We start from the raw sequence: 113,728 nt of genomic DNA, 5'->3' as shown, positions 1-113,728 counted from the left end.
GTGATCACCAGGTTGCCCTGGCCGTCGTGGACGGCGTTGCTGGTGCTGCTCGTGTAGTACTGCCGTTCGTTGTTGCCCCAGCCGCCGCCGCCGATGTCGAACCGCCACTTGTTCTGGTCGACGGGCGTGCCGGCGGGGGAGTTGAACTCGTCCTGCCAGCTGATCGGGCCGATGGCGGCCTCGGCCCGATCGGGCTGCGGCGGGACGACGAGTGCCACGGTGGTGGTGACCAGCGCGGCTGCCGCGAGTACGAATGGTCGGAAGCGGAGTCTGGGGCGGGCTGTGAACACGGGAGGCTCCTCAGCGTGGGGTGATGGAGGCGTCGTGACGAAGAGGCGGAGAGCGCTCTCCAAACTGAAGCATGTCGATGTCGAGTCCTTTCTGTCAAGAGTGTTTCCAATATGACAACCGTCCGTTACCGCCCGATGCTGGCCAGTGAGCGGCGGGATGTCGGAGTGCGACGAGGGCGCGAGGCTCGTCGATGTCTCCGAGGTGGACGGCGGTAGCCCATCGACGGAGGTCGGGAACCCCGACCGTTACTCGATGGCGGTCGAATCGACCCTTCCTATTGCCGTGGGGCGTCCAACCGGGACAGGATGGCGAGGCGTGTGGGAAACCTCCTCGTAACCTGCGCGCTGCTGGTCTCTGTCACAAGGAAGTGGGAGTCAGTCATGAGCGACGCGTCGACGGCGCTGGGTGTGCGCCTCTACCCGGACCTGGTCGAGCACGGTGGTCTGGCCCCCGCGCTCGTCGAGACCGCCACCCGCCACGGGCTCGACATCGGCCGGGTGAGCGCCCCCGACCAGGGGCGCAGCCGGTTCAACTGCGCCGAACTGCACTCCGACCAGGGCGTGGTCTGCGTCAAGCTGGGCTCGCAGGCCCGATACTTCATGATCGACCTGCGGGTCTCCGGCGAGGTCCTCGCGCGCGGCGACGTCATGGACCTGTTGCAGGTCGCCCAGGTGGCCGCGGCCTGGCGGGCCGGGCTGGCGTTCACCGAGCTGACCGCCCGGTTCCCGTTCATGGAGGAGATCAAGCACCGCCCGGCCCCGGTGGCCCAGGTCAGCTAGGGCCGCGCTGGCCCGCGCTGCCGTCAGCAGCGCAGTCGGGGTGGCAGAGGTGACCCCACCCCGACGTCACGGTTCAGGTACGTCGACTGCACGAAGGCGACGAGACGCTCCGCGTCGGTCGCGGTCGACGCCAGCCCGAACGAGACGCGTACCGCGCCGCCCGTCGGTAGCCGCAACGCGTCGAGATACTGGTCGATCGTGTCGACCCGCGCCAACAGCCGCTGCCGCACCGACTCCCTCCTGATCCCGAACGCGCCCTCACCCGCGCCCGGATTGCAGAAACAGCCGGTACGCAGCGAGAACCCGGCTGCCGCGGACTCCCGTGCGACGAGCCGTTCGTCGACCAGGGTGCCGTCCGGGTGGCGGAGGTTGAACGCCACAGTCCCGCCGCGCCCCGCACCCGTCGTCGGCCCGTACACCTGCACCAGGGGCCCGCCGGTGTCGTGCCGCAGCGTGGTCAGCCGTTCCAGCAACCACTCGGTGAGCAGGGCGACGCGGGTGTGGACGAGGTCGACGCCGATCGAGTCGAGCCACCGCAACCCAAACTCCACGTCCGGGATGCTCAGGAAGTTGAGTGTGCCGTCCTCGAACGCCGACTCGTCGTCCGTCGACCGGTGCCAGTCGCCCTGCACGCTGACCGCGCGGATGGTGCCGCCGGCGAACCACGGCCGGCGCAGCCGGGCAAGGGCGTCGCGGCGGGCCAGCAGCGCGCCGACCCCGGTGGGGTAACCGAAGAGCTTGTACCAGCTCAGGCACACGAAATCAGGCTTGACCACGCTGAGGTCCAACCGGTTCGTCGGCGCGAACGCGGCGGCGTCGAGCAGCACGTCGTACCCGCGCTGGTGCGCCACCTCCACCCAGCCCAGCGGGTGCTGCACGCCGGAGAAGTTGCTCTGCGCCGGATAGGCGAACAGACCCCGACCACCGGCCCGACCCCGTCGGCCGACCAGGCTGCCCCGGCCGGCATCGAGCACCGCGACCAGGTCAGACTCCGCGACCCGCAGGTCCGGCCCGCTCAGCGGTACGTAGCGCGTGGTCGCGCCGGCCGCCCGGGCGTACTCGCGGACACCGTTGACCGAGTTGTGGTTGTCCCAGGTCAGCACCAGCCACGCGCCCCGACGGAAGTCGTACGCCTCGCCGACCAGCCGGCAGGCGCCGCTGGCGTTCGGGGTGAAGACGACCGTGTACTCGGCCGGATCCGCGTGGAAGAAGTCGAGCACCGCGCGTCGGGCCGACTCCACCAGCGAACCCGCCGCGCTGCTGGTGGGATTCTCCGAGTGCGGGTTGCCGTACAGGCCGGCGAGCAGCCGATCGTGATGCTCGCGTACCTGGGCCTGTGCGGCCACCCCCGCCCCGGCGTAGTCGAGGTACACCTGCCCGTTCCGGTCCAGGTGGTGGTACTCGGTGGCCCGCAGGTCGTCGATGCGGCTCGTGGCGGCGTATCCGGGCCACGCCGTCGGCGAGGTGGGCGCTGCCGGCTCACGGGTTGCCACGGGAGTCCCTTCGTGCCAGCACCGCCCAGGTGGCGCTCAGGAAGAGCACCACGAAGCCACCGAGCACCAGCCAGTTCACCCACACCGGCCGGGAGAAGCTGTCGCCGTACGTGGCGAGCAGCGGCGGGCCGAGCGGGGAGCCGCCGTCCCGCCAGAGTCGCTCCACCCCCGCGGTGTGCCCCAGGGCCTCGAACGCCCACCGGTTCGACATCGCGAAGCTGAGCCACTGCCCGCCGACCGCCATGGCCGGCACCGGCAGGATCGCGCCGACGAACAGCACCTGCGGGAAGCACAGCATCGGCAGCATGAGCGTGGCCTGTGCCGCGTCGGACACGGCCGCGGAGCACAGCAGACCGAGGGCGAGCGCGGCCGTCGAGGAGAGCAGCAGGGTCGCGTACAGGGCGGCGAAGTCGGGGCCGTCGACAGGTGGCAGCCGGTCGATGCCGCGCAACACCCCGAGCAGGGCCAGGTCCACCAGGGCCAGCAGCGGCAGCAGCACCGCGACCTTCCCCATCAGGTACGGCACCAGCCGGACACCCGCCAGCCGCTCCCGACGCAGGATCGGTAGCTCGGTGCAGATCTGGAGCAGCCCGTAGGTCAGCCCGAAGAAGAAGCCGCCGAACGCGATCCAGAACAGGATCATCACCGTCACGGTGGGGCTCGGCCGGCTCGGCTCGAACGCTCCCGGACGGAAGAGCAGCGCGAACATGCCGAGCACCATCAGCGGCGAGCCGAGCAGGATCGCCAGCGTCAGCCGGTTGCGGGCGACGATCTCCGCGTTCCGTGCGGTGAGGACGGACCACTGACGCAGCCGGCCGACGGGCACCGGCGCGGCGCTGTCACCAGCGTGGGTGGGACGGGCTGCTGATTCGGCGTCGCGCCGCTGCTCGGCGAAACGGTCAGGCCACTGGGTGGGGTGCGTCGCCTCGTCGAGACGGAGGTGCACCTCGACGAGGGACCGCAGGCCGAAGAACTCCCGGGCTGCGGCCGGGGTGCCGCTGAACGCCAGGCGGCCGTCTCGGGTCAGCACGACCACCCGGTCGCAGTGGTCCACGTCGGTGATCTGGTGGGTGGTGAGCACTACCGTCGTCCCCGCGTCGGCGAGGGTGCGGAGCACCTGGAGCAGCTCCACCGCGATCGCCGGGTCCAGCCCGGAGGTGGGCTCGTCGAGGAGGAACACGCCGGGCCGGGTGAGCAACTCGACAGCGATGCTGGCGCGTTTGCGTTCACCGCCGCTGAGCAGGCCCACCGGTGTGTCGGCCCGTTCGCTGAGTCGCAGCTCGGCGAGCACCTCGGCGACCCGGTCGCCGACCTCGGCCGTCCCGGTCCCGGAGGGGAGGCGCAGTCGGGCGGCGTACCGCAGGGTGCGGGCCAGGGGCAGCTCCCGGTGGATGATGTCGTCCTGCGGGACGAAACCGATGGCGCCCGGGTCCGCGGTGCCGTCGTACGTCACGGTGCCCGCCGTCGGTCGCCGTACGCCCCCGAGCAGCTCCAGCAGTGTGGTCTTACCGGCGCCGCTGGCACCGATGATCGCGACCAGTTCGCCCGGCGCGATGGCCAGCGAGACGTCGTCCAGGATCTGACGACCGCCTCGGACGCTCTGGCCCAGCCCGTTGGTGGCGATGCCGACGCCGGTGCGCGGGGGAGTCGTGGTCTGCTCGGTCGTCATGTCGGGTGCCCGATCGGGTCGGTGAGGGTCCGCCTGGATATCGTGCCTCGCCGATGTTACTGAGTGGCCCGGTCGGTGTGTCGGCCTGATCGGTCAGCGCTGTCCGCCCACTCAGTCGATCGTGGTCCGTGCCTCCGCCGGCACCTGGAGAAGATCCAGGCAGTTGCGCCACAGCGTTTCCAGCTGGGTCGGATCGTTGAGCAGCTTCGCGAGCAGGACCCGTCCCTCGATCTGGGCCACGATGGAGCGGGCGGCCTCCCGGACGTCGACCGACGGGCCGGCCAGGCCGTGCTCCTTCGCCTCGACGACGACCTGCTCGATGAGGGCGATCTGCTCCTCGAAGATCTCCTGGAGCCGACCGCGGATCTCCTCGGCCTGGTTGCTGAGTTCGAGGGCGAGGTTGCCGAACAGGCAGCCTGCGACGACTCCGGAGTTCTGTTGGCCGACGCGCTGGATCTCCTCGGTCGCCACGAACAGGTCCCGCAGCCGCCGTAGCGGGTCGTGCTCTGCGCCGAGCAGTTGCTCCCACTGGCGACGCTGGGCGACCCAGTGCTCGTCGATGACGACGCGGGCGAGGGCCTGCTTGGATTCGAAGAAGTAGTAGAAGCTGCCCTTCGGTACGCCGGCCGTCGCACAGATCTCGGCCACGCCCAGGGCCGAGTAGCCGCGCTGCTCGATCAGCGTGGCGGCAGCGTCGAGGATCTTGTTCCGCGCGTCACTGGTCCGTCCCATGCTTTGACGATACACGACCGGTCGGCTAGCTTTTAGTAGACCAGTCGTCTAGTGGTCATCCGGTTGGGCCTCCCGGTCCGGCCCCCAGGGCTTCGGCCAGTCAGGAAGGGTTCCCATGAACACCAGTCAGGTACAGAAGGTCGTCGTGGTCACCGGTGCGTCCCAGGGCATCGGCGCCGGCCTCGTGGACGCTTACCGCAAGCTCGGCTACGGCGTGGTCGCCACGTCGCGCTCGATCGGCGCGTCCGACGACCCGCAGGTCGTCACAGTCCAGGGCGACATCGCCGACGCCGACACGGCGCAACGGGTCGTGGACGCCGCCCTCGACCGTTTCGGGCGCATCGACACCCTGGTGAACAACGCGGGCGTCTTCGTCGCCAAGCCGTTCACCGACTACACCGACGAGGATTTCGACCAGGTGACCGGGATCAACCTCGCCGGGTTCTTCCACCTCACCCGGCGCGTCATGCCGCACCTGCTGACCAGTGGCGCCGGTCACATCGTCAGCATCACGACCAGCTTCGTCGACCAGCCCAACTCGAACGTTCCGTCGGTGCTCGCGTCGTTGACCAAGGGCGGCCTCAGCTCGGCCACCAAGTCCCTGGCCATCGAGTACGCGGGTCGCGGTGTGCGGGTCAACGCCGTCGCGCCCGGCGTCATCAAGACCCCGATGCACCCGGTCGAGACGCACGAGACGCTCGCGGGCCTGCACCCGGTCGGCCGGATGGGCGAGACCAGTGACGTGGTCGAGGCCGTCGTCTACCTCGAGTCCGCCCCGTTCGTCACCGGCGAGATCCTGCACGTCGACGGTGGCCAGAACGCCGGCCACTGACCTGACCCGATCCCGGAGAGGAGCAGACGATGCCGATCGTCACCATTCAGATCACCCGCGAGGGCAGCACACCCGGCACGTCCGCGGCGACCGCCGAGGAGAAGGCCGCCCTGATCAAGGGCGTGAGCGAGTTGCTGCGCGACGTCCTGAACAAGCCGTTGACGTCGACCTTCGTGGTGATCGACGAAGTCGCGACCGAGAACTGGGGTCGTGGCGGCCTGCCGGTCGACCAGTTCCGGCAGCAGAGCGCCCAGGCGTCCGAGTAGACCCGGCCCTTCGCCGGTGCGGCCCAGTCTCCGCACCGGCGAGGGCGGGCTCGTCGGCAAGGGCCGCTGCCGGGTCGTGAGCCGGACGCGAGGGGGCAGTCTCGGACGGACGCGGTCGGCATACTGGCCGAGTTCACTGTCCTAACGGGGAGGACTCCGATGACCACACCGTCCGCCGGCCCGCCAGATCCCACACCCACCGACCTCATGGTCATGATCAGCGACGAACGGCGGCGGGCCGCTGACCTGATCGACGCGCTGACGCCCGAGCAACTGGGCGTCCCGAGTCTGTGCGGCGCATGGACCGTCCGGCAGGTGGCCGCTCATCTCGTCGCCCCCTTCGCCGCTCGTCGCCGCTGGTTCCTACCGCTCCTGCTGCGGAGCCGCTTCAATCTGCACGACGCCAACGCCCGGCTGGCCGGGATGGTCGCCCGCCGACCGGCCGGTGAGATCTCGGCGCTGCTGCGCGAGAACGCCGAGACGCCGTTCCGGGCACCGCGGGTCGGCTTCTTCGGTCAGCTCACCGACCTCCAGGTGCACGGACAGGACATCCGCCGCCCGCTGGGTCTGACGCACGACCTGCGTCCCGATCGGCTCCGGGCGTCGCTGGACTTCCTGGTGCACCGTCGCGCGATCGGTTCCTTCGTCCGCAGAGGTCACACCGACGGCCTGCGGTTCGAGGCGACCGACCTGGGCTGGGCATCAGGGGAGGGGCGAGTGGTCCGGGGCGCGGCAGAGGCGGTGATGCTCGCGCTGACCGGTCGGTCCATCGTCCTCGCCGAGTTGTCCGGTGACGGCGTCCCGATACTGGGCGACCGGTTGGCCCGCTGAGCGTCGCGCTCGGGCTATCCCGAGACCTCCGCGAAGAACTGCCGCAGCGCGTCGGCGAAAAGGTTGGGTGCCGTCATGGTCGCGAAGTGCGACTGGCCGGGCCAGACGATGTGACGCGCCGTTGGCATCGCCGCCGCCAGGGCGTCAACAGTGGTGGGCATCGGCTCCCACGTGTCGGCGCCCGCCAGCAGGAGCGTCGGCACACTGATCGAGGACCACCGTGCGATGTCCGTGCCGTCCCCGGCGAGGGCTTCGAGGTCGTGCAGCCAGCCGATCGCCGAGCGTCGGGCCTCGACCGGATCGGGCGTCCGATCGCCGGCCGAGGCGGCGAGGGCGGCGACGATCTCGGCCGGAACCCGCGTCACGTCGTTCAACGCCGCTGCCATCGCCGTGGCGTCGTCGCGTTCGAAGGCGGACCGGTACCTGTCGAGCAGCGGTGTGATCCCTGCTCCGGCGGCGTAGAGCGGAGGCTCGAAGACGGCCAGCGAACGTAGGTTGCGGGGGTTGGCCGAAGCGGTGTGCAGTGCCAGGGTCGCGCCGTAGGACGCCCCGACGAGATGGACCGGCTTGCCCGAAGGGCGGTGTGCTGCCTCGATGACGGCCAGCAGGTCGACGGTCTCGTCCGCGAAGGACTTCGTGCCCGGCGGGACGTCGCTGGGGCCGTATCCGCGCCGGGCCGGCATCCACACCGTGTGATCCCGAGCGAGATCGTCCGCGACGGCGGCCCACGAGTGCAGCCCGCCACCCGATCCGTGCACGAGTACGACGGGATCCCCGGCCCCGAGACGCCGCACCACCAGACGGGTCCCGTCGGGGGATTCGACGGTCAGGTCGTCGCTGTTCACTTCTGCTCCCGGGTTCCGGTCGGCCAGTTGTTCAGTGTGGTGTGCACGGCGTCGAGAAGAGAGTGCCAGGAGGCGTCGAGAGGGCGGGGATGCCCGAACCCGTCGACGGTCTCGATACTCGTGAAGCCGTGCAGGGTGCTGCGGACGAATCGGATCGCGTCGGTCAGCGCGGGCTCATCGAGCCCGTAGCCGCGCAGCATCGCGTAGCTCAGCTCGATCAGGCGCAGGTGCCCGACGGAACTCGTGCCGATCTCGGGCGGCAACGGAAGCTGGGTCGCCGCGTACTGCCCCGGGTGGGCGAGAGCGAACGCGCGCCAGGCGTCGGCGAACGCCTCCAGTGCGTGGCGGCCCGAGCGACCGGCCACGGCGATCGCGAGTTCGTCGGCGAACCCGGCCGCCGCCCGTACCGCGACGTGCTCGATCAACGCGTCGCGACTGCGGACGTGCACGTACAGAGCGGCGTCGGAGACCCCGAAGTGTCGAGCGACGGCCGCGACGGTCAACCGAGCCAGGCCGACCTCGTCTGCCAGCTCCGCGGCGGCGGCGGAGACGCGCGCGCTGGTCAGTCCCTGTCGGGGCATGCCGGTCCTTTGCTTCCCTAGGAAAAAACTTAGGACACCTAAGTTAGCACCGCCGCGAACGCGGTTCGGCGGCGCGGTGGCATGAACGGCGCAGTGGGGGGAAGACCGGCCATCCGTCGCCGAACAGGAGGGCCGGGATGAGAGCCGTCGTCTACGCCGACGTGCGAACCGTCGCCGTGCGGGAGGTGCCCGACGCGACGCTGGAGGCGGAGACCGACGTGCTCGTGCGGATCACCTCCACCGCTCTCTGCGGCACCGACCTGCACATGTACGACGGACGGACCGGCGCAGACTCCGGGCTGGTGCTCGGTCACGAGCCGCTGGGAGTGGTGCAGGAGGTGGGCAGCGCGGTGCAGACCGTCCGGCCGGGCAGCCGGGTGGTGATCCCCACGCACCTGTTCTGCGGCACGTGTGTGATGTGCGCGCGCGGTTTCTCGGCGGCCTGCCTACGGGCCCGGGCCGAGGCGCCGGGCGCGGCGTACGGCTACGCCGGGATGGGCCCGTACCGGGGTGCCCAGGCCGACCTGTTGCGCGTGCCGTGGGCCGACGCGAACTGCGTGCCGGTGCCCGGCGAGCCGGGGGACGAGCACGAGGACGACTTCGTGCTGCTCGCCGACGCGTTCGTCACCGGGTGGCACGCCGCCGCCACCCTCGCCGGGGTCGAGGCCGGGGACACGGTGGCCGTGTTCGGTGCGGGCACCATCGGCCTGCTGGGCGCCTACTCGGCGTTGCTGAGAGGTGCCCGCGTCGTCTACTGCGTCGACGGAGTCGACGCCCGGCTCGACAAGGCCGGCGAGATCGGCGCGGTGCCGATCGACTTCCGCCGTGGTGACCCGGTCGAGCAGATCCGTGCCGACCGGGCCCGGGCCCGGTTGCCGCTCGGCGAGGAGAAGCTGGGCGGGGTGGACAAGGTGATCGACGCGGTCGGGTTCCAGGCTCGTGACCGGGAGCATCCCGAGCGGGAGCGCCCGGACCAGGTCATCGCCGATGCGGCCCGGCTGGTCAACCCGGTCGGGGCGATCGGGGTGGCCGGCGTGTACCCGGACAAGGACCTGCATCCCGCCCCCGGCGCGGACAGCCACGAAGACCTCGTCGCGCCGTGGGGGACGCTGTTCAGCAAGGGAGTCGCGGTCCGGTTCGGCCGCACCCACGACCGCCGCTACACAGTGCTGCTGCGCGACCTGGTCGTCGCCGGTCGTGCCCGGCCGAGCGTTGTCGTGACCCACCACGGCACCCTGGCCGACGCGCCGGACCTCTACCGCCGCTTCGACCGCCGGGAGGACGGCGTGATCAAGGCGGTGCTGCGTCCGAGCTGACCGTGCGGATCGGCCCCGAATCGGCCTTAAGCGGCGTTAGGTCGCGGATCCCTCTCCTGGTTGCGGCCGTGTCGAGACGATCATCGTCGATCCGACTCTCTGGTAGAGGCGTGGGTCACACAGTGGGCCGAGGGGCGACGTGACGTCCCGGAGGCGGTGCCGGCGTCGTGACCCGATCAAGATCACTCGATGGCGGTGAACAGACGGCTGTGTCGTCTTTCGTCCGGGCGCGGCGGATCATGCCTGGTAGCGGGCCTGTCAAGGGCGGCTGGGGTCGGGCTGTCGCGTCGCTATCATTTGACAACGTTGCCACCGGCACGCGAAGGTGCCCTGCGGGGCTGCGGGGGCGGCTGTGACGGGCGAATACTGCGCTACGTCTATATTGCCGGATTGTTACATTTTCAACAGGCCCTCGCCTTGCGGATGACCCTCCGGCCGCAATACGTTGCCGTCAACAACAAAACCAAGTGAAGGTTCAACCTTCCGGAGGCAACCGATGACGTTGGCGAGGTGGTACGAGCTATGAGCGACGTGCCGATCCTCCTTGAGATGCGCTCCATCACCAAGGAGTTCCCCGGAGTCAAGGCCCTCTCCGACGTCAACCTGGTGGTTCGCGCCGGCGAGATCCATGCCATCTGCGGCGAGAACGGTGCGGGCAAGTCCACGCTGATGAAGGTGCTCAGCGGGGTCTACCCACACGGCAGCTACGACGGCAAGATCGTCTACCAGGGGTCGGAGAGCAAGTTCTCCGACATCCGGGCCAGCGAGAACGCCGGCATCGTGATCATTCACCAGGAGCTCGCGCTCATTCCGGGGATGTCGATCGCCGAGAACATCTTCCTCGGCAACGAACCGCGCAAGCGGGGCGCGATCGACTGGAAGGCCGCGAACCGGATGGCGCTGGACCTGATGGCCCGGGTCGGTCTGGAGGAGGACCCGGACACCCTGGTCAAGGACATCGGCGTCGGCAAGCAGCAGCTCGTGGAGATCGCCAAGGCGTTCGCCAAGGACGTGAAGCTGCTCATCCTGGACGAGCCGACCGCGGCGCTGAACGAGGCCGACTCCCGGCACCTGCTGGACCTGCTGCGCGGCTTCCGCTCCCGCGGCATCACCTCGATCATGATCTCGCACAAGCTGAACGAGATCGAGGCGATCGCCGACCAGATCACCATCCTGCGCGACGGCCGGACCGTGGAGACCCTCGACGTCAAGGCGGACGGGGTCGACGAGGACCGGATCGTGCGGGGCATGGTCGGTCGCGAGCTGAGCAGCCGGTTCCCGGACCACACCCCGAAGATCGGCGACGTCTTCTTCGAGGTGCGCAACTGGAACGTCCGGCACCCGATCTCCGCCGAGCGCCAGGTCTGCAAGAACGAGAGCTTCGTGGTGCGCCGCGGCGAGATCGTCGGCTTCGCCGGTCTGATGGGCGCGGGCCGCACCGAACTCGCGATGAGTGTCTTCGGTCGCTCCTACGGGGTGTACGAGTCGGGCACGATCATCAAGGATGGCAAGGAGATCGTCCTGAAGTCGGTGGCGGACGCCATCGACAACGGGCTCGCGTACGTCAGCGAGGACCGCAAGGCGATCGGCCTCAACCTGCTCGACGACATCAAGACGTCGACGGTGGCCGCCAAGCTGTCCAAGATCTCGCACCACGGCGTGCTGAACGAGGTCGAGGAGTACCAGGCGGCCGAGTCGTACCGCAAGGAGCTGCGGACCAAGGCCCCCACGGTCGACGAGGGTGTCTCGAAGCTTTCCGGTGGCAACCAGCAGAAGGTCGTCCTGGCCAAGTGGATGTTCACCGACCCGGACCTGCTGATCCTCGACGAGCCGACCCGCGGCATCGACGTGGGCGCCAAGTACGAGATCTACGGCATCATCCAGCGGCTCGCCGACCAGGGGAAGGGCGTCGTCGTCATCTCCTCGGAGCTGCCTGAGCTGATCGGGCTCTGCGACCGCATCTACACCGTGTTCGAGGGCGCCATCACGGGCGAGATCGCCCGGGCGGACGCGAACCCGGAGACCCTCATGAAGCAGATGACCTCGACGAAGAAGTTGGCCACCCGATGAGCCGTATCAAGGACCTTCAGAAGAACCTGTTCGGAGGCACGACCTCCAACGCCCGTCAGTTCGGGATGATCTTCACCCTCGTGGCGATCGTCGTCCTGTTCCAGATCCTGACGGACGGCCTGACGCTGCGATCGGACAACCTGATCGCACTGTTCCAGCAGAACTCGTACATCCTGATCCTGGCCATCGGCATGCTCATGGTGATCGTGGCCGGGCACATCGACCTCTCGGTCGGCTCGGTCGCCGCCTTCGCGGGCATCCTGGTGGCCAAGTCGATGGCCGAATGGTCGCTGCCCTGGCCCGTCGCCATCCTGTTCGGCCTCGCGATCGGCGCGATCATCGGCGCCTGGCAGGGCTTCTGGGTGGCGTACATCGGGGTGCCGGCGTTCATCGTGACCCTGGCCGGCATGCTGCTGTTCCGTGGTGGCAACCAGTTCATCGGTAACGCCAACACGATCCCGGTGCCGGAGGGCTTCCGGGAGATCGGCTCCGGCTTCCTGCCCGAGTTCGGTCCGAACACCGGCTACAACAACGCGACGCTGCTGCTCGGCCTGGCCGCGGCGGTAGCCGTGGTGTGGCGGGAGCTCCAGGCCCGGAAGACCCGTCGGGCGATGGACGCCGACCCGGCGCCCATGTGGATCTCGATCCTGCGGATGGCCGTCATGGTCGGGGTGATCGCCTTCGCGGCGCTGCGCTTCGCCAGTGGTCGCGTCGGCACCAGCTTCCCGATCTCCGGCATCATCCTGGTGCTCCTCGTGATCGCGTACTCCTTCTACACCCGCAACACGGCCGGTGGCCGGCACATCTACGCGGTGGGCGGCAACTCCCGGGCGGCCGAGCTGTCCGGCGTGAAGCTCAAGCGGGTCAACTTCTTCGTCATGATGAACATGTCCGTCCTGGCCGCGCTGGCCGGCATGATCTTCGTGGCCCGTTCGGCGGCCTCCGGCCCGCAGGACGGCAACGGCTGGGAGCTGGACGCCATCGCCGCTGTCTTCATCGGTGGCGCGGCCGTCTCCGGTGGTATCGGCACCATCAGCGGCTCGATCGTCGGTGGTCTGGTCATGGCCGTGCTCAACAACGGCCTCCAGCTGATGGGCGTCGGCACCGACCGGGTTCAGATCATCAAGGGCCTGGTCCTGCTGCTCGCCGTCGCGATCGACGTCTACAACAAGAGCCAGGGGCGCTTCTCCATCATCGGGAGCCTGATGCGGCCGTTCCGCCGCGAGGACTCCGCCCCACCCGCATCACCGCCGGACGCGGAGCGCGAGCCCGCCAAGGCAGCGGTGTCCGGCTGACGGCCACCGACCTCTCCACCCGTCTCACATCAAGAAAGGCAAGTCCTCACCATGCGTAAATTCTTTGGCACGTCGGTGGTCGCGGTCAGCGCCGCCGCCATGCTGGCCCTCGCGGGCTGCGGCTCCGGCCGCGACGGCGACGACTCGGGTTCGAAGGGCGACGCCAAGGGCTTCGCTGCGAACTCGCTGATCGGTGTGGCCCTCCCGGCCAAGACCTCGGAGAACTGGGTCCTCGCCGGTGACCTGTTCACCAACGGCCTCAAGGAGGCCGGTTTCCAGGCTGACGTGCAGTACGCCGGCGCGTCGACCACGGTCGCCGACCAGCAGGCCCAGATCACCGCCATGACCACCAAGGGCGCCAAGGTCATCGTCATCGGCGCGACCGACGCCGCGCAGCTGTCGACCCAGGTCGCCGCGGCGCACGCCGCCGGTGCCAAGGTGATCGCGTACGACCGCCTCATCACCAACACGCCGGACCTCGACTACTACGTCGCGTTCGACAACTTCAAGGTCGGCCAGCTCCAGGGCCAGGCCCTGCTGGACGGCATGAAGGCCAAGAAGCCGAACGGCCCGTACAACATCGAGCTGTTCTCCGGCTCGCCGGACGACAACAACGCCGGTGTCTTCTTCAACGGCGCGATGGACGTGCTCAAGCCGGAGATCGACAAGGGCAACGTCGTCGTCGCCTCGGGCCAGAAGGACGTCAAGCAGACCGCCATCCAGGGCTGGAAGGCCGAGGGTGCGCAGGCCCGCATGGACCAGCTGCTGACCTCGACCTACGGCAGCAAGGAGCTGGACGGCGTCCTCTCCCCGAACGACACCCTGGCCCGCGCGATCCTGACCTCGGTCAAGGGCGCTGGCAAGCCGACCCCGGTGGTCACCGGTCAGGACTCCGAGGTCGAGTCGGTCAAGTCGATCGTCAAGGGCGAGCAGTACATGACGATCAACAAGGACACCCGCAACCTGGTGAAGGAGACCATCAACATGGTCAAGGCTCTCCAGGCCGGTAACGCCCCGCAGGTGAACGACACCAAGTCCTACAACAACGGCAGCAAGGTCGTCGACACGTTCCTGCTCCCGCCGGTCGCCGTCACCAAGGCGAACGCGGCTGAGGCCTACGCCAACGACCCGAAGCTCGCGCCGCTCACCAAGTAATCACCGCACGGTAGGCAGCAACGCCGATGGGTCCCGGGTCTCCACTACCGGGACCCATCGTCGTCTCCGCACCTCCGCGCCCATCGGCTTCGACCCGGAAGGAGGTCTGACCGTGGCGGCACCAGTCCGGGCCAGGCCAACCGGCGTCGGTCGTACCACCGAATCCCCGCTTCCGGCGGTCCCTGGCGCGAGCCAGGAGGAGATCCGGCGGCAGAACCTCGGCGCCGTCCTGCGCTACGTCCACCTGCACGGTCCGACGTCCCGGGCCGAACTGACCAGCCAACTCGGCCTCAACCGCAGCACCATCGGCGCCCTCGCCGCCGATCTCGTGGCCGGCGGACTGGTCACCGAGGGGGCGCCGGCGAGCGTGCGCCGCGCCGGGCGGCCCTCGCTGGTGGTCAGTCCCCGCTCCGACCGGGTCTACGCGCACGCCCTGAGCATCGACGCGGACCGGTTACGCGCCGCTCGGGTCGGTCTCGGTGGGCAGATCCTGGACCTGCGGGAGATCCCGCGACTGAGCGGGACGTCGGCGATCGACGCCGTCCGGCCCCTCGCCGACCTGGTCCGTGACATGGAACGATCCGTGGCCCCCGACGCGCTGCTGGTCGGTGGGGCGGTCGCGGTCACCGACACCACCCGCGAGCCGGACGGCAGGATCCGGATCGCCGGCGTCGACGAGACGCTCGGTGTCGCCCTGGAGGCGGAGTTCAGCGCCGGCCCAGGTTTCGTGACTGGCGACCTGGCTGACATCGCCGCCCTGGCCGAGCAGGTCCGGGGTGTGGCGACGGGCATCGACGACGTCATCTACCTGCACGGCGACCTCGGTATCAGCGCCGGCATCATCGTCGGTGGTCGGCTGGTGATCGGCCACCGGGGCCACAGCGGCAAGGTCGGCCACATGGTCGTCAACCCGAACGGTCTGCCCTGTGGCTGCGGGTCACGTGGCTGCTGGGAGACCGAGATCTCCGAAGCCGCCCTGCTGCGGCACGCCGGTCGGAACCCGAGCGACCGGGCGGCGGTGGCCGAGGTGCTGCGCGCGGCGGCGGACGGCGACCGGACCGCCAGCGCGGCGGTCGCGCAGGTCGCCGACTGGCTCGGCTTCGGTGTGGCCAACCTGGTCAACGTGGTCAACCCGGACGCTGTGGTGTTCGGTGGGTCGCTTCGCGACATCTTCACCGCCGGCGCGGACGTGGTCCGTGAGCGGCTGGACACCATGCCACTGCCCGCCTCCCGCGAGTACCTGCGGTTGCGTGCGGCGGCACTGGGCCGCGACGCCGTCCTGATCGGCGCTGCCGAGTTGGCGTTCGACAAGTTGCTGGCCGACCCGCTCAACGTCGGTGTCGCCGGCCAGATGGATCCCGTCGACCCGATCTAGGGGAGCTCCCGCACCACGCTGGTGCCGCTGCCCGGCCGGGACTCCCAGGTCCACCTCTCGCGCAGCTCCAGGCGGCCGTCGGCCAACGCGCCCACCTCGGTCACGCAGCGCCCGGAGGATGTCTGCCCCTCGGCGTTGAGTTGGACGTAGCGGAACTCCAACCGGTCGCCCTCACGGGTGCCGACGAGGTAGCCGCGTCGGATGGACCCGCCCGCATACTCGGCCCACACCTCACCGGCCCGCTCGTGGTACGTGAAGACCGTCTCGGTGCCCACCTCGCCGGCCACCACATCCGTGAGCGCGGCGAACCGCCGGCCGTCCAACGAGATCGTCATGCCACCGACGCTAGTCGATCCACTGTTCCCGTACGTCCTACCGTATGTTGTACGGTGAGCTCGAAGGTTGGGGCCACGGGAAGGGGACAGGCGTGACAACGAACGGTGCGGCGATAGCCGCGGAGGGGCTGCGCAAGCGGTATCGGGAGCGGTTCGCCCTCGACGGCTTCGACCTCCGGGTGGACACCGGCACGGTGTGTGGTCTGCTCGGCCCCAACGGGGCCGGCAAGACCACGTCGGTGCGGATCCTGTCCACCCTGCTGCGGCCGGACGGGGGCCGCGCCGAGGTCGCCGGGTTCGACGTGACCCGCCAGCCCGAAGAGGTGCGCTATCGGATCGGCCTGGTGGGGCAGCACCCCGCGCTCGACGAGGCGCTCAGTGGGCGGCAGAACCTGTTGCTCTTCGGCCGGCTGTTCCACCTGGGGCGCCGCCGGGCCCAGCGGCGGGCGGCCGAGTTGCTGGAGCGGTTCGGTCTCGCCGACGTCGGTGAGCGACCGGTCCGCACGTACTCCGGGGGCATGCGCCGCCGGCTGGACCTGGCTGCCGGCATGGTCCTGGCCCCGGCCGTGCTTTTCCTCGACGAACCCACCACCGGGCTGGACCCGCGCGGTCGCAACGAGGTGTGGGAGTCGATCAGGGAGCTGGTCCGGGCGGGCACGACAGTGCTGCTCACCACCCAGCAGTTGGACGAGGCCGACCAACTCGCCGACCGGATCTCAGTGGTCGAGGCCGGTCGCGTCATCGCCGAAGGCACCCCGGACGAGCTGAAGGCACGGCTCGGCGGCGACCGGATCGAGCTGGTCGTGGGGGAGACCGCCGACCTCGCCGTCGCCGCCGCGCAGATGCGTCGGGTCGTCGACGACGAACCAACCGTCGACGTGGAGCGGCGCGCGGTGAGCGTCGGCGTCGGGCACCGCGCCGGTGCGCTCGTCGAGGTGCTGCGGGCGCTCGACGCCGCGCAGGTCACGGTGGCCGACGTGGCCCTCCGTCGTCCCACCCTGGACGACGTGTTCCTGCACGTCACCGGCCACCGGGCCAACTCGGAGGTGGTCGCGTGAGCGCCACGGCCCTGCCCTCGACGGTCGACCTGACGCCGGGCCGGCCCGCTCCGCTGGCCGACAGCGGCACCCTCGTCTGGCGGGGCCTGGCCCGGTGGCGACGTGACCCCGGGCCCCTGGTCGCCTCACTCGGCTTCAACATCCTGATCGTCCTGATGTTCGCCTACCTGTTCGGCGGGGCGATGGAGGTGCCCGGCGGAGGCAGCTACCGGGAGTTCCTGATGCCCGGCATGTTCGTGATGACCATGGTGTTCGGCATCAGCCTCACCACGATCGCGGTCGCCGAGGACCTGGAGCGTGGGGTGACCGACCGGCTTCGCTCGATGCCGGTCGCGCCACTCGCCCCGCTGGTCGCCCGAGCGGTGACCGACCTGCTGTTCGCCCTGGTCACCCTCGCGGTTCTGCTGGTCACGGGCCTTGCTGTCGGTTGGCGGGCGCACGGCGGGCCCGGTGCCACACTGGGCGCGGTGGGATTGATCCTGCTGTTGCGGTTCGCCCTGGTCTGGGTCGGCATCTTCCTCGGCCTGGTCACGCGCGGCCAGACGGCAGTCGTCGCCGTGCAGACCCTGGAGTTCCCCCTCGGCTTCCTCTCCAACGCGTTCGTCGCACCGGCGACCATGCCGGCTTGGCTCGGCGCGGTCGCCGCGTGGAACCCGTTGTCGGCGACCGTCGGCGCCACCCGCGAGCTGTTCGGCAATCCGGGCTGGGGAGGTGACTCCTGGGCGGCACAGCACTACCTGTGGTTGGCCGTGGTCTGGCCGATCGCACTGGTCGTCGTGTTCCTGCCGCTCTCGGTCGCCCGGTACCGGCGGCTGAACGGCTGAACCGCCGACGGATGCGCCCCCGGTGGCGGCTGCCACCGGGGGCGCGCTCGGTCAGCCGCCGGGACGCAGCACCCGGCCGGGGCCGGCGGCGTTGTCGGCGGCGGCCTGGGTGCGCTGCGTCCCGGTGACGCACACGTCGTCCCCGATGAACGCCTCGCGCCACACGTAGCCGGCGACGCAGGTGTGCGGGCCGTACGGGCCGCTGACCCAGCGGCTCGCGGCGACCGCGTTGTCCGTGAGCACCTGGGATCGGGTCGTGCCGGTCACGCAGACGTAGTCGGACTGGTCCGCGTCGCGCCAGACGTACCCGCTGACGCAGGTGTTGGGGCCGGACACCAGCCGGGCCGGGTTGCGCCGGGACGCGGCGGCGGCGTTGTCGGCGGCGGCCTGGGTGCGCTGCGCTCCGGTGACACAGACGTCGTCCCCGGCGTACGCCTCGCGCCACACGTAGCCGGCGACGCAGGTGTGCGGGCCGTACGGGCCGTTCACCCAGCGGCTCGCCGCCGCGGCGTTGTCCGCCCACACCTGGCTGCGGGTGGCTCCGGTGACGCAGACCAGGTCGCCCGCGCGGGCCTCGCGCCAGACGTACCCCTGGAGGCAGCGGTTGACCACGTCGGTGGTCACCGTCACCGAGGCGGCGTTGCCGGAGAGCCAGTTCACGCCGATCTGCACGCCGTTGGCGTTGAGTGACTGGGCCGGACCGCCGCCGGGGCCGGTACGCAGCAGGGTCGGCGTGCCGTTGCGGACCTCGTGCAGCAGCACCGTGTCGGCCGGGATGCCGGCGCTCCAACCGGTCTTCCGGCGGAACTCGACGGTGTAGTAGTGGAACAGGTCGGCCGGGTCGAAGGGGATCCGGATCAGCTGCGGGCCGCTCGCGGCGGGCACCTCCAGCGGTGCCAGGGTGAGGCTGCGGGAGCCGACCCCGTCGGCGGCCATGGTGAAGATCCGGTTCTTCGGCAGCCAGCCCAACTCGTCACGGTTGGGTCCGTTGAGCCCGACGGCACTGGTGCCGTAGTTCGCGGTGCCGAAGGCGTAGATGTGCATCGCGCTCATCTCGTCCCACGGGTCGTCGTACTCGCCCGGCTGGGACCACGGCGCGTTCTGGTAGGTGGTGTCGTTGGAGAACGAGTGACCCAGGTTGTAGCCGTGCAGCATCTCGTGCGCGGCGAAGCCGACGTTCCAGGCGCCCGGGTCGAGCAGCACCCGACCGCCGGCCGCGCCGGAGTCCACCCAGTCGTTGAGCATGACCGCGATCCGGTTGCCGGCCGGCACCGCGTAGCCGGCGGCCGCCGCGGTGTCCACGCAGCGCTGGGTCCGGGTCCACCTGTCGATCGACTGGAACTGCGCCAGGGTGTACGGCATCGTGTACCAGCCCCGCACCACCGAGCCGGCCAACGACACCCGACCACCCGACTGGTCGGCCAGGTAGTCCGCCACCCCACCGGTGCCGACGCCGGTCGCCGTGAGGAAGTTGGCGAAGTGCGACGGCGGCTGCGGCTCCGCCGGCTTGTCGCTGAACTTGCACAACAGCACCGACCAGGGGGTGGCGTTGCGGATCGGGCTGGCGGACGCCGGGGCGGCCGGCAGTGCCACCGCCCCCAGCACGGCGCAGGCGAGTGCCACGGCGGACGCGGCGACCCGACGGAGGACTCTGGACTTCACGCGTACGCTCCCATCGCTGCGGCCCACCGGACGAGGGCCTGCGGTCCACATCGGAGCACCGATCGTGATCGGACAGACGCGTTCAGTCGCGTTGGCGACGGGGCTGGAATCCGACTGCGCTGGTCAGCAACATGTCGGTGCCCGGCGTTAGGCTCGCCGCGTGGGTGTGCACCAGCTCGATCGCGCGCAGGCACGACGGATCGCCGTGCGGGCCCAGTTGTTGGCCGACCCGCGCCCGACCGACCTGCTCACTGTGGTGCGGCACCTGACGCTGCTGCAGATCGACCCGACGGCTGCCGTCGCGCCGAGCGCCGACCTGGTCTGTTGGAGCCGGCTCGGCTCGTCGTACCAGCCCGCGCACCTGCGTCGGGCCCTCGAACGGGATCGGGCGCTCTTCGAGCACCAGGCCATGCTGCGACCGATGGACGACCTGGGGCTCTACCTCGCGGCGATGGCCGCCTGGCCCGCTCACGAGCGGCAGCGCGAGTGGCTGCGCGCGAACGACTCGTTCCGGCGGGACGTGCTCGACCTGCTCGGTCGCTCCGGGCCACTGCTGTCCCGCGACATCCCGGACACCTGCGCGGTGCCCTGGCCGTCGTCGGGTTGGACCAACAACCGCAACGTCACCCAGATGCTGGAGTTCCTGGTCGCCCGCGGCGAGGTCGCGATCTCCGGTCGTCAGGGCCGGCAACGGCTGTGGGACGTCGCCGAGCGGGTCTATCCGGCCGGCACCCCCGTGGTGGCATTGGAGCAGGCGCTTCGGGTCCGTAACGAGCGCCGGCTGCGCGCGTTGGGCATCGCCCGGGCGAAGACACCGGTCCTCCCGGGGGAGCCGGCGGAGGTCGGCGACGCCGGAGAACCGGCAGTGGTCGAGGGAGTCCCAGGGGTCTGGCGGGTGGACCCGGCCGCGCTCGGGCAGCCGTTCACCGGGCGTACGGCGTTGTTGTCGCCGTTCGACAGGCTGGTGCACGACCGGGTCCGCCTCGAAGAGCTCTTCGAGTACGAGTACGTGCTGGAGATGTACAAGCCGAAGGCGAACCGCCGGTGGGGCTACTTCGCGTTGCCGATCCTGCACGGCGACCGGCTGGTCGGAAAGGTGGACGCCACGGCCGACCGCCGGCGCGGCACGTTCACCGTGCACGCCGTCCACGAGGACGTGCCTTTCACCCCGCAGGTGAGCCGGGCCGTGCACGACGAGTTGCGCGACCTGGCGTCCTGGCTGTCGCTGACCCCGGAGGGCCTGCGCTGACGGGTGATCGCTGAGGCCCCCGCACCCCGACGAGCACCCGTCAGCCGCCTCCGTGATCCGGCTAGGCGATCCGGCGCACCCGGCGCAGGGCCAGGTAGAGAAGGAGCACGGCCAGGGCGACGAAGATGCCCGTCTCGATGCCTTGGAACAGCCAGAACCGGTCCCCTGGCTGGTACAGCTGCCAGTTGTACGCGCCGGGTTCGAGGCCCAGCTCGGCGCCGCAGACCCGACCGTCCGGGCCTTTGCCGCCCGGCGGGCACTGGATCCGGGTGTCCTCCGCGATCATCGTCCCGTCCGGGTTACGGACGCCCTGGGTGAGGATCCAGTCCCCCCGGCTGATCTCGGGGGGTCCGTCCATCTCGATCGGGAAGGTCTGGGTACGGGCGGGCTGGTAGTGCGGCCGGGCCAGGAGCTCCACCGCCGCTCGTACGCCGATGAACCCGGCGAGGGTGATGCCCATGGCGGGCAGCATCCGCTTCCAGACGGTGCCGGCGAAGACGCCCAGCGCCACGGCGAAGAGCGTGTAGCCGATCGGGACGATGCCCTGCAGATCAAAGACGATCATGCCGAGGCGACCTTCGTAAGCGGCCTGGGTCAGCGGCTCGACCCACCACGACATGCCCAGCCCGTAACCGATCGCGAGGAGCAGCACGGCGGCGCCGACCAGACCGAACTTCACCAGCGCCCAGCGGGTGCGGCCGACGCCCTGGGTCCAGACGAACCGGTGCGTGCCCTGCTCCACCTCCCTGGCGACCAGTGGTGCGCCCCAGAACAGGCCGACCAGCACCGGCAGGGTGATCAGCAGCACGGCCAGCAGGTTGAGGCTGCCGTACTGGTTGCTGAAGCGGTGGAAGCCCGCGTCGCAAGCCTCGCGGGTCGTCACGGCCACGTCGGCACGGGCAAGCTGGCCAACGCAGTCCGTCAGCCCGAGGTCGGCGAAGGTGTTCCGCATCGACAGGCCGATCGGCACCAGCACGGCCGCGAGCACGGCGAACGCCAGCACTGTGAAGAGGGCCTGCTTGCGGTGTTGCCGCCAGGTCAACCAGATCATGCTGCTACCCCCCACTCGCTGTGACTGGTCTGCGCGGTGCCCTCGGCGAGATAGGCCAGGACGACGTCCTCCAGGCTTACCTCGCGGATCGTCCAGGCCGGATCGGTGACCGGACCGTCGGTGCGGACCAGCAGTGTCGACTGCCGGTCGGTGTGGCTGGCCCGGACGACGGCGGCGACGCCCCCGATCGGGCCGCCGTCGTGCCGTGGCCCGACCAGTTGGCGGTGCTCGGCGACCAGGTCGTCGACCGCGCCGGTGAGCTGCACCTTGGCGGCGTTCAGCACGATCAGGTAGTCGCAGACGCGTTCCAGGTCGGCCAGCAGGTGCGAGGAGAGCAGGACTGTGGTCCCGGAATCCGCGACGCTGCCCATCAGCGACTGGAGGAACTCACGCCGGGCCAGCGGGTCGAGGCTGGCGACCGGCTCGTCGAGCAGCAGCAGCCGGGGCTGCTTGGCCAGGGCCAGGGCCAGCGCCACCTGGGCCCGTTGCCCGCCGGAGAGCTTGCCGACGGGTCGGTCCGGTGGAATGCCGAGCTGCGCCAACCGGGTCCGGGCCAGGTGCGCGTCCCACCGCTTGTTCAGCTTGCCGCCGGCGACGACCAGCTCGGATGCCGTGAAGTCCCGGTAGAGCGGGGTGTCCTGGGCGACGAAGCCGATGTCGGCGAGGCCGTCCGTGTCGCCGTACGGCGATCGACCGAACACCCGTACCGTGCCCGCGTCGGGTTTGAGCAGCCCGACGGCCAGGTGCAACAGCGTGCTCTTGCCCGCACCGTTGGGCCCTACCAACGCGGCGATCCGGCCGGCCGGCAGGTGCAGCGAGCAGTCCCGCAACGCCCAGGCGCTGCCGTACCGCTTGCCCAGCCGGTCTGCCTCCAAGACATGGTCCATTCTCTGTCCTCTCGTTCCGCTCATGCGGGTTCCTTCTGCGGGGTGTCTTCGGTGAGGGTGGCGCGCAGCGTGGTCTCCACCAGGGCGATGACGTCCTCGGCGGTGAGGCCGGCAGCCTGCGCCCGGTGCAGCCAGGCGACCAGGTCGTCGCGTAGCTCGGCCTGGTTGGGCAGGGACGCGCCGGCCAGGGTGCGCTGGACGAATGTGCCCACCCCGGGTCGGCCGCCGACCAGACCCTCGATCTCCAGTTCCCGGTACGCCTTCAGCACCGTGTTCGGGTTGATCGCCAGGGATTGCGCGACGTCCCGGACCTTCGGCAACTGGTCGCCCGGCGCCAGCAGACCGACCCGCAGAGCCTGTTTCACCTGCTGCACGAGCTGCATGTAGGTGTTCACCTTCGACCGGCTGTCCAGTACGAACTCGATCACTCGCGATGATCCTTCCTGTTGTCCTACGACAGTAGGACTAATAGACAGCTTCACCGGCACGGTGACTCCTGTCAAGGCCGGTGCCGCGCGTGCCCTGCCCGGCCCGGCGCGTCACGGTCGGACGTCCGGCGTGTCGACCGGGTGGCACCGACAGGCCAGAGGTTGGCACCCACGGGCCAGCGGCTCGGGAAGGAAGCGGCAGGAATCCAGGCGCAAGGGGAGGTGTGCGATGGTCACCAACGAACTGACGACGCCGAGGGCCACTCCACTGCAGGTGGCCCGCGCGCGCGGCCGCGTACGCGGGCGACTGATCCTGCTCGGCCCGGCGTTCGTCGCCGCGGTCGCGTACGTCGATCCGGGCAACTTCGCCACCAACTCCGCCGCCGGTGCCCGTTACGGCTATCTGCTGGTCTGGGTCGTGGTGGTGGCCAACCTGATGGCGATGCTGGTGCAGACACTCACCGCGAAGCTGGGCCTGGCCACCGGCCGCAGCCTGCCCGAGCTGTGCCGGGAACGCCTGCCGAAGCCCCTCAACAAGGCCATGTGGGTGCAGGCCGAGCTGGTCGCCATGGCCACCGACCTGGCCGAGGTCATCGGTGGCGCGGTCGCGCTGTACCTGCTCTTCGGCATCCCCCTGCTGCCCGGCGGGATCATCATCGGCGCCACAGCGTTCGCCGTGCTCGCGCTGCGCTCGCGGGGCTTCCGCGCCTTCGAGATCGCCATCGCCGTGGGGCTCGGCGTCATCGTCCTGGCCTTCGCGGCGAACCTGCTCGCCGCCGGCTCCGACCCGGGCTCCGCCGTGGCCGGCCTGGTGCCTCGACTCCAGGGCACCGACAGCGTGCTGCTGGCCGCCGGCATCCTCGGTGCCACAGTCATGCCGCACGTCATCTACGTGCACTCCGCGCTGACCCGCGACCGCATCCCCGCCACCGACGACACCGAGCGGCGGATCCTGTTCCGTGGCCAACGCACGGATGTGCTGCTCGCCCTGAGCGCGGCCGGCGCGGTGAACCTCGCCATGCTGCTGATCGCCGCCGCCAGCTTCCGGGGCGGCGGACCGGATGGTGCGGACAGCCTGGAGGGTGTGCACGCCGGGCTCGGCCAGACCATCGGCACCGCCGCGGCGTTCGGTTTCGCCATCGCTCTGCTGGTCTCCGGGCTTGCCTCCACGAGCGTGGGCACCTACGCCGGCGAGGTGATCATGGAGGGCTTCCTGCGGCGGCGGATTCCGCTGCTGCTGCGCCGGCTGGTCACCCTGGTGCCCGCGCTGGCCGTGCTCGCCATCGGCCTCGACCCCACCCGCGCACTCGTGCTGTCCCAGGTCATCCTCAGCTTCGGCATCCCTTTCGCGCTGATCCCGGTGGTCGCCTTCACGCGCCGTCGGGACCTGATGGGCAACCTGGTCAACCACCCGCTCACCACTGCCGCCGCGTCCCTGGTGGCGGTCCTGGTGGTCGCGCTGAACGCCTTCCTGCTCTGGCAGGTCGTCGCCGGGTGAGCCGGCCGATCAAGCGTGCACGCCTCGCAGAAGGGTGATGACCTCTCCGACCGTCCGACGGCCCTCAGGGGTCGGCATGATCGGCCAGTCATGGATCATCCCCTCGCCGATGTGCAGGTGGAGATCGGTCCCGGCCATCCTTTCGGCCCGGTCCCGGAGCAGGACGGCATCGGGGAAGAGGACATCACGTGTGCCGGCGTACACGTGGACGAGTCCGAGATGGTCCAGGTGGCCGCTCAGTGGACTGGTCTGCGGGTGCGAAGGATCGGCTGGGACCGCCCAGCGGGCCGCGAGAACTCGGATGTGCTCGAGATTCAGCAACGGGTCGTGAGGTGCTATGTCGGCGATCTTCGGATTGGTGAAGGTCAGGTCGAGGGCGGGTGAGATCAGAACGGTGATATCCGGCCGCCGGTCTTGTGAGGTCAGGGCCTGGAGCACGGACAAGGCGATGTTCCCGCCCGCTGAATCACCGATCAGGGCGGTCGGTCCCTGTTTCTGGACGTGCTGGGACAGGCGCAGCATGACCGGAAGGACGTCGGCGTGGGTGGCGGTGGGCAGGCGCGGGTACAGGGGCAGGACGACTTCGCGGCCGGATTCACCGGCGATCCGGGCGGCCAGCCTCCAGTGCAGCCTGGTGATGGGGGCTGCCCAGGCGCCGCCGTGGATGTAGACGGCGTAGTGAGGTATCGGATTGGCGGGCGTCAGCCGATAGACGGTCCAGCCTTCGAACTCTTCCCGCCGGACCGTGACACCCGGCAGACGCGGCGGGGCCGGGTTGGTCACTTCGGCGAGGAACCGTCTGGGCTCGAACTGTCGCTTCTTCACTCCTGCTACACGCAGCAGACCGACAACTGCTCTGCTGGTCAGGCTGGAGCTCACGAGTTCACGACCTGGTAGGAGCCGGAGCGCACGTCGTCCGGCAGGGCGGGACCGCTGGTGCTCCAGCCGAACGTGTTGCGCGCCTTGTGGGAGGTGATGCGCGCCGATGATCGGAGCAACGCCGCCATCGGCCCCATGGCGCTCTCGGCCTGTTCGGCGGTGATCGAGGTCGCGGTGGTTCCGGTCAGGTCCGCGATCGCCTCGGCAAGTTCGCGGAAGGTGAACTGTCGCGGTCCGGCCGCGTTGTAGGTGCCCGCCACCGGACGCTCCAGGGCCGTCAGGTACAGGCGGGCGAGATCGTCCACGTGCACCGGGGTCCACTCGTTGTCGCCGGCGTCGATGTAGGTGGCCGCGCCCGAGCTGGTCGCGGCGCCGATCAGACTGGTCAGCAGCAGGGAACCGCCTCGACCGTAGACCAGACCCGCGCGGATGATCATGCTGTTCAGGCCCGCCGCCTCGCGCACCAGTCGCTCGCCGACGAGCTTGAATGGCTGCAGGCCAGGCTCCGGCAGTTCTGCGTCTTCGTCTCGGGAATGGGTGGGGTCGAGCCCGTAGACCAGGTTGGTGCTGGTGTAGAGGAACGGCTTGCCGGTGCCCGCCTTGCCCGCCCCACGGGTCAGCGCCTCCACGGCAGCAGCCTCTGCCCTGATCGCGTCCTCGCCACCGAAATAGTCGACTGCGGTGTGCACCACCGCATCGGCTTCCGCCGCAGCCTTCTCGAGGAGCGCGGTGTCGGTCAGGTTGCCGAGCAGAGGAGACGCGCCCGCCTCTGTCGTCCTGGCTGCTGATTCCGGGGACCGGGTCAGCGCTACCACGTCGTGGCCCGCCGCGACGAAATGCTCGACGAGCACCGAGCCCAGGTAGCCGGTGCCGCCGGTGATGAGGATCTGCATGTTCTCTCCAGAGCCGAGCGAACGATGAAACGGATGGATCATCCGTTTGCCAACTGTAGCACGAACCGGATGGGTCATCCGTTTCCTCGTCTTGGGCTGCCCGTTCGGGGGGTGCGGGCTCCAGGCGGGGCAAGTGGAGCTGTTATCCGTTTATGCTGGAGGAGTGACCGACTCGCCGCTCCGTAAGGACGCAGTACGCAACCGCCAGCGAATCATCGAGATTGGCCGGCAGTTGGTCGCGGACGGCACCCCGATTCAGCTGAACGAGGTGGCCCGCGCCGCCGGCGTTGGCGTCGCCACGGTGTACCGGCACTTCCCGACGCCTCAGGCTCTGATCGAGGCGGTTTCGGTGGCCGGACTTGAGACGCTGATCCAGGCCGCCGAACGGGCCGTGCAGCAGGACGACCCCTGGACCGCTTTCCGTGATTTCCTGGTCAGGTTCGTGGACGCGCAACTACTCGACGCCGCCCTGTCCTCGGTGCTGTCCACGCCCACGGCCACCCTGCCGGGCACAGCGCACCTGCTCGATGAGTTGTCCTCGCTGTTCGACAAACTGTTCGTACGGGTCAGGGCGGCAGGGCTGTTGGCGCCCGGCATCACGCTCGCCGACATGACGCCACTGATGTGTGGAGTCGCCTTCTCGGCCAGGATGCATCCAGCCACCGATACGCAACAGCAAGCCGCAGCCGGTCGCCACTACCTCGATGTCGTACTGAACGGGATCCGGACCCGCTGAGCGCCACGGGGATCGAAAGCCGACCCGGTGCACGACCCCACGCGCTAAGTCCGACGGCCCTCGTCGCGGGTCGGGATCTCCTGGAGTTGTTCGAGGGCGTCGGCCGGGTTGGCGTCGGCAGGCAGCGACGTCACGTCTTCGAGCGCGCCCGCCGGCAGGGCGCCCTGCTCGGCCAGGTCCGCCTCCGACGCCTCGGGGTCGACGTCACCCGACACCCGGTCCGGCGGCCCGTAGTCCACGGCGCTCTGCCGTTGCTCCTGGGCATCCGCCTCCGGAGGAGGGAACGTGTCGCCCTGATCATCCCGGTACGTGCTCATCGGAGCCTCCTGCCCGGCGTGTCTCGACATGCCGCCGGGCCGCTGCCTACCCGCCACCACCGCCGTCACGCACCGAGGTGCCGCACCACAGCCTCCGTGGTCTCCGGATGGGCGGCCAGCAGTGCGGTCACCGCACCCCGGTCGGCAGGTGGATCCGCCGACGGCAGCCACCCGCAGTCGTGACCGAGCAGGCTGGCGACGGCATCGACGGCCTCCGGGTGGGCGGCGAGTAGCACGCCCACCCGCCGCTGCGGCGCGGCGACCGTGACCGCCCTCGGTGGGGACGGGGGCGTCAGCCACGGCGGCACCCAGGAATCCAGCTCGGGCAGCGCCCCCGGGAAGGTACGCCCCGCCTCGCGGACCAGCAACGGGACCAACTCCGGCCCCTGGTCCCGCAGTGTCGTGATCAGGGTGGGCAGCCAGGGCAGCAGCACCGGGTCGGGCAGCCGGGCGAAGGCGGTGGACATCGTCTCGACCACGAACGGCGTCAACCCGGGCACCGGCTCCAGCGCGTGCACGAGGCCGGCGAGATACTGCGGGAACGCGGGCACCACCAACGGATTGGCCAGCAGCCCAGCGCACCGGGCCCGTAGCTCGGCCAGCGGTAACAGGCCGAGCTGATGTCGGCCCGCCCAGAGCAGGGCGACCTTCGCCGGCGCCGTCGGATGCGACTGCGCGACGGCCAGCTCCAACTGGGATCGGTCGCAGCCCAGCGACAGCGCCAGGCCCTCCACGGAGAACAGGAAGCCGAGCATCGCGGCGACCTGCCGGACCTCCGTCTCCTCCGCTGTGACGGCGGTCGGCAGCAGGGTGCAGTAGTGCGCGTACCCGGTCGTCACGAACGCCTCGCACCAGGCCGGCAGGCTCGGCGCGGTGGTCCGGTAGTACGCCAGCAGACCCCGGATGCGGCGCAGCACGTCCGGGGCGTCGTCGACGGTGCGCTCGGCGGCGAGCAGGTCCACCGCGCGCGCCCCCAGCTCCTCCACCAGGCGCGGACTGTCGAGCAGCCGGATGGCGTCCTCCACGGCGGCGAGCGCGCCGGAGGCGGTGGCATCGGGGCCGCGTACGGCCCGGCGCAGTCGTTGCTCCAGGACCTGCTCGACGGTCACCCCTTCGTAGCCGAGCTCGATCAGCGCGCGTTGGTTGCGGCCGAGCGCCAGGTCCCAGCTCTCCTGGATCGAGCGGTGTCCGAGCCGGCGCTCACCCATGATCGGACGCGCCGCGTCCGGTGGCAGCAGGTGTCGCAGGATCCACAGCAGGTCGGAGCAGGGGGCCAGCTCGGGGTGGCCGCCCAGATCCAGCAGCGCCCGCTGGACTGGCCGCTTCTCGAGGGCGAGACCGAGCGGCTGGAGCCGGTCGAGGACGTCGCGGGCCAGCGGTGGAAGGGAGTCGTAACCGACCTGACCGATCCGGTCGCCGCCGAGCAGGATCTCGCAGAGCCGCCGTACGTCCCGCTGGCCGGGCACCACGTCCTTCTCGATGCAGGTGACCGCCGCGTCGGCGAAGTCGTACGGAGTGGGACGCACCCGATTGCGGAGGGCGGCCAGCAGGACCGAGGTCTCGTAGACGGCGATCGCGTCGGCCGTGCTCGCCAGGTAACCGTTTCGGCGGGCCAGCCGGACGATGTCGACGCACCAGCCGCGGAGCTCCGCCTCGTCGAGACCGTCCAGCTCGGGCGGTGCGGCGAGGAACCCGGTGAGTGCGTCGTCGACCGGGCCGGCGGCGGGGGATGGCGCCGCAGTGGTACGGCCCCTCCGGCCCCGGGTCGCCGCGGTGCGTTGACCGTCCAGCCGGTACGGGGACAGCCGGTGGCGGCTCACCGCCTTCGTCCAGGTCGCCGCGGCGATCGACACCGAGCCGGGTGCCAGGTGGAACTGCGCCTCGATGGCCGAGTGACTCGACGGGATCAGCCCGTACCGCCACTGGGTGTCGGTGCGCGGCGTGATGTCGAAGTCGGCGGCGGTGGAGCTCAGCCCGAACTGCTCCACCCGGCTGGCGGCGTGGAACGCGCCGCAGACGTAGAGGCATTCTGCGGGATCGACGCCGGAGGTGGCGAGGTGCTGACGCATCCGCGTCCACATGTACCGCTCGCGGTCCTCGTCACGGTCCAGTCGGTCGGAGTCGGCCGGGCGCAGCCGTCGGAACAAGCTGCCGATCAGCACCATCACCTGTCGGTAGGTGTCGTAGTCGGCGTCGGTCAGCGGGCGTTCGACGTACTGGTCCCACCACTCCGACCAGTGCCGGACCTTGCCGTGGTGCAGCAGATAGGCCTCCAGCTCCGCGAACCGGGGCCGCACGTCACCGATCTCCAGCCCGACGGCGTCGCCGTGCAGCCCGGACTCGTCGGTCGGCCCGGCGTCGCCGCCCGGGGCGGTCAGATCCTCGCGCGGTGACCACTGGAAGACGTGGTCGGTGGAGCGGTCCACCAGCACCAGTTCGACCCCGGGGGTCTCCAGCGCGTACGCGATGGCCTGGTATTCCGCCGACGCCTCGGTGACCGGCGCGACGACGCTGAGCGGGCCCCAGGTGGCGGGGAAGCCGGACAACTCCGACGCGAACGCCTGCACCGCGACCGGGAGGCGGCAGTTGCGGAGCTCCCCGAGCAGCGGCTGAAGATCCTCGCACAGCTCCAGGTAGATCACCCTGGGCTGCTTGGCCCGTAGTCGACGCACCATCGCCAGCGCGGAGGCCGGCGAGTGATGGCAGACCGGAAAGATCTCCAGCCGCTCGGAGAGCGCGCGGTCGACATCGTCGACGATGCCCGCGAGGATCGCACCGAGCGCGTCGGGGGACCCGGCGAACGTGGAGGCCGCGTCCGTGAGCTGCTCGCGCAGCGCGTCGAAGGGGCCGGTGACGGTGGGTGCGGTCACGACAGGGACGCGATCGCCTGGCGACCGCCGTCGAGGAAGCCGGCCCACCCGTCGTCGTCCTTACGCGCGCGCGGCTCCACCACGCCGTGCAGGTACTTGTTGAGGATCGCCAGGTCCTCCGGGCTGCGCCGGGCCAGCGAGCCGACCAGCGACCCGGCGATCGTGGCCGCCCGCAGTGTGCGGTCGCCGAAGAACTGGCTGTGCAGGATGGCGTCCTCCAAGACGCCGATCTGCTCGGCGGTGGACAGCGCCGACTCCAGCTTCTCGTCGTCGCTGGTCGCAGCGGCGGCACCGGCCCGCAGGTCGGCGAAGCTCTGCAGCAGGATGTCCAGCAGCGTGGGCGGCACGTCCAGCTCGATGCGGTGCCGGCGCAGCAGCTCCTCGGTGCGGAAGCGGACGATCTCGGCCTCGCTGCGCTTGTTGGTCACCACCGGGATCCGGACGAAGTTGAACCGCCGCTTGAGCGCCGAGGAGAGGTCGTTGACGCCCCGGTCGCGGCTGTTCGCGGTGGCGATGATCGAGAAGCCGGGCTGGGCGAAGACGATGTTGTCGTGGTCCAGCTCGGGGATGGCGACGTACTTCTCGGACAGAATCGAGATCAACGCGTCCTGTACGTCGCTTGTGGAACGGGTCAACTCCTCGAAGCGACCGACCACGCCCTGCTCCATCGCCGTCATGATCGGCGACGGGATCATCGACTCCCGGGACTGTCCCTTGGCGATGACCATGGACACGTTCCACGAGTACTTGATGTGGTCCTCAGTGGTGCCGGCGGTGCCCTGAACGACCAGTGTCGAGTTGCGGCAGATCGCAGCGGCCAGCAGCTCGGCCAGCCAACTCTTGCCGGTGCCGGGGTCACCGATCAGCAGCAGGCCGCGATCCGAGGCGAGGGTGACGATGGCCCGCTCGACGAAGCTGCGGTCGCCGAACCACTTCTGCGGGATCTCCCGGGACAGGCCGTCGGCTCGCTCCGAGCCGAGGATGAACAGACGGACCATACGAGGGCTCAGTCGCCAGGAGAACGGCTTCGGGCCGGTGTCGACCGACTCGAGGAAGTCGAGCTCGTCGGCGTACGTGACCTCGGCGGGGGCGCGCAGCATCTCGGACATGAGGGGTTGCTCTCCTAGGTGAGGAAGTTCTTGAGCTCGACGACGAGTTTGCGGATGTGCCCCGAGATGACCGGGGTGCCGAGGTCCTTGAAACGTTGACGGAACCAGGGGTTGACGCTCTGCTGGCCGGAACTGCTGACCGAGCCGACCGGGATGACCCGTACGCCGGAGCGGTGCACCGCGACGAGGCCGTCGAAGAGCGGCTGGGACCTGTCGAACTCGTAGAAGTCCGAGATCCACACCAGCACTGTGTTCTTCGGCTCGACAATCTTCGGCCGGGCCAGCGCCAGCGCCACCGGCCCGTCGTTGCCACCACCGAGCTGGGTGCGGAGCAGCACCTCGAACGGGTCGTGCACCCACGGGGTGAGGTCCAGGGCTCGGGTGTCATACGCGATCAGGTGCACGTCGACCTTCGGCAGGCCGGCGAAGATCGACGCGAGGATGGTGCAGTTGACCATCGAGTCGACCATGGAGCCGGACTGGTCCACCACGACGATGAGCCGGGCCGGGGCGGTGCGCCGGGCGGTCTGCCGGTAGTAGAGCCGGTCGACGTAGAGCCGCTCGTCCTCCGGGCTCCAGTTGGTCAGGTTCTGCCAGATGGTCCGGTCGAGGTCCAGGTTCCGGAACACCCGCTTGGGTGGCACCGACCGGTCCAGTGCCCCCGCGCTGGTCTGTTGCACCTGCGTTCGCAGCACCTCGGCGACCTCGTCGACGAACCGCCGGATCAACGCCTTGGCGTTGGCCAGTGCCACCCCGGAGAGGTTGGCCTTGTCCCGCAGCAACTGCTCGATGAGGGACATGCTGGGGGTCAACGCCTTGGCCAGCGTCGGGTCGGCGAGCACCTCCCGCAGGTGCATGCGCCGGACCAGGTCACCCTCCAGGCCCGCGAGGGTGGCGCCCAGCCCGGTGCCCTGTCGGCGCAGGTCGCCGGGCTCGCCCCCGAGCGCCTGCTCGAACCAGCCGGCGTCCGACTGCCAGCGGGCCAGTTGGTTGGCGCTGACCGGACCGGAGCCGGTGGCGAAAACGTTGAGCAGCACCTTCGACACCAGCGCGGCCCGGCGGACCTCGGCCTCGCCGGGCCGGTGGGCTTCGGCACCGCTGTCGCCGGGGTCGTCGTCACCCGGGCTGAGCAGACCGCGCAGCTCTGCCGCGAGTGCCGGAAAGCGTTGAACGATGGTGTCCACCGAGACCGCCGGGTCCAACAGGGCGGTGGGCAGCCCGAGGTCGTCGACCACGGCAACGCTCGCGGACTCCAGGCTGGGCTGCTCGTCGCGGTCGAACAGGCGCGACAGCAGCCTCCAGTAGAGGACCTGACGGCGGTTGGCGTCGGCGGACCCGCCGTTGGGGATCGGTTCGGTCATCGGCGCAGCAACCGTCCCGCTCGCTCGCGCAGCACGGCCACGGCATCGCCTGCCCGGGCCTCCTCCTTGGCGATCTTCGGATCGGTGACACCGCGCGCCCAGTCGCCGTTGTGAGCCTGCACCGCGCGTCGTTTCACGGTGGCGCGCACCGCCAGCGGCTGGAGCTGCCACCGACCGTCGTCCCACCGCAGCAGGCCCAGGAAGGCCGACGCGGCGGCGACCAGTTCGGGGGTGAGAGGGCCGGCTGCCGGCAACCGGTCGACGGCCAGCACGATCCGTTCGCCGTCCACCTCGACCGCGAGCGTGCCGTCCTCCTCGTGGACCTGGTTGCCCTCGACGAGCACCGGTTCGCCGATGAGCGTCGGGTGTCGGTCCAGTGGGGCGGTCGAGGCAGCGACCGCCGGGGGCAGCAGCACCCGAGCGGTGGCGAACGGGTCGGCGGGCTCGTCGAGGCGGGCCCGCTCGTCGACCCACCCCAGGTCGCCGCCGTGCAGTGGCAGGTCGGTGACGGTCAGCGCCCGGTGTTCGGCAAGCGCGGTGAGCAGCATCGGGTGTGCCGAGAGCAGCCGCCAGACCGCTGGCCCGACGATGGTGTCCACTTTCGCGGCGGCGACCGCCGTGCGGACCAGCCGCGCCGGCCCGCCGTCGACCGGCTCCAGGACGGCGTGCACCTGGACCTGCACGGCCGTGTCGTGGGCGTGCACGTCCACACCGAGCGGCAGCAGTCGTCCGGAGACCTGTGGCGCCTCGTCGGTCGGCTGGGTGCCCTCGCTGAGCAGCACGCCCCGGGCCCAGAGGTCGGCCCAGCGCCGGGCGGGCACCTCCACCATGGTGGCGACCGGGGCGCAGGCCCGCAGTTCGGCGGTGAGGCCGTCGAGCAGCACCGCGAGTCGGCGTAGCTCCGGCACGGCCATTGCCGCCTCGACCACCGTCGCCGCGGCGGAGAGCCGCTCGTGGTCGACGCCGCGCCAGCCGGTGACGGCCACCTCGTGCCACCACGCCCGGGCGCCCGCGAGGGCGGGCAGCGCCTCGGCGGGCCCGGAGACCGCCGTCGCCCATGGTGACCGCTGCCGTCCCAGCGCCGCGTCGCACTGCCCGAGGAGAGCGTCGTGCGCCGCACCCAGCAGCGCTGAGCGTGCCCCGGCCAGGGCGGCGAGGTGCCCGGGGCCGACCGACCCGGCGGTGACCGCGCTGACCGCTGTGGCGACCGGGTCGGCCAGTGGGGTGCCGGCCAACGCGTCGGCGAACGCGGCCAGTGACGCCGCGTCCCGCTCGCCGACCCGGCCGAAGCCGTTGGCGAGGGCGTCGTCGAAACCGGTGACCACGTCGAGCGCGTCGGTCAGCCCGACCGGAGCCTCGCGGAGCTGCGTGACCTGGGTGCCGCGCATCAGCGAGCAGTTCCGGTCGCCGGGAACCACTGCAGCTCCGGTAGCGCGACAGTGCTGCCCGGCTGCTCCAGGTAGGACAGGTGGCGCAGGAAGCGGCTGAACACCATCGCCGCCGACGTCGGCTCGTGCCTGGCGTCCAGCCGCGCCAGCAGTGCCGCGCCGCCGGACACCCCGTCACCGACGTCGACCCGCAGGTAACGGGCGACCCGGGCGGCACCGTACTGGAGGAGCGCCTCGTCGGCGAGCGCGTGCAGGTGTTTGCACGGGGCGCCGCGCAGGCCACCGCACGGCCGGTTGTTGTTGGTGCTGCAGTGATAGGCGTGGGTGCCGGCGGAGACCGACGAGACGTAGACCCGCTCGATGTCCGAGCCGCTGGAGACGACGCCCTGCAACCGCCCGTCAGCCAGTTCGACGAAGGGCACCTTGGCCAGTTTGCGGGGTCGCGCTGGCGGCACCACCGCCAGCACGCTGCGCCGTCGCCATCCGGCTCCGTCGGCGTCCGTCACGTCACGCCCTCCCACCATCGACAAACCCACTGTGATGCGCACGCCTGCCGGGGCCCGGCGGCGCTGCGACGACACGATCATGGACGACGGGTACGACAGATCCGGTGGCGGTCCGCGGCAGGGCTGGCGGGCTCCGAGCCGTGGAGATGGTCAGCCGACCGGTGCCTCGGGCTCTCTTCTCTGGCCGGTCGCGGCGGCCATTCCCAACCCCAGCAGCGCGCACACCGCGCCGACCAGGAAGAGCAGTGAGGCGGCCGGTTGACCAAGCCACTCCCAGAACGGGTGCCAGGCCGGATGTGGCTCGCCGCGGTGGTGGCGCAGCAGCGACGGGACGGCCAGAAGCACCGGCAGCCACCACAGCACCACGGCCACACCCAGCAGGCCGCTCACGGCGCTGCCGCGCTGTGCGGAGCGGTGGCTGGCCCAGCCGAAGACCCACCACCCGGCCACCGCGCCCAGCAGCGTGCCGAGCACCCCGGCGGGGACCACCAGCGGCGGTGGCGCGCGGTGCAGCTCGACCGCCAGGTAGGAGGCGTCGGCGGCGGTCTGCGACGAGATCGAGGCGTTCAGGATGGTGTCGTCGCGTCGCGCGACCAGCGTGGTGTCGGTGATCGCGAGCGGGGTGGCGCACATCTTGTCCGCGCAGCTGATGCCCTCGGCCACCTGCGGGTCGTACACCGTCCAACCGGCGCCGGTCAGGCGGTCCCGGGCCACCGCGACGATCTGCGCGGCGGGCACCGGTGGCGCGCCGAAGGCGGCGGCGCTGGTGGCGCTCTCCTGGTATTCGCCGCCGTCACCGAGCACCAGTGTCTTCACGGTGCCCGGACGCAGCGCGTGCCCGTAGACGACGAAGAGCGCGGGCGGGGTGTCGATCTCGCCGAGGTCGTGGCCGGGAAAGGCCATGGTCAGGATGGCGCTGGCCTCGGCCCGGTCGGGTTGCGGCCTGGACGTCTCCCAGGCGGCCCGGCTGGCCAACGCGCCGGTGAAGAGGCCGCACACGACCGCGGCGAGCGGCACCCAGACGACAGCCGCGCCCCTGCTCGGACGGCCCAGGCGGTGGAGAAGCCGCCGCCCGAACGGGCGGGCCGCGGAGGTGTCGGTCCCGGGCATGATCATCCCTCCGATCGAGAACGAGGCGGAGCGACGGTACATCGACCAGGGGTGTGGACGCGTACCCGCGACTACCGCCGTCGGTGGTCGGGATCGGACAAGATGGGCGGGTGGCCAGGGCATGGCCGCGATGAGGAGGATGGCGATGCGGGTACGCGGGCGGTTGAGCGGGGGACGGCGTGCCCGGGTGGGGGCGGCGCTGGGGGCCTTGCTCACCGGCGTGGTCGTACCGACGGTGGTGCTGACCGCGGGGGCGGCGGTCGCGGCGGCGGTCGGTGCGCCGGTCTGCCAGATACGCGACGACCGGCTCCGCGAGCTGTCCGGGATGGTCGCGACCGACGACGGGTACGTGGTCATCAACGACGGTGCCGACGACGAGGCCCGTCGTCGGATCTTCTTCCTCGACCAGCGGTGCGCTGTGGTCCGGACGGTCTCCTACCCGTCCCGGCCCAGGGACACCGAGGACCTGGCCGTCGGCCGGGACGGCACCGTCTGGGTCGCCGACATCGGCGACAACGACCGTTCGCGTACGACTGTCGGCGTGTGGCGGCTCGCACCGGGGGCGGAGCAGCCGGTGCTGCACCGGATGACCTACCCGGACCGCCCGCACGACGCCGAGGCGCTGCTGCTCGACGCCGACGGCCAACCGATGATCATCACCAAGGGTGGCAGCGGCACCGTCTTCCTGTACCGCCCGACCACCGCGCTGCGACCGGGGGCGACGACGACGCTGACCCTGGCCGGCCAGGTGACCCTGCCGACGACGACGACCAGCAACCCGTTCTCGTTCCTCGGGCGGGGTGTGGTCACCGGCGCGGCGACCGCGCCGGACGGGCGTCGGGTGGTGCTGCGCAGCTACGCCGACGCCTTCGAGTACGACGTCCCCGATGGGGATGTGGTCAAGGCGTTGACGTCCGGCACCCCCAGGACCACACCGTTGCCGGACGAACCCCAGGGCGAGTCGATCACCTACAGTCGCGACGGTGAGTCGCTGCTCACCGTCTCCGAATCCGCCGACCAACCGCCGGGTACCCGTCCGACGATCCTGCGCTATCCGGCCACGGCCGAGACAGCACCGACCACGGCCCCGACGGGCTCCACCGGCCCGGTGTCGCCCACCAGCGTCCGTCCGATCGCCGCTGACACCATCGGCCCGGGCAGCCGCACCTGGCTGCTGGTCGCCGGCGTCGGGACACTGCTGGCTCTGCTCGGGCTGGCCGGTGTGCTGCGGTGGAGGCACACCGGACGCCGCTGAGCGGACGGGGCGGTGCGGCAGGATGAGTCCCATGTCCACGCTGTCGACGCTGCGTCACCCGATCATCGCCGCTCCGATGGCCGGCGGCCCGTCCACGCCCGCGCTCGCGGCTGCCGTCTCCGCGGCCGGTGGGCTGGGCTTCCTGGCCGCCGGGATGATCGACATCGACCGGCTCGCCGCCGACGTCGCCGAGGTCCGCGCCCGCACCGACCGGCCGTTCGGGGTCAACCTCTTCCTGCCCGGCCCGGGCGACGTCGACGAGGCCGCCATCCGGGCGTACGCCGAACGGCTCACCCCGCAGGCAGCCCAGCGCGGGGTCAGCCTGGGCGAGCCGGTGGGCGGCGACGACGCGTACCCGGACAAGCTCGCCGCCCTGCTCGCGGACCCGGTACCGGTGGTGTCCTTCGTGTTCGGGCTGCCCGACCGGGCGGCGGTGGCCGCCCTGCGCGAGCGGGGCACCGAGGTGTGGGCCACTGTCACCCGCCCGGAGGCCGCCACGGCCGCCGCCGACCTCGGTGTGGACGCGGTCGTGGTGCAGGGCACCGAGGCCGGTGGGCACCGCGGTGGCCTGCCGGACGACGACGACTACGCGCTGCTGCCGTTGCTCCGGCTGACCGCCGCCCGCTGCGACCTGCCACTGGTGGCGGCGGGGGGCATCGTCGATGGCCCCGCGCTGGCCGCCGTGCTGGCTGCCGGCGCCACCGCCGCGCAGCTCGGCACCGCCTTCCTGCGATGCCCGGAGGCGGGCAGTTCGCCGATGCACCGGGAGGCGGTGGCCAGTACCGCGCCGACCGCGCTGACCCGGTCGTTCACCGGCAAGCGGGCCCGGGGCGTGACCAACGACTTCCTGCGCCAGCACGACGCCGCGGCGCCGGCCGGTTACCCGCAGGTGCTGCACCTGACGCGCCCGCTGCTCGCCGCCGCCCGGCGCGACGGGGACGCGTCGGTCGCGAACGCGTGGGCCGGACAGGCGCACACGCTGGCCCGGGACCTGCCGGCGGCCGAGGTCGTCGCCGACGTGAGCGCCGGTGCCCGGGCGGCCCTCGCCGCGCTGACCGAGCGGTCGACCCGCTGGGGATGACCAGGGCGCCGACCACCGGCCCGGGCGGGCGGGGCAGGACGGGCCGGAGACCCGTTAGAGTCTCGCCGTGATCGAGATCGGCGCGCAGGTCGAGCTGTCCCACCCACCCGAGCGGGTCTGGCTGGCATTGACCGATCGGGAGCTGCTCGGCCGGTGGTTCGCCGAGGCCGAGACGCTGGAGGGCGTACCGGATCGGCTGTTGCTGCACACTGCCGGGTTGCCCGGCTTCGGGGCCGACGTCGAGGTCGAGGTGACCGACCGGCAGGAGCCGGAACGTCTCGTGCTGGCCTGCGACGAGGCCGGCCGGCTCAGCGAGGTGACCTGTGACGTCACGGCCACGACGCAGGGCTGCCGGCTGGAGGTGCGGGAGGTCACCACGCACGGCGGGTGGTCCGTCGAGCAGCAGAAGCCACGCGAGCAGCAACTCCGGCAGGCGCTGACCGTACGACTGCCGGCCATCCTCGACTGGCTCGCCTTCCAGGAGGTCGATCTACGGCGCGGCGACGGCGGGATGACCACCGAACTGCCGTTGGTCGGCGCGTCCCGCAACCGGCCGACCCGCGCCCGTCGGCGGACGGTGGCCGCCGTGCTGGTCGGGCTGGCGGTCCTCGGCGGGTCGGCGGCATGGGTGGCGCTCCCGGTCGGCGGGAAGCAGAGCGCCGCGCCTCCCGCACCCTCGTCCCCGTCGCCGTCCGTGACGGCCGTCGAGGTCGCCACCACCCCACGCGCGACAGCCTCCGTGCGTCCGTCGCGGACGGCCACGTCGCCGACCGTCCGTCCGAGTCGGACCCCGTCGGTGAAGCCGACACCGACAGCCACGGCGGCGGTGCCACCACCCCCGCCGCCGTTGACCGCCCGCTACAAGACCGACTCCAGCCGGCTGTTCGGCTACACCGGCGAAGTGGTGGTCGGCAATCCCGCAGCCACTCCGGCGGCGAGTTGGGCCGTGGTGGTCACCTTCGCCGACGGCAGCACCGTCGACGACGTCGAGGGTGCGGAGTCGCGACAGGACGGCAGGTCGATCACCTTCACCGGCACGGCCCTGCCGGCCGGCGGATCGCAGACGTTCCGCTTCGACGTACGCGACAACCGGCCCAAGGCCCGGGCGCCGGAGAGCTGCACGGTGGGCGGCAACCCGTGCGCCGGCCTCTGACCTGAGGCCTGTTTCATAAGAACTGGCCGGCCTGCGGCGGAACCGCAACGCCGCCGGATCGCCGCCCGGACTCCGCCTCGGCTCGACCGCCCTTATGAAACAGGCCTTAGGCTGCGGTCATGGCACTGCTGCACCGGGCCACACTGCGCCCCACGAAACTCGACCTGCTGGCCGCCTGGCTGCCGGACCAACAGTGGTTCGCCGGGCCGATCGGCGCCTCCGGCACGCTGACCGCCGCGGACGTGGTGAGCCGGGGCGCGTACCGCTTCGACGACCCGGCCGGTGAGGTCGGCATCGAGACGATGCTGATCGGCATCGCCGACGGGCCGGTCCACCAGGTCCCGCTCACCTACCGCGCCGCGCCTCTCGACGGAACCGAGGACTGGCTGGTCGGCACCACGGAACACTCGGTGCTCGGCACCCGATGGGTGTACGACGGCTGTGGCGACCCGATCTACGTCACCGCGCTCGCCCACGCGATTCTCACCGGCGCCGGTCAGGCGGAGCAGTACTTCGAGGTCGACGGCCGGCGCGAGGTGCGCGAGCCGACGGTCACCATCGTGGTCAGCGGTGGCGGCGAGGCCGACGTGCCCGCCATCGGCGCCGTGCGCCGGGTGGTCGACGAGGATCACACGCTCATCGACACCGACGCCGTCGGGCTGGTCGTCGTCCGCAGGCCGGGCGCCGAGGCGGACAGGTCGGCCGGGGCGATGCTGGGCGGCAGCTGGGATGGCCAGCCGACGACCGTGCCGCTGGCGTACGCCAAGCTGCTCTGACCTGCTTCTTCTGTGTGTGCGGTGGGCGGCCCGGGACGATCGGGCCGCCCACCGCGTTCACCACTGCGCCGGAGGCGGGGGCGGCGACACGGGCGGTCGGTCGTCGCAGGTGATGGTGTTGGGCAGCAGCCACGGTGCGAGCCAACCGCCGTCGTTGCCGCCGAGGTCGGTCAGCGTGAACTCCGAACCGGCCGGGGTGAAGTGGAACGACCCGCAGTTGTTGACGCCGACCGCGCCGACGTTGCGGGCGTCCACGTTGGCGAACGAGGCGGACCCGGCCGCGCGGGCGCTGACTACCGAGGTGCCGGTGCCGTCGACCCGGATGTCCCGGAACTGCACGTTGGTGATCGAGTAGAGGTCCTTCACCGGCCAGTCGCTGACCAGCATGATCGCGTTGTACGTGCTGTCGAGGTACGCGTCGCCGGTCACCTGGATGTCCGCGTCGATGCTGCGGTCCAGCGCGAAGATCCAGATCGCGCCGAGGCCGATGTTCCAGTTCAGCTCGTACGTGCCGGCGCGGGCGGTGGTGTTGTTGGTGATCCGCAGGTGCCCGGTGAACGGCTCCGCGCCGAAGCGGGATCCGGCGTGGATGCCGCTGCCCTCGCGGACCGGGTCGGCGACGAGGTTGTGCGACACGGTGGTGTCGGTGCCGCCGTAGATGGCGATGCCGTTGGCCAGGGTCGGTGACTGCACGGTGTTGTGGTCGAAGGTGTTGCGCGCGTTCGCCGTCTTCTCCGACCACATCGCCAGGCCGTCGTCACCGGTGTTGCGGACGAAGTTGTGCGCGACCAGGGAGTCGGTCACTCCGGTGTGGAAGTTGAGCGCGTCGGCGATCTGGTCGACGATGATGTTGTTGGTGACCCGGACGTTGCGCATCGGCCCGTCGAACCACACACCCACCTTGGTGTGGTGCAGGTAGAGCCCGTCGATGGTCGAGTCACTCATCGCGCCACCGATCGCGTTCACCTGGTCGGTGTCGATGCGCTCCCGAACGTCTCCCTCGATGGCGAAGCCGGAGAGGTGGACGTTGCGGCTGCCGCCGTCGGCGGCGTCCCGGCCGTAGAACCCGACGCCGGTGTGCACCGAGCCGTCCGGTGCGGGTGTGGGCAGGGCGACCTCGCGGCCCTTGATGATGGTGTGCCAGTTGCCGGCGCCCTCGATGGTCACGTCGTCGACGATGACGTGCCGGTTGACCTGGTAGGTGCCCGGCGGGATGTAGACCTTCAGGTGGGTGCGCCGGGCGAAGGCGATGGCCTTGTCCAGGGCGTCGGCGGAGTCCCGCCGGCCGGTCGGGTCGGCCCCGAAGGCCAGCACGTTCGCCGCGAGCAGCCGGACGCGCGGCGGGGCGACCAGTTCGGAGTCGAGCAGGTCGATGACCGTCCAGGCGGCCGCGCTGCCGGGTGGCGCGGTGAGCCGGATCCGGTCGCCGGCCCGGTAGGTGCGTCCGAGCAGGAGTCGCTGCTCGTCGTAGAAGTGGGTGGGACGGAACGGCGTGGTGATGCTCGGGTACGGGGTGGTGGCCGCCGGCACGCACTGGCACTCGGTGATCCACCAGTCCGGGTGCAGCAGCCCGGCCTGCGGGTCGTTGGTGAACGGGTACTGGTTGTAGAGCCACGAGTACTGCGACGTGAGCGTCATGGTGCGCAGGTGCTTACCGTTCGCCGCGACCTGTAGCGGCGCGGTGATCCCGCCGCCCTGCGGCGCGTCCGGGATGCTGTACCGCACGGTGATTCCGTTGGCCGCGCTGGGCAGGACGAACTCCACGTACTCCCCGGGGGTGAGCCGGACCGCCCGGCGGCCGGAGGCCTCGGCGGGCAGCGTGTAGGCGGACCGGTCGGGGCCGATGATCTCGCCGGTGGTGCGGGCGTTCTCGGCCTCCTGCTCGACGAAGCCGACGTTCGCGCCGCGCCCGGCGACCAACGCCGGGTCGAGGGCGGCCCGGGTGACGACGGGCGTCGCGCCGGGGGAGAGGGTCGGTCGGGCGACGGCCACGCTGGGGGTGACGACCAGCAGGGTGAGGCCGGCCGCGAGCGCGGCTGCGGTGGCGGCCGGACGGCCGGGGCGTCCCCGCGCCGGCATGATGGTCCGAAACATCGGTGACCCTCCTGGGTGGATGGTGGTGGGAGGCTCGCCCGGCGCCCCCGACGCCCGGCATTGATCGTCATGATGTCAGCACTAAACACCGCGCTGCAAGGTCGCAAGCGAACAACGAAAAGAAGCGACAATCAGGCCGCAAGAAATGGACGGTCGTCGAGTTGAGGTGATGCGCGTCGTCTGCCTCGACCAGCTCACGCCGGGCGTAGGCTGACACTCGTGGATCAAGAAGACCGGATCGCCCTGTTCCTCGACTACGAGAACCTCGCTCTCGGCGCGCGCGACCACCGTGGTGGCGCGGACTTCGACTTTCGGCCCATCGCGGACGCGCTGGCGGAACGAGGCCGGGTGGTGGTCCGCCGGGCGTACGCCGACTGGTCGTACTTCGACGAGGACCGACGGATGCTCACCCGGTCGCACGTCGAGCTGATCGAGATCCCGCAACGGATGGGCGCGTCCCGGAAGAACGCCGCGGACATCAAAATGGCCGTCGACGCCATCGAGTTGGCGTTCGAGCGCGACTACATCTCCACCTTCGTGATCTGCAGCGGGGACAGCGACTTCACGCCGCTGGTGCACAAGCTGCGCGAGCTGAACAAACGGGTCATCGGCGTCGGGGTCGAGGGGTCCACGTCGGCGCTGCTCCCACCGGCCTGCGACGAGTTCCTCTACTACGACCGGTTGGAGGGTCTGGACATCCCACCGCCCCGCAGCCAGCGGGCGCGTCCCACCCGCCAGGTCGGTGCGAACCAGCGCCCGCCCGAGCCCGAGCCCGAGCCCGAGGTGGACCGCCGACCCGCCGGCGAGGAGCCCGGCCGGGGGGACGTGGACACGCTCGCCGTGCTGGTCGCCCAGACGGTGGCCGGGTTGCAGGGCAGCGCCAACGGCGAGGTCACCGCGTCCCGGCTCAAGCGCACCCTGCTGCGTAAGGACCCCACGTTCAGTGAGTCCGACTACGGTTTCCGCACCTTCGGCGAACTGCTGCGCCACCTCGCCGAGCGCACCGTGGTCGAGCTGGCCGAGGGTCCGGCCAAGGGTGACCCGGAGGTCTCGCTACCCGAGCACGGTGACCGGGAGGTCGCGTTCGGCCTGCTCCGGGGCGTCGTGGCGGACCTGGGCAGTGGCGGCAACCCGGTGGCGTTGTCCGGGCTGAAGAACCAGGTACGCCGGGCCCGCCCCGACTTCAGCGAGAAGAAGCTCGGCTACCGCAGCTTCCTCCAGTTCTGCAAGGCCGCTGCCACGGCCGGCGTGCTGGACCTGCGCTGGAGCCCCGAAGCCGACGACTACCTCCTGACAACCCAGACCTGACCCCGCCTGCGTGAGGGTGAGGGTTCGCTGATTGGCAAGTCAGGGGCGAAAAATCCACCCGTTATGGTTTCGAACCGTCAACGCTTGACCCGAATTACGCCTGGATTGTCGCTCTTGCCCCGGTCCGGGCACACCTGCGCCGTACCCTCTGCGCGGGAATTGCTATACGGTCGGCGAATGAAGGTGGAGGAGCACTGGTGGAACGGAGACACGACCCCGCGCGGGCGCAGGGACGTGTACATCCGTACTGACGGGCAGGGTTGGGAGGTCCGCGCCCAGATCGGTGGGGCGTCGGGTCGTGAGCGGGTGCAGCAGTGCCCCAGCCGGGCCTCGGCGGCCATCCTCGCCGACGCCTGGCGCGGCACCCACCCATCCTGGCGCGAGCTGAAGCAGCGCTGATCCGGCACCGGGCCGGGTCGGCAACGCTCCCGGGCACCCCCAGCCCGGCGCGCGCGCCGACCGGCCCGGCGCTCGGTACACCGGACCGCCAGACGCTCAGCGGCCGATATTCGATCTCCTTGATCAAGTGATGAGAAATAGGTCCCGCAGAGCGGATTCAGCTACTTTCCATCACTCGATCAAGGCTTGGCGACGGGCTCGTGTCTCTGCCCTCAGGTCGGGTACACGAAGGTCTGCCGGTCGCGCCTGATGGAGGTCCCATGTCGCAGGGTCCCGCTGAGGAGAACCCCAGGCTCGACGAGGAGGTCCGGGAGGCCGAGCGACGGCTCGCCAACCTCACCGCCTCGTCGGACGACGTGCTGGACGACGACGCGCTGACCGACGACGACGCGCGAGCCCCGGACGAGGCACCCTCCGAGGGCAACCCTCATCAGGAGTGACATCCTCGCGCTCAGGGGCGGGGAACCGCCCCGTGCCCGTGTACGCCGGCCGTGACCCGCTCGCGCCGGTGCGCGCCGCGGGGGCGGAAGGACGAGGCCGGGGCCTGCCCGCGACTCACTGCCAACTCGTTGCCGCGCGACCGGAGGAACGGTCGTTCCAGCAGGTGGTAACTGAGGGCGGTGCCTCCCAGGGCGATGCCGATGCCGATCACGCCGACCGCAATGCTGGGCAGGCCGAGCCAGTTCCTGCTCAGGAGCACGATGGGGAGGGTGTGCCAGAGGTAGAGGCTGTAGCTGATCCGTCCGGTCGCCACCAGCGGTCGCCAGGACAGCAGCCGAGCCGGGCCCGCCGGGCGGGCCTCGTAGCCGGAGAGGATGAACAGCACGGCACACCCGACGGTCAGCGGGAGCGCGACGAGGCGGTAGGCCGGCGAGTAGGGATCACTGCCTAACGCCGTCCATAGTGCGACGAACGTGAACGCGGCCACCAGGATCGGGCGGCCGCCGATCCGGAGCCTCAGTGTCCGGCCCTGGGCCAGCGCGAAGGCGATTGCGGCGCCGACCAGCAATTCACTGGTGTGGGCCAGGGGGCCATAGTAGAACCACCAGCCGGGTTGGACGGCCGCGGCGAGGTAGACAGCCCCGGCGGCCAGCAGCGCGAGGCGTGTGGCGCGGGCCGCCGGCATGCGGCGGAGCCGCAGCACCGCCAGAGGCCAGAGCAGGTAGAAGTACCACTCCACCGAGAGAGACCACGTCATCGAGAAGGGGTCGATCGGGGCGCCCCCCAGTGTGACCCACAGCGACGTGGCCTGGACCGCGGCCACGAGACCGTGGCGCAGGGACGTCTCCGGGGAGAGGGCGCTGTCAGGCAGGAGCCAGGCCAGCGCGGTGATGCCCACCAGCGCCCCGACCAGCGGTGGGTAGAGCCGTCGTACGCGGTTCCGTAGGAAGCCCCCGTACGGCGGCATCCGCTTGACCAACAGTGTGGTGATGATGAAGCCGCTGAGGACGAAGAAGAGGTCGACTCCGATGTAGCCGCCCTCGAAGCCGGGGAGCCGCTGGCCGATCCAGTGGACGGCGCACACGGCCAGGATGGCGATGCCCCGGATGCCGTCGAGGTGGTCCACGCGACCCTTCGAGCCAGGTGAGCTCCGTGGGGAGTCGAACCTGGTGACCATGACATCGTTCACCGATGGAGAATTGCACATTTGTCCGGCCTCGTGGCGGTTATCGGTCTTCTGTCCATTGATGACTTCGTACTCCAGCTCAAGCCCTGGCACAGATGTCGACACGGGCCCTGGGGCCTGCCCGGCCGGTAGCTGCCGGACAGGCCCGTCGTTCGACGAGGGTTCAGCGTTTGAGCGTGAAGGTGAAGTCGCCGGAGAGCCTGCCGCTCAACCGGACCGCCGAGACGATCCTCCCTTCCCGGATCAGTCGATCGACCTCGCCGCGCGACAGACCACAACCGTCGGCGATCAGTCGTACCGGCCGGACCGGGATCCGTGCCGCGAAGCGGACGACCACGTCGATCACGTCGTGGTCGAGGTGATCCGATCCGTCGGTGTCCAGACGCCAGGCGTCGGTCCAGTCGAGGTCGAATCGGTTACGGCGCTGCACGATCGGGTCCTGGAGCAGTTCAGCGGTCAGCCCGCTGTCGTTGTCGTGCAGCCGGTCCAGCACCTCCGGGCGGATGGCGCGTACCGTCATCCGCTCCAGGACGGTGAGCTTCGCCGTGACCCCGCAGGCGGTGCAGAGCGCGAGGAGCCAGACGTCGATGAGTTTGTGATTGGCGTTGACGCGGAACCTGCCGCTCGGCCGCAGTCGCCGCGACGCGCAGGCGTGGCAGCGACGGCGGACGAGGGGCAGGCAGGTGGGCACGACGGCCCAGGTGATGAGCACAGAAGTACACCGGTTCCAGTGAGAAAGTCCGCAGCAAGAAGGAGCGCGGCGCACAGGGCGCGACGCGCGACAGATCAGCGCTCGGGAAATCTCACAGGGTGTACAACGGCACGTCCTTGCCTAGACGACCTGGTTGCGCAGCACGGTAACGGCGGACGACGCCGCCGCTCCACCGGTTTTCGCGCGCGCCTCCAGGTCGCCCGGCGACGTCAGGCGGTCGGGACCGGCAGCACCACGCCCTCGGCCGCCGAACGGTGCGCCAGCTCGATCAACTCGACGGTGGCGACCGAGTCCCGTGGGTCCACCGGCATCGGCGTGCCGTCGCGCAACGCCGCCGCGACCTGCGCGTAGAAGCTCTGGTACGACCCGGGCTGGGTGGTCACCGTCCGCAGGTCACCGTCGACGCCGAGCATGCCGTACCGCTCCGGCGGGACCTCGCCCCAGCCGGGCTGGTCCGGCCGGCCGCCGGCGTGCAGCGCCGCCTCCTGCACGTCCAGCCCGTACGTCGTGTAGCCGGCCCGGTCGCCCAGCACCCGCAGGCGGGGCCCGAGCTGGGCGGTCATCGCGCCCATCCACAGGTGCGAGTGCACCCCGTTGGCGTGGGTCAACGCCACGAAGGCGTCGTCGTCGACGGCCGCGCCGGCGCGGCGACGGTCCACCTCCGCATAGACGCGGTCGACCCGGCCGAAGAGCTGCACCGCCTGGTCGACGAGGTGCGCGCCCAGGTCGAAGAGAGCGCCGCCGGCCTCCTCGGGACCGGCCAGCTCCCGCCAGCCCGGCTTGATCGTCGGACGGAAACGCTCGAACCGGGACTCGAAGCGCAGCACCCGCCCCAACTCGCCCTGCTCCACCAGGCGGCGGGCGGTCAGGAAGTCACCATCCCAGCGCCGGTTCTGGAACACCGTCAACGGCACCCCACGCTCGGTCGCCTCGTCGACGAGCGCGCGGCCCTCCGGGGCCGTCGCGGCCAACGGCTTGTCCACCACGACCGGCAGCCCGGCCGCGAGCGCCGCCCGCGCCATCGGCACATGGAGCCGGTTCGGCGTCGCCACCACGACCAGGTCGAGATCATCAGGGGTACGCCAGAACTCGTCGGCGTCGTCCACCAGGCGGGCATCCGGGAAGAGCTGCCCGGCCTGCTCACGCCGCTCGGGATCCCGGGTCACGATGGCATCGAGCCGCAGCCCGGGCGTCGCGGCGATCAGCGGTGCGTGGAACACCCGACCCGCCAACCCGTACCCCAGCAGACCAACCCGCAGCGCCTCCGCCATGCCCGTGCCCCCATCTTCCTGGTCCGCGCCCCGATGCGGCGGCGGTACCGCGGAGGAGAATCTACGCCCCGAGCGGGCCGGCGTGATCTCGACCCGGTGCTGGTCAGGCCGTTGGGTCGGCCCGAAGGTAGGTGAGGACCGCGAGCACCCGACGGTTGGTGTCGTCGCTCGGAGGCAGGTCGAGCTTCAGCAGGATGTTGCCGACGTGCTTGCCCACCGCCGCCTCGGTGACGTGCAGCCGGGAGGCGATCGACGCGTTCGACCGGCCCTCGGCCAGCAGCGTCAGCACCTCGCGTTCCCGAGCGGAGAGCGCGGCGAGCGGATCGCGCGGACGGTGCAGGAGTTGCCGGACCACGTCCGGGTCGATCGCCGTGCCGCCGGCCGTGACCCGACGCAGCGTGTCGACGAACTCGGTGACCTCGGCCACCCGGTCCTTGAGCAGGTAGCCCACCCGCTGGCCGTCGCCGCTGTCCAGCAGCGCCGCCGCGTACCCCGTCTGCACGTACTGACTGAGCACCACGACCGGAAGGTGCTGTCGCTCGGCGCGTAACGCGACGGCCGCGCGCAACCCGTCGTCGCGGCGGCCCGGTGGCATCCGGATGTCGGTCAGCACGAGGTCCGGTTCGTGCTCGCGGGCAGCGTCCAGCAGTTCCGGCGCGGAGCCGACGGCGGCGCAGACCGTGAAGTCGAAGCGGGTCAGCAACCCGACCAGGCCCTCCCGCAGCAGCACCTCGTCCTCGGCGAGCACCACCCTGGTCAGCGACGGCACGGCAGCTCCACCCGGATCAGGGTAGGCCCACCGGGCGGGCTGGACAGCAGGAGCCGGCCGTCCACGGCGGCGACCCGGTCGGCGAGACCGGTCAGGCCCGTACCCAGGCTCGGGTCGGCGCCGCCTCGACCGTCGTCGGACACCTCGACCACCAGGTCGCCGCCGGTCCGGGTGAGGCGAACGTCCGCGTGGGTCGCCCCGGAGTGCCGGACCACGTTGCCCAGCGCCTCGGACACCACGAAGTACGCGGTGGTCTCGACGATCTCCGGTAGCTCGCCGTCGAGGTCGGCGCGGACGGTGACAGCGACTGTGGACGCGTCGGCCAACTCCTGCGCGGCGCCGGCCAGGCCGAGGTCGGTGAGGCTCTGCGGGCGGATGCCGTGCACCAGTTGCCGCAGCATCACCATCAGGCCCCGGGCCTGGTCGTGCGCCACGGCGAGGGGCCGGGCGGCGGGGGAGTCCTCGGGTACGTCCAGCCGGGCCAGGCCGAGCTGGAGGGTGAGGCTGGTCAGCCGGGGCTGTGCCCCGTCGTGCAGGTCGCGCTCGATCCGGCGTCGCTCGGCCTCGTAGGCGCTGACCAGGCGGGTACGGGAACGGGCGACCTCGCGCAACGCCGCCGCATCGACCGGCCAGGCCAGCGCCCAGCGGGCCACGGTGGCCTGGACGGCGGTGAACAGACCGGCCGAGTAGCAGAGGACCGGCAGGAGCAGCACACCCACTATCGCGTACGGGACGGCCTCACCGGTGGTCTCGATCGGCTGCCAGATCACCACCGGCTCGTTCGGGTCGCCGGCCAGCCAGGGGCTGGTGATCAGCCCGAGGTCGAACACCAGCAGCAGAAGGAACACCCAGTACGTGATCGGGGTGACCCCGCCCAGCCAGAACAGGTACGCCACCTCCCGCCATCCGGCGGCGGTGCGGTAGCGGGCGACCAGGCCCGGCCACGGCGACGGAGGCAACGGGCGGCCGTCCACGAGGCGCAGTCGCCACCGCTCGACGGCGGCCACCGGGAAGCTGACGATCGGCGCCAGCGCCAGCACGGTGAGGCTGCCGACCGCCAGGAACAGCATGAGCGGGACGCCCGGCGGGCGGTCGTGCAGCAGCAGCCCGTTGACGGCGGCGAGCAGGGGCGCGCCGATGACGAGGAGCCCGACGGCGAGCACGCCCGCGATCGGCACGGTGCTGACCAGGTAGGCCAGCGCTCGCCAGGGCCAGGCGGAGACCAGCCAGTCGCGGCGGCGCAGCGCCTCGGCCAGGTGGGAAGGACGTTCCGGGGTCATGCCACAGACGCTAATCGTGGGCGAACGGCCGCCCCAGCCGTCCAGATCCACTCTCCGGGGTAGGTCCAGCACTACCGACCAACGGGTGTGCGGGGCTCGGAAACGGGAAGAACGCGACGTCATGCGGTCCGCGTGACCTGCGCCGACGGCGGCTGGAGAGACATGGGTGCCAGAACCTTCGTGGTGGTAGGTGGTACCAGTGGGCTCGGCCTCGCGGTGGCCCGGTTGCTGGTCGACGAACACCGGGTCGTGGTGTTCGGCGACGAGGCGTCCGAGGTCGCCGCGACAGCCGACGAGCTGGGGTGCGACGGCGCGGTCTGCGACATCTCCTCGTACGAACAGGTCAGTGAGGGCTTCGCCGAGGTGGTGCAGCGCTACGGCACGATCGACGGAGTGGCGGCCTGCGCGTCGATGTGGGCGGGCGGCGAGCTGGCGGACCTGTCGGTGGAGCACATCCGCCGGGCCGTGGAGATCAACGTTTTGGGTATCACGTACCTCCTGCGGGAGGCGGTGGGGCACCTGCACCGACAGGGCCACGGCAACGTCGTGTACATCGGCGCGCTGGCTCTGGCGGCCCCTCGGCCCGGTATCCCCGTCTACCGGGCCACCAAGAGCTACGGCAGCAGCCTGGTCGATTCGCTGGCCGAGGCCCAGCACAGCAACCGGGTCAAGGTGATGCAGCTGCATCCCGGGCCGATGCCGACGCGGCTACAGGAACGGGTGGGGGCCGAGTTCCTGGACGAGGTGTACGCCATGCCGGAACAGGTCGCCACCGAGGTCGTCCGGTTACTGCTGCTCGAACCCGACGACCTCTACGTCTCCGGTGAGCGCGTGCTGCGCGCGGACGGGCGGTGGTGACGGCCGCAGCCGGACCCGACGACCGTCCGGCCTCGGCGTGGGCGCCGCTGCGGACCGCGGTCTACCGCAACCTGTGGCTGGCCCTGCTCATCGCCAACATCGGTACCTGGATGCAGACCGTCGGTGCGCAGTGGCTGCTGATCCACCACTCCAACGCATCCACACTGGTCGCGCTGGTCCAGACCGCGAGCCTGCTGCCGGTGCTGCTGCTGGCGTTGCCCGCCGGTGTACTGGCGGACAGCTTCGACCGCCGGCACCTGCTGATCGCCGTGCAGCTGTTCCTGGTGGCGGTGGCGGTGTTGTTGACGCTGCTCACCCTGACCAACCGGATGCCCCCGGCGCTGCTGCTCACCCTCACCTTCGCGTTCGGGGTCGGGCAGGCGCTCACCCTGCCGGCCTGGGCTGCGGTGATCCCGGAGCTGGTGCCACAGGACCAGCTGCGGTCGGCGTCCGCGCTCGGTTCGATCAGCGTGAACGTGGCGCGGGCCGTCGGGCCGGCCGTGGCCGGCGTGCTGATCGCCCGCACCGGTGTAGCCCCGGTCTTCGGCCTCAACGCCATCGCGTTCGGAGTGTTCACGTACGCGTTGTGGCGCTGGCGGCCCGGCGACGCCCGCGCGGTCGAGGTGCCCGAGCGGTTCGCCGCCGCGTTGCGCGCAGGGAGCCGCTACGTACGCCACTCGCCGACCGTGCGCCGGCTGTTGCGCCGCGCGCTGGTCTTCGTCGTGCCGGCCAGCTCGCTGTGGGCGTTGCTGCCGCTGGTGGCCAGCCGGCGACTGGGGTTGGGCTCCGGCGGGTACGGGCTGCTGTTGGCCGCCCTCGGCGTGGGTGCCATCGCGGGTGGCGTGTTGCTGGCGGTGATCCGCACCCGCCTGTCGGCCAACCAGCTCCTGCTGACCGCCGGGGCGCTGTTCACCGTGGCGCTGACCGTGGTCGGCACCGTGGACGCGGTGCCACTGGTGCTGCTCGCCCTGCTGCCCGCCGGGATGGCCTGGGTGACGGTGCTGGCCAACGTCAACGCCGAGATGCAGCTCTTCCTGCCCAGTTGGGTACGGGCCAGAGGTCTGGCCGTCTACCAGGTCTGTTTCGCCGGCGGGCAGGCGGTCGGCGCGCTCATCTGGGGGCTCGTGGCCGACATGGCCGGGTTGGCTATCGCCTACCTCGCGGCGGCGGCGCTGATGTTCGTCGGCACCGTGACGAGTCGGATCTGGCCCTTGCCGAACCTGCGGGCGGTGAACCGGGAACCGGCCGCCTACTGGCCCCAACTGCACCTGGCGCACGAGCCGGATCCGGGGGTGGGGCCGGTGCTGGTCATGGTGCAGTACACCGTGCGGCCGGAGCGGACCGAGCCGTTCCTGGCGGCTATGGACCTGGTACGCGGCGCGCGCCAGCGCACCGGCGCGATGCGTTGGGGGCTGTTCCGGCCGGCGGAGACGACAGACCGGTTCGTTGAGGTGTACCTGGTGCCGTCCTGGGACGAACACCTGCGCCAGCACGGCGGCCGGTTGACGGGCGAGGACCGCGCGACCGAGGAACGGGCCCGGGAGCTGACCGACGGCGAACCGGACGTACGACACCTGGTGCCCGCCGCCGCCGGCCCGGCACTGTCCGACGACCGCGAGGCCGTGTGACCGGACCTCGGCGGCAGGGTGCGAGCGCGCGCCAGCGGCGCGGCGTACGGCGTACGCCCGCGTTGTTAGGATGACCGCACCATGGCGAGTGAGCGTAAGGCGACTGCGGACCCGGCCCGGAGCCTGGCCATCCTCTGGCGCACCACGGAGCCGGCCAGCCGCAGCGCGGGGCCCGGGCTCAGCGTCGATCGGATCGTTCGGGCCGCGATCGACATCGCCGACGCGGAGGGTCTCGACGCGTTGACAATGCGTCGGGTCGGCGAGGCGCTGGGTGTCGGCACCATGTCGGTCTACACCTACGTGCCGGGTAAGGCCGAACTCGTCGCCGTCATGATCGACAGCGCGTACGGCGAGATGCCGCGCCCCACCGTCGAGGGCGACTGGCGGGCCCGGCTGGAACGGATCGCGCGCGACAACCTGGCGCTCTACCAGCGGCATCCCTGGATGCTGCGGGCCGAGACGACCCGACCGGTGCTCGGCCCGCACCTGGTCGCGAAGTACGACTACGAGCTCGGCGCGGTCGCCGACATCGGGCTCAGCGACGTCGAGATGGACGCGGTGCTCACCCTGGTGCTCGGCCACGTGAAGAGCGCGGCACGGGCCGCCTCCGAGGTGGTCGACCTGGAACGCGAGACCGGTATGACCGACGGCCAGTGGTGGCAGTCGCACGCGCCCTGGCTGGAGACGTTCATGACGGCGGACGCGTACCCGACCGCCTCCCGGGTCGGCACCGCCGCAGGCCAGCAGCACGGCGCCGCGTACGGCCCGGAGTACGCCTTCGAGTTCGGTCTGCAACGCGTCCTCGACGGGATCTCGGTGGTGGTCGCCGAGCGGGCGACCGCCGGCTAACCCGGCACCGCTGGCACTGCCAGCCGGGCCAGGGTGCGCGCCGACGCGCTGCCCGGCTCGGCGTGGTAGACGACAAGCGACTGGGTGGTGCCGCTGATCGTGAACTTCTCGTAGCGCAACTCCAACTCGCCCACCTGCGGATGGTGGAACACCCGCAATCCACCGCCGGCGCGGGCGCTGACGTCGTGTCGAGCCCACAACCGGCGAAACCGTTCGCTGCCGGCCGTCAGCTCGTCGACCAGCTCGGTGAGCCGGGGGTCGTCCGTCTCGGTGCCGACCTGCGCGCGCAGTCCGGCCACCGCGTTCGCCGCGACCGCCGTGAGGGCGGGGTAGAGCGCCGGCACGCTCGGGTCCAGGAAGACCGCGCGCAGCAGGTTCACCCCGGCGGTGAAGATGGGTGCCAAAGCGGTCGCCAGGGGATTGGCGAAGAGCACGTCCAGATACCGACCGTGCACGAACGCGGGTGTCTCGGTCCACGACCCGACCAACTGCCGGACTCCCGCCGGCACCCGCTCCGGCCGTCGCGCCGGGCGGCGGGCCGGGACCGGTGCGCCGAGGCGGTGCAGATGCGCCGTGGCCTCCGCGTCCAGCAGCAGCGCGCGGGCCAGCGCGTCGAGCACCTGCGCCGACGGGTGCCGGTCCCGGCCCTGCTCCAACCGCAGGTAGTAGTCGGCGCTGATGCCGGCGAGCAGGGCCGCCTCCTCACGACGCAGGCCGGGCACCCGGCGACGGCCGTGCGCGGGCAGCCCGACGTCGCCCGGCCCGATCAGCTCGCGCCTGGCACGCAGGTACTCACCGAGCGGGCCGGCCGTGCTCACCAGCCCATCGTAGGAGCGGCGACCGGCCGCCCATCCTGGTCCTGCCACTACCAGGAAAACCAGGACCCGGACATCGCCCGCTGGTTGGGTGACAGTGGCTGGCATAAGCGTGATCGGAAGATGGGACAGAGATGACTGAGCGAATTGTGACCCCGTTTGGTTTCGCCTCGACCGCCGACGAGGTCGTCGCCGGGGTCGACCTGACCGGCAGGCGGGCCGTCATCACCGGAGGGGCCGCCGGGATCGGCGTCGAGACCGCCCGCTCGCTGGCCGCCGCCGGCGCCGAGGTGGTGCTCGGGGTCCGCCGGGTCGCCGCCGGTGAGCAGGCCGCGGCCGACATCGCGGCCAGTATTGGCGCGGACCGGGTCACCGTCCGCGAATTGGACCTGGCCGACCAGGATTCGGTACGCCGATTCGTCGCCGACTGGGACCAGCCGCTGCACATCCTGGTCAACAACGCCGGGATCATGGCGCTGCCGGAGTTGGAGCGCACCGCCGAGGGCTGGGAGATGCAGTTCGCCACCAACTTCATGGGGCACTTCGCGTTGACCGTCGGCCTGCACGGCGCGCTCGCCGCCGCCGGAGGCGCCCGGGTCGTGTCGGTCAGCTCCAGCGGCAACCTGTTCTCCCCCGTGATCTTCGATGATCTGCACTTCGCGTTCCGCCCGTACGACCCGTTGCTGGCGTACGGGCAGTCCAAGAGCGCCGAGGCGTTGCTCGCCGTCGAGGCGACGCGCCGCTGGTCCGGCGAGGGCATCTACGCCAACGCGTTGAACCCCGGAGCCATCGCCACCGGCCTGCAGAAGCACACCGGTGGGCTGCGGACCCCGAAGGAGCGGCAGAAGACCCCGCAGCAGGGTGCCGCGACCTCGGTGCTGCTCGCCGCATCCCCGCTGCTCGACGGCATCGGCGGTCGCTACTTCGAGGACTGTGCCGAGGCCGCGGTCGTCACCGAGCGGCCAGCCGACTACACCGGTGTGGCCGCGTACGCGGTCGACCCGGGCAACGCCGAGCGGCTCTGGGACGTGGCGTCGGACCTGATGTCCCAGGCCGCCGTCTCCAGCGGCCGCTGAGGACGAGGGCCGGGCCTGGGAGAACGCGCCCGAGCCCGGCTGCCCAGGTGGTACGACTGGGGCGGCAGTTGACGTCAGGGAAGGCGGGCGATGACGAACGGGCTTGCCAACCGGCTGCTCCAGCGCCGTGAGAATCCCCGCCGGACGTCGTTCCTGGAACTCTTCTTCGACCTGGCGTTCATCTTCGCGCTGACCCGGCTGTCCCGGGTGTTGCTCGACGACCTCAGCATGGGCGGCGGCTTCCGGGTGTTGATCCTGTTGGCGGCGCTCTGGTGGGTGTGGTTCGTGACCGCGTGGTCGGCGGACTGGTTCGACCCTCGTGCCCCGCTGATCGTCGTACTCCTGCTCTGGGTGATGTTCGGCGGTCTGCTGATGGCCGCCGCCGTGCCCACCGCGTTCGACTCCCACGCCCTGGTGTTCGCCGTCGCCTACGTCGCCATCCACCTGGGCCGGGGCGCGCTGTTGCTCCCGGCGCTGCGGGGGCATCGGCTGCAGTCGCGCAGCGCGCGGGTGGCGATCTGGTTCGCGATCTCCGGCGTGCTCTGGATCGTCGGGGCGTTCGTCGCCCCGGCTAGGGAGATCCTCTGGGCGCTCGCCCTGCTGCTGGAGTACGCCCTCGCACGGCTGCGCTGGCCCTTCCCGTGGCTCGGGCGCAGCACCTGGCCGGAGCTTCAGGTGAACGGAGATCACCTCTCCGAGCGCTACCAGCAGATCTTCATCATCGCGTTGGGTGAGCTGATCCTGATCGCCGGCGTGACGTACAGCGGCTCCGGCATGGACCGGGAGAGCACAGTGGCGTTCGCCCTGGCGTTCGTGACCGCGGTGGCTCTCGCCCGGCTCTACCTGGTGCCCGCCGGCACGCGGTTGGGCGCCGCCGTCGTGGCGGCCGGGCCGCCGGGCAGCATGCTGGCGCTCATGGCCGGCTACCTGCACCTGGTCATGATCGCCGGGGTCCTGGCTACCTCGGTCGCGATGGAGATGACGATCGATGACCCGGGTGGCCGTGACAACGGACAGTTGGCCGTCGGCGTGATCGGCCCGGCGCTGTTCCTCACCGCCCGGATCCTGCTCGCGGCCGCTGTCGACGGCGGTCTGCCCTGGGCGCGACTGATCGGTGTGCCGGCGATCATCGTGGCCGGGCTGGCGACCTGGAAACTCACGCAGCTCGTCAGCAGCGCGGTAATCGCCGGGGTGTTGCTGCTGATCGTCCTGGTCGACGCGATGCCCATACTGTGGCGGACGGCGCAACGGTACGACGCGGCCAGCCGGCCGGACCGGTAGCCGCGCGATGGCAGAGGAAACAGGGCAGCACGGCGACCCACCGCGTGTGCGCGACGTGGTGGAGTTGCGGGTGCACGGTGTGTCCGGGGCGGAGCCCGGAATCATTCTCGGTCAGGGGCCGGCCCGGCAGGTCGCCGGCGACGACAGCGGGGGCTTCCACCGCGCCGAACGGTCCGACGGCGGCGGCCCGGACGGGGTGACGCTCGAGGCGTACCGCTGGGGTGATCTGCCCTCGGGCACCGTGGCCCGGACCCTCTCCCTGGTCCTCCTGCTGCCGTTCATGCTCAGCAACCTGGCGGTGTGGATGCGGCCCACGGCCCGCCGCAGCGGCGCCTGGGTCACCATGCTGTGCCGGCTCCTCGCGCTTGACCTCACAGTGCTGTACGTGGTGTCCACCGCCGGAGTCGCCCTCGACCTGCTCGCCTGGCGGTGTCTCGGCGCGACGCGCTGCAGGGGCCCGTTCGACGCGGTGGGCGGGCTCGACGGGCGTCAGGTCGGGTTGCGGCTGGCAGTCCTGTCGCTCCTGCCGATCGCCGCCGTCGCGTTCCTCCGGTTGCTCGGCACCCGACGGCCCCGCCCGGCCGGCAAACCCCTGTGGGCCGTCGAGCCGCTGGTGGGTCGGTTGCGGGCGATCCACGTGGCCGCCGCGCTCGCCATGCTCGATCTGATACTGCTCGCCGCCCGAGTATCAGGCGGCGCGACTGCCGTGACCGCCCTGCTGCTGACGCTCAGCCTCGCGGTGCTGCTGGGCTGCGCCGGACTGCTCGTCGTGCCCGGCCTGCTCGATCGGGCGGCAATGACGTGGATGGTCACCCGGACCGCCGGGACGCTACGCGCGGTGGCCGTCGGCCTGACCGCGGCCACCCTCGCCGCCATCGTCCTGGACGAGCGGGCCTGGCCCTCGGCGGCCGCCCTGCCCGGCTACGACACCATCGCGACCTGGGCGCTGCTCGGAGAGATGATCCTGCTGGTGTCGCTGAGTGCGCTGGTGCTGTGGCACCACGGCCGTGGGGACCGTCGCCGTGCGTTGTCGCGGGGGTTGGGCTCGGCGGTGGTCGCGGCCTTCGCGGTCGGCCTCGCCGGAGCGTTCTCCGCCAACCTCGTCTACCAGAGCGGGAACCTGCTGGACGGCTACCGCGGCGACGGCGGGCCGCCGGTGCCGTACCAGTGGACGCTCCTGGCGTTCTTCCTGCACGTCACCGTCGGTGTCCTGGTGTGCGTCGCGTTGACCCTGACGACTCGGCGACGCCGTCGCCGCGCTGCCGCAGCGGTCACGGCCCGCGACTTCTCGACGGTGACACCGGAGGGCGTCGGGCGGCTGCGTCAGGTGACGAATGCGGTCGCCCGCGCGCGGTTCGTCGAGTGGGTGGGACTGCTCGCCGTCGCGTGGGCGACGCTCACGCTTATCGGACTTGCCGCAGGCCTGTTGCGGCTGTTCGACCTGACACCCGACGAACTGGCGACGCGGTTTCTCGGGCTTCCGGTCGGAGTGGTCGGCATGGGGCTTGCCCTGGGTAGCTACTTCGCGGCGGCGGCGGTGATCGCCCTGCTCCTGGGTGGGGTGTTCGCCTACCGGACGCCGTGGTTCCGCCGGCACGTCGGCATCCTGTGGGACCTGGGCACCTTCTGGCCCCGGGCCGCGCACCCTTTCGCGCCTCCGAGCTACGCCGACCGGGCGGTACCGGAGCTGGCGCACAGGATCACCCAACTGACCGAGCGGCACGACGGGGTGCTGCTCTGTGGGCACAGCCACGGGTCCGCGTTGCTCGCTCTCGCTGTGCTGCGGCTGCCTCCGCGCGTCCGTGCGCGGGTCGCGCTGCTCACCTATGGATCGCCGCTGGACCGCCTGTACGCCCGGATCTTCCCCGCCTACCTGAACGAGGAGGTGCTGCGGCAGGTCGGGGAGCGGGTCGAGTGGCGATGGCTCAACCTGTGGCGGGACACCGACCCCATCGGTGGCTGGATCTTCGCCGCCCACCGGCCCGGTGATCCACCTCCGGACCCGACCGATCCGGCCGGCCGGGTCGACCGGCGGTTGCGGGATCCGTCGGACCTGCTGCCAGCGCCGGGGGAGCGCCGTCCGCCGCCGATGCGGGGTCACCACCCGGGCGAGTCCGACCCCGAGTTCCGGGCGGCGGTGAGCGAGCTCGTGGGCCGCCTCCGTCGTTCTGGCTGAGGCCTCCTGACCACGGGCGGCAGTGCGTGGACTCGATGCGGCTCAGGGATCCTCGGGCGAACGGTCGGTCTCCGCCACCATCGCGCGGACCTTCCGCAGGGTGGCGTCTGGGGCACGGATAGCGGCCCGCCAGCGGTCCAACGTCCGGGTGAGTACCCGGACCACGAACTGCAACTGGTTGACCTGCTCGCGGAGCACGCCCAGCTCGGATCGTGCGGTGAGCGCCTCGCCCTCCAACTGGGTGATCCGCGTCTGCAACGGCTGCACCAGGGTGAGAGCGGCCTCGGTGAGGGTGTCGGCGGCGTCGGCCCTGAACTTGCCGCGCTGCACCACCACTGTGGCGATCGCGGCGAGACCGGTGCTTCCGCCGACGATGCCGAGCACACTGAGCGCCAGCTGCACCCAGTGCGGTGCGGCCGGCGCCGGGGAGGTCATCACGTGACACCTACCTGCAGGGGTTCGTAACTCACAACCTCGCAAGCCCGGGCCAGGCGGCGCAGGTCGACGGTGATCTGCGCGGCCCGCCAGAGCGACCCGACCGTCACCGCCATGACGAACGACGTCGCGACGAGGGATTGTCGACCCGACATGGCCACCAGGGCCACCGCGTACATGCCGGTGATCGTGCCGAGCACCAGGACCGACGCGAGTTCGAGGCCGAGCCCGGTGGAGAGCCGGCCGGGCCACAGGATGCCCAGCAACCCGCCCACACCCACCGCGATCAGCCCCAGCTCCCAGGCGACCTGGATGGGCCCGGGCATGGCCGTCTGCACAGAGGTCGGCCGGACGTCGAGGGTCATCATCAGAACGCCACACACGGGTGCCGCGATCAGGACAGCGATCTCGTACGGTTGGTGTCGGGATCGGATACGGAGGGTTCCCACGGCAACTCCTTGGTCGAGGAACGGCCTTCCGCAGCGGCCCAACGGGCCGGTGCCGTCCGCTCGCGACTGTGGAGCGGCATGCCGACGCTGGTTGCGGTGCGGATGGACGGTCGTAAGGCGAGGAGATGGAGCGACTCGACGTCGTTGGCTGCCGGTATCTGCCTGTGTATCACCGACGGCCGGTTGTCGTCCACTGCGTGTCACGTCGCATTACCGCAGGTCAGAGGCGGGTATGGACTGTTTTCGGCGTACCGCGCGGAGGGAACGCGGCGTGTCGACCGCACCGCCAGCTCGGTGACCAGGAGTGTCAAATATTTTACCGAGCGTGACGGCGGTGCGGTCGGGCCTCCGATCGGTCAGCGGTCGAGCAGGGCCCGCAGCGCCCGGACCACCTCGGCCGGTGCCTCCTCCGCCATGAAGTGCCCAGAGGTGACCGTCCGGTGCTCCAGGTCGGGCGCCCAGGCCCGCCACACCCCGGCCGCGTCATAGCCCAGCGCGGCCCCCCAGTCCTGCTGGAGCACTGTCACCGGCATGCGGAGCTGGTTGCCGGCCGCCCGGTCGGCGCTGTCGTGGTCCACGTCGATGCCGGCCGACGCCCGGTAGTCGGCGACGATCGAGGTGACCGCGCTACGGGACGCACGCAGGTAGGCCGCCCGCACGTCCGCCGGTAGCGCCTCCGGATCACGGGTCCAGACGTCCAGGAAGTGGCCGAAGAAGGCGTCCGGGCTCCCACCGATCAACTCCTCGGGCAGTCCGGGTGGCTGCGCCATGAGGTACAGGTGGAACGCGACCGCCGCCGAGGTGCCGTGCAGCACCTCCCACATGTCCAGGGTGGGCACCACGTCGAGCAACGCCAGCCGGCTGATCGCCGTCGGGTGGTCCAGGCCGGCGCGGAAGGCGACCAGCGCACCCCGGTCGTGGCCGGCCAGCGCGAACCGTTCGTGACCGAGCGCGCCGGCCAGCGCCACGACGTCGGCGGCCATGGTCCGCTTGGCGTACCCGGTGCCGTCGGTGTCGACGGGCTTGTCGCTGTCCCCGTAGCCGCGCAGGTCGGGGCAGATGACGGTGTGGTCGGCGGCCAGGTCGGCCGCGACGTGCCGCCACATGAGGTGGGTCTGCGGGAAACCGTGCAGCAGCACGACAGCGGGTCCGGATCCGCCGACGGCGACGTTGAGCGTCACACCGTCGGCGACGGTCACGCGCCGGTAGTCGAATCCGTTGATCCTGGGGTCCACGGGAGAACCTCTCTGGTGAGCAGTGCCGGCGGGGGCGGTGGCCCCACGTCGTCGTACGTCGTCGAGCCTTCTCCGCACTGATCAGCAAGCGGTCAGCGTCGGATCAGCGCCGGCCGGCCCTCGCCTAGATTGGTGCCATGACCAGGCAGCCGACCGCACCGGACGCGGTGACCTTCGGCGTCCTCGGGCCGGTGACCGCCGTCACCGAGCGTGGCCCGGCACCGCTGCGCGGGCACCGGCAGCGCCTGGTGCTGGCCCGGCTGTTGATCGCCCACGGGCGGGTGGTGCCGGTGCGGCGCCTGGTCGACGACCTGTGGGAGGACGCGCCGGACGGCGCGGTGGGCGCGATCCGGACCTTCGTCGCCGACCTGCGCCGGGCACTGGAGCCCGACCGGCCACCCCGACAGCCGCCCCGGATCCTGGTCACCGAGCCACCGGGGTACGTGCTGCGGGTCGCCCCGGACGCGGTGGACGCCGGCCGGTTCGAGGCAGCCGTCGGCGAGGCGGGTCCACTTCTCGCGGCGGGTCGTCCCGCGCAGGCCCTGACCGCCCTGGACGAGGCACTCCGGCTCTGGCGGGGCCCCGCGTACGCGGACTGCGCGAACGAGATCTGGGCGGCGGCGGAGATCAACCGCCTGGACGAGTTGCGCATGCTGGCCGTCGAGCGGCGGGCGGAGGCGCTGCTGGCACTGGGCCGGCCGGACGAAGCCGCCGCCGACCTGCCGGCTCACCTGGCCAGCCATCCGCTGCGGGAGGACGCCTGGCGGTTGCTCGCGGTGGCCCGGTACCGCGCCGGTCGGCAGGGGGACGCCCTCGCTGCGCTTCGCGAGGCGCGCGACGTCCTGGTGACGCAACTGGGCGTGGACCCCGGGCCCGAGTTGCAGAGGCTGGAAGCCGACGTCCTGGCCCAGGCGCCGCATCTCACCCCGGTCCTCGATGACGCTGCCACTCCCCGCCACCGGGAGCCCGCAGCACCGGGGCCGGCGCGGCGGCGTCCGTTCGTCGGCCGGGCAGTGGAGCTGGACCGCCTACGGCACGCCGCCGACGCCACGCGCCGACGCCGCACGCCCACCCTCGCGCTCCTCGGCGGCGACCCGGGTGCCGGAAAGACCGCGATGGCCGAGACGGTGGCCCGGCAGCTCGCCGACGAGGGCTGGACCACGACGTGGGGACGCAGCCCGGAGTACGAGGGAGCCCCGCCGGCCTGGCCGTGGACCCAGGTCACCGACGCGCTCACCGGACTGGTGGAGGCCCCCGGTCCGACCGACGAACCGGGCGACCCCGCCGGTGGGCGATTCCGTCGGCACCGGGCGGTGGCGTCGTTGATCGCGGCGGTCGCCGACCGGGGGCCGCTGCTCGTGGTCCTCGACGACCTGCACCGCGCCGACGGTGACACCCTGGACCTACTGACCGCCCTGCTCACCGGTCCACACCCGGCCACCGGGCCGGTGCTCGTTCTCGGCACCTACCGGGCCACCGAGATCAGTCCGGAGCTGACCGCCGCACTGGCCCGCGTCGCCGGGCTGGAACCGACCCGGGAGTACCTGGCCGGCCTCTCCGCGTCGGCGACGGGTGAGTTGGCCCGCGCCGTCGTCGGCGCGGCACTCGCCCCGAGCACCGCCCAGTTGATCCACGACCGCAGCGGAGGCAACCCGTTCTTCGTCCGCGAGCTGGCCCAGCTGTACGCGAGCGAGGGGGAGACCGCACTGGCCTCGGTGCCGCCCGGGGTGCGCGACGTGATCCGGCACCGGCTGGCGCAGCTACCCACGCCGACGCGCACCGTGCTGCGGCAGGCCGCCGTGCTCGGCCGGGACCTCGACCTGGAGATCCTCACCTCCCTCGCGGGCGACCACGCAGTCGTGCTGGACGCCGTCGACCGCGCCCTGCAGGCCGGTTTCCTCGCCGAGCGGGAGCCCGACGGTCAGCTGCGCTTCACCCACATCCTGGTCCGCGACACGCTCTACGCCGACCTGTCCACACCGCGTCGTGCCGCCTGGCACGCGACGATCGCCGAAGCGCTGCGACAACGAGATCCGGTCGAGCCCGCCGCGATCGCGCACCACCTGCTCAGCGCCGGTGGACGGGTGGCTGCCGGTCGCGCCGGGGCGTACGCCCGCACGGCTGCCGAGCAGGCCGAACGTGGCGGCAACCCGCACGAGGCGGCCCGCCTGTGGCGGCAGGTGATCGAGGCGTACGACCGGGCTGGCGGCGTCGAGCAGCGTGAGCGGTTGACCGCACTGCTCGGTCTGGGGCGCGCGTTGGCCGTGACCGGGCGGCTGGCCGAGGCGAGAGGGCGACGTGCCGAGGCGATCGCCGCCGCCGAGTCGGTCGGTGATCCGCTGCTGATCGAGGAGGTGCTGGCCGGCTTCGACGTACCCGCCATCTGGACGCGCAACGACGACGACAGGCTCTCCGGGCACATCGTCCGAGCCGCCGAGCAGGCCTTGAGCGCTCTCGGCCCGACCGGCTCGGCGCGGCGCAGCCGACTCCTGAGCACCCTTGCGCTGGAGCTGCGCGGCACCACCACCGACAGTGGTCGCCGGGCGGCGTACGAGGCCGAGACCCTCGCCCGGACGGTCGGCGACCCCGGGTTGCTGGCCTTCGCGCTCAACGCCCGCTTCATGCACACCTTCCAGCGCGTCGGCCTGGCCGGTGACCGGGCCCGCATCGGTCGCGAATTGGTCGACCTGGCCGCTCGGCACCAGTTGGTGACCTTCGAGGTGCTCGGCCACCTCGTGCTGGTCCAGGCGTACTGCGCGCTGGCCAACCGGCCCGCAGCCGACGAGCACGCCCGTGCCGCCGACCGCCTCGCCGAGCGGTACGAGCTGCCGTTGGTCGCGGTGTTCACCAGGTGGTTCGCCGCTCTGCGCCTGGCTCTCGACGGCGAGGCGGCCTCGGCGGCGGACGCCTTCCACGCGGCGGCCCGCCACCTGCCCGCGGACGGTATGCCGGGCCTGACCCGTGGGCTGCTCCCGCTCGCGCTGCTCGGCCTGCGGCTGGCCGAATCCGTCGACGACGGGACCGACGGTCTCGACCAGCCGCTTCCCGGCCTGGGCTGGGCGGGTACGGACTGGGGGCCGCACGAGCCGTGGGTCCGGCCGTTGCTGCTGCTCGCCGACGGCGACCGGGACGCTGCGGCAGCGGCCGTGCGGGCACTTCCGGGAGGGCCGCACGATCTTCTGAGGGAGGTGCGCCTCTGCCTCGTCGGTCGGGCGGCGCGTGCCCTCGGTGACCGGGCCACGATGGAACGGGTCCACGCCGAACTGTTGCCGGCGGCGGAGGAACTGGCTGCCGGCAGCGGCGTGCTCACCGTCGGCCCGGTGGCCGGGCACCTCGCCGCCCTGGCCGGCGCACTGGGCCGCGAGGAGGAGTCGGCTGCGCATCGCCGGGTCGCCCGCGCGGTCAGCGCCCGGGCCCGGACCGCCACCCCCGCCCGCTGATCGCCGTTCGCCGTCCACGGCGACTTGCCGATTTTCCTCGGAACCCGTCGGTGGGTGCGGTCAGATGGGATGACCGGCGCGTCCGCCGCCGGCGACGATCGAGGGGGTACGCCGTGCAGGCGCTCGTCATGATCGTGGTGCTGGGCGTCACCGTCCTGATCGGCACCACGCTCGGCGGACGGTACCGGGTGGCCCCGCCGGTCCTGCTCATCGCGTTCGGGGTGCTGCTCGGCCTGACGCCTCCGCTGTCCGAGGTGACCCTGGAACCCGACCTGGTGCTGCTGATCTTCCTACCGGCGATCCTGTACCGGGAGAGCCTCACCATCAGTCTGCGCGAGATCCGGGCCAACCTCCCGGTGATCGGGTCGCTCGCCGTGGTGCTGGTGGTCCTCACCATGGCCACTGTGTCGTTCACCGCGCAGGCGTTCGGGGTGAACCCCGCCGCCGCCTGGGTGCTCGGCGCCGTCCTCGCCCCGACCGACGCCGCGGCGGTCACCGGGCTCGCGAAACGGCTGCCCCGAAAGCTGCTCACCACACTGCACGCCGAGAGTCTGATCAACGACGGCACCGCCCTGGTGGTCTTCGCGGTGGCCGTGGGTCTGCTCGTCCACAGCGCGGACCCGGGCGTGCTGGGCGTCGGCGAGGAATTCGTCGGCGCCAGCGTCGGCGGCGTACTGGCCGGTGTGCTGGTGGGGGCGGCCGTGGTGCTGGTCCGCAAACGGCTCGACGACCCGCTTCGGGAGGGCGCGCTGAGCGTGCTCACGCCGTTCGCCGCGTTCCTGCTGGCCGACGCCGTGCACGCCAGCGGTGTGCTGGCGGTGGTGGTCGCCGGTCTGGTGCTGTCCTACGCCGGTCCACGGGTGATCCGCGCCCGGTCCCGGGTGCTGGCGTACGCGTTCTGGGACCTGTCCACGTTCCTCATCAACGGTGGGCTGTTCGTCCTTCTCGGCACGCAGATACCCCGCGCGGTGCGGGGCATCACCAGTACCTCGCCCGAGCGCGCTCTGGTGATCGTGCTCGTGGTGACGCTCGTCGTCATCGGCACCCGGCTGTTGTTCGTCTACCTCACCTCGCAGATCGCGAGGCTGCGACGTCGCCGGATCATGGACCCGAGCCAGGGGCCCTCGGCCTGGCGGGTGGGAACCGTCGCCGGCTGGTCCGGGTTCCGGGGCGCGGTGTCGCTCGCCGCCGCCCTGGCCGTACCAACGGTGACCGTCGCCGGTCAACCGGTGATCGAGCGCGACCTGATCATCTTCGTCACCGCGCTGGTGATCGTGCTGATCATGCTGCTCCAGGGGACCACCCTGCCGCTGGTCGTGCGCTGGGCGGGACTGGTCGGCGACCCCGAACGCGTCGACGAGGCCCGGCATGCCCGGCGGCGGGCCACCGAGGCGGGCCTCGCCGCTCTGCCCCAGGTGGCGGCCGAGGTCGGCGCGCAGGAGGAGTCGGTCCATCGGCTGCGAGCCGAGTACCAGAGGCACCTGGAGGACCTCAACGAGAGCGGAGGGAGCACCGCCGAGGAGCGCCGCCTCGAACGTCGGCTGCGCCTGCGCGTCCTCGCTCACAAACGTCGGGAGGTCACCCGCCTGCGCGACAACCGGGAGATCGACGACCTGGTGCTTCAGGAGCTCCAGGCCGCCCTGGACAACGAGGAGATCCGGCTGCTGGGGCGCGGACCCAACGAGTGACAGTCGACGTGCCGCCGCGACTCAGAGCACCTGGGACAGGAACCGGCGGAGCCGAGGATGCTCGGCCCGTTCGAAGACCGCCTCGGGCGGGCCGGCCTCCAGCACCACGCCCCGGTCCATGAAGGCGACGGTGTCGGCGACCTGCCGGGCGAAGCCCATCTCGTGGGTGACCACCACCATGGTCATGCCCGCGGCGGACAGGTCGGCCATGACCCCGAGCACGCCCTTGACCAGCTCCGGGTCGAGTGCCGAGGTGGCCTCGTCGAAGAGCATCACCTCGGGCCGTAGCGCCAGCGCCCGGGCGATCGCCACCCGCTGCTGCTGACCGCCGGAGAGCTGCGCCGGGCGTGCGTCGGCCTTGGCCGCCAACCCCACAAGGTCCAGTTGGGCCCGGGCCACGGCCTCCGCCTCGTCCTCGCCGAGCTTGCGGAGTCGGCGCAGCGCGAGGGTGACGTTGCGCAGCACGCTCATGTGCGGGAACAGGTTGAACTGCTGGAAGACCATGCCGACCCGCTGCCGCAGGCTGTCCGGGTCGTCGGCCAGCACGCTGCGCCCGTCCAACAGCACGTCGCCGCGGTCCGGCTCGATCAGCCTGTTGATGGTGCGCAGGAGGGTGGACTTGCCGGACCCGGACGGGCCGATCACGCAGGCCGTCCCCCCGCGCGGCACGGTGAGGTCGACGCCGCGCAGCACCCGGTTCGGCCCGAAGGCGAGGTGCACGTCTCGTACGTCGAGGCTGACCGAGGTGGTGGTGTCGGTGGTCATCGCCGGTCTCCCTGGACAGTGGCGGGCAACGGGAGGTCGTCGTCCTCGTCGGTCGGCGCGACGGCTGGCCGGCCGTGACGCAACCGCCTGTCGATCCAGTTGACGACGTGCGTCAGCGGAACTGTCAGCGCCAGGTAGAAGAGGCCGGCCAGGAGCAGCGCGGACTCGTTGCCGGTAGTGGCCGCGTAGTCCTGCCCGATCCGGAACAGCTCCCGCTGGCTGGCCACCAGGCCGAGGAAGTAGACCAGGCTGGAGTCCTTGATCAGTGCGATGAGCTGGTTGACCCAGGCCGGCAGGACCCGCCGGATGCCCTGCGGAATGATCACCAGCCGCATCGCGTCGCCCCAGGAGAAGCCGAGCGCGCGGGCGCCCTCCAACTGGGCGGCCTCCACCGACTGGATGCCGGAGCGGAAGATCTCCCCGATGTACGCGGCGGCGATCAGCGACAGCGCCAGGATCCCCAACGGGTAGGGGTCCGGTCCCCAGACCTGCATGCCCAGCGGTGCCAGCCCGACGCCGATCAACAGGATCGTCGCCGCGGCCGGCAGCCCCCGGAACACGTCGGTGTACACCCGCGCCGGCCAGCGCAACCACCGGCTGCGGGAGATCCCGGCGACGGCCAGCAGCAGGCCCAGCACCGAGCCGAGCAGGGCGGCGGAGACCGCCAGGATCAGCGTGTTCGGCAACCCGACGGTCAGCATCTCGGGCAGCGCTTCGCCCATCGCCTCCCAGTCGAAGAACGTCTCCCACAGGGTGCTCAACGGATCCATCGGTCGCCTCTCCTACCGTCCTGCTCGCTCGTCACCGGGTATTCAGGAGGCGGGCGACGCGGACGGAGCCGTCGACACCGCCACCGCGCCGCTGCCCGGCTTGAAATCCGCCGGGATCGGTCGGCCCGGGTAGTACTGGGCCTGCAACCGGTTCCAGGTGCCGTCCGCGATGACCTCGTCGAGAGCCTTGTTCAGCGCCTCGCGCAGCTTGTCGCCGCCCTTCGCGACGGCGTACGCGGTCGGTGCCGGGCTGAGCTGCTTGGCCGCCACGGTGATCTTGCCGTTGCTGTCGGCGGCCGACTTCTCGCCGATCTCCGCCGGCGCGATCCACGCGTCGGCGGTGCCGGCCTTGAGCTGGTTGATCGCGCCGTTGTAGTCCGGCACCCGCACCGGGTCGAGCTGCTTGCCGGTGGCGTAGTCGTCCTGCACGGTGCCCTGCACCACCACGACCCGCTTGCCGGCGAGCTGCTCGAAGCTGGTGATCGGCGAGCCGGCCGGGACGTCCAGGCCGAAGTAGCCGAAGTCGTAGCCGTTGCCGAAGTCGACGGTCTTCTTCCGCGCCTCGGTGATGGTGATCGAGGAACTGCCGACGTCGAACTTGTGGTTGTTGACCTGGGAGAGCAACGCGGAGAAATCGGTGCCGACGAACTCGACCCGGAGGCCGAGCTTGCCGGCCACGGCGGTCAGCAGGTCGTTGTCGAAGCCGGTGAACTTGCCGTCCTCGAGGTACACGTTCGGCGGGGCGTCGGTCAGGGTGCCGGCCCGCAGCACGCCCGGCTGTGCCAGGCCGTACGGGTTGGCGCTGGTGTCGGACGAGCTGTCGCCGCCGCAGGCGGTGAGCGCGGTGGCGGCCAGGACGGCGGCCGCGCCCAGGGCGGTGGCACGGGTCAGGGCAGGAAGAAGTCGCACGGGTGTCTCCGAAAAGGTCGCGTCCCGGCACGCACTGATGTGCGTCGCCGGCGGTGCGCCCGATGGGCGTACCGGTGAGGGAGGTTCGGGAGGAGGGCTGCGCTAGTGCGTGGTGCCGCGACGACACGCGGCGCTGCACATTCGCATCATGTCCACGTGCCGCCGCCGGGTCAGTGCCGGCGAGAGCCAACCGGCGCGGATGTCCGCGGTGTCGGTCGGTGGAGTGGTGCTGAGGATGCGCATGGTTCTCCCGGGTCTGTGCTGACCTGGGTGCCAGGCCACGCTTGCACCGACGTCCTGTCGGTGCCTGGTCTTCACCCGGGGCACCCCACCGCGGAGGAGGGTTGCCGGCCAGCGAGCCGGGGCTTCGCGCTGGCACTCATGACCTGCGCCGAGGCTAGCAGCAGGCACGGGTGGGTCGTCCAGTCGTTATGACCACGCTCACCAGGGGAGATGGGCGGCCGGCACTCCCGTCAGCCGGCGTGCACGTGGGGCCGTCGGCGCGGATCGGGCTCGTGACGACGCAGGATCTCCCGGGTGACCGAGGCGATCTCGCCCTGCCCGAACGCCAGGTAGCGCAGGACGTTGCGACCCGGGCCGCCCTCGGTCCACTCGAAGTAGATGTGCGGGCGTCGACGGGTCCGGTCGCGGATCTCCAGCAGCAGGGCGGCGAGCGCGTTGGGCACCCCTGAGCTGGTCAGGCTGAGCACCGGGAAGCGGCCGTCGACCAGACTGCCGGTCACCACCAGTTCGGTCTCGAAGTCCGACGGGTCGCAGACGTGCACCTCGACGAAGAGCACGTCGGTGTCGTCGGGGAAGTCGTTGTCCGCCATCGTCTGCGCCAGCTTGGCGCGGTACTCCACCTCGCCCCGGCCGTCGGGTTCGTGCGCGATGAGGCGGATCCGCCGCCCGTCGCGCTCGTCGATCATCCGGGTCGCGACCGGGTCCAGCTCGACGTGGTCGACCCGCAGCTCGAAGGCGCGGGACAACCGGGAGAGCAACGAGACCACGATGATCCCGCCGATGAAACAGGCCGCGATCTTGACGCCGTCGGGGCGTTCCACCACGTTCGCCAGTGTGGTGTAGACGAAGATCACCGCGATGGTGCCGAACGCAATCGTGCGGCCGCGCTGCCGGTGCCGCACCGCAGCGAGGGTCACCGCCGTCGCCGCCGAAGTGATCAACACCAGAACCCCGGTGGCGTACGCCCCGCCCTGCGCGTCCACGCTGGCCTCGAAGACGACCGTGATCAGGAACGCCACCGCCGTGAAGACCAGCACCAGTGGCCGGACCGCCCGTGCCCAGGTCGGGGCCATGCCGTAGCGGGGCAGATAACGGGGTACGAGGTTGAGCAGCCCGGCCATCGCCGACGCCCCCGCGAACCAGAGGATCCCGATGGTGGACAGGTCGTAGACGGTGCCGAACACCTCCCCGAGGTGCGCGTGCGCCAGGTAGGCCAGCGCCCGGCCGTTCGCCGGCCCGCCGGGCTGGAACGCCTCCGGCGGGATCAGGATGGTGGTCGTCACGCTGCTGGTGATCAGGAAGATGCTCATGATCACGGCGGCGGTGGTGAGCAGCCGGCGAGCGCCACGGATGCGGCCCAGCGGTCGCGCCTCGGAATCCTGCGGATCGCCCCGCACGCTCGGCATCACGGCAACCCCGGTCTCGAAGCCGGAGAGACCCAGCGCCAGCTTCGGAAAGACCAACAGCGACAGGGCGACCACCATCCACGGATCGCCGTGGCCGGTGGTCAGCGCGGTGGTCCAGTCCTCGACCGCGCTCGGGTGCGTCACCACCCGCCACAGCGCGTCGGCCACCACCACCGCGTTCAGCGTCAGGTAGAGCGCGACCAGGACGACGGCGATCCCGATGGCCTCGGTGAATCCCTTGAGGAACACCGCCCCCAGCAGCGCCACCAGCAGTAGCGTGAGCGGCACCTCGTACCCCTTGAGCGCGCTCGGCCAGAACGGGTTCTCGTCGATGTGCGCGGTCGCGTCGGCGGCCGAGAGGGTGATGGTGATGATGAAGTCGGTGGCCGCGAAACCGAGCAGCACCAACACCAGCAACTTGCCCGGCCAGTAGCTCAGCAGGCGTACCAGCATCGCGATGGAGCCCTCGCCGTGCGGACTCTCCGCCGCCACCCGTCGGTAGACCGGCAGCGCGCCCAGCAGAGTCACCAGCACCAGCACCAGGGTCGCCACCGGGGACAGCGCCCCGGCGGCGAGCGCCGCGATGCCCGGCTGGTAGCCCAGTGTCGAGAAGTAGTCGACACCGGTCAGGCACATCACCTTCCACCAGGGGTGGTGCCGGTGCTCCGGTGGACGTCCGTGCGGCCCCGGGTGCTGCACGGGCTCCTCGGCGCCGGCACGCAGCAGCCACTCCCGCAGCCGGCCCGCGCGCTTGTCGACCTCCACCGGCGCGTCCCCCGTCAGTCCCGCCCCTGGTAACCGTGAGTATCCGCCCGAGGTGGGGCGCCCGTCCGCCGGTGCGGGGAACCCACCCCGCGCCACAGCGGGTTTCGGGCCCGGGACAGGGGGGAAGCAGCGGCCCCCGGGGTGGCGGGAGTTGTGCCGGACCGGGCGTCACCGGGGAGGGGACAGGGCATGGTCGGTGGCCGTCGCTTCCGCCCGGGTGGGGGCTTCGGTCGCCAACTCGACGAGTACGAGACCAGGGTCGGCGTGCCACCGCCCTCGGAGTCGCCCACCCCGCCCGCCGGTGGCCTGGTGGACAGCGCCGTCTACATCCGTGGGCACCGGTTCGCCTCCCCGTCCGGCCTCGCCGAGACGTACCGCTGCCTGCAGGAGCAGGACAGCGCGATGGCCTGGATCGGGTTGTACCGGCCCGACATCGAGCAGATCACCTCGCTGGCGCGGGAGTTCCGCCTGCACGACCTGGCGGTCGAGGATGCGATCAACGCCCACCAGCGACCCAAGCTGGAACGCTACGGGGAGACCCTGTTCGTGGTGCTGCGCGCCGCCCGCTACGACGACCTCCGGGAGGAGGTCGAGTTCTCCGAGCTGCACCTGTTCATCGGGCCGGGCTTCGTGGTCACCGTCCGGCACGGTGAGGCGCCGGACCTGGCCGCGGTGCGGCGGCGCATGGAGGTCGAGGCGCAGATGCTCGCCCGGGGCCCCGAGGCGGTCCTGTACGCGATCCTCGACCAGGTCGTCGACGGGTACGCGCCGGTCGTGGCCGGGCTGGAGAACGACATCGACGAGATCGAGACCCAGGTGTTCGGTGGTGACCCGAACGCGAGCCGGCGCATCTACGGCCTGAGCCGCGAGGTGATCCAGTTCCAGCGCGCCGCGCGACCCCTGCTCGCGGTGCTCGACGCGCTGGCCGACGGCGCGGGCAGTGCCGACACGGACGAGGAGTTGCGCCGCTATCTACGGGACGTCACCGACCACCTGACACAGGTGGTGGAACGGGTGGACGGGTTCCGGCACCTGTTGCAGAACATCCTCACCGTCAACGCGACACTCGTCTCGCAGCAGCAGAACGAGGAGATGAGGAGCCTCACGGCGGCCAGCTACGCGCAGAACGAGGAGCTGAAGAAGGTCTCGTCCTGGGCGGCGATCCTGTTCGCTCCCACGCTCATCGGCACCGTGTACGGCATGAACTTCGTCCACATGCCGGAGTTGCACTGGCGCTTCGGCTACCTGTTCGCGCTGCTGCTGATGCTGCTGGTCTGCGGCACCCTCTATCTGATCTTCAAGCGGCGTGGCTGGCTGTGAGCCGCCCGGTGAGGATCACTCGATGCCGCGCAGGATGTGCCGTTCGTCCTCGACGTCGTCGTCGCCGGCACTGATCCGGCCGAGCAGGACGGCGGCGGCCCAGATCGTCAGGGGCGTGGCCGCCCCGGTCATACCGCCGGCGGTCCGGTCGTCCCGGCTCTGGCTCCGCTCCGCTCGCGGTGGCCTGCGCTGAGCCTGCATAGGCACTGCCCCTCCTCGTCGAAGCCGCCGTGGGCGGCGCGGCGTGACCCCGCGCCGCCGGCCGGGCGAAACGCGCTCGGCAGGACGGCATCTACGTCGAACCATCCCACGTCAGGCCGCATAACCACCGCTTCTTTTCGGTTTCCCGACTGTCGCCCGCCAAACCGGACATTTTCGTCGAGGCTCAGGCCAGCGGATGGGCGATGCCCCGCGCGTGGTCGGTGAGGGCCGCCCCGACCACTGTCGCGGCCAGCGGCAACACCTCCAGGCAGCGGCGCACCGCGGCGGCCATCAGCGCGTTCGGCACACGCATGGACAGCGTGCAGTGCGGCACCCACCGGCCCGGGTGGTAGTGCTTGGCCAACGGGATGCCGGCGGCGGCGAGCCGGTCGTGGACCGTGCGATGGTGGGCCAGGAGCTCCGGGGTGGGCGTCGGACCGAGCCAGAGGACCCGACCGACGAATTGGCCGGCGTGCTGGAACTCGAGCCGCAGGGGAGCGGCCACGACCGTCCCGTGCAGGGCCGCGGCGACCTGTTCCGGGTCGAACCGGGGCGCCACCGCCAGTGAGACGTGCGGACGGTGACGTTGCTCCAGCAGCGAGCGCATGCTCTGCACGCCCTCGGTCTCCAGCGCGTCCCACAGCACCCGGATCCGGCGGGTGGCGTCCGGGTCCAGGTACAACTCCACCGCCGCGACCATTCGATCACCGTAGCGGCCGAGGTTTGGGCGACCGCGCTCGGCGGTACCTGACCGGAGACCGAACAGGAGGCGTACCTGGTGGACGTGAGTGATCTGCTGACCGAGACGTACGACCGACTGCCCGACCTCGTCCGTGCTGCGGTGGACGGCCTCAGCCCGGAGCAACTACGACACGAGCCGGCACCGGGCCACAACTCGATCGGCTGGCTGGTCTGGCACCTCACCCGCGTGCAGGACCATCACGTCGCCGAGGTGCTCGACGCCGAGCAGATCTGGGTGAGTGGCGACTGGGCGGGCCGGTTCGGCCTCACCGCCGACCCCGACGACACCGGCTACGGGCACTCGCCCGCGCAGGTCGCGGCGGTGCGGCCGGAGAGCGCGCAGGCGTTGATCAACTACTACGGGGCGGTCGCGTCGCGTACCCGAAAGTTCCTGGCCGGCCTGCGTCCGGCGGACCTGGACCGCGTCGTCGACGAGGCGTGGGACCCGCCGGTCACCCTCGGCGTCCGGCTGGTCAGCGTCGCCGAGGACGACCTGCAACACGTGGGTCAGGCCGCCTACCTGCGCGGACTGCTCGAAACCGGCTGACCGCTCTCGGCCGGCTCACGGCACGATCACGGCCCGGCCCTCCAGCGTGCCGTCGCGCATCTGCCGGTACGCGTCGAGCGCGTCCTCCAGCGCGAAGTGAGTGGTCGTCGGCCGGATCAGACCACGGGCGCCCAGGTCGAGCACCTCGACCAGTTCCGGGCGACTACCCCAGTAGGTGGTCGCGATGCTCACCTCGTATGGCACGGAGAAGAACGACACCGCCAGGGTGCCCCCGCCGAGACCCACGATGGTCAGGTCGCCCACCGTGCGGGCTGTCGCCACGCCCAGGGCGAGGGTGGCATCGGTGCCGACGAAGTCCAGCACCACGTCGGCGCCCCGACCGCCGGTGGCCTGCCGGATCTCCTCGGCGGCGCTCGGACCGGAGTTGACCGTTCGGTCGGCGCCACACTCCTCGGCCAGCCGTAACGCCTCGGGGCGGTTGTCCACCGCGAGCACGCGGGCGGCGGTGGTGGCCTTCAGGATCTGTACGCCCACGTGCCCCAGCCCGCCGACTCCGATCACCACGGCCGTGCTGCCGGGCGGCAACTTCGGCCAGGAGCGGCGGATCGCGTGGTACGGGGTGAGCCCGGCATCGGTCAGCGGCGCGGCGTCCGCCGGATCCAGCCCCTCCGGCAGGGGTACGACGTGCCGCGAGTCCGGGACCAGCTCGAACTCGGCCATGCCCCCGTCCAGTCCGAGCCCGCCGCCACCGCTCGGCACCGGCGCGCCGGACGGGTTTTCGCAGTACGTGTCGACACCGACCCGGCACCGGGCGCAGGTGCCGCAGCCCCACGCGCCGAAGACAGCCACCGGTTGCCCGACGGACAGCCCGGTCACCCCGTCGCCGAGGGCGTGCACCCAGCCGGCGTTCTCGTGGCCGAGGGTGAATGGTGGATTCCAGGGCATGGTTCCGGGCTCGAACTCTTCCATCAGGTGCAGGTCGGAATGGCAGGCGCCGGCACCGCCGATCCGGACCACCACCTGACCCGGCCCAGGAGTCGGGTCGGGGACCTCGATCAACTCCGGCGTCGACCTCCAGTCCTGCAACCGCAGCGCGCGCATCCAGTGCTCCCTGGCTCGACGGAAGTCGGTGGCTGCCCCCTTCGCAGCGGCCCAAACTGGCAGGCGGTGCGCCTCACCCATTTCGGGTGAACCGGCCTCACCCGGGCGCGGGCGATCCTACGGAGAGCCGTGGGGGAGGGGGACCTGATGGGCGCGACGGCGGAGCAGTACCTGCAACAGTTGGACGACGGTCGGCGCCCCGACCTGCCGGAGACCACAGTGGGAACGCTGCGGCTGGACGTGCGCGGCGACGGCTGCACCGACCACTGGTACCTGCGCGTCTCCGACCAGCACGTCCAGGTGTCCCGCTCGGATGACGACGCCGACCTGGTGGTCCGCGCCGACCGCTGGGTCTTCGACAGCATGGTTAACGGTGAACTGCATCCCGGCGCGGCGATGCTGCGCAACGAGCTGACGATGCAGGGCGACATGCGTCTGCTGCTGGTGCTGCGGCGAATCTTCGCGGGGCCGGCCGGCGCCCGCCACCCTCGGGAGCTGGGTCGGGCCGCCCTGGCCGGTCGGAACGTGACGCCCGCTCGGGAGGGTCGATCGTGAAGCAGGAACTGCTGCACGTCATCGCCGGCAACGTGTTCGCCAACAGCGACGCCCAGGGCGACATCGAGGCCGACGCGCGCACACCTGTCGGTCTCTTCGCGTACGACACGCGCTTTCTGTCCCACTGGGTGCTCACGATCGACGGCGAACGGATCAACGCGCTGTCCCGCGACGACATGACGTACTTCGAGACCCGGTTCTTCCTGGTCCCGGGCGCGGCGAGCCACTACGTCGACGCCGACGTGTCGATCATCCGGCACCGCTCGATCCACGACTGCATGCACGAGAAGATCACCGTGCTCAACCACTCGGCAGAGCCGGCCGAGTTCACCGTACGAGTGGAGATGGGCAGCGACTTCACCGACATCGCCGAGATCGGCCACCTTCGGCGGCGTGTCGTCGAGGTCACCCCGGACTCGGCCAACCGCCAGCTCGTGCTGCGCTACCAGCGGCAACGGTTCGTCCGCCAGACCACCGTGCAGAGCACGGTCCCGGTCGAGGTGGACGAGGAGGGAATGACGTTCCGGATCCGGGTCGCCCCGGACGGCAAGTGGGAGACCGACCTGCATATCGCCATGAACATGGGCGGCGAAGGCGGCCAGGACGTGCGCGCCTCCCTGGAGTCGCACCAGCGGGCCGTGCGGGGCGGGATGCGCGAGGACCTGGCGAACTGGACGGAGCAGGCCCCGACGCTGGTCGCCGATCGCGACGGGTTGGAGGAGATGTACCGGGGCGCCCTGGCCGACCTGGCGGCACTGCGGTACAAGCCGTGGTCGTCACCCGAGCGGGTGCCGATCGCCGGTCTGCCGTGGACGATGTGGTTGTGCGGACGGCACAGCATCATCACCTGCCTGCAGACGATGGCGTTCACTCCCGAGCTGACCCCCGCGACCCTGCGGATGCTGGCGTTCCTCCAGGGCGCCCAGCTCGACGACGACCTGGACGAGGAGCCCGGCAAGATCCTGGCCCACCTCCGCTACGGCGAGTCCGGCGCGTTCGGTGACCGGGCGAACGCGTTGTACTACGGCGCGGCGGACACCACCCCGCTCTTCGTGATCCTGCTCGACGAGTACGAGCGCTGGTCCGGTGACGCGGACCTGGTGCACGAGCTGCGCCAACCGGCCCGCATGGCGCTGGACTGGATCGACGAGTACGGCGACCTGACCGGCGACGGCTACGTGCGCTACCAGCGCCGTAACGAGTGCAGCGGCGCGGTCAACCAGTGTTGGAAGGACACCCCGGACGCGATCACCGATGCGCACGGTCACCAACCGGCCTTCCCCCGCGCCACCTGCGAGTTGCAGGGCTACGCGTACGACGCGAAGAGGCGTGGCGCCCGGCTGGCGCGGAACTTCTGGGGCGACCCCGCGTACGCCGACCGGCTGGAGCGGGAGGCCGAAGCGCTCAAGGAGCGCTTCAACCGGGACTTCTGGCTGCCCCACCAGGAGTACTACGCGTTGGCGCTCGACCCGTACGGCGAGCCGGTCGACGCGCTGTCGTCCAACATCGGGCACCTGCTGTGGAGCGGGATCGTCGCGGACCACCGCGCCGGGGCCGTTGCCGAACACCTGGTCGGGTCGCGGTTGTTCGGCGGTTGGGGGGTGCGTACCTTCGCCACCGGGCAGCGTCCGTACAACCCGATGGGGTCACACCTGGGCGCGGTGTGGCCGGCGGACAACGCCCTGATCGCCGCCGGGTTGCGCCGCTACCGGTTCGACGCCCAGGCGGCCACGATCACGGCCGGCATCTTCGACATGGCGCACACCCTCGGTGGGGCCGTGCCGGGGATGATCGCCGGCCACGATCGTTCTCTGACGAAGTATCCCGTCCAGTTGCCGGCGGCCGGTCGCCCGCAGGCGTGGTCGTCCGGGGCGCTGCTGATGCTGCTGGGCACCATGCTGGGGTTGCGACCCACCGGTGACAACCTGCTGGTCAACCCTGCTGTGCCGGAGGGCTTCGGTCGGCTGGAGCTGCTCGACATCCCCGGCCGCTGGGGTCGCTCCGACGCCTACGCCAGGGATCGGACGACGGCGCACCGCCCCGGTGCCCGCCTGCGCTGAGCAGCCGGGGAAGCCCGTCAGCCCATCGTCCGGGCGCCGTCGATCGACTCCCGCAGGATGTCGGCGTGCCCCGCGTGCTGGGAGGTCTCGGCGATCAGGTGCAGCAACACCCGCCGAACCGTCCAACTCGCGCCCGACTCGAACCAGGGCGCCTGCGGCAGCGGGTGCGCCGTGTCCAGGTCGAGGGTGGTGAGCAGCTCGTCGGTGTGGTCAGCCACCTCCTGGAAGCGCTCGACCAGCCCGGCCAGGGTCTCGCCCGGCGCCATCTGGAACTGACCGACCCAGTCGATCTCGACGCGCTCCATCGCCTCCGCGCCGCCCACCGCGAAGAGCATCCACCGGTGCTCGACGGTGGTCACGTGCTTGACGAGGCCACCGAGGCAGAGCTCGCTGGCGGTGGGGCGGGCTGCCGCCTGCTCGTCGGTGAGCCCGTTGACCGTGTGCAGGAGGAAACCCCGATGCTTGCGCAACGTCTGTAGCAGGTCGGCTCGCTCACCGGTGAGCTGCTCGGTGCTGGTCATGATGCCACCCCTCGTCGCTGTGCGGTCGGACCTCGGAAACCGCTCGGTGTCACCGTAGGACGAGGCACCGACACTTCCCGGGCGTGACACCCCAGCCCAACGGACACCCGCCAGCGGTTGCCGATCCACGTCCGTGGCTGTCCACTGAATGACATGGGTGTCATCAAGGTGGGCACGTCGTCCTGGGCGGACCAGTCGTTGCTGCGCTCCGGGTGGTACCCGCGCTCGGCCAGCACGCCGGCCCGCCGACTGGGCTTCTACGCCAGCCGTTTCCCGCTGGTCGAGGTGGACACGTCCTACTACGCGGTCCCGGTACCCGAGACCACGCACGGTTGGGTCGACGCCACCCCGGACGACTTCACGTTCGACGTCAAGGTCTTCAGCCTCTTCACCGGGCACCCGACGCCGGTCGCCGCGCTGCCCCGGGACCTACGCCCGGCCGCCGGCCCGAGCCGGATCCGTCGACGAGACCTGCCGCCGCAGGCGTACGACGAGCTGTGGGCCCGTTTCCGCGCGGCCCTCGACCCGATCGCGGCGGCCGGCAAGCTCGGCGCGGTGATGATGCAGTTCCCGCCGTGGCTGGTGCGCAGCGCCGCCGCCGAGCGTCGGATCGTGGAGCTGGCGCAGCGCTGCCGGCCGTGGCGGGTCGGCGTGGAGCTGCGGCACCGGTCCTGGTTCGACGGCCCGGCGGCACCGGACACTCTGGACCTGCTGCGCGAACACGACCTGTCCCTGGTCTGCGTGGACATGCCGCAGGGGCACCCGTCGTCGGTGCCGCCGATCCTGACCACCACGGCGCAGCCGGCGATCGTCCGGTTCCACGGCCACAGCGAGGCCTGGGGCGGTGGTGACAAGCAGGAGAAGTTCCGGTACGCGTACGCCGAGGACGAGCTTGCGCACTGGGCCGGGCTGCTGGCCGAGTTGGCCTCCGAGGCGGACGACCTGCACGTGCTGTTCAACAACTGCTGCGCCGGGCAGGCACAACGCGACGCCACCCGGCTGGCGCAACTGCTCACCGAGACGATGATCGACGACCGGGCGCGGGCCACGTCGGCCACCGGCTGAGGGCCTCTGGCACTCGGCTCAGGAGCGCCGGCCCCGGGTGCGCAACGCGTCCTGCGTCGACTCGCCGATGTCGGCGTCGTCCGGGAAGGTCCGTCCGCTGGGCGCCGGGTCGGGTGGGGCGCCCGGTCCGGCCATCGGTGTACGGGTTGGTTCCACCGAGCCGAAGCCGTGCCGTCCGGCCGGGTCGCGCCGGCCCGCCGGTGCGCCCGCGCGTCGTTCCCCGCGCCGTCCCTCGGGCACCGCGGTCTCCTCGCTGCCCTCGTCCATCGGCGAGTCCTCGTCGGTGCCCCAGGGCGCGTCGGCGTCGAAACCGTCACCGGTGCCCCACGGCTTCACCGCCTCCGGCTCCAGCCGGTCGTTGTCGCCGCTGCGTCCCCTGTCCGCCGCCATGGCCACCCCGCTCGTCGGTCCGCCGCCGTCGGCGGACGATGTGCCGTCCCTGCGGGTCCGCCGGTAGCGGCGAACCGACGGGACGCTGTGCCGTCCTGCGCGTCCGCGTCGCCGCGGGCGATCGTCGTCACGCCGACGAGCCCGCGTAGGGCCGGAGAGTGCCCCGCCGTCGAGGTGGCGGCGGGACGCCCACCGGCCCGACGCTCAGCGGCCGGCCATCGCCATCGGCCGTTTGCCGTTGCTCATCCCGGCCATCTTGATCATGGTCTTCGAGGCGCCCCTCATCCCACCGGCCCGGCCGAGCATCCCCCGGAACACCTGCCCCGGCTTCTGTTGCTCGCCCATGTACGCGGTGACCACCACCAGGGTCCCGGTCAACGCCGGAATGGCCCACTGGAGCAGCTTCATCTGTCGCTGCGAGGAGGCCACGCTTGCCGGCGTCTGGTGGTTCGGCTCGGTCGCGCCGCTCACCGACGGGCCACCAGCCTTCTCCAACCGCATGCCGACCAGTCGGCTGTAGCCGGTGACCGCCAGCGCGCCGATCGTCAACGCGGTCTTGATGACGCTGGCCCGGGCGACGCCGGACTGTGCCGCCACCCGTGGGCTCTCCGTCACCAGTTCGCCGACCGCGCCGGCCAGGTGGGCGCCGATCGCCGCCGCGTTGACCGGGGTCCACTTGGACCAACCCGCCGACGCGACCGGGAGTCGCTGAGTCGAGTCGCTGATCTTCGCCGCTGCTCCGTTGACGCCGAAGGCACCCATGAGGGAGCCGCCAAACCAGGCCGCCAGGCCCAGATCGTGCATCGAACGCAGTGCGGTGTGCCGTTCGGACATGTGATCCCCTTCCGCCGTGTCGGGCGGTGCGGCTTACCCGCCGCTCGGCCGGCTAACCCCGCCCCGCGCGGGCCGATCCACGCCGTACCGGCAGGTGGGGGACGTTGCGGGCGTCGGTGGGTCGCCTCGCCGTCAGCAGGAGTCCTTCGCGCGATGGCGGGTACCTCCGCAAGCGACGCCGACGAGAGGGGAACGCGATGTCGCAGCCGGACGAGAGCCGGGAGAAGACCCCCAAAACGGACGCCGTGCTCATGCACCCCGACAACGACCCGCACCGGAACACCGCGGAGGTCGCGCCGCGAAAGGACCACGCCGCGATCCAGGTGGAGCGCGACGACGAGCTGGTGCCGCTGGACCAGGACGAGTGAGTCGCCCGGCCGAGTCGTCGCACGGCGACCGGCCGGCACGTCTCAGCGGGGCGGTAGGTCGCCGACGAACTCGGCGATCCGCCGCGCCAGCGACGCGCTGGCCCGGACCCAGGTGAAGTGGTCCAGTGGCGCGCCGGCCCGCTCCACTGTGTAGCGCTCCCGGGTCACCGGATCCCCGGTGAGCTTCGCGCAGAGGTAGTCCATGGTCTCGTGCGGGGTGAACTGGTCGTCGTCCACGCTGACGGCGAGCACCGGAGTCCGCACCGCGCGTACCGCCGCCTCGGTGTCCGTACCGTCGAGGCGCGGGAATCGGCCGGTCCGCGCGGTGTGGGCCCAGTCGCGGATGACGCCGCGTGCCTGCCGGCCGCCGAAGCCCCAACCCGGCCAGACCCCCAGCAGCGCCGCGGTGGCGGCGATCCCCTGGGTGTACGGCAGCACGCCGAGGCCCCGCGGTCCCGGGTAGCTCCGCCAGTACGGGATGCCGACCGCGATCAACGCCAATCCGTCCACCTCGTCGCCGCCGTGCAGGGCGAGATGCAGCAGCGCGGCCTGCCCGCCGAGGGAGTGCCCGACCAGCAGCCGGCGCCGCCCGTCCAGTCGTGGCTTGAGCGCCGCCAGGACGGCGTCGACGTCGCCGGCCAGCTCCGAGTAGCCGTACCGGTCGGCCCGGCTCGGCGCGGGGGTGCTCGTGCCGGTGCCACGCAGGTCGGCGACGACCACGGCCAGCCCGGCGGCGCGCAGTTCGGCGGCGAAGGGTCGGTAGTAGCGGGCGCGGACCCCCATGGCGGGCCAGATCAGCACCACCGGCGCGTCCGTCGTGCCGGTCGGCTCCGGATAGACCTGCACACCCAGCCGGCCACCGTCGACGTCGACGAACTCCTGCGCGTACTCCGAGTCCCCGTTCATCGGCCCAGCTTACGGCCCGACGTTACCGGCGGGTAGCCCTCGGCGGTCGGACGCGACGGAGGGCCCCGCCTGGCGGCGGAGCCCTCGCCGATGGCGAGCCGGCTCAGGAGACGGAGATCGTCCCGTTGCCGGCGCGTACGCAGGCCACCGACCGGGCGCTGGTGGTGGCGGCGCCGCTCAGGCACTGACCGAGCACCTGGTGCCCGGTGGCGTTCGGGTGCCACGACTCCTGGCAGGTCTGGAAGTAGCTCACGCAGGTGTTGGCGATCCGCTGGATGGCGATCTTGTCCTTGCCGGCGAGGCTGGTGACGAAGGTGCCGGTCGCGCCGTCCTGGAGCCGGATCGGAGTCGCCAGCGCGCCCGACGGGCTGCTGGTCTGCTCACACAGCCGGGCGCCGTTGAAGGCCTGCTGCACGTTCAGGTACACCAGGTCGTCGGCCGGGAACTCGGCGGCCAGAGTGTCCCGGGTGGACTTCACGATGGTGCCCAGGCCCTGCGAGAAGCGGTGGCCGGGGGCGAGGCTGGCCCGGTGGATCGGGCAGCCGGCCGCGTACCGCTCGGCGCCCAGGTCACGGAACTTGTCCCGGGTGTCGTCGCGGCTGTCCTCCTCGTGGAACTGCGGGTTCAGGTCCAGCGGCAGCGGGTTCGTGTAGTCCTGGAACACCACCCGGTGCTGCCCGTCCGCGTCGATCTGGTCCAACGTGGTCAGCACCTGGCGGACGGCGGCGGTGGTCTCCGCGGTCGCGGCGCTGAGCTGCGCGGCGGTGGCCAGGTCGGCGTCGCTGCACGGCTTCTGCTCCACCGGGCCGTTCAGGTACGCCCAGAACTCCCACCAGCCGGTCCACGCGTCGGCGATGAAGCGGTTGGCGCACTTCTCCGCGACGCTGCCGAACGTGAACGAGCTGTTGTTGGAGCCCAGGCCGATCAGCACCAGGTCGATGTCCTGGGTCTGCGCGACGGCGCGGAGCTGGTCCAGCTGCGCGGCCACGGTACGACCGTTGGTGCGTGCCTGCGACGCGGTGGCGATGTCGTGTGGCTGGCCACCGGAGCAGGCCAGGTTGAACCGGTTCTGGATGCCCGGCAGGTTGGCCTGGTTGAGCGAGGCGTTCGCCGAGCGGTGGCAGAAGAACGCGTTGTTGTTCGCCGCCGTCCAGCCGGGGAAGCCTTGCGTGACCCCGTTGGCGTCGACAACCGGGGTGTACGCCCCGGCGCCCTCGCCGCTGATGAAGCTGTCCCCGAGTGCCACCGCGGCGGTGGGCAGCGCGGCGGACGCGGGTGCGGGCAGCGCGACAGCTGTCGACAGCGCTGCCATGGCGATCGTCAGTCCCGCGGCGAGCGCGGTACGTCGGAACCTGGGCATGGGGCCCCCATCCATCGAAAGATGAAAGATTCTCTGAGAGCGAGATCACATCACCCCCGTGCAACGGGCGTCAATGGCCCGTAACAGATTCGTTCGATGAAAGACACGCACGCGAACGCGGGCCCGCCTCGCCGAGGCGGACCCGCGTTCGTCGGGTGAGGGATGGCGGGCTAGCTGCCGGCCGGGCCGCCGCGGCGCTTCAGCGCCATCGCTCCGGCGAGGTTCAGACCGACACCCCACAGCAGCAGTACGCACAACCACTGCGCCCACCGCAGCAGGCTCATGTCCCCGGAGAGCAGGTTGCGCACGCTGCCGAGCGGGGTGAGCCACGGCTGCGCGGCCGGCACGCCGCTCAGCAGCGCGAACAGGCCCAGCGGCAGGACGATCGTGCCGGTGAATGCGGCCACCGTCGAGCGCAGCAGCAGACCCAGCCCGGTGCCGACCAGACCGGCGACGATCTGCACCAGCACGCTGCCCACCGCAACCGTTGGCGCGTGCCGCCACGGCTCGTCGGCGACGTCGGTCGGGGTGAGGGCCAGCGTCGCGGCGCAGATCAGCACTCCGGCGACGGCGATGACGACGGCCGGCAACCCCACCGCGAGCACACTGGGCAGGACCCGGACCGGGCCAGGCTGGGCTGGCGACCCCGGTCGGATGCCGCGGTCGGCCCGCGCCCCGCGCAGGTCCCGGACGAGCAGGATGCCGAAGAGCGGCGTCACGACCGACATCAGGCTCTGCACGGTCTCGGAGAGCGCGGCGAACGTCCGGTCGGCGGGAGCAGCCGCCGCGACCAGCGCCACGGCGGCGAGCAGCCCCGCCAGTAGGGTGCCGGCGAGCAGCCAGCGTCGGGCCCGGGTGCCGAGGGAGCGCCGCAGAGCCGCCCGTGTCGTCTCATCCACCCCGACCGCCTCCTGACTCGTCCGCTCGATCGGCCGCGATCGTCGTGAGCGTACCGGCGACTTTCTCTCTGCGTGATCCCATGATCACCCGGAGGCTGTTTCCTGGCTCACGTCCGGGCACCCACACGCGGCGGGTCGCGCGGGGCCTCCGACAGTTGTCCTAGCCTCGGGCTAGGCTCGCTGCGGCGCGCCACGCCGGCTGATGTCGCCGGTGACCGGCTGCACACCGCCGAGACCGGGGAGTACGACCAGTTGACCGCAGAGCCTGACACCCTGTACGGGGCCGATGACCTCACCCACCTTGAGGGGCTGGACGCCGTCCGCAAGCGGCCCGGCATGTACATCGGCTCCACCGACAGCCGTGGCGTGGGTCACCTCGTCAACGAGATCCTCGACAACTCCACCGACGAGGGTGTCGCCGGTCACGCCAGCACCGTCGAGGTGATTCTGCACGCTGACGGCTCGGTGCAGGTCGACGACGACGGCCGGGGCATCCCCACCGACGTGCACGCCAAGTCCGGCATCTCCGGCGTCGAGCTGGTGCTCACCCGGTTGCACGCCGGCGGCAAGTTCGGCGGCTCCGGCTACAAGACCTCCGGTGGTCTGCATGGTGTGGGCGCCTCGGCGGTCAACGCGCTGTCGCGCCGGTTCGACGTGACCGTCCGCCGCGCCGGCAAGATCCACGCGATGTCGTTCCGGCACGGCGTGCCAGGGATCTTCGACGGCGACGGGCCCGACGCGCCCTTCACCGCCGGTCCCGGCCTCCAGGTCGTCGGCGCGGTGAAGCGTGGCGAGCGCACCGGCACCTCGATCCGCTGGTGGCACGATGCCCGCTACTTTGAGACCGGCGCCGCGCTCGACGTCGACGCGGTCCGCATGAAGCTGCGCAACACCGCGTTCCTGGTGCCCGGCGTGACGTACCTGCTGCGCGACCTGACCGGCGAGACGCCTGCCGAGGAGCGGTTCCACTATCCCAACGGGCTCAGTGACATGGTGGAGTTCCTCGCCCCGGCCGGCGATCGGCCGGTCTCCGGCACCCTGCTGGTCAACGGCGAGGGCACCTACCGGGAGAACGCCGCCGACGCCAACGGCGTCATGCAGTCCAACGTGCAGCGCCGCGCCGAGGTCGAGGTGGCGTTCCGCTGGGGCACCGGCTACGAGCGCACCGTCGAGTGCTTCACCAACACCATCCGCAACGCCCACGGCGGCACCCACCGCAAGGGCTTCGAGCGGGCCCTCGTCCGCTCCCTCGCCGACGCGGTCCGCAACACCCGCGGCCTGCTCAAGGCCAAGGAGGAGCCGCCCACCCTGGACGACGTCCTGGAGGGGATGACCGCCGTGGTGCACGTGCGCATCCCGGAGCCGCAGTTCACCTCCCAGACCAAGGACGAGCTGTCTACCACCGGCATCACCAAGGTCATCCAGAGCCTGGTCGACGCCCACGTCAAGGCCTGGCTGGAGGATCGGCGCACCAAGGCCGAGGCGCGCACGGTCCTGCAGAAGATCGTCGACGCGGCCCGGGTCCGGCTCACGCAGAAGCAGCAGAAGGACGCCGCCCGGCGCAAGACCGCCCTGGAGGGCGCGTCCATGCCGCCGAAGTTGGTCGACTGCCGCGCGACGGGCATCGACCGCAGCGAGCTGTTCATCGTGGAGGGTGACAGCGCCCTCGGGACGAGCCGCATGGCGCGCTCGTCGGAATACCAGGCGCTGCTGCCGATCCGGGGCAAGATCCTCAACGTGCAGAAGGCCAACCTCCAGCAGGTGCTGGACAATGCCGAGTGCGCCGCCATCGTCCAGGTCCTCGGGGCCGGCTCGGGGCGCACGTTCGACCTCTCCGCGCTCCGCTACGGCCGCGTGCTGATCATGGCTGACGCCGATGTGGACGGTGCCCACATCCGTACGCTGCTGATCACGCTCTTCGCCCGCTACATGCGCCCGCTGATCGAGGCCGGTCGGCTCTACGCCGCGATGCCGCCCCTGCACAAGATCACCACCAGGGGGCGCAACCCGCAGACCGTCTACACCTACACCCAGGCCGAGATGGAGACGACGGTCCGCAAGCTGGAGAAGGCCGGCAAGCAGATTGTCACCCCCATCCCGCGCTTCAAGGGTCTCGGTGAGATGGACGCCGACGAGTTGTGGGACACCACGATGAACCCGGCCACCCGTGCCGTCCGCCGGATCACCCTCGACGACGTCGACGCCGCCGAGCGGATCCTCGAGCTGCTGATGGGCGAGAAGGTCGAGCCGCGCCGCAACTGGCTGATCGACTCCGCCGACCGGGTCGACCGGGAAGCGATCGACGCATGAGCCCACGCTTCGTTCGAGTGGAGAGCTGAGTCATGGCACGCCGTAAGGAAAACAAGGTCGACCTCTCCTCGTTCGACCAGGCCGGCGCGCGGGTCTTCGACAATCCGCTGGTCACCGAGGTCTCCGACTCCTACCTGGAGTACGCCTTCTCGGTCATCCACTCCCGCGCCCTGCCCGACGCCCGCGACGGCCTCAAGCCCGTGCACCGGCGCATCCTCTGGTCGATGTACGAGCAGGGCTACCGCCCCGACCGAGGGCACGTGAAGTCTGCCCGAATTGTCGGGGATACAATGGGAAAGTATCATCCGCACGGCGACACGGCGATCTACGACGCGATGGTCCGCCTCGCGCAGGACTTCTCGCTCAACGTGCCCCTCATCGACGGTCACGGCAACTTCGGTTCCCCCGACGACGGCCCGGCGGCCTCTCGATACACCGAGGCCCGGATGTCCCGCGAGGCCATGCTGCTCGTCGGTGAGCTGGGCGAGGACACCGTCGACGTCGAGCCCAACTACGACGGCTCGCTGACCCAGCCGACAGTGCTGCCGGCGGCCTTCCCCAACCTCCTGGTCAACGGCGCGTCCGGGATCGCTGTCGGCATGGCCACCAACATGATCCCGCACAACCTCGCCGAGGTCGTCCAGGCCGCCCGCTGGCTGATCAACCACCCGGACGCCACCCTGGACAAACTCATGGAGTTCGTCCCCGGCCCCGACCTGCCCACCGGTGGCGTGCTGCTCGGCCTCGACGAGGTGCGCCGGGCGTACGAGACCGGGCGCGGCGTGGTGCGGATGCGCGGCAAGGTGGAGATCGGCCCGATCGAGGGCAGCCGGGGTCGCCAGGCGATCACAGTGGTCGAGCTGCCCTACGGAGTCGGCGCGGAGAAGGTCATCGCGGCGATCACCAACGAGGTCACGAAGACCAAGCGGCTGACCGGCATCGCCGACGTCAAGGACCTCACCGACCGGGAGAGCGGCACCCGCCTCGTGGTGGAGTGCAAGGTGGGCGTCAACCCGCAGGCGCTGCTCGCCGACCTCTACCGGCTTACCCCGTTGGAGCAGTCGTTCGGCGTCAACAACCTGGTCCTGGTCGACGGGCAGCCGCGCACGCTGGGGTTGAAGGCGCTGCTGGAGGTCTTCCTGGCCCACCGGTACGAGGTGGTCACCCGGCGCACGTCGTACCGTCGGCGGAAGCGCCAGGAGCGGCTGCACCTGGTCGACGGTCTCCTGATCGCGCTGCTCGACATCGACGAGGTGGTCCGGTTGATCCGGGGCAGCGACGACGCGCAGGCCGCGAAGGACGGGCTGATGAGCCGGTTCGGTCTCTCCGACATCCAGGCCACCTACATCCTGGACACTCCGCTGCGCCGGTTGACCAAGTTCGACCGGATCGAGCTGGAGACCGAGCAGGAGCGGCTGCGCGCCGAGATCGCCGAGCTGAGCACTATCCTCGACGACGAGCGGGTGCTCCGGAAGGTGGTCTCCGACGAGCTGGCGGCAGTGGTCAAGCAGTTCGGCACCGAACGGCGTACGACACTTGTCGACGGTGACCTGAAGGAGGTGCTGGCCGCGTCCGCGCCGGCCGGCCCGCTGGAGGTCGCCGACGACCCCTGCCAGGTCATCCTGTCCGCGACCGGGCTGGTCGCCCGGACGGCGGCCGAGTCGGAGGAGAGCGCCGAGGGGCGCCGACGCAACGGCCGGGTCAAACACGACACGGTACGCGCGATCGTGCACTCCACCGCCCGTGGACGGGTGTTGCTGCTGACCAGCGCAGGTCGGGCCTTCAAGGTCGACGTCCTGCCGTTGCCGGTGTTGCCCGAGCAGGCCGGCACCGTGTCGCTGCGCGGCGGCATGTCCGCGGCGGAGCTGGTGCCGCTGGAGGCGGGGGAGACCGTCGTCGGCCTGGCCCCGCTGGGCGGGCAGGCGGAGGGCTCTCCGGGGCTGGCCCTGGGCACCCGGCTGGGCGTGGTGAAGATCTGTGCTCCGGAGTGGCCGGTGCGTTCCGACGAGTTCGAGGTCATCGGTCTTCGCGACGGCGACGAGGTGGTCGGGGCGACCTGGCTGACCGACGGCAACGAGACGCTGACCTTCGTCACCTCGGACGCGGCACTGCTGCGCTTCTCCGCCGGGCTGGTCCGTCCGCAGGGCCTCAAGGGCGGCGGGATGGCCGGCATCAACCTGCCGACCGGGGCGCGGGTGGCGTTCTTCGGGGCGGTGCGGACCGACGACCCGGGGCATGGCGAGCCGATGGTCGTCACCTCCACCGGGGCGACGGTCAAGGTGACGCCGTTCAAGGCGTACCCGGCGAAGGGCCGGGCGACCGGCGGCGTCCGCGCGCACCGCTTCCTCAAGGGTGAGACGGAGGTGGCGGTTGCCTGGGTGGGCCCGCGCCCGGTCGGCGCGACCGGCACGGGTGAGCCGGTCGAACTGCCGGCGGCCGACCCCCGCCGCGACGGCTCCGGCTTCGCGGTGATGCTCGGCCCAACGGTGGTGGGCCACCTGATCGAACGCGACTGACCGCGAACACGGCGTGTCCGACGCGCCTGGTCTCAAGATCCGCGCAACGTCGGGGACGTTGCTGCCTCCGGCGTGCGGCAGGCAGCAGTTTCCCTGAAGCTGCGCGGATCTTGGCGTTCACAGCGCCGATGATCGTGCTCGATCCTGGTTGTAGTGGCATCACCGACGTGGCGATGCCACTCGATCCTTGATCGAGCACGATCATGCGGAGGGGGTATGCGCGTTAGGATGAGGGTTCTGTTGTCGACGATGGCCCGGGCGCGCCGCCAAGCGCCTCTCACATGACCTCTCTTGTGTCCGGCGGAGTCGCCGACGCGGCGTGAGCGCCGCCATCCGGGTTCGTCCGCCGCGCGAGCTGCGTGCCGCCCGCCGACCCCGTCAACATCGCTGCTGGGGGCACCTGATCGCCGCCCCGCTGTGGCCGCTGCACGGTGCGAACCTGGGCACCCTCCTGCGTACCTGCGACGCGGTCGGCGCCTGCCTGGCCGTGCCGCCGTTCCGGTGGGTGGACGAGGCCCTGGCCCGCGGTAACACCCTGCGCCGGCCGGGCTGCGTCCACCGGGTCGGCAGCCCGCTGCGGTGGTTGGCCGCCGAACGGGCCGGTGGCGCCCGGATCCTCGGGGTGGAGTTGGCCGACGAGGCCGTCCGACTCGGTGACCTGCCCGCCGCTCGGGGGCGCACCGTGGTGCTGCTCGGGCACGAGTCGAGCGGCATCCCGCCCGAGGCCCTCGACCAGTTGGACGCGGCAGTGGAGATCCCCATGATCGGGCATGGCCAGAGCCTGAACGTGGCCGTCGCCGGTTCGCTGGTCCTCTACAAACTCGCCGGCATGCTCTGAGGGTGCCTGTCGAACGAGAAGGCGATCAGGCGACGTTGTGAGGGCGGAACTGAACGCTCACCCGGGGGCCGACCGGGCGGGTGGTCTTCGGGATGGCGTGTTCCCAGGTGCGTTGGCAGGAGCCGCCCATCACGATCAGGTCGCCGTGGCCCACCGGGAAGCGCAGGCTGTCGCCACCGCCGCGCGGGCGGAGCAGCAGGGGTCGGGGCGCGCCGAAGGAGACGATCGCGACGACGGTGTCGGTGTGCGCGGAGCGGCCGATGGTGTCGCCGTGCCAGGCCACGCTGTCCCGACCGGAGCGGTAGAGGCACATGCCGGCGGTGACGAAGGGCTCGCCCAACTCGGACGCGTAGTGCCTGGTCAGCGCCGTTCGCGCGGCGGTGAGCACCGGGTGGGGAAGTTGCCGGTCGGCGTCGTACCAGCAGAGCAGGCGGGGCACGTCGACCTCGTTGTCGAACATGGTGCGGCGTTCGGCCCGCCAGGGCACCTCGGTGAGCAGGGTGTCGAGGACAGTGTCGGAGCCGTGCACCCAGCCGGGGAGGTGGTCGACCCAGGCGCCCCGGCTGAGCTGGTGTCGGCGGATCTGGCCGGGCAACGGCCCCAGTGTCGGCCCCGTGTCGGTCAGGTCGAGCATCGACGGCTGATAGGCGGCCTGCGTCATACGGCCACCCTAGCAGCACTTTCGTACACCAGTGCTAGTCGGACGTCGCGCCGGTCCGCTTCCCCGCGGGATGATCGACGCCACCTCGGCGAGGTGGTGCCATCCCGCTGGCCAGACACCCCCACATCGCCGGCCTGGAGTCGATCACAGCGTCGCGGCGGTAGGCGGGCGGACGGCATCGAACACCGCGTCCACGACCCGGGCCCGGCCCTGCCCGTCGACTGTCGACCACGCCTGGCCGGCGAGGGTCGCGCGCCGCTGCGGTGACCTGAGCAGCCCGTGCAGGGTCCGCGCCGCCGCCGCACGGGCGGCCCGTCCGGCGACTCCGGCGGCGGTCAACTCCGGCAGCTCGCCGAGACCGGCGGCCAGGCCGTGCCGCACCACCCGGTGGTACGACTCGCGTTGGTTGTCGACCACGCAGACCAGGGCGGCGGGTGCGCCGAGGCAGCAGAGTTCCCAGGTGGACGTGCCGGCGGCGCTGACCACCAGGTCGGCTTCGGTGATCAGGGTCGGCAGCGAGGTGGTGGGCGGAACCGGTCGGACGACCTGCCCACGACCGGGGGTGACGTCCTCCACCTCGGCCTCGATCTCCGGTCGGCCGACGATGACCGTGAGGTCCATCGGATGGCCGGTGGCCACCAGCACCCGGGTCAGCACCGGGGCCGCGCCGACGGCGTCCGTTCCGCCGAAGAAGGCCAGCACCCGGGGGCGGCTGACCGCCGTGGGGGACGGGGGGACCTGTGGTCGGGCGGTGATCACGGAGTCGCGCAGCAGGGCGTATCCGCTGCCGGCGAGCAGCCGTCCGGGCAGCTCCGGTAGCTGCGCTCCGAAGTTCTGGTCCAGGTAGAGGTCGGCGACCTGGCCCCGGCTGTCCCCATCGATCACGGCGAGCGTGAACACGCCGGCGTCGCGGAGGGCTCCCGCCCCGGCGGGGTCCAGATCGTAGGAGTCGAGGACCATCACGTCCAGCTCGTGTCGGCGGGCTGCCTCGACCAGCCCGTCCGGTGTGTCCGGGCCCGGGTACAGGGGGATGCCCCGCGCGGCGAGATCGGCGGTGGCCCAGTCGAGCCGTTCGACGGTGCCGAACACGGCCACGTGGGCGCCTCGGGCCAGGAACTCCTCGGCGAGCGCCAGGCAGCGGACGAGGTGGCCGACGCCTCGTCGTGGCCCGGCGTCGCAGCGCAACCCGACCCGTAGCGTGCTCAGGACTCCTCCAACTGCTTCTGCCGTACGTCGGCGTTGAGCGCGCGCAGGTGGGGTTGCCCGTCGAGCCAGTCGGTGAGCTTCGCCAGCGGCACGTTGACGTCACCGAAGTGGTCGACGACCGCGCTGACCAGTGCCCAGTCCTGCTCGGTGTCGAGCGTCAGCCGCAGCCCGGAGCGGTCCGGGGTGAGCGTCACGCCGAGCACCCGGAACAGCTCCGGATGGGTGTACGCGTACGACGTCACGTGCACGCGGTGGTGGTCGGTGGCGAGCCGGCCGACGGTACGCAGCGTCTCCGCCCGGATGATCTCGACGTCCAACCCTCGGGGCAGGGTACGGGCGATCGACGTGCTGGCGTAGTCGAGCCCGGGGACCGCCCGGTACACCGACGCGACCAGGGTGATGATCTCCGGGTCGAGCAGCGGGCAGTCGGCGGTGAACCGCATGACCGCGTCCCCGGGGTGCGCCGCGAGCGCACCCAGGAACCGCTCCAGCACGTCGTCGACCGGCCCTCGGTGGCACGGCACGCCCAGCCGTTCGCACTCGGCCGCCACGGCGTCGTCGATGGTGTCCGTGCTGGTCGCGACCACCAGATCGGTCAGGACCCCGCTGTCGGAGGCGGCCCGGACCACCCGGCCCAGCACGGAACGCCCGGCGAGCGGACGGAGCACCTTTCCGGGCAGTCGGGACGACCCCATTCGTGCCTGCACGATGCCGGTGATCCTGGGTGCCGCGTCGGCGTGGTCCGTCGCCGCCGTCCCGGTCACTGCTGCTCCTCCTGCTTCGGCGCGAGCACGGCGGTGGCCCGCCGTTTCGCGGCGCGGGCGCCCCGCTTGGCCAGCCGTGCCGGGGTGATGGCGAGCCGGCCGACCCGGTAGCTGATCGAGCCGCTGAGCAGACCGATTGTGGTTTCGGCTCGGCGCAGCGCCCGTTCCCGCGAGGTGAGCAGTTCCTCGGTCCACGCGGTCAGCGCGGCCAGCCGGGTGATCTCCTCGCGCTGGCGCAGCCACGCCTCACGGAGCTGCTGGTAGCTGCGCGAGCCGATCGGCGGATCGGTCGGTGCGACGGTCTGCAGGTCGGTGGCGAGGTTGATCCTGCCGTCGAGGTCCAACCCGTGCAGGGCGGCGGCGATGGCGGCCTCGGTCTCCACCGCCTGGGTGACGGTCGCGCGGTCGAGCTCGCGCCCGGCGAGGCCGCCGAGCACCACCGTCAGACCCGGGACGTCGAGGGTGGACGACCACGGGTGGGCGTACCCGCCGGTGAGCAGACCCGCCGCGAAACGCCACAGGCCGCGCGCCAGCACCACGTCGGCCGGCAACGCGCCGGTGGCCCGCCAGCTCGGGTCGAGCACCGCGTACCGCTCGCCGTCGACCACCACGTTGTCGGTCCCGGCCAGCGCCGCCGCCCCGGCGATCCGGCCGTCGCCGTCGGCCTGGCCGGCGAGCCAGCCCGCGTACCCGTGCAGCAGCGTGCGCAGGCTCGCCAGGTCGCGGCGCAGGGCCGCGTCGAGCAGCAGGGTACGCAGCAGCCGGCCGGACGGCACCGGCCCGGACAACGCGTCCGCGTCCCGGTACGCGGCCTCGCGGCTGGCGAACGGCGCGGCGGCTGCCACCCGAGTGCCGGTGGTCGGAGCGAGCCCCCAACGCCAGCCCGACGGGCCGTGCAGCACCTCCGACACGCCGATCCCGGGACGGCCGGTCTGCATCAACGCCACCGGCAGGTCGACGTCGGCCGCCAGCGGATGGTCCCCGGTGTGGGCGGGTCGGTGGGCGAGCACCAGCCAACCCGGCGCGAGGTCGGCGGCGCGGCCGGCGTGCAGCGCGTCCACCGCCAGTCGCGCCGGGTCCTGGAGCACGGTGTCCCTCGTGGAGCCGCCCGCACAGGCGCCGTGCAGCACGGCGTCGAAGAGGCCGGATCCGGCGTCCCGGTCGAGGTGGTCGGCGTCGAGCAGGGCGGTCGGGCTGCCGGCATCGGGGTACGCGGCCCAGCACGCCGTCGGTCGCAGCCCCGCCTCGGTGAGCCGTTCGCGGAGCTGGTCGCGGTTGGCCGGGTGGCCGCGATCCAGCACTCCACCGATCACCCAGGCGGAGTCGTCCCGGCCGGCGTACCAGGGGGTGGTGGAGACGAGCCGGTGCAGACCGAGCGGGTTGTCCAGGCGCAGGAGCAGCGCGCCACCGGGCCGTACGGCGGCGACCAGTCGCGCCAGCACACCGCTCCAGCCGAGCCGGGTGCCCTCCACCGACTCCACCGGGTCCAGGCCGGCGGCGGCGATCACCACGTCGTACGTCTCGTCGTCGGGCAGCCCGGCCGGGCCACCCACCACCACGTGGGTCGCCCGGGGGGCCAGCGCGACCGCGTCCGGGTGGCTGCGCAGCAGGCAGGTCACCTCGGCGTGGCCCAACTGGTCGAGCAGGGCCGGGTCGTGCGGCCCGGCCAGCAGGACCCGGGCACCGGAAGGCACGAGCCGGGCGGCGAGGGCGGCGAGGGGCCCACCCTCGGCCAACCGCTGCTGCGGCAGGTCGGACCAGGCCAGCATCTCGCCGCCCGGCAGGGTGATGCGGCCGGCGGGTGCCGTCTCAGTCGTCACGGTCGTCCTCTTCCTCCTGGAGGTTCGCCCAGCCGAGCAGCTCGCGCAGCTCGGCCGGCGCGCAGCGGTGGTCGATGCCGAGCTCGGCGCGGGCGATGTGGACGGCGGTGGGCACGTCTACAGCGGTGCCGTGCAGCTCCGGCCACTGGCGGCGGATGCGGGCGGTGCCGCCGAAGGTCGGGTCCTCGTTGGACAGGATCATCGGGTCGCCGTAGACCGCCGGCTCGCAACCCGCGGCAATGCCGTAGAAGATCGCGCTCGTCAGCCGGTTGGAAGCCACCCGCCGGTGCCGACGCAGCTCGGTCAGTTGCTTGTCGAGGAACTCCGGGTCGGTGTCCTTCCACCAGTGCCCCCGGTAGCCGTGGCAGATCACCCGGAACCCGGCCCGCTCGTAGAGGCGGCGGACGTTGCGCATCCGGTACTCGTGCCAGTAGAGGCAGACCGTGACCGGGCCCGGTTCGGTGGCCTGGATGAGGGCGATCAACTTACGGTGGTCGCCCTTCACGTGCTGACCCTCCCAACCGTGGAACGGGTACCAGATGGTGCCCTCCCGCTCCTCGGCCGGTGGGTCCTCCGGGCGCATGGCCAGCAGGTAGGTGAACGGCGCCCCGATGACGACCACGTTGCGGCGGCCCACCGACCAGGCCCGTCGGCGGGTCTGCTCCGACCAGAGCAGGCTGGGGGTGCGGTCGGCGTACGGGTGGCCGGGTGCCAAGCCGTCACCGATGTTCCAGCCGTGCTGCACGTACCCGTTGATCCGCGGTGGGTGCCGGTCGCCGAGGCCGGCGTAGCGGGCCAGCACGTGCGCGTGACCGTAGAAGTGGTTGGCGTGGTGCATCAGGTTCCCATCAGGCGGCGGTACGCACCGAGCCGGCCCGCAGGGCCGCGGTCAGCGCGTCGATGACGCGATCCTGGTCGGCGTCGCTGAGCCCCGGGTAGAGCGGCAACGACAGCTGCTGCGAGTAGAACGACTCGGCCACCGGGCAGGACCCGCGTCGGTAGCCCAGGTCGGCGAAGACCGGGTGCCAGTACACCGGGACGTAGTTGACCTGGACGCCGATGCCGGCGGCCCGCATCCGGTCGTACACCTCGCGGCGACGCCCGTCGAGCACGCGGATCGGGTAGAGGTGCCAGACCGGGTCGGCCCACGACTTCCGGTTCGGCGGCAGCACACCGTCCAGGTCGGCCAGTGCCTCGTCGTAGCGGGCGACCAGCGCGGCCCGGCGCGCCTTGAACTCGCCGAGGCGGCGCAGTTGACTGCGGCCCAGGGCGCAGAGCACGTCGGGCAGGCGGTAGTTCAGCCCGAACTCGTGCACCTCCTGGTGCCAGCCGCCCTCGTCGGGACAGCGCAACTCGGCGCGGTCGCGGACCAGGCCGATGGTGCGGAAACGGCGGGCCCGCTTCAGCACGGCCGGGTCGAGCGCCGCGACGGCGCCGCCCTCGGCGGTGGTCAGGTTCTTCGTGGGGAAGAACGAGAAGGTGGTCAGGTCGGCGAGCGAGCCGACCGGTCGCCCGTGGTACGTGCCGCCGATCGAGTGCGCCGCGTCGGCGAGCAACATCGCGTCGGAGCCCACCATCGCCTTCCGCAGGGCGTCGTAGTCGGCGGGGTGGCCGGCGTAGTCGACGGCGGCGACGACCCGGGTACGCGAGGTGACCGCGTCGGCTGCCGCTGCCGGGTCGAGGCAGAAGGTCTCGTCCTCCACGTCGGCGAACACGATCGTCGCGCCGAGGGCGGCGGCGCTGCTGGCCGTCGCCACGAACGTCATCGGCGAGACGACCACCTCGTCACCCGGCCCCACCCCGGCGGCCGCGTACGCCACGTGCAGCGCCGCCGTGCCGTTGGAGACGGTGGTGACGCCCACCCCACCGGTCCATTGGGCGAGATCGGCCTCGAAGGCGTCCACCTGTGGTCCGGTGGTGAGCCAGTCGCCGCGCAGCACGTCGGCGACGGCGGCGATGTCCTCCTCGGTGACCGACTGCCGGCCGTACGGGAGCATCCCCGTCATGCGGTGATGCCGAGCATGTCGCGCAGTTGCTCGACGGTGAGCCACTCGTCGTTGGTGTCCGACTGGTAGGCGAACCCGTCCGGAACCGGGTCGCAGTCGACCGGCGGCTGGTAACCCCAGGTGGCGATGGTCGGTTGCACGATGAACCGGCCGTCGGCGCGAAGCGTCCGCCGGCTGTCGTCGGGCGCGATCATCTCCTCGTGCAGCTTCTCGCCCGGACGGATGCCGACCTCGTGGGTGGTGGCGTCCGGGGCCACGGCCTCGACCAGGTCGAGGATGCGCATGCTCGGGATGCGCGGCACGAACAGTTCGCCGCCCTGCATCTGGTCGAACGAGTCCATGACGAACTGGACGGCCTGGTCCAGCGTGATCCAGAAGCGGGTCATCCGCTTGTCGGTGATCGGCAGGCTCTTGCCCTCGGCGGCGAGCCGACGGAACAGCGGGACGACCGAGCCGCGGCTGCCCACCACGTTGCCGTAGCGCACCACGGCGAACCGGGTGGGGTGCTGAGCGGCGTAGTGGTTCGCCGAGACGAACAGCTTGTCGCCGACCAGCTTGGTCGCGCCGTACAGGTTGATCGGGCTGGACGCCTTGTCAGTGGAGAGCGCGATGACCTTCCGGACGCCGGCCTCGATCGCCGCGTCGACGACGTGCTGCGAGCCGGTGATGTTGGTGGCGATGTACTCGGAGGGGTTGTACTCCGCGGTGTCCACCTGCTTCAGGGCGGCGGCGTGCACCACGTGGTCGACACCGTGCATGGCCCGGGTGAGGCGGTGCCGGTCCCGGATGTCGCCGATGAACCAGCGCAGCCGCGGGTCGTCGCCCAGTTGCTGACGCAGTTCGTACTGCTTGAGTTCGTCGCGGGAGAACACCACCACGCGGGCGGGGTCGGCCTCGGTGAGGATGTGCTGGAGGAAGGTCCTGCCGAAGGAACCCGTTCCCCCGGTGATCAGAATGGACGATCCATTCAACTCACTCAATTTGGTGCTCCCGTGTTCGTGGATGAACGAGCGGCCCTCGGCCGGCCGACCGGGGTGCGACGCTAACGACGGCGGGTTAACTCCTCGGCGCTCGCCGGTGAACCACGACCCCTGCTCCCGTGAATGCCGGGCACCGCGCAGGCGAACACTTCCGCCCGGCCCGCAACCGGCCTGACCAGTCCGGTTCCGGCCGTTACAGTGGCCGCGCGGGAGACTCGGCAGCCCCCTTCGCAGCCGCTTTCCGCGTTCACCCGACATCCGCACCGCCTGGTGCGGGCGGTTCATCCCGAGCGTCACCGACGCGGGCCCACCTGCCCGCCGAGTCCGTGCGGGCCCGATCCGGCTGGCAATTCTGGAGGCGTTGATGGCATCCGGTAGCGACGTGATCGAACGGCCGGAGGTGGTGGCGGCGACACCCGACACCGCACCCGTTCGGCGCTGGGTGGTGCCGCTGTTGCTGGTCGTCGGTTGGGTGCTCAGCGTCGCCTGGCGGATGTGGTTGTCCCGGCACGTCGTGTTGCCGATCGCGCACACCGACGAGGACAGCTACCTCAACACCGCCCGTGCTCTGGCCGGCGGCCCGGGCGGCTTCAGCAGCGAGAACGATCTGCTGCGTCGGGTCGGCTACCCGATGCTGATCTCGCCGGCGTTCCTCGGGGACCGGGACTTCTCCGACAGCTACCGGATCGTCCAGCTGATCAACGCGATGATCAACTCGCTGCTGCTGCCGCTGGCGTACCTGCTCGGTCGCCGTCTTCTCCGGCTGCCCCGGTCGTACGCGCTGCTCGGCGCTGTCGCTGCGGCGACCCTGCCGGCCACCGCCTTCTACGCCGGCGTCGCCATGATCGACACGGTGATGGCGCCGCTGGTGGTCGCCTGGCTGCTCGCCGTGCACCGTTGGATCGAACGGCCCGGCCCGCTCGCCGCCGCCACCGTCGGTCTGCTGGTCGGCGGGTTCCACCTGCTGCACTCCCGGGGCCTGGTGATCGTGGCGGTGCACGCCGGGTTGGTCCTGCTGCTGTTCGTCCGCCGTCGGATCAGCCCGCCCGCCGTGCTCGCGGCGCTGCTGCCGGTGCTCGCTATGGCGCTGGTCAACGCGGCCGCCATCCACTATCTCGGCGACAAGGTCTACCTGCTGGGCAGCACCCCCGGAGGTGGCTCGGTCGAGGCGGTCGCCTCCGCGCAGGGCGTGGTCCGGGTCAGTGCGGCCGTCGCCACCCAACTCTGGTACCTCGTGGTGATCACATTCGGGATGGCGGGAGTGGCCTGGGCGTCCGCCGTACGCGAGCTGTGGCGGCCACGGCACGGCGACGCGACCCGTTGGACGATGGGCGTGGCGCTGGTGGTGACCGTCGGGGTCGCCGGCGGAGCGTCGGTGATCCTGGCTGGCATCACCGGTAAGCCGCTGGACGCGATCTACGGCCGCTACATACAGATGCTGGCGCCGTTCTGGCTGCTGGTGGGGCTCGGGGTCCTCCTCACCGCCGGCCGCCGGGTGGTCCTGCGTCGGGCGGCGGTCGCGGTGGCCCTCCTGGTCGGCGGCGGCGCCCTGATCGCCGTCCGGCTCGCGTACGTGGCCAGCCGGGGCCACCACCTGCGCTACGGCGGTTTCAGCGCACCGGACCTGGTGGCGTTGACAGGTGGGTGGCGGGAGATGCGACCGGTGGTCGGGTCGCTGATCGGCATCGCCGGCTGTCTGCTCCTGGTCGCCACCGTCCTGGTTCCCCGGCTGCGGATGCCGATGCTCGGCGTGCTCGTCGTGGCCAACCTGGTGACCATGCAGGTGATCGACCAGCGCATCGTGCGGCCCGCCGTCGCGAGCACCGCGCCGACGCCCTCGGTGGCCGACGTCGGTGTACGCCCCGGTGAGCGGGTGTGGGCCTCGACCGGCGTGCACTACGTCCTGCGGTTCAACCTCAGCCACCAGGTCACCTGGACCGACGTTCGCTGGTTCGGCCTGGGGCAGCCGCCGGCCGCGGCGCAGGTGGTGTTCGCCCGCTGGGCGCCCGGCCAGGCCGACGACTGGGACGGCACGTCGTACGGCTTCGTCCGGCTCGGCGGCAACCCGGCGCAGCACTGGGCGGCCTGGCGGCGCGCCTGACCCACCCCGCTCCCGGTGGACATCACCGTTCGTGAACGGCGGATGTCCACCGGGAGCATGGCCGGTTAATGAATTCCGTCGGCCCTGGAAATTTGTGCGGCAATCAGCGTTGGCGGCGGTCGGCCCGGGCCAGGGAAATCGGGATCACCGTGATTTCCCGACCATCGGACAACTCCTGTCGTGGGGTGCCCTCGACGAATCGGAAACGTCGGTTCATCTGTCGTACGACGGTATTGTGACCGAGCACCTCGCCGTCGAGACGGTCCAGGTGCAGCCCGTCGAAGGCGTACTCCACGGCCTCCCGCATGACCCCCAGCCAGGCGGGCAGCGTCTCGCCCCGCCCATCCAGCCCGTCAGCGTCCAGGTAGAAGCCCCACGCTCCCGTCCGAGGGCCCTCCAGCCGCAGGTCGAAGAAGGTGACCACCCCGCAGGGACGGTCGTCTCGGACGTACACCAGAACCCGCCGGGACGGGTCGTCCCGGACCGCCGACCACCACCGGGCGTGCTCCTCGGCGGTGATCTCGTGACTGGTTTTGCTGACCTGACGGTTGGTTTCCTGATTACGCCAGGACAACATCAGGTGAACGTCGTCCGCTGTCGCTTCGCGCAGCACGTGCGTCTCGCTTTCTTATCTGTTCACGTCCGGTCTCGGCACCCTACCCGGGCCCACCGGCAAATCAGATATGCATTCGTTGGGTTGTAGACTCCGGCGCATGAACGAATTGAGTCGCGCGCAGATTCGCGACCTCATGGCTCAGGTGCTCGAGAACCAGGACAAGGAGCTGCCCACTGACGACGCGGCGCAGTTGCGGGAGATCGGGTTCCGGTCGCTGGACTTCTCCGAGCTGGCCCTGCGGGTGGAGGACGAGACGGGGGAGGAGCTCAACTTCGACGCACCCGGCCTGCGCCGCATCGCCACCGTCGGGGACGTTCTCGACTTCCTCGTCGAGCTTCAGCATCAGTGACCGTCGCGACGGCGGGCCACCGGACACCGGCGGGCCCGGAGCCGGCGGGCGTCGACAACCGGCTCGTCGTCGGCGGCGCCACGCTGACCTGGCGCACGCTGCCGCTGCCGGTCCTCCCCGACCCCAGCGCGGTGCTCGCCCACTCCGCAGTGCACGCGCTCACCGCCGCCCGGCAGCACGCCGTGTACGGCACCGAGCTGCTGCTCAGCACCGCGAGTCGGGTCGACGCGGCAATGCGTGTCGAACTGCTCGACGCCGGGTTCACCGTCAGCGTCCTCGACGACGACGGAGCGCACCCGAGTGTCCCGCCCCGGCGGCGAGCCGCCGAACCCGGCCGGCTCTGGCTGCTGACCTCGGGTTCGACCGGGCGTCCCAAGCGGGTCGGGCACACCCTCGACACGTTGACCACAGTGCGGGCCGACCAGCCCGATCGGACGTGGCTCTGCCCGTACGCCCCCGGCACGTACGCCTGGTGGCAGGTCGTCACCCTGTCGTTGACCCAACCCGGCCAACACCTGGTGGTGGTCGAGCCCGACGAGCTGGACGACTGGCCCACTGTCGCTGCCACGCACGGCGTCGACGCCGCCTCCGGCACCCCCACCTTCTGGCGCCGCACCCTCTACCGCGACGCCGCCGCGTTGGCCCGGGTGCCGTTGCGCCAGATCACCCTCGGTGGCGAGCCGGTGGACCAGGCCATCCTGGACCAGCTCCGGGACATCTTCCCCGCCGCCCGGATCTCCTGGATCTACGCGTCCTCCGAGGTGGGGGCGTCCATCGTGGTGCACGACGGGCGGGCCGGATTCCCGGTCGACTGGCTGGACCGGGAGACCCCGGGCCGCCCGACGCTCTCGGTGGTGGACGACGAGTTGGTGGTCACCTCCCCGTTCCACGGGGCGGGACTGGCCGGCCCGGTCCGCACCGGGGACCGGGTGCAGGTGCGCGACGACCGGGTGCTGATCACCGGTCGTTTGGACTCCGACGAGATCAACGTCGGGGGCAGCAAGGTCTCCGCCGGCGTGGTGCGCGGTGTGCTGGCCGAGCATCCGGCGGTGGCCTGGGCCCGCGTCACCGGCCGCCGCGCGCCGGTGCTCGGCCGGATGGTGGTCGCCGAGGTGGTCCTTGCTCCCACCACGCACCTGGACACCGCCGAAGCCGCGCTGGTCCGCTGGTGCGCCGACCGGCTTCCCGAGTACGCGGTGCCACGCCGGATCCGCGTGCTGACCGAGATTCCCGTCAAGGAGAGCCTGAAGAGCGATGTCTGACACCCAGCTCGTCCCACCCAGCTCCGTGGTCCTCGTCTCCGGCGGCTCGCGGGGGCTCGGCCTGGCCATCGTCACCGACCTGCTCGATGCCGGCGTACGGGTTGCCGCCTTCGCCCGTACCGTCACCCCGGAGCTGGAGAAGCTCGCCGCCGAGCACCCCGACCGGGTGCACGTCGGCTCGGTGGACGTCACCGACCTGCGCGCCGCGCAGGGCTTCGTCCGTGCGGCGGAAGAGCGGCTCGGCCCGATCGACGGCATCGTCAACAACGCCGCAATGGGGCAGGACTCGCTGCACGCGCACACCGCCACCGACGACATCGCCCGGATCATCGAGACCAACCTGACCGCCCCGCTGCAACTGACCCGGCTGGTGATTCGCCGGATGCTCGCCAAGGGACTACGCGGACGGATCGTCAACATCACCTCGATCTGCGGGCAGCGCGGTTTTCCTGGGCTGGTCGCGTACTCGGCCACCAAGGGCGGCATGGACGCCGCCACCCGCTCGCTGGCGCGGGAGCTGGGCGGCCGGATGCTGGTGAACTCGGTCGCACCCGGCTTCTTCGCCTCGGAGATGTCCGCAGTGCTCGGCCCGACTCAGCTCGACCAGATCGTGCGCCGCACGCCGACGGGCCATCTGACCGAGCCGGAGGAGGTCACTCCAGTGGTACGGATGTTGCTGCGCGAGCACACCAACATCAACGGCCAGGTCATCGTGGTGGACGGTGCCGCCGCCATCTGACCTGGACCGGCCGGCCCGGCCCCGCCCGGTGCCGGGCCTGCTGGCCGCCGCGGAGCGGCACCTGCGCGTCGGCGTCCCCGCCGACCTGACCGACGCGGTGACCCGCAGTCACCTCGACGACGGCCGTTGCGTCGGCTGGTACGGCCCGACGACGCCGGGGTGGCGGGTGGCGATCGACGCGGAACGAGCGGACGCGCCGGTGCCTCCCGCGCTGGGACGCCGGTTCGGGGTGCAGGACTTCTGGGCGCGGTGGACCCGTGCCGAGTGCTGCTGCAAGTTGGCCGACGTCCCGGTGGCGGCCTGGTGGCGTCTCCACGGCCTGGGTACGCCGGCCGACGGGTCGGCGGTCTGGCGCACCCTGCGGGTGGCCGACCTGGTGGTAACCGTCGGCTTCGCCCCCGCATCCGGCTCCGTGCCCCTGCCCGCCTCCGTGGCTGGCTCGCGCCGCCTGGACCGCTAGGTGACGACTCGCCGCCACGACCGCTGCGTGGCGACGTGCCGCTGCGTGGCGACGTGCCGCCGCGTGTGACGGCCGGCCTGCCGTTGGTACCGGCGGTGCCTGTAGAGCTGCCCCACAGGTGGGGCAGGCGCGCGGGCCTCGTGGGTCGTCGGGCCTCGTGGGTCGTCGTAGCCCTGAGGCGACGGAGTTTGATCCTGGTGGTTGCCGGTGGGAGCAGCGTTGCCGGCCCCATATTCGGGGCAGCTCTACAGGCACCCAGCCCAGTCCCACCAGGCCGGACCGCACCCGCTCGCCTCCGCCCCACCGGGGCCGGGCTGCGCCCGTTGCTCAGCCCAGCCCGCGTCCACAGCCCAGCCCGTGTCGACGGTCAGATCAGGTCCCAGCTCAGCGGGGTGCCGCGTGAGACGTCGGTGGTGAAGGTGCGACCCAGGACCCGGTCGATCTCCACCGGAGCCAGCCCGCCGGCCGGTCGGATCGACCTGACATTGTGGATGGTCACCGGGTCGCCGGCCCGCACGTCCTCGACCACGAACAGCGAACGGCGGAACCGCAGCCCCTCCCGCTCGGCCGGGGTCGGGCCGATCGCGGTGCCACCCATGGCCGCGTACGCGCGACCGGACTCGGCCACCAGGGCCGTCAGCTCCGCCGGGTTCAGGGAGAAGTCCGAGTCCACGCCGCCGTCCGCCCGGTCCAGCGTGACGTGCTTCTCGATGAAGCAGGCGCCGAGCGCCACCGAGGCGACCGCCACCCCGATGCCGGGCGTGTGGTCGGACAGCCCGACCGGCACGTCGAACGCGCCGGCCAGCACCGGAATGCGCCGCAGGTTGCTGTCGGCCGGCGGCGCCGGGTAGGAGGCGGTGCAGGCCAGCAGGACGATGCCCGCCGCGCCACCGTCCCGCGCGGTCCGCACCGCGGCGTCGATCTCGGCGACCGTCGCCATGCCCGTGGAGATCACCATCGGCTTGCCCGTGCTCGCCACGAGCCGGATCAGCGGCAGGTCGACCAACTCCGAAGAAGCGATCTTGTACGCGGGCGCGTCCAGCGACTCCAGCAGCTCCACGGCTGTCGCGTCGAACGGCGACGAGAACACGGTCAGGCCACGCTCGCGAGCCCGCTCGAAGATCGGGGCGTGCCATTCGTACGGGGTGTGCGCCCGCTCGTAGAGGCGGTACAGGTTCTCCCCGCCCCACAACTCGTGCCCGCTGGAGATCCGGAACGCCGGGGTGTCGACGTCGATCGTGATGGTGTCCGGCCGGTACGTCTGGAGCTTGAGCGCGTGCGCCCCGCTCTCGGCCACCGCGTCGACGATGGCCAGCGCCCGGTTCAGATCTCCGTTGTGGTTGCCGGACATCTCGGCGACCACGAACGGTCGTTCCCCGGCACCGACCGCGTGCGGTCCGATCTTGATTGTCGCCGTCATTCCGACCTCTGCTCAGGTACACCCGCACCGGTGTGCGGTGGTGCTGTCGTCGTCCGCCCGGCGGGTGGACGACCTGGAAAACCAGGGCGCCGGGAGCCGGCCCGGCTCCCGGCGTGTGGTGCGGTGGCGGTGTTCACGGCAGGCGGCTCCCGGCCAGCGCATCGCGCCGCTGCGTGGTCGTGACGACCTCGTCGTCGCCTGTCGTCGCGGTGCCCGCCCCTCGACCCGGGTCGTCGTCGGCGGTGACCGAGTCGGAACCAGCGTCGACGCCGCCCACCGGGCCCTGGCGACGCAGGCGGCCGGCGACCCGGTGCGCCTGGCGCAGAGCCGAGTACGCCAGCCAGTCGCCGCGCCCCACAAGGCGGTGTTTGAGCCCGGTCACACCGGGCGGTAGCGGATATCCACCGGTGGGCAGGTACCGGCGGTAGTGCTCGGCGGCCCGGTGGAAGAAGTCCCGCCGCAGGTGTGGGTGTAGCCGGCCGTCGTTGCCCACCACCACCAGATAGTGGTTGATCATCAGTTGGAACAGTTCGGCCTGCAACCGCTCGTCCGGGTGCTTGCGGGCGACCCAGTCCAACAGCCGCTCGTACTGGGCGAACGCGTCGAAGTGCCGGCCGCTGCGGGTGGAGGTGATCGCGCCGTGCCGGCCCTGCCGGTACAGGTAGCAGACCCGGTCCAGTACGGAGATCTTCTCGGCGCCGATGAGCAGGGGGTGGCTGAACGGGATGTCCTCGTACCAGCCGGGGAAGAAGCGCAGCTCCAACTGGTCCAGGAAGTCTCGCCGGACCACCTTGTTCCAGGCGGTGTGCTGCACCCGCAGCAGCTGCGGCTGGTCGTCGAGGCGTGTCACGCCGGGGATGCCGCGTAGCAGGTGACTGCTCGCGTCGACCTCCCGACGACCGTCCTCGTGCACCCGCAGGTGGTCCAGCATCAGCACGTCGGGCTGGTGCTGGCGCAGCCGGTCCAGCACCGCGGGGATCGTTCCCGGTGGCAACCAGTCGTCGCTGTCGACGAACCAGACGTACCGGCCGGTGGCCACGTCGAGCCCGGCGTTGCGGGCCAGGCCCAGGCCCACGTTGCTGCTCAGGTGCACGACGCGGACACCGTCGCGGCCGGCGGCGTAGGAGCGGAGCATGTCGCCGCAGCCATCCGGGGAGGCGTCGTCGACGGCGATCATCTCGACCGCGTCCGACTCGCCCGCCGGGATGTCGGCCCGGATCGACTCCAGGCACTGGTACAGGTATGCCTCGACGCCGTACACGGGCACGACGATGCTCAGCAGCGGTGCGTGCGTCGGCTCATTGACCACGCCCGCCACCTTTGACGGTCAGGGTGGCCGAACCCGGAACCTGACGTGACCGCCGATGGTGGAGTCCCTGAACTCCCCCCGAGCGGGAGGTTAACGGCGGCAGGCCCGCAGTCCACCAATCCGGCGACCGTGGCGTGCCCGTACCGCCGTCGGCGGGTGGGACACGTCCGGTTCACCCGAGAGTGACCCGGTAGGGTGCCTCGGTGCGGCCCTGCCGGGCCGTCGCGGGCGTCGCCGTCGCGTCGTCCGACGCCGCGCCGAGGAGGATACGGACGTGCTGGTGACCCTGCCGATCTTCAGGATCCCGGCATGACCAGCGCCGCTGCGGTGTCGACCGCACGGCCCGCCGTCACGCCCGCCCGGCTGCCCTCGCTGACAGGGCTGCGCTGGATCGCCGCGTTACTGGTCTTCGGCTTCCACGCCGGCACCATGCGGATCATCGCCGAACCGGACTACAAGGCGGTGGTCGACGCGCTGTTCACGCTCGGCCTGTCCGGGGTGCAGTTCTTCTTCATCCTCAGCGGTTTCGTGCTGGTCTGGTCGGCCCGCGTCGGCGACTCCCGGCGCACCTTCTGGCGGCGTCGAGTTGCCAAGATCTACCCGAACCACGTCGTGCTGTGGGGTGCGGCCCTGCTGGTCGCCTGGTGGTTCGCCGATCCGGTCCTGCCGGCGGTCGCGTTGGAGAACCTGCTGCTGTTGCAGGCGTGGGACCCCCGGATGGGCTGGTTCTACAGCGTCAACACGGTGAGCTGGTCGCTCTCCTGCGAGTTCTTCTTCTACCTGTGCCTGCCCCTGGCGCTGCCGCTGCTACGCCGGGCCAGCCCGAAGCTGCTCTGGGTGCTGATCGTCGCGCTGCCGCTGCTGATCCTCGCGCTCTGGCCGGCCCAGCAGTTGGTGCCGGAGGTGAGCCGGTGGTGGTTCACCCAGATCTTCCCGCCCGTACGGTCGCTCGAGTTCTGGTTGGGCGCCGTCGCGGCCGAGCTGATGCGGCGGGGTCTCTGGCGCGGCCCGGGGCTCACCGTCGCCAGCCTGGTCTTCGTGGGCACCTGGGTGGCGGCCGCGCAGTGGATCCGCGCGGAGCTGTGGACGACGCTGCTCGCCGTCGCGTACCTGCTGGTGATCACCGCCGCCGCGGACGCCGACGTGCGGGACAAGCGCTCCCCGTGGCGGTCCCGGCCGCTGGTCTGGCTCGGGGAGGTCTCCTTCGCCTTCTACCTGGTCCACGTCCTGGTGATGACGAGCGTGCTGCGGTGGAGCGGTGACTGGGGGACCGGGTTCACGGGCTGGCGCGGGCCGGCCGTGGTGCTCGGCTTCCTGGCGGTGAACCTGGTCCTCGCCGGGCTGCTGCACCGCTTCGTGGAGACGCCGATGATGCGTCGACTCGCACCGCGCCGCCCAGCTCGTCCGGCGTCCGTCCCCCGCCAACGCGCGGGCGGTCCCGACGCCGCCGGGGAGAGCGGGCAGCAGACCAACGGTCGATCAACGTACGCCGACTCGCGCTGACACCGTCCACCCTGCTCAGTGGGGTTCGGCGCGGCGTGCGACGACACGCCCGTGGTCGGTGCGTCGAGGTCGGCACGACGGTAGCGTGAGGTCGTGCTTCCGGTCGCGTTCACCTGTCCGCTGTGGTGGGTGGCGCGCTGGGCGACGCGGGTGCTGACCAGCCTCGCCGTCGTCGCGGCCCTGGCGCTCGGCGCGGGCCCGGCCTCGGCCGCTGTGCCAACTCCGTTCGCCCTCGGCGCACTCCCGGCGACCTGCCCGTCCACCTCCGCGCAGGGGGCGGTGCACGAGGCGCAGGCGACGACCGAGGAGCCCGTCGAGGAATTCTCCTCGGCGTGGTCGGTCGACCCGCAATCGGCTCCGCCCGGCGACCAGGCCACTGCCCGGACCGGCCCGCTGCCGGTGCGCGCGGCCGGGTCCGACCGGCTGCCCCTGGTCCACGGCCCGAGCAGCCGGGCACCCCGGGCGCCACCCGGGCGCTGAGTCACCGGGACGAGCGTCCCGCCCGCCGCGCCTGTCGACCCACCAGCTCCGCGCCCCACCGGCCCGTGCTCCGCCCTGGCCCGGTGGCGGTGGGGCTCCCCATCGCATCGCTCTCTCCCGAGGTGCCGACCATGGAGACCGCCGTCTTCTACCAGTTCGTGACCGAGGTGCCGCAGGCCGCCGCCATCTGGTCCACCCTGTTCCTGCTGGCCCTGGGCGTACTCGCCCTGCTGGTGGCCCGCCCCGAGCGGGACACACCCTCGGACGACCCGCGCACGGCCGCCCCCACCGCTCGTGAGGTGGCCGCCGCCGAGGCTGCCGACCTGCGCCGGTACGCCGAGGAGGTAGCGGTCGCCGCGACCGGCGCGGCCAGGACCGCGCAGCGGCGACGTGCTGACTGGCTGACCGCTCAGGAGGAGATGGAGCGGGCCTGGTGCGCCTACGACGAGGCGGACACCGCCGCCCGTCGCTTCGCCGGCGCCGAGGCGCTGCCCACCCCGCAGACCCCCCGCACCCCGGCCGAGTACGCCGCCCGCGAGCGCTACCTGCACCGGGCCGCGATGACGGCGTACTGGCGGGGTGACCTGAGCATGGCGCAGCTCGGCGACGTGTTCGCGCACCGGCGCGGCTGGGATCCCCGGCGGCACCCGGTCGAGCAGGAGGTGCTGTTCAGCCGGACGATCCGGGACGCCAGGCTGGCCGACTACCAGGCCGCCGCATCCCGGGAGCGTGCTGCCTGGCGGGACGCGGAACTGGCTGCCGACTCAGCGCGAGCCCTCGCAGCGGAGACCTGCGCGGCGGCGGCCCGGCTGCGACCGAACCCGCTACCCGCGCGCCGGGCGGTGACCGGTGTGTTCCGACCCGCTGTCGTGGCGCGGTGGCGGCCGGCGCGGGCGAGTTGAGCCCGATCCGTGACGTGAGCCGGCTCACGCCGACCGAGAATCGGGCGTCCGGCGCGATCGGCACGATTCTTCCGGTGAATCTGGTCGCATTCTCGGCGGCCTGTCCGGTTGTCGCCCGTAGGCGTCACCGTAACCGCTTGTCCCATCGAGTCACGTCAGCGGCAATACGCGCAGAAATTGCTACGCTATTTCAGGTTTACGCAGGTGGAGCTGGCTTGGCAGGGGTGCGGACGGGCCAGTACTGTCGTCCCGTCCGGTGCGGTAACCGATCGCAAGAGGCGACGCCGCGCCGACCCGCTCAATCGTGATGAACGAACCGGGGACCCACCAGTAAGTCCGGGGTGAATCCGCGAGCCACAGCCCGCGGTAGGGCGATCTTCCCGCCCGAATCCGTCAGCTAACCCGGTAGGCGGTGTCGGAAGGAGTTCCATCCTCGTGCAGCACCTTTCCACCCCTCGGTTGTTCCCTCGCCTCCACGGCGCAGCGGTGCCCCCGCTCATTCGTCCAGTGACGGTGAGCTGACCCCCGGGTCATCGCCTCACCGCCCGGCCACGCCGGGCGTTCCCCTGAGCGGTTCACCATCCGCGGACCACGGTCCGCGCGCTGGCGCCTGCCCGGATACCGGTCCGGTCGCCGGTGTGCCGCTCTCCCCCCGATCCGTGGAGGACCCCGTGAAGCACACCCTGCAGCGTCAGCTCCGCCGTTTCGCCACCGAGCGCCCGTACCAGATCGTTGCCGCCTCCGCCGCGGCCCTCGCGATCGCCACCACCACCGGCGCCCTGCTCACCACCGCCGACGACGCACCCGCCGGCCAGCGCACCGCGACCACCGTCGCCGAGATGCGCAGCGACGTTGCCGCCTCCCGCGGCGAGGTGCGTGAGGCGTCCCCGTCGGCCAGCGCCGCGCCGAGCACCGCCGCCCCGGCCACCAGCGCCGCGTCGCCGGCGGCCAAGGCGAAGGCCAACCCCGACCTCACCCGTAAGCCGACGCCGCCGAAGCCACCCGCGACCAAGGTGCTGGCCTACGACTACGAGGCGCAGAACACGTACTACAACTGCGGCCCGGCGGCCACCCGGAACGCCCTCAGCGCCACCGGTATCGACCGCACCCAGGAGGAGCTCGGCGCCGAGCTGGGCACCACCGAGATGGGCACCAACTCGGCCGAGGACACCACCCGCGTCCTCAACGCCGAGGTGAAGGGTTCCCCGTACCGGACTCGGATGTTCGCCGGCGCCCCCAGCCCGGCCCAGATGGACCGGCTCCAGGCCGACGTCGTCAAGGCCATCACCGACGGCCGTGGCGTGGTCGCGAACGTCGTCGGCGACGCCGTCGACACCAACGGCGGTTACCACTCCTACGGCGGCGGGCACTACATCGCCGTCGTGGGTTACAAGGACAACGGCCGCACCGTGCGGATCGCCGACTCGGCCAACGCGGCCGACCCGTCGTACTGGATCACCACCATCGACCTGGCCAACTGGATCGCCAGCCGGGGCTACTCCGCCTGACCCAGGCACGCTGACCGCCGCGGGCGTCGTCCCCCACAAGGGGGCGGCGCCCGCGGCGTTTTTCGTCGGTGCCGTCAGCGTCGCGCGGGAAGCGGCGTGGATGACGACTCTCGTACCGGGCCGTGAACCGTGGGAGACTGCGGCCGTGGTGGATGAATCGGGTGGTCAAGCCGGTCGCGGGCGGGTCCTGCTGCTCCTGCACGGAATGGGCACGACCGGGGACGTCTGGTTGCCGTGGGCGCCGCTGCTGGAGCAGCGCTGGGCGGGGCGGTGGCTGGCACCGGACCTCGCCGGCCACGGCTGGGCGGAGCCGCTGCCGTCGTACACCTTTGCGGGGTTCGCCGACCGGATAGCGCGCGGCCTGGCGCTCGGCGACCGGCTCGTCGTGCTCGGGCACTCGCTGGGCGGGGTGGTCGGCCTCGCGCTGGCCGCGAACGCCGCCGGGGCGCCCGTGGACGCCGTGGTCGGGCTGGGCATCAAGGCCGTCTGGTCACCCGACGAGCTGGCCCGCGCCGCCGACCTCGCCGCCCGTCCGGTCAGCTGGTTCGCCACCCGCGCCGAGGCGGCACGCCGCTACCTTCGGGTGTCCGGCCTGGCCGGCCTGGTCCCGCCGGACCATCCGGTGGTGGACGCCGGCCTGCGTCAGGTCGACGGCCGGTGGCGTCTCGCCATGGACCCGACCGCGTTCGCCGTCGGCGAGCCCGACCTGGCCGCGCTGCTGGCGGCGACCGACGCGCCGGTCGTGCTGGCGCGCGGGGAACACGACCCGATGGTCAGCGACGAACAACTCAAGGAGTACGGGGTGCCGGTCGCCACGCTGCCCGGTCTCGGCCACAATGCGCACGTGGAGGACCCGGCGGCCGTGCTGGCGCTGCTCGACCCGTATCGCTGAGCGGTCCCGAGCGGAAATATCGGTCGTGCGACCGGGCTCCCGACGCCTACATTCGCCCGGATGCCTGCCGTTGATCCGTCCCTTGTGGTCAGCGTGAGCCTGAATGTCGTCGACTCTCGACTCGACGATGCCGCGCGTCGGTGCCGATCCCTGGTCGCCTCGCTCGGCGCGGTGGGTCTGGTGGCGTCCCGCACCGAAGCGGACCATCCCCGCGACGGGGTGAACGTCGACCTGACGCTGATGCCGTCCGTCCCGTCCGCTCCGGGCGCTGAGGCGGTCCGTCACCTGGCCGCGCCACTGCTGACGCGCTTCCGGTGGAGCCGTGGCGATCTCGAGGTGGACGAATCGGCGGCCGGTCACCCGACGGGTTTCGCCGCCGGTCGGGAGCGGACGACCGACGGCGTGACGCCGATCTGCGTGTCCATCTGCGCGGCCGCCGACACCGAAGGCGAGTGGTGGGACCCGCCGGAGTGGCTGCCCGCCGACGAATCCGTCGTTCCTGTCCGGCGACGGGTCAGGCGGCTGCCGGCTGCGGCGTCCGACGACGACGTCGTGGCCCGGGTGCACGCCCGGCTGACCGCCCCCGATCTCGACACGGCTCTGGTCCGCTGCCTTCCGCTGCTCGGGCGGCCGGACGTGTGGTCCGTCGACCTGCGACAGATGGCGACCGACGACGGCGTCTGGAGTCTGGCCCTGCTCCTGGTGCTGCCTCTGGTCGACGTGTCACCGCAGGCTCCCTTCGGGACCGCTGTGGACGCCCTGGCCGCCGAGTTCGGATCGCCGTCGGGGCACCTACGCAGGTCACCGTTTGGAACGTGGATGGTGGCGGCGATGGAGACGACCCGGCCGCTCAGCGACGCGCCGGCGGTCGAGGCGCTGTACGTGCGGACCGGAATCGACCCGTTCGACCCGGGGCCGGTCGACCGGCCGGTGGAGATCCGGGAGATGGTGCTCCGAGGCCAGGACGAGGACGGTCCGGACGAGGCCGAGTTGATACGCGCGATCGAGGAGGCGTTGCGAGACGCCGTACGTGTCCTGCTGGTGGTCGACGTCACCGGCCCGGTTGCGGACGCCAGGGCCGTGGTCCGGGGCCTCGTTCGGATCGAGGACGATGACATCGACTCGACCACCACCGAGATCCTGGCTGACGGACGGCTGCGGATCGTCGCGCACCTCGGGGCCACGTTGATGACGGCGGAGGAGATCGTGGAGGTCGTTGTCGCATCGACGGATCTTCAGCCCTGGGTGCGATCGGTCCCCGAGTCGGCCGACGGTCTCGCGACCGCCGAATGGCGTGCGCCGGCCGACACTCGCGGGGTCGTCCGGGTCGAGGTCACGGCAGGGTACCGGCTCGGGCTCAGCTAGCTGTCAGCCATCCTTCCCGGCCCGACAGCCCGGGTCAGGCGAGAGGGGAGAGCTGCGGCGACCGCTCGGCCGCGGTGTCCGGTGCCGACGTCAGCTCGCGGCGGGCGGCGCTCAGGAAGGCGTCGGCGTACGACTCGGCGGGGAAGTCGCCCAGGTAGCGGCGACGGGTGGCCCACCGCGCCTCGGCCAGCGGGTCGGTGTCCAGCAGGTCGGTCAGCACCTCGTCCACGTTGGACATGTCGCGGCGCAGCACGTACCCCGAACCGGCCAGCGGGAAGCGCTCCACGAACCGGTCGCCCTCGCCACCCATGTCGGTCACCGCGTACGGCTTGCCGGAGTAGAGGTAGTCCGAGATCACCCCGGACACGTCGGAGACCAGCGCGTCGGACGAGTTGACGCACTCGGTCAGGCTCAGCTCCCGGGCCGCCGACCCGAACACGTGCTGCCGGCCGGTGCGCGCCCGATCGGCCGTCAGCAGCTCGGTCAGCCGGCCCAGCTGGCGTGCCGACGCCGGGTTCTGCGTCGTGTACGGGTGGGCCCGCAGGATCACTGTCGCGCCGCGCTCCAGCAGCCGCCGCAGCAGTTGCTCGGCCACCGGCAGCGAGCAGTAGTCGGCGTCGGCGTGGTGCCCGGTCCAGGTGGGGGTGTAGAGCACAGTGGGGTGGGCCAGGCCCCGCGCCGGCTCCTGGCGTACCTGGATCGACTCGACCTGTGGGCGGCCGACCACCACGAACTTGTCGGCAGGAATCTGCACCCCGGCGCGGGCGTACCTGTCGATCGCGGCCGGCCCGGCCACGAAGATCCGGTCGAAGATCCCGGACACCGGGTTGGCGCTCGGTGCCTTGTCGCTGTCGCCGTGGTGCAACTGCACGTGGGTGAGCTGGGTGAAGCGGATGCAGTGGCTGTTCTTCGCCCCGTGGTTGACGTAGAACGCCGCCCGCAGGCTCGGCACCAGCGCCTCGTCCATGGCCCGCAGGGTCGGGCAGTAGACGACCGGAACGTCGGTGGCCGCGGCGATCGGTGCCAGGAACTCCGGCTCGCGCAGCATGACCAGGAACGGGCGGCCGATCCGCTCCAGGTACGGCAGCCACATGGTGACCTGGTATTCGGAGCCGGGCGGAGCGGAGAAGTAGAGCACGAACTCCGGCTGGTGCCGACGCAGCGCGCGGCCCACCGCGCCACCGCCGGCGGCCGGCCGGAACCGCCGCCGGGCCAGGTCCAGTGCGACAGCCCCGACGCCCGCACCGACCAGCAGGCTGGCGACCAGTGGCACCACGGCCGGCACTGTCAGCGCGGCGGCGAGGGCCACCACGGCGAGCAGCCCGAGCAGCGCGGTGCCGAGCTGGTCGGCGACCAACGGCGTCCAGGTGCGCACCGGTAGGTTCCCCGTCCGCATCTCCAGGTTGCCGGCAGTCCGCAGGGGCCCCACCAGTAGCACCAGCCCCAGCAGGACCAGTGCGGTGGCGACCAGCGCCAGGTCGACACCGTCATCCAGCCGACGCCAGTAACCCACCAGGACCGCTGCGGCGATCAGCGTCGTCTCGGCGACGAGGTCAGCGCCGGGCCGGACACGCTGCTCCACGGCCGACGCGACCACGGCCGCGACAGCCAACGCCAGGCCCCAGCCGGTGGCGTCGGTGAGCGCCAGCACGACGAAGGCCAGGACAGCCAACCCGGTGCTCAGGCAGCGGGCAGCCAGCTTACGGACCAGGTCGCCGCGCATGTCGCTCCGTTCGTGGTTCCGCAGCCGTGGGCGTCAGTTGGCCGACGCCACGTCGGCCGACGTCTCGACCTGACCCGGCCCGCCCTGCGCCGGCACGCTCGCCGTAGCCCCGTCACCGGGCGCCCGACGTACGTCGATCACCTGGCCGGTCAGGTCGGAGATCAGCACGTCCAGGGACGACTGGGCGACGGCCTCCGCGGCGAGCAGCGTGTGCTCCGGCTCCTCGCCGAAGGCCCGCGTCCGCATCGGGGTGGCGGTCCGCTCCGGGTTGATGCAGTTGACGCGTACGCCGACGTCGGCCCACTCGTCGGCGAGCGCCTGGGTGAGGTTGACCAGGGCGGCCTTGGTGGCCGAGTAGAGGGCGTAGCGGGCCCGCCCCCGGGTGTAGGAGCTGGAGGTGTAGAGCAGCAACTGGCCCTTGGTCTGTTGCAGGTAGGGCAGCGCCTGGCGGGCGATGGTCACCGGGCCGACGAAGTTGACCTGGAGCACCCGGTCCATGGTCTCCTCGTCCATCTCGGCGAGTTCGCCCCGCTCCAGGATCCCGGCGGTGACCACCACGTGGTCGATCCGACCGGTGGCCTCGAACGCGGTCGTCAGCGCGGCCTCGACGTCCTCGGCCCGCTCCACGTGGGTGCCGGTGCTGGAACGGCTGAACGGGAAGACCTGGGCGCCGAAGCGACGGGCCAGCTCGGTCAACTCGTGGCCGATGCCGTAGCTGCCGCCGAACACCACGATGGTGCGGCCGGTCAGCTCCTCGCTGTAGCTGCGGTGGTCGGTCAGCCGGGGTGCCTGCGCCGCGGCGAGCTGGAAGAGCTTGTCGGCCAGGTGCACGTCGACCGGGTGGGTGACCTTGATGTTCTCGTCCGAACCGTCGATCACCTTGATCGGGGTGCCGGGCAGGTAGCGCAGCACCACACCGCAGTCGTCGGTGGCGGCGAAGTTCGGGTCACCCTCGGCGATCCGGT

104 protein-coding genes, 1 pseudogene and 2 riboswitches (2 of these 107 running past the window's edge) are annotated in these 113,728 nt (G+C 71.4%); of the genes and pseudogenes, 49 read left to right on the top strand and 56 right to left on the bottom strand.

The window, feature by feature from the left end; all coding sequences use genetic code 11:
* Positions 1-290, bottom strand: the 5' end (the start) of a protein-coding gene (locus tag FHU34_RS24505; protein ID WP_145784475.1) for a glycoside hydrolase family 16 protein. Its footprint begins 967 nt before the window's first position; 290 of the gene's 1,257 nt are visible here — the first part of the coding sequence; the start codon lies at positions 288-290; the stop codon falls past the left edge of the window.
* Between the two features lie 381 nt (positions 291-671).
* Between FHU34_RS24505 and FHU34_RS24500 the strand changes: the two genes are divergently transcribed.
* Positions 672-1,070, top strand: a complete 399-nt coding sequence (locus FHU34_RS24500) for a hypothetical protein (protein WP_145784473.1) — start codon at positions 672-674, stop codon at positions 1,068-1,070.
* Positions 1,071-1,093: 23 nt separating this feature from the next.
* Here the strand turns inward: FHU34_RS24500 and FHU34_RS24495 are convergent, their stop codons facing one another.
* The 3 genes from FHU34_RS24495 to FHU34_RS24485 all read right to left on the bottom strand — a co-directional run bounded on the left by FHU34_RS24495 (position 1,094) and on the right by FHU34_RS24485 (position 4,964).
* Positions 1,094-2,563 (bottom strand): aminotransferase class V-fold PLP-dependent enzyme, encoded by a 1,470-nt coding sequence (locus tag FHU34_RS24495; RefSeq protein ID WP_145784471.1) that lies wholly within the window; start codon positions 2,561-2,563, stop codon positions 1,094-1,096.
* Positions 2,550-4,232: an ABC transporter ATP-binding protein/permease gene (locus tag FHU34_RS24490; protein WP_145784469.1), complete on the bottom strand. Its 1,683-nt coding sequence runs from the start codon at positions 4,230-4,232 to the stop codon at positions 2,550-2,552. The genes FHU34_RS24495 and FHU34_RS24490 overlap by 14 nt, the downstream gene beginning before the upstream one ends.
* Positions 4,233-4,343: 111 nt before the next feature.
* Positions 4,344-4,964, bottom strand: coding sequence for a TetR/AcrR family transcriptional regulator (locus FHU34_RS24485; RefSeq protein ID WP_145784467.1), 621 nt, complete (start codon positions 4,962-4,964; stop codon positions 4,344-4,346).
* 115 nt (positions 4,965-5,079) lie between these two features.
* Between FHU34_RS24485 and FHU34_RS24480 the strand changes: the two genes are divergently transcribed.
* The 3 genes from FHU34_RS24480 to FHU34_RS24470 all read left to right on the top strand — a co-directional run bounded on the left by FHU34_RS24480 (position 5,080) and on the right by FHU34_RS24470 (position 6,893).
* Positions 5,080-5,796, top strand: coding sequence for an SDR family NAD(P)-dependent oxidoreductase (locus tag FHU34_RS24480; protein WP_145784465.1), 717 nt, complete (start codon positions 5,080-5,082; stop codon positions 5,794-5,796).
* A gap of 29 nt (positions 5,797-5,825) precedes the next feature.
* Entirely contained in the window at positions 5,826-6,062 is a 237-nt protein-coding gene (locus FHU34_RS24475) for a tautomerase family protein (RefSeq protein WP_145784463.1), read from the top strand.
* A gap of 159 nt (positions 6,063-6,221) precedes the next feature.
* Complete coding sequence (locus FHU34_RS24470) at positions 6,222-6,893, top strand: maleylpyruvate isomerase family mycothiol-dependent enzyme (RefSeq protein WP_145784461.1); 672 nt, start codon at positions 6,222-6,224, stop codon at positions 6,891-6,893.
* Between the two features lie 14 nt (positions 6,894-6,907).
* Here FHU34_RS24470 and FHU34_RS24465 read toward each other — a convergent pair whose 3' ends face one another.
* Positions 6,908-7,738: an alpha/beta fold hydrolase gene (locus FHU34_RS24465; protein WP_167524897.1), complete on the bottom strand. Its 831-nt coding sequence runs from the start codon at positions 7,736-7,738 to the stop codon at positions 6,908-6,910.
* A complete protein-coding gene (locus FHU34_RS24460; RefSeq protein WP_145784457.1) occupies positions 7,735-8,319 on the bottom strand; it encodes a TetR/AcrR family transcriptional regulator in 585 nt (194 codons plus the stop codon). Before FHU34_RS24460 ends, FHU34_RS24465 begins: the two co-directional genes overlap by 4 nt.
* 137 nt (positions 8,320-8,456) lie before the next feature.
* Here FHU34_RS24460 and FHU34_RS24455 point away from each other — a divergent pair, with 137 nt between their 5' ends.
* From FHU34_RS24455 to FHU34_RS24435, 5 genes are all read left to right on the top strand, one after another.
* Complete coding sequence (locus FHU34_RS24455; protein ID WP_145784455.1) at positions 8,457-9,635, top strand: glutathione-independent formaldehyde dehydrogenase; 1,179 nt, start codon at positions 8,457-8,459, stop codon at positions 9,633-9,635.
* 522 nt (positions 9,636-10,157) lie between these two features.
* Positions 10,158-11,705, top strand: coding sequence for a multiple monosaccharide ABC transporter ATP-binding protein (mmsA, locus tag FHU34_RS24450; protein WP_145784452.1), 1,548 nt, complete (start codon positions 10,158-10,160; stop codon positions 11,703-11,705).
* The gene (gene mmsB / locus FHU34_RS24445) at positions 11,702-13,000 is read left to right on the top strand and encodes a multiple monosaccharide ABC transporter permease (RefSeq protein ID WP_145784450.1); all 1,299 of its coding nucleotides are present in this window, start codon (positions 11,702-11,704) and stop codon (positions 12,998-13,000) included. Before mmsA ends, mmsB begins: the two co-directional genes overlap by 4 nt.
* A gap of 51 nt (positions 13,001-13,051) precedes the next feature.
* Positions 13,052-14,155 (top strand): substrate-binding domain-containing protein, encoded by a 1,104-nt coding sequence (locus tag FHU34_RS24440; protein WP_145784448.1) that lies wholly within the window; start codon positions 13,052-13,054, stop codon positions 14,153-14,155.
* Positions 14,156-14,267: 112 nt separating this feature from the next.
* Entirely contained in the window at positions 14,268-15,530 is a 1,263-nt protein-coding gene (locus FHU34_RS24435; RefSeq protein ID WP_145784446.1) for an ROK family transcriptional regulator, read from the top strand.
* Here the strand turns inward: FHU34_RS24435 and FHU34_RS24430 are convergent.
* On the bottom strand, positions 15,527-15,865 hold the full coding sequence (locus FHU34_RS24430) for an avidin-fold protein (protein ID WP_145784444.1): 339 nt from the start codon (positions 15,863-15,865) through the stop codon (positions 15,527-15,529). The two genes, FHU34_RS24435 and FHU34_RS24430, sit on opposite strands and share 4 nt — an antisense overlap.
* A gap of 92 nt (positions 15,866-15,957) precedes the next feature.
* Here FHU34_RS24430 and FHU34_RS24425 point away from each other — a divergent pair, with 92 nt between their 5' ends.
* Complete coding sequence (locus FHU34_RS24425; RefSeq protein WP_145784442.1) at positions 15,958-16,923, top strand: ATP-binding cassette domain-containing protein; 966 nt, start codon at positions 15,958-15,960, stop codon at positions 16,921-16,923.
* A complete protein-coding gene (locus tag FHU34_RS24420; RefSeq protein ID WP_145784440.1) occupies positions 16,920-17,747 on the top strand; it encodes an ABC transporter permease in 828 nt (275 codons plus the stop codon). Before FHU34_RS24425 ends, FHU34_RS24420 begins: the two co-directional genes overlap by 4 nt.
* A gap of 51 nt (positions 17,748-17,798) precedes the next feature.
* On the opposite strand, the gene FHU34_RS24415 is transcribed toward FHU34_RS24420, so the two are convergent.
* Positions 17,799-19,409, bottom strand: a complete 1,611-nt coding sequence (locus FHU34_RS24415) for a hypothetical protein (RefSeq protein WP_145784438.1) — start codon at positions 19,407-19,409, stop codon at positions 17,799-17,801.
* A gap of 160 nt (positions 19,410-19,569) precedes the next feature.
* Between FHU34_RS24415 and FHU34_RS24410 the strand changes: the two genes are divergently transcribed.
* Entirely contained in the window at positions 19,570-20,658 is a 1,089-nt protein-coding gene (locus tag FHU34_RS24410) for a DNA glycosylase AlkZ-like family protein (RefSeq protein WP_145784436.1), read from the top strand.
* A 61-nt stretch (positions 20,659-20,719) separates the two neighbouring features.
* On the opposite strand, the gene FHU34_RS24405 is transcribed toward FHU34_RS24410, so the two are convergent.
* Genes FHU34_RS24405 through FHU34_RS24395 form a run of 3 tightly spaced genes read right to left on the bottom strand, consistent with a single transcriptional unit; the run spans position 20,720 to position 23,024 of the window.
* Complete coding sequence (locus tag FHU34_RS24405) at positions 20,720-21,709, bottom strand: ABC transporter permease (protein ID WP_145784434.1); 990 nt, start codon at positions 21,707-21,709, stop codon at positions 20,720-20,722.
* Positions 21,706-22,596 carry an ABC transporter ATP-binding protein gene (locus FHU34_RS24400; RefSeq protein WP_145784433.1) on the bottom strand — a complete coding sequence of 297 codons (891 nt, stop codon included), beginning with the start codon at positions 22,594-22,596 and terminating at the stop codon, positions 21,706-21,708. The genes FHU34_RS24405 and FHU34_RS24400 overlap by 4 nt, the downstream gene beginning before the upstream one ends.
* 20 nt (positions 22,597-22,616) lie before the next feature.
* Entirely contained in the window at positions 22,617-23,024 is a 408-nt protein-coding gene (locus tag FHU34_RS24395; RefSeq protein WP_145784431.1) for a GntR family transcriptional regulator, read from the bottom strand.
* A 229-nt stretch (positions 23,025-23,253) separates the two neighbouring features.
* Between FHU34_RS24395 and FHU34_RS24390 the strand changes: the two genes are divergently transcribed.
* On the top strand, positions 23,254-24,522 hold the full coding sequence (locus FHU34_RS24390) for an Nramp family divalent metal transporter (RefSeq protein ID WP_145784429.1): 1,269 nt from the start codon (positions 23,254-23,256) through the stop codon (positions 24,520-24,522).
* Between the two features lie 9 nt (positions 24,523-24,531).
* On the opposite strand, the gene FHU34_RS24385 is transcribed toward FHU34_RS24390, so the two are convergent.
* Positions 24,532-25,401, bottom strand: coding sequence for an alpha/beta hydrolase fold domain-containing protein (locus FHU34_RS24385; RefSeq protein ID WP_167524896.1), 870 nt, complete (start codon positions 25,399-25,401; stop codon positions 24,532-24,534).
* The gene (locus tag FHU34_RS24380) at positions 25,398-26,336 is read right to left on the bottom strand and encodes an NAD-dependent epimerase/dehydratase family protein (RefSeq protein ID WP_167524895.1); all 939 of its coding nucleotides are present in this window, start codon (positions 26,334-26,336) and stop codon (positions 25,398-25,400) included. Before FHU34_RS24380 ends, FHU34_RS24385 begins: the two co-directional genes overlap by 4 nt.
* A gap of 121 nt (positions 26,337-26,457) precedes the next feature.
* Between FHU34_RS24380 and FHU34_RS24375 the strand changes: the two genes are divergently transcribed.
* Complete coding sequence (locus FHU34_RS24375) at positions 26,458-27,030, top strand: TetR/AcrR family transcriptional regulator (RefSeq protein WP_145784423.1); 573 nt, start codon at positions 26,458-26,460, stop codon at positions 27,028-27,030.
* 44 nt (positions 27,031-27,074) lie between these two features.
* Here FHU34_RS24375 and FHU34_RS24370 read toward each other — a convergent pair whose 3' ends face one another.
* The 7 genes from FHU34_RS24370 to FHU34_RS24340 all read right to left on the bottom strand — a co-directional run bounded on the left by FHU34_RS24370 (position 27,075) and on the right by FHU34_RS24340 (position 35,691).
* Entirely contained in the window at positions 27,075-27,347 is a 273-nt protein-coding gene (locus tag FHU34_RS24370; RefSeq protein ID WP_145784420.1) for a hypothetical protein, read from the bottom strand.
* Positions 27,348-27,412: 65 nt separating this feature from the next.
* Entirely contained in the window at positions 27,413-30,217 is a 2,805-nt protein-coding gene (locus tag FHU34_RS24365) for a DUF5682 family protein (protein ID WP_145784418.1), read from the bottom strand.
* Entirely contained in the window at positions 30,214-31,326 is a 1,113-nt protein-coding gene (locus FHU34_RS24360; protein ID WP_145784416.1) for an ATP-binding protein, read from the bottom strand. The genes FHU34_RS24365 and FHU34_RS24360 overlap by 4 nt, the downstream gene beginning before the upstream one ends.
* 14 nt (positions 31,327-31,340) lie before the next feature.
* Entirely contained in the window at positions 31,341-32,687 is a 1,347-nt protein-coding gene (locus FHU34_RS24355) for a VWA domain-containing protein (RefSeq protein WP_145784414.1), read from the bottom strand.
* Positions 32,684-34,075 carry a hypothetical protein gene (locus tag FHU34_RS24350; protein ID WP_145785782.1) on the bottom strand — a complete coding sequence of 464 codons (1,392 nt, stop codon included), beginning with the start codon at positions 34,073-34,075 and terminating at the stop codon, positions 32,684-32,686. Before FHU34_RS24350 ends, FHU34_RS24355 begins: the two co-directional genes overlap by 4 nt.
* Entirely contained in the window at positions 34,075-34,542 is a 468-nt protein-coding gene (locus FHU34_RS24345) for a hypothetical protein (RefSeq protein WP_145785781.1), read from the bottom strand. The genes FHU34_RS24350 and FHU34_RS24345 overlap by 1 nt, the downstream gene beginning before the upstream one ends.
* 189 nt (positions 34,543-34,731) lie before the next feature.
* On the bottom strand, positions 34,732-35,691 hold the full coding sequence (locus FHU34_RS24340; RefSeq protein WP_145784412.1) for a hypothetical protein: 960 nt from the start codon (positions 35,689-35,691) through the stop codon (positions 34,732-34,734).
* 145 nt (positions 35,692-35,836) lie between these two features.
* Here FHU34_RS24340 and FHU34_RS24335 point away from each other — a divergent pair, with 145 nt between their 5' ends.
* From FHU34_RS24335 to FHU34_RS24320, 4 genes are all read left to right on the top strand, one after another.
* Entirely contained in the window at positions 35,837-36,946 is a 1,110-nt protein-coding gene (locus tag FHU34_RS24335; RefSeq protein WP_244311816.1) for an NHL repeat-containing protein, read from the top strand.
* Between the two features lie 31 nt (positions 36,947-36,977).
* Entirely contained in the window at positions 36,978-38,027 is a 1,050-nt protein-coding gene (locus FHU34_RS24330) for an NAD(P)H-dependent flavin oxidoreductase (RefSeq protein ID WP_145784410.1), read from the top strand.
* 67 nt (positions 38,028-38,094) lie between these two features.
* A complete protein-coding gene (locus FHU34_RS24325) occupies positions 38,095-39,180 on the top strand; it encodes an SRPBCC domain-containing protein (RefSeq protein WP_145784407.1) in 1,086 nt (361 codons plus the stop codon).
* A gap of 119 nt (positions 39,181-39,299) precedes the next feature.
* The gene (locus FHU34_RS24320) at positions 39,300-39,956 is read left to right on the top strand and encodes a CG0192-related protein (RefSeq protein WP_145784406.1); all 657 of its coding nucleotides are present in this window, start codon (positions 39,300-39,302) and stop codon (positions 39,954-39,956) included.
* A 57-nt stretch (positions 39,957-40,013) separates the two neighbouring features.
* Here the strand turns inward: FHU34_RS24320 and FHU34_RS24315 are convergent, their stop codons facing one another.
* Positions 40,014-42,050, bottom strand: a complete 2,037-nt coding sequence (locus tag FHU34_RS24315) for a glycosyl hydrolase family 28-related protein (protein ID WP_145784403.1) — start codon at positions 42,048-42,050, stop codon at positions 40,014-40,016.
* Between the two features lie 219 nt (positions 42,051-42,269).
* Between FHU34_RS24315 and FHU34_RS24310 the strand changes: the two genes are divergently transcribed.
* The 3 genes from FHU34_RS24310 (at position 42,270) to FHU34_RS24300 (ending at position 44,197) form a co-directional block, all read left to right on the top strand.
* Positions 42,270-43,358 (top strand): PIN domain-containing protein, encoded by a 1,089-nt coding sequence (locus FHU34_RS24310; RefSeq protein WP_145784401.1) that lies wholly within the window; start codon positions 42,270-42,272, stop codon positions 43,356-43,358.
* Positions 43,359-43,535: 177 nt separating this feature from the next.
* Entirely contained in the window at positions 43,536-43,757 is a 222-nt protein-coding gene (locus tag FHU34_RS24305; RefSeq protein WP_030335934.1) for a hypothetical protein, read from the top strand.
* A 260-nt stretch (positions 43,758-44,017) separates the two neighbouring features.
* A complete protein-coding gene (locus FHU34_RS24300) occupies positions 44,018-44,197 on the top strand; it encodes a hypothetical protein (protein ID WP_145784398.1) in 180 nt (59 codons plus the stop codon).
* A gap of 11 nt (positions 44,198-44,208) precedes the next feature.
* Here the strand turns inward: FHU34_RS24300 and FHU34_RS24295 are convergent, their stop codons facing one another.
* The 5 genes from FHU34_RS24295 to FHU34_RS24275 all read right to left on the bottom strand — a co-directional run bounded on the left by FHU34_RS24295 (position 44,209) and on the right by FHU34_RS24275 (position 49,416).
* Positions 44,209-45,324: an acyltransferase family protein gene (locus FHU34_RS24295; protein ID WP_167524893.1), complete on the bottom strand. Its 1,116-nt coding sequence runs from the start codon at positions 45,322-45,324 to the stop codon at positions 44,209-44,211.
* A 223-nt stretch (positions 45,325-45,547) separates the two neighbouring features.
* The gene (locus tag FHU34_RS24290) at positions 45,548-46,096 is read right to left on the bottom strand and encodes a DUF1062 domain-containing protein (protein WP_145784394.1); all 549 of its coding nucleotides are present in this window, start codon (positions 46,094-46,096) and stop codon (positions 45,548-45,550) included.
* Positions 46,097-46,305: 209 nt separating this feature from the next.
* Positions 46,306-47,367 (bottom strand): Gfo/Idh/MocA family oxidoreductase, encoded by a 1,062-nt coding sequence (locus tag FHU34_RS24285; protein ID WP_145784392.1) that lies wholly within the window; start codon positions 47,365-47,367, stop codon positions 46,306-46,308.
* 103 nt (positions 47,368-47,470) lie between these two features.
* On the bottom strand, positions 47,471-48,136 hold the full coding sequence (locus tag FHU34_RS24280) for a response regulator transcription factor (RefSeq protein ID WP_145784390.1): 666 nt from the start codon (positions 48,134-48,136) through the stop codon (positions 47,471-47,473).
* Positions 48,124-49,416 (bottom strand): sensor histidine kinase, encoded by a 1,293-nt coding sequence (locus FHU34_RS24275; protein ID WP_145784387.1) that lies wholly within the window; start codon positions 49,414-49,416, stop codon positions 48,124-48,126. The genes FHU34_RS24280 and FHU34_RS24275 overlap by 13 nt, the downstream gene beginning before the upstream one ends.
* Before the next feature lie 162 nt (positions 49,417-49,578).
* On the opposite strand from FHU34_RS24275, the gene FHU34_RS24270 reads away from it, so the two are divergent.
* The 3 genes from FHU34_RS24270 to FHU34_RS24260 all read left to right on the top strand — a co-directional run bounded on the left by FHU34_RS24270 (position 49,579) and on the right by FHU34_RS24260 (position 52,751).
* Positions 49,579-50,274, top strand: a complete 696-nt coding sequence (locus FHU34_RS24270; protein WP_145784384.1) for an SDR family NAD(P)-dependent oxidoreductase — start codon at positions 49,579-49,581, stop codon at positions 50,272-50,274.
* Positions 50,268-51,902 (top strand): MFS transporter, encoded by a 1,635-nt coding sequence (locus FHU34_RS24265; protein WP_145784382.1) that lies wholly within the window; start codon positions 50,268-50,270, stop codon positions 51,900-51,902. Before FHU34_RS24270 ends, FHU34_RS24265 begins: the two co-directional genes overlap by 7 nt.
* An 81-nt stretch (positions 51,903-51,983) precedes the next feature.
* Positions 51,984-52,751 carry a TetR/AcrR family transcriptional regulator gene (locus tag FHU34_RS24260; protein WP_145784378.1) on the top strand — a complete coding sequence of 256 codons (768 nt, stop codon included), beginning with the start codon at positions 51,984-51,986 and terminating at the stop codon, positions 52,749-52,751.
* Here the strand turns inward: FHU34_RS24260 and FHU34_RS24255 are convergent.
* The gene (locus tag FHU34_RS24255) at positions 52,748-53,569 is read right to left on the bottom strand and encodes a helix-turn-helix transcriptional regulator (RefSeq protein WP_244311815.1); all 822 of its coding nucleotides are present in this window, start codon (positions 53,567-53,569) and stop codon (positions 52,748-52,750) included. The genes FHU34_RS24260 and FHU34_RS24255 overlap by 4 nt on opposite strands.
* 131 nt (positions 53,570-53,700) lie before the next feature.
* Here FHU34_RS24255 and FHU34_RS24250 point away from each other — a divergent pair, with 131 nt between their 5' ends.
* The 3 genes from FHU34_RS24250 to FHU34_RS24240 all read left to right on the top strand — a co-directional run bounded on the left by FHU34_RS24250 (position 53,701) and on the right by FHU34_RS24240 (position 58,099).
* The gene (locus FHU34_RS24250; protein ID WP_145784374.1) at positions 53,701-54,642 is read left to right on the top strand and encodes an SDR family NAD(P)-dependent oxidoreductase; all 942 of its coding nucleotides are present in this window, start codon (positions 53,701-53,703) and stop codon (positions 54,640-54,642) included.
* A 90-nt stretch (positions 54,643-54,732) separates the two neighbouring features.
* Positions 54,733-55,923: a low temperature requirement protein A gene (locus tag FHU34_RS24245; RefSeq protein ID WP_145784372.1), complete on the top strand. Its 1,191-nt coding sequence runs from the start codon at positions 54,733-54,735 to the stop codon at positions 55,921-55,923.
* A 7-nt stretch (positions 55,924-55,930) separates the two neighbouring features.
* Complete coding sequence (locus tag FHU34_RS24240; protein ID WP_145784369.1) at positions 55,931-58,099, top strand: hypothetical protein; 2,169 nt, start codon at positions 55,931-55,933, stop codon at positions 58,097-58,099.
* A gap of 42 nt (positions 58,100-58,141) precedes the next feature.
* On the opposite strand, the gene FHU34_RS24235 is transcribed toward FHU34_RS24240, so the two are convergent.
* The 3 genes from FHU34_RS24235 to FHU34_RS24225 all read right to left on the bottom strand — a co-directional run bounded on the left by FHU34_RS24235 (position 58,142) and on the right by FHU34_RS24225 (position 60,218).
* A complete protein-coding gene (locus tag FHU34_RS24235) occupies positions 58,142-58,534 on the bottom strand; it encodes a hypothetical protein (RefSeq protein ID WP_244311814.1) in 393 nt (130 codons plus the stop codon).
* Positions 58,534-58,983 (bottom strand): hypothetical protein, encoded by a 450-nt coding sequence (locus FHU34_RS24230; RefSeq protein ID WP_145784365.1) that lies wholly within the window; start codon positions 58,981-58,983, stop codon positions 58,534-58,536. Before FHU34_RS24230 ends, FHU34_RS24235 begins: the two co-directional genes overlap by 1 nt.
* A 356-nt stretch (positions 58,984-59,339) precedes the next feature.
* Entirely contained in the window at positions 59,340-60,218 is an 879-nt protein-coding gene (locus FHU34_RS24225) for an alpha/beta fold hydrolase (protein WP_145784364.1), read from the bottom strand.
* Positions 60,219-60,355: 137 nt separating this feature from the next.
* Between FHU34_RS24225 and FHU34_RS24220 the strand changes: the two genes are divergently transcribed.
* Entirely contained in the window at positions 60,356-63,658 is a 3,303-nt protein-coding gene (locus tag FHU34_RS24220; protein WP_145784362.1) for an ATP-binding protein, read from the top strand.
* A gap of 113 nt (positions 63,659-63,771) precedes the next feature.
* Entirely contained in the window at positions 63,772-65,346 is a 1,575-nt protein-coding gene (locus FHU34_RS24215) for a Na+/H+ antiporter (RefSeq protein WP_208745065.1), read from the top strand.
* A gap of 21 nt (positions 65,347-65,367) precedes the next feature.
* Here FHU34_RS24215 and FHU34_RS24210 read toward each other — a convergent pair whose 3' ends face one another.
* The 5 genes from FHU34_RS24210 to FHU34_RS24195 form a co-directional block, all read right to left on the bottom strand.
* Positions 65,368-66,111 (bottom strand): amino acid ABC transporter ATP-binding protein, encoded by a 744-nt coding sequence (locus FHU34_RS24210; protein ID WP_145784360.1) that lies wholly within the window; start codon positions 66,109-66,111, stop codon positions 65,368-65,370.
* Positions 66,108-66,881 carry an amino acid ABC transporter permease gene (locus FHU34_RS24205; protein ID WP_145784358.1) on the bottom strand — a complete coding sequence of 258 codons (774 nt, stop codon included), beginning with the start codon at positions 66,879-66,881 and terminating at the stop codon, positions 66,108-66,110. Before FHU34_RS24205 ends, FHU34_RS24210 begins: the two co-directional genes overlap by 4 nt.
* A gap of 42 nt (positions 66,882-66,923) precedes the next feature.
* Positions 66,924-67,790: an ABC transporter substrate-binding protein gene (locus FHU34_RS24200; protein ID WP_145784356.1), complete on the bottom strand. Its 867-nt coding sequence runs from the start codon at positions 67,788-67,790 to the stop codon at positions 66,924-66,926.
* Positions 67,791-67,892: 102 nt separating this feature from the next.
* Positions 67,893-68,033, bottom strand: coding sequence for a hypothetical protein (locus FHU34_RS33110; RefSeq protein WP_167524892.1), 141 nt, complete (start codon positions 68,031-68,033; stop codon positions 67,893-67,895).
* 32 nt (positions 68,034-68,065) lie between these two features.
* Positions 68,066-68,177: riboswitch (SAM riboswitch) on the bottom strand.
* Positions 68,178-68,263: 86 nt separating this feature from the next.
* A complete protein-coding gene (locus tag FHU34_RS24195) occupies positions 68,264-70,204 on the bottom strand; it encodes an amino acid transporter (RefSeq protein ID WP_145784354.1) in 1,941 nt (646 codons plus the stop codon).
* 189 nt (positions 70,205-70,393) lie between these two features.
* Between FHU34_RS24195 and corA the strand changes: the two genes are divergently transcribed.
* Positions 70,394-71,524: a magnesium/cobalt transporter CorA gene (gene corA, locus FHU34_RS24190; RefSeq protein ID WP_145784352.1), complete on the top strand. Its 1,131-nt coding sequence runs from the start codon at positions 70,394-70,396 to the stop codon at positions 71,522-71,524.
* Positions 71,525-71,539: 15 nt separating this feature from the next.
* Here the strand turns inward: corA and FHU34_RS24185 are convergent, their stop codons facing one another.
* Together FHU34_RS24185 and FHU34_RS24180 are read right to left on the bottom strand one after the other, a co-directional pair.
* Entirely contained in the window at positions 71,540-71,731 is a 192-nt protein-coding gene (locus tag FHU34_RS24185) for a hypothetical protein (RefSeq protein ID WP_145784350.1), read from the bottom strand.
* A 178-nt stretch (positions 71,732-71,909) separates the two neighbouring features.
* Positions 71,910-72,425 carry a 2'-5' RNA ligase family protein gene (locus FHU34_RS24180; protein ID WP_145784347.1) on the bottom strand — a complete coding sequence of 172 codons (516 nt, stop codon included), beginning with the start codon at positions 72,423-72,425 and terminating at the stop codon, positions 71,910-71,912.
* Between the two features lie 78 nt (positions 72,426-72,503).
* Between FHU34_RS24180 and FHU34_RS24175 the strand changes: the two genes are divergently transcribed.
* A complete protein-coding gene (locus tag FHU34_RS24175) occupies positions 72,504-73,013 on the top strand; it encodes a mycothiol transferase (protein ID WP_145784345.1) in 510 nt (169 codons plus the stop codon).
* Between the two features lie 15 nt (positions 73,014-73,028).
* Here the strand turns inward: FHU34_RS24175 and FHU34_RS24170 are convergent, their stop codons facing one another.
* Positions 73,029-74,075, bottom strand: coding sequence for an NAD(P)-dependent alcohol dehydrogenase (locus FHU34_RS24170; RefSeq protein ID WP_145784343.1), 1,047 nt, complete (start codon positions 74,073-74,075; stop codon positions 73,029-73,031).
* Positions 74,076-74,204: 129 nt separating this feature from the next.
* On the opposite strand from FHU34_RS24170, the gene FHU34_RS24165 reads away from it, so the two are divergent.
* Together FHU34_RS24165 and FHU34_RS24160 are read left to right on the top strand one after the other, a co-directional pair.
* Positions 74,205-74,630 (top strand): SCP2 sterol-binding domain-containing protein, encoded by a 426-nt coding sequence (locus FHU34_RS24165; protein WP_244311813.1) that lies wholly within the window; start codon positions 74,205-74,207, stop codon positions 74,628-74,630.
* Positions 74,627-76,680 (top strand): annotated as a pseudogene (locus FHU34_RS24160) (amylo-alpha-1,6-glucosidase); the annotation flags it as partial. The gene FHU34_RS24165 and the pseudogene FHU34_RS24160, both read left to right, overlap by 4 nt.
* 27 nt (positions 76,681-76,707) lie before the next feature.
* Here the strand turns inward: FHU34_RS24160 and FHU34_RS24155 are convergent.
* Complete coding sequence (locus tag FHU34_RS24155) at positions 76,708-77,211, bottom strand: DinB family protein (RefSeq protein ID WP_145784339.1); 504 nt, start codon at positions 77,209-77,211, stop codon at positions 76,708-76,710.
* 153 nt (positions 77,212-77,364) lie between these two features.
* Between FHU34_RS24155 and FHU34_RS24150 the strand changes: the two genes are divergently transcribed.
* Positions 77,365-78,276 (top strand): DUF72 domain-containing protein, encoded by a 912-nt coding sequence (locus FHU34_RS24150; protein WP_145784337.1) that lies wholly within the window; start codon positions 77,365-77,367, stop codon positions 78,274-78,276.
* 18 nt (positions 78,277-78,294) lie between these two features.
* Here the strand turns inward: FHU34_RS24150 and FHU34_RS24145 are convergent, their stop codons facing one another.
* Positions 78,295-78,666: a hypothetical protein gene (locus FHU34_RS24145; protein ID WP_145784335.1), complete on the bottom strand. Its 372-nt coding sequence runs from the start codon at positions 78,664-78,666 to the stop codon at positions 78,295-78,297.
* Positions 78,667-78,870: 204 nt separating this feature from the next.
* Positions 78,871-79,500: a hypothetical protein gene (locus FHU34_RS24140; protein WP_145784333.1), complete on the bottom strand. Its 630-nt coding sequence runs from the start codon at positions 79,498-79,500 to the stop codon at positions 78,871-78,873.
* A 197-nt stretch (positions 79,501-79,697) separates the two neighbouring features.
* Here FHU34_RS24140 and FHU34_RS33105 point away from each other — a divergent pair, with 197 nt between their 5' ends.
* Positions 79,698-79,868, top strand: a complete 171-nt coding sequence (locus FHU34_RS33105) for a hypothetical protein (protein WP_167524891.1) — start codon at positions 79,698-79,700, stop codon at positions 79,866-79,868.
* A gap of 42 nt (positions 79,869-79,910) precedes the next feature.
* On the opposite strand, the gene FHU34_RS24135 is transcribed toward FHU34_RS33105, so the two are convergent.
* The 3 genes from FHU34_RS24135 to FHU34_RS24125 form a co-directional block, all read right to left on the bottom strand.
* A complete protein-coding gene (locus tag FHU34_RS24135) occupies positions 79,911-80,774 on the bottom strand; it encodes an alpha/beta hydrolase family protein (RefSeq protein ID WP_145784331.1) in 864 nt (287 codons plus the stop codon).
* 103 nt (positions 80,775-80,877) lie between these two features.
* On the bottom strand, positions 80,878-82,134 hold the full coding sequence (locus FHU34_RS24130) for an SGNH/GDSL hydrolase family protein (RefSeq protein ID WP_145784329.1): 1,257 nt from the start codon (positions 82,132-82,134) through the stop codon (positions 80,878-80,880).
* 170 nt (positions 82,135-82,304) lie between these two features.
* The gene (locus FHU34_RS24125; protein ID WP_145784327.1) at positions 82,305-83,033 is read right to left on the bottom strand and encodes a hypothetical protein; all 729 of its coding nucleotides are present in this window, start codon (positions 83,031-83,033) and stop codon (positions 82,305-82,307) included.
* Between the two features lie 252 nt (positions 83,034-83,285).
* Here FHU34_RS24125 and FHU34_RS24120 point away from each other — a divergent pair, with 252 nt between their 5' ends.
* The 3 genes from FHU34_RS24120 to FHU34_RS24110 all read left to right on the top strand — a co-directional run bounded on the left by FHU34_RS24120 (position 83,286) and on the right by FHU34_RS24110 (position 88,697).
* On the top strand, positions 83,286-85,343 hold the full coding sequence (locus tag FHU34_RS24120) for a DNA gyrase/topoisomerase IV subunit B (protein ID WP_145784325.1): 2,058 nt from the start codon (positions 83,286-83,288) through the stop codon (positions 85,341-85,343).
* Between the two features lie 32 nt (positions 85,344-85,375).
* Positions 85,376-87,859 (top strand): DNA gyrase/topoisomerase IV subunit A, encoded by a 2,484-nt coding sequence (locus FHU34_RS24115; protein WP_145784323.1) that lies wholly within the window; start codon positions 85,376-85,378, stop codon positions 87,857-87,859.
* A gap of 319 nt (positions 87,860-88,178) precedes the next feature.
* The gene (locus FHU34_RS24110) at positions 88,179-88,697 is read left to right on the top strand and encodes an RNA methyltransferase (RefSeq protein ID WP_145784321.1); all 519 of its coding nucleotides are present in this window, start codon (positions 88,179-88,181) and stop codon (positions 88,695-88,697) included.
* A 25-nt stretch (positions 88,698-88,722) separates the two neighbouring features.
* Here FHU34_RS24110 and FHU34_RS24105 read toward each other — a convergent pair whose 3' ends face one another.
* The 7 genes from FHU34_RS24105 to pseB form a co-directional block, all read right to left on the bottom strand.
* Positions 88,723-89,358 carry an alpha-ketoglutarate-dependent dioxygenase AlkB gene (locus FHU34_RS24105; protein WP_145784319.1) on the bottom strand — a complete coding sequence of 212 codons (636 nt, stop codon included), beginning with the start codon at positions 89,356-89,358 and terminating at the stop codon, positions 88,723-88,725.
* A 144-nt stretch (positions 89,359-89,502) separates the two neighbouring features.
* The gene (locus FHU34_RS24100) at positions 89,503-90,564 is read right to left on the bottom strand and encodes a PseG/SpsG family protein (protein ID WP_145784317.1); all 1,062 of its coding nucleotides are present in this window, start codon (positions 90,562-90,564) and stop codon (positions 89,503-89,505) included.
* Positions 90,561-91,328 (bottom strand): glycosyltransferase family protein, encoded by a 768-nt coding sequence (locus FHU34_RS24095; RefSeq protein ID WP_280116496.1) that lies wholly within the window; start codon positions 91,326-91,328, stop codon positions 90,561-90,563. The genes FHU34_RS24100 and FHU34_RS24095 overlap by 4 nt, the downstream gene beginning before the upstream one ends.
* Positions 91,325-93,148 carry a class I SAM-dependent methyltransferase gene (locus FHU34_RS24090; protein WP_145784315.1) on the bottom strand — a complete coding sequence of 608 codons (1,824 nt, stop codon included), beginning with the start codon at positions 93,146-93,148 and terminating at the stop codon, positions 91,325-91,327. Before FHU34_RS24090 ends, FHU34_RS24095 begins: the two co-directional genes overlap by 4 nt.
* A complete protein-coding gene (locus FHU34_RS24085; protein WP_145784314.1) occupies positions 93,138-93,986 on the bottom strand; it encodes a hypothetical protein in 849 nt (282 codons plus the stop codon). The genes FHU34_RS24090 and FHU34_RS24085 overlap by 11 nt, the downstream gene beginning before the upstream one ends.
* A 10-nt stretch (positions 93,987-93,996) precedes the next feature.
* Positions 93,997-95,154, bottom strand: coding sequence for a DegT/DnrJ/EryC1/StrS family aminotransferase (locus FHU34_RS24080; protein WP_145784312.1), 1,158 nt, complete (start codon positions 95,152-95,154; stop codon positions 93,997-93,999).
* Complete coding sequence (gene pseB / locus FHU34_RS24075) at positions 95,151-96,134, bottom strand: UDP-N-acetylglucosamine 4,6-dehydratase (inverting) (protein ID WP_145784310.1); 984 nt, start codon at positions 96,132-96,134, stop codon at positions 95,151-95,153. Before pseB ends, FHU34_RS24080 begins: the two co-directional genes overlap by 4 nt.
* Positions 96,135-96,498: 364 nt before the next feature.
* Here pseB and FHU34_RS24070 point away from each other — a divergent pair, with 364 nt between their 5' ends.
* Entirely contained in the window at positions 96,499-98,235 is a 1,737-nt protein-coding gene (locus FHU34_RS24070) for a hypothetical protein (protein WP_145784308.1), read from the top strand.
* A gap of 103 nt (positions 98,236-98,338) precedes the next feature.
* Here FHU34_RS24070 and FHU34_RS24065 read toward each other — a convergent pair whose 3' ends face one another.
* Positions 98,339-98,848 (bottom strand): GNAT family N-acetyltransferase, encoded by a 510-nt coding sequence (locus FHU34_RS24065; protein WP_145784305.1) that lies wholly within the window; start codon positions 98,846-98,848, stop codon positions 98,339-98,341.
* 100 nt (positions 98,849-98,948) lie between these two features.
* Between FHU34_RS24065 and FHU34_RS24060 the strand changes: the two genes are divergently transcribed.
* The 4 genes from FHU34_RS24060 to FHU34_RS24045 are packed head-to-tail and all read left to right on the top strand — an operon-like array spanning position 98,949 to position 101,661.
* Positions 98,949-99,200: an acyl carrier protein gene (locus FHU34_RS24060; RefSeq protein WP_145784303.1), complete on the top strand. Its 252-nt coding sequence runs from the start codon at positions 98,949-98,951 to the stop codon at positions 99,198-99,200.
* Complete coding sequence (locus FHU34_RS24055; RefSeq protein WP_145784301.1) at positions 99,197-100,462, top strand: AMP-binding protein; 1,266 nt, start codon at positions 99,197-99,199, stop codon at positions 100,460-100,462. The genes FHU34_RS24060 and FHU34_RS24055 overlap by 4 nt, the downstream gene beginning before the upstream one ends.
* Positions 100,455-101,201, top strand: coding sequence for an SDR family NAD(P)-dependent oxidoreductase (locus tag FHU34_RS24050; RefSeq protein WP_145784299.1), 747 nt, complete (start codon positions 100,455-100,457; stop codon positions 101,199-101,201). The genes FHU34_RS24055 and FHU34_RS24050 overlap by 8 nt, the downstream gene beginning before the upstream one ends.
* Positions 101,185-101,661 (top strand): hypothetical protein, encoded by a 477-nt coding sequence (locus FHU34_RS24045; protein WP_244311812.1) that lies wholly within the window; start codon positions 101,185-101,187, stop codon positions 101,659-101,661. The genes FHU34_RS24050 and FHU34_RS24045 overlap by 17 nt, the downstream gene beginning before the upstream one ends.
* A 367-nt stretch (positions 101,662-102,028) precedes the next feature.
* Here the strand turns inward: FHU34_RS24045 and pseI are convergent, their stop codons facing one another.
* Both pseI and FHU34_RS24035 read right to left on the bottom strand, forming a co-directional pair.
* Positions 102,029-103,081 (bottom strand): pseudaminic acid synthase, encoded by a 1,053-nt coding sequence (gene pseI / locus FHU34_RS24040; RefSeq protein WP_145784297.1) that lies wholly within the window; start codon positions 103,079-103,081, stop codon positions 102,029-102,031.
* A gap of 133 nt (positions 103,082-103,214) precedes the next feature.
* Positions 103,215-104,390, bottom strand: a complete 1,176-nt coding sequence (locus FHU34_RS24035; RefSeq protein WP_145784295.1) for a glycosyltransferase family 2 protein — start codon at positions 104,388-104,390, stop codon at positions 103,215-103,217.
* Positions 104,391-104,699: 309 nt separating this feature from the next.
* On the opposite strand from FHU34_RS24035, the gene FHU34_RS24030 reads away from it, so the two are divergent.
* The 6 genes from FHU34_RS24030 (at position 104,700) to FHU34_RS24005 (ending at position 111,040) form a co-directional block, all read left to right on the top strand.
* The gene (locus FHU34_RS24030; protein WP_145784293.1) at positions 104,700-105,893 is read left to right on the top strand and encodes an acyltransferase family protein; all 1,194 of its coding nucleotides are present in this window, start codon (positions 104,700-104,702) and stop codon (positions 105,891-105,893) included.
* A 93-nt stretch (positions 105,894-105,986) separates the two neighbouring features.
* Positions 105,987-106,373 (top strand): hypothetical protein, encoded by a 387-nt coding sequence (locus FHU34_RS24025; RefSeq protein WP_145784291.1) that lies wholly within the window; start codon positions 105,987-105,989, stop codon positions 106,371-106,373.
* A 131-nt stretch (positions 106,374-106,504) separates the two neighbouring features.
* Positions 106,505-107,275 (top strand): hypothetical protein, encoded by a 771-nt coding sequence (locus FHU34_RS24020; RefSeq protein WP_145784289.1) that lies wholly within the window; start codon positions 106,505-106,507, stop codon positions 107,273-107,275.
* Positions 107,276-107,560: 285 nt separating this feature from the next.
* Positions 107,561-107,702: riboswitch (cyclic di-AMP (ydaO/yuaA leader) on the top strand.
* 232 nt (positions 107,703-107,934) lie between these two features.
* Positions 107,935-108,783, top strand: coding sequence for a C39 family peptidase (locus FHU34_RS24015; protein ID WP_208745064.1), 849 nt, complete (start codon positions 107,935-107,937; stop codon positions 108,781-108,783).
* 145 nt (positions 108,784-108,928) lie between these two features.
* Complete coding sequence (locus tag FHU34_RS24010) at positions 108,929-109,675, top strand: alpha/beta fold hydrolase (RefSeq protein ID WP_244311811.1); 747 nt, start codon at positions 108,929-108,931, stop codon at positions 109,673-109,675.
* Between the two features lie 60 nt (positions 109,676-109,735).
* The gene (locus FHU34_RS24005) at positions 109,736-111,040 is read left to right on the top strand and encodes a hypothetical protein (protein WP_145784283.1); all 1,305 of its coding nucleotides are present in this window, start codon (positions 109,736-109,738) and stop codon (positions 111,038-111,040) included.
* 34 nt (positions 111,041-111,074) lie between these two features.
* Here the strand turns inward: FHU34_RS24005 and FHU34_RS24000 are convergent, their stop codons facing one another.
* Together FHU34_RS24000 and FHU34_RS23995 are read right to left on the bottom strand one after the other, a co-directional pair.
* Positions 111,075-112,763 carry a CDP-glycerol glycerophosphotransferase family protein gene (locus FHU34_RS24000; protein ID WP_145784281.1) on the bottom strand — a complete coding sequence of 563 codons (1,689 nt, stop codon included), beginning with the start codon at positions 112,761-112,763 and terminating at the stop codon, positions 111,075-111,077.
* A gap of 33 nt (positions 112,764-112,796) precedes the next feature.
* Positions 112,797-113,728, bottom strand: partial view of a bifunctional cytidylyltransferase/SDR family oxidoreductase gene (locus FHU34_RS23995; RefSeq protein ID WP_145784279.1) — the 3' portion only. It continues 586 nt past the right edge of the window; the window shows 932 of its 1,518 coding nt (coding positions 587-1,518); the start codon falls outside the window, past its right edge — the gene reads right to left on this strand; its stop codon occupies positions 112,797-112,799.

The organism is Micromonospora taraxaci, assembly GCF_007830095.1.
Lineage (GTDB): Bacteria > Actinomycetota > Actinomycetes > Mycobacteriales > Micromonosporaceae > Micromonospora > Micromonospora taraxaci.
The sequence above is the reverse complement of the archived record's forward strand: the minus strand, read 5'-3'. Positions and strand labels throughout refer to the sequence as shown.

Excerpts from the sequence above, each read along its gene's own strand:
- FHU34_RS24500 (WP_145784473.1), top strand. The coding sequence starts at position 672 with ATGAGCGACGCGTCGACGGCGCTGGGTGTGCGCCTCTACCCGGACCTG.
- FHU34_RS24490 (WP_145784469.1), bottom strand. The coding sequence starts at position 4,232 with ATGACGACCGAGCAGACCACGACTCCCCCGCGCACCGGCGTCGGCATC.
- FHU34_RS24485 (WP_145784467.1), bottom strand. The coding sequence starts at position 4,964 with ATGGGACGGACCAGTGACGCGCGGAACAAGATCCTCGACGCTGCCGCC.
- FHU34_RS24480 (WP_145784465.1), top strand. The coding sequence starts at position 5,080 with ATGAACACCAGTCAGGTACAGAAGGTCGTCGTGGTCACCGGTGCGTCC.
- FHU34_RS24475 (WP_145784463.1), top strand. The coding sequence starts at position 5,826 with ATGCCGATCGTCACCATTCAGATCACCCGCGAGGGCAGCACACCCGGC.
- FHU34_RS24470 (WP_145784461.1), top strand. The coding sequence starts at position 6,222 with ATGACCACACCGTCCGCCGGCCCGCCAGATCCCACACCCACCGACCTC.
- FHU34_RS24460 (WP_145784457.1), bottom strand. The coding sequence starts at position 8,319 with ATGCCCCGACAGGGACTGACCAGCGCGCGCGTCTCCGCCGCCGCCGCG.
- FHU34_RS24455 (WP_145784455.1), top strand. The coding sequence starts at position 8,457 with ATGAGAGCCGTCGTCTACGCCGACGTGCGAACCGTCGCCGTGCGGGAG.
- mmsA (WP_145784452.1), top strand. The coding sequence starts at position 10,158 with ATGAGCGACGTGCCGATCCTCCTTGAGATGCGCTCCATCACCAAGGAG.
- mmsB (WP_145784450.1), top strand. The coding sequence starts at position 11,702 with ATGAGCCGTATCAAGGACCTTCAGAAGAACCTGTTCGGAGGCACGACC.
- FHU34_RS24440 (WP_145784448.1), top strand. The coding sequence starts at position 13,052 with ATGCGTAAATTCTTTGGCACGTCGGTGGTCGCGGTCAGCGCCGCCGCC.
- FHU34_RS24430 (WP_145784444.1), bottom strand. The coding sequence starts at position 15,865 with ATGACGATCTCGTTGGACGGCCGGCGGTTCGCCGCGCTCACGGATGTG.
- FHU34_RS24405 (WP_145784434.1), bottom strand. The coding sequence starts at position 21,709 with ATGATCTGGTTGACCTGGCGGCAACACCGCAAGCAGGCCCTCTTCACA.
- FHU34_RS24400 (WP_145784433.1), bottom strand. The coding sequence starts at position 22,596 with ATGGACCATGTCTTGGAGGCAGACCGGCTGGGCAAGCGGTACGGCAGC.
- FHU34_RS24390 (WP_145784429.1), top strand. The coding sequence starts at position 23,254 with ATGGTCACCAACGAACTGACGACGCCGAGGGCCACTCCACTGCAGGTG.
- FHU34_RS24380 (WP_167524895.1), bottom strand. The coding sequence starts at position 26,336 with ATGATCCATCCGTTTCATCGTTCGCTCGGCTCTGGAGAGAACATGCAG.
- FHU34_RS24370 (WP_145784420.1), bottom strand. The coding sequence starts at position 27,347 with ATGAGCACGTACCGGGATGATCAGGGCGACACGTTCCCTCCTCCGGAG.
- FHU34_RS24360 (WP_145784416.1), bottom strand. The coding sequence starts at position 31,326 with ATGTCCGAGATGCTGCGCGCCCCCGCCGAGGTCACGTACGCCGACGAG.
- FHU34_RS24355 (WP_145784414.1), bottom strand. The coding sequence starts at position 32,687 with ATGACCGAACCGATCCCCAACGGCGGGTCCGCCGACGCCAACCGCCGT.
- FHU34_RS24350 (WP_145785782.1), bottom strand. The coding sequence starts at position 34,075 with ATGCGCGGCACCCAGGTCACGCAGCTCCGCGAGGCTCCGGTCGGGCTG.
- FHU34_RS24340 (WP_145784412.1), bottom strand. The coding sequence starts at position 35,691 with ATGCCCGGGACCGACACCTCCGCGGCCCGCCCGTTCGGGCGGCGGCTT.
- FHU34_RS24335 (WP_244311816.1), top strand. The coding sequence starts at position 35,837 with ATGCGGGTACGCGGGCGGTTGAGCGGGGGACGGCGTGCCCGGGTGGGG.
- FHU34_RS24330 (WP_145784410.1), top strand. The coding sequence starts at position 36,978 with ATGTCCACGCTGTCGACGCTGCGTCACCCGATCATCGCCGCTCCGATG.
- FHU34_RS24320 (WP_145784406.1), top strand. The coding sequence starts at position 39,300 with ATGGCACTGCTGCACCGGGCCACACTGCGCCCCACGAAACTCGACCTG.
- FHU34_RS24315 (WP_145784403.1), bottom strand. The coding sequence starts at position 42,050 with ATGTTTCGGACCATCATGCCGGCGCGGGGACGCCCCGGCCGTCCGGCC.
- FHU34_RS24305 (WP_030335934.1), top strand. The coding sequence starts at position 43,536 with ATGAAGGTGGAGGAGCACTGGTGGAACGGAGACACGACCCCGCGCGGG.
- FHU34_RS24300 (WP_145784398.1), top strand. The coding sequence starts at position 44,018 with ATGTCGCAGGGTCCCGCTGAGGAGAACCCCAGGCTCGACGAGGAGGTC.
- FHU34_RS24285 (WP_145784392.1), bottom strand. The coding sequence starts at position 47,367 with ATGGCGGAGGCGCTGCGGGTTGGTCTGCTGGGGTACGGGTTGGCGGGT.
- FHU34_RS24275 (WP_145784387.1), bottom strand. The coding sequence starts at position 49,416 with ATGACCCCGGAACGTCCTTCCCACCTGGCCGAGGCGCTGCGCCGCCGC.
- FHU34_RS24270 (WP_145784384.1), top strand. The coding sequence starts at position 49,579 with ATGGGTGCCAGAACCTTCGTGGTGGTAGGTGGTACCAGTGGGCTCGGC.
- FHU34_RS24260 (WP_145784378.1), top strand. The coding sequence starts at position 51,984 with ATGGCGAGTGAGCGTAAGGCGACTGCGGACCCGGCCCGGAGCCTGGCC.
- FHU34_RS24250 (WP_145784374.1), top strand. The coding sequence starts at position 53,701 with ATGACTGAGCGAATTGTGACCCCGTTTGGTTTCGCCTCGACCGCCGAC.
- FHU34_RS24245 (WP_145784372.1), top strand. The coding sequence starts at position 54,733 with ATGACGAACGGGCTTGCCAACCGGCTGCTCCAGCGCCGTGAGAATCCC.
- FHU34_RS24240 (WP_145784369.1), top strand. The coding sequence starts at position 55,931 with ATGGCAGAGGAAACAGGGCAGCACGGCGACCCACCGCGTGTGCGCGAC.
- FHU34_RS24235 (WP_244311814.1), bottom strand. The coding sequence starts at position 58,534 with ATGACCTCCCCGGCGCCGGCCGCACCGCACTGGGTGCAGCTGGCGCTC.
- FHU34_RS24220 (WP_145784362.1), top strand. The coding sequence starts at position 60,356 with ATGACCAGGCAGCCGACCGCACCGGACGCGGTGACCTTCGGCGTCCTC.
- FHU34_RS24210 (WP_145784360.1), bottom strand. The coding sequence starts at position 66,111 with ATGACCACCGACACCACCACCTCGGTCAGCCTCGACGTACGAGACGTG.
- FHU34_RS24205 (WP_145784358.1), bottom strand. The coding sequence starts at position 66,881 with ATGGATCCGTTGAGCACCCTGTGGGAGACGTTCTTCGACTGGGAGGCG.
- FHU34_RS33110 (WP_167524892.1), bottom strand. The coding sequence starts at position 68,033 with ATGCGCATCCTCAGCACCACTCCACCGACCGACACCGCGGACATCCGC.
- corA (WP_145784352.1), top strand. The coding sequence starts at position 70,394 with ATGGTCGGTGGCCGTCGCTTCCGCCCGGGTGGGGGCTTCGGTCGCCAA.
- FHU34_RS24180 (WP_145784347.1), bottom strand. The coding sequence starts at position 72,425 with ATGGTCGCGGCGGTGGAGTTGTACCTGGACCCGGACGCCACCCGCCGG.
- FHU34_RS24170 (WP_145784343.1), bottom strand. The coding sequence starts at position 74,075 with ATGCGCGCGCTGCGGTTGCAGGACTGGAGGTCGACGCCGGAGTTGATC.
- FHU34_RS24155 (WP_145784339.1), bottom strand. The coding sequence starts at position 77,211 with ATGACCAGCACCGAGCAGCTCACCGGTGAGCGAGCCGACCTGCTACAG.
- FHU34_RS24150 (WP_145784337.1), top strand. The coding sequence starts at position 77,365 with ATGGGTGTCATCAAGGTGGGCACGTCGTCCTGGGCGGACCAGTCGTTG.
- FHU34_RS24145 (WP_145784335.1), bottom strand. The coding sequence starts at position 78,666 with ATGGCGGCGGACAGGGGACGCAGCGGCGACAACGACCGGCTGGAGCCG.
- FHU34_RS24140 (WP_145784333.1), bottom strand. The coding sequence starts at position 79,500 with ATGTCCGAACGGCACACCGCACTGCGTTCGATGCACGATCTGGGCCTG.
- FHU34_RS33105 (WP_167524891.1), top strand. The coding sequence starts at position 79,698 with ATGTCGCAGCCGGACGAGAGCCGGGAGAAGACCCCCAAAACGGACGCC.
- FHU34_RS24135 (WP_145784331.1), bottom strand. The coding sequence starts at position 80,774 with ATGAACGGGGACTCGGAGTACGCGCAGGAGTTCGTCGACGTCGACGGT.
- FHU34_RS24130 (WP_145784329.1), bottom strand. The coding sequence starts at position 82,134 with ATGCCCAGGTTCCGACGTACCGCGCTCGCCGCGGGACTGACGATCGCC.
- FHU34_RS24115 (WP_145784323.1), top strand. The coding sequence starts at position 85,376 with ATGGCACGCCGTAAGGAAAACAAGGTCGACCTCTCCTCGTTCGACCAG.
- FHU34_RS24105 (WP_145784319.1), bottom strand. The coding sequence starts at position 89,358 with ATGACGCAGGCCGCCTATCAGCCGTCGATGCTCGACCTGACCGACACG.
- FHU34_RS24085 (WP_145784314.1), bottom strand. The coding sequence starts at position 93,986 with ATGCACCACGCCAACCACTTCTACGGTCACGCGCACGTGCTGGCCCGC.
- FHU34_RS24080 (WP_145784312.1), bottom strand. The coding sequence starts at position 95,154 with ATGACGGGGATGCTCCCGTACGGCCGGCAGTCGGTCACCGAGGAGGAC.
- FHU34_RS24070 (WP_145784308.1), top strand. The coding sequence starts at position 96,499 with ATGGCATCCGGTAGCGACGTGATCGAACGGCCGGAGGTGGTGGCGGCG.
- FHU34_RS24060 (WP_145784303.1), top strand. The coding sequence starts at position 98,949 with ATGAACGAATTGAGTCGCGCGCAGATTCGCGACCTCATGGCTCAGGTG.
- FHU34_RS24050 (WP_145784299.1), top strand. The coding sequence starts at position 100,455 with ATGTCTGACACCCAGCTCGTCCCACCCAGCTCCGTGGTCCTCGTCTCC.
- pseI (WP_145784297.1), bottom strand. The coding sequence starts at position 103,081 with ATGACGGCGACAATCAAGATCGGACCGCACGCGGTCGGTGCCGGGGAA.
- FHU34_RS24030 (WP_145784293.1), top strand. The coding sequence starts at position 104,700 with ATGACCAGCGCCGCTGCGGTGTCGACCGCACGGCCCGCCGTCACGCCC.
- FHU34_RS24020 (WP_145784289.1), top strand. The coding sequence starts at position 106,505 with ATGGAGACCGCCGTCTTCTACCAGTTCGTGACCGAGGTGCCGCAGGCC.
- FHU34_RS24005 (WP_145784283.1), top strand. The coding sequence starts at position 109,736 with ATGCCTGCCGTTGATCCGTCCCTTGTGGTCAGCGTGAGCCTGAATGTC.
- FHU34_RS24000 (WP_145784281.1), bottom strand. The coding sequence starts at position 112,763 with ATGCGCGGCGACCTGGTCCGTAAGCTGGCTGCCCGCTGCCTGAGCACC.